Below are 115,343 nucleotides of genomic sequence, written 5' to 3' on the forward strand. Positions count from 1 at the left end.
TCGACCTGGCATTGGCAACGTAATCTTCAATGCTATTGGATCAATTTGTGTGTCATTTTTAGCGATATGTAAGGTAAAACTATTTTCAGTTGCCGTAGACACCACCTCTGTGGCGTAAATATCTGGCAGATTATCAGACTTGCCCTCTTCGGCAGCTAACTGGTCAAACTGCCAGCCAAAGCTGATAATATTGGACGTCTGTTTTTGTGCCACCTCTCGCAAATTATTTGCGTACTCATCATCATAGGGCACTATTGCAATGCCGTCAGTATTCAATGCTTGGTATATTTCTGCTTTGGTTTTGGCGATGTTATCACGACCGCCAAACTCGCCTAAATGGGCCGTCCCAATATTTAAAATACAGGCCACATCAGGTTTAGCGATGTTAGCGGTATATGCAATTTCGCCGACGTGATTAGCGCCCAGCTCAAGCACTGCATATTTATGATAGTCTGCCAACTCTAGCAACATCATCGGTACGCCATAGTCATTATTTAGATTGCCACGTGTGATCAAAGTGGTATGGCCTTTAGGAAGTGTCTGAGAGTTCGCTTGAGAAGACGGCTGAATGGATGTTTGCATTTGCAGGGAAGGAGGAAGCTGTGACGGAGATTGAGAGGCGTTTGGTAGACTTTGAGCCTGCAGAAAAATACTTCTAAGCATTTCTTTAACCGTCGTTTTACCACTTGAACCGGTAATAGCAATGACTTTTAGCGCTTGATGCTGTTGCCGACGATAGGCCGCTATATGACCAAAGGCTAAACGCGTGTCTTCAACTAGCAATTGCGGGATAGTACAGCCATGATTAATACGGCTCACAATAGCCGCCACTGCGCCTTTATCCATTGCCATTGCCAAAAAATCATGCCCATCAAATTTTTCGCCAATAACTGCTAAAAAGATATCACCTGCCTCGATTTTGCGAGTGTCCGTTATAATACGAGTGGCGGCAATATGTGGGTATAAATCAGAGTCTTTATCTGGGGCGTTTGAGTGAGAGAAATTTATCTCAATTGGCTCAATATTGCCCGTTTTAGAGTGCTGATCAGGTCGAGTATTAGAGTGATGTTCTGAATTAGCAACCCACCACTGACCTTTTAGGGTTTTAGTGGCACGTATTAAATGCGGCGCTGTCCATACAAACAAACCTTGCGTCTTATTATTGTATTTAACGCTATTACCTTGTTGTAAAGAGCCATCTGCATTTTTCACGGAATGACTGGTGCTTACATTTGCAGCGCTAGTGTCTCCAAACTCTTCCGCTGTGCCATCATGACCATCTTGCATCGCTTTATCCTGCTTGTTTAAAAGGTTCTGACAACGAACCTTATTTTATTATTCCGTTTTTTAAAACTACCCTAGGGCTCTTTATTATGCCAAATCAATCATTAACCATTAACTCTGAACCTTATAGTCAAAGAAGTCTAAAATGGTTACAAGGCAACCGAGTACAAGTACTACTAGAGTAGGCTTAACGAGGTTAACGCCGTAACCGTTTAGTAGTTCGCTGACTATAGTTAACTGAAATATCGTAGATTAAAAAAATACGTAGTCTATCAAAAAAATAGGCAACCTAAAAATAGGAGATCTGACGATAGGGTATTGACCCTGTCGTTATTAAGGATTGCATATTCACTAGCAGAGGCTTAATTTAATAAAGCTGCTAAATAATTATTGTATTTATTCTACCGCTTCAGAAAAGGCCTCCTGCAATACCCGTCTATCATCAAAATTATAACGTACACCGTTAACTTCTTGATAGGTTTCGTGCCCCTTACCCGCTATGACCACAATATCTTTTGTGCCAGCTTGCTCAACAACCTGCTTTATGGCTTGACGTCGATCAGCAATGACAGCCGTTTTAGCATGTTGTTCTTCACTCATACCCTGTATCATATCTTGCAAAATACAACTTGGGTCTTCACTACGCGGATTATCAGACGTTAATATCACTCTATCAGCAGCAGCTAGTCCTGCCTGTGCCATAAGGGGTCGCTTTCCACGATCCCTATCGCCACCACAACCAAATACCGCCCAAAGTTTTCCTTCACAGTGCGGCTTTAAACTGGTCAATACTTGGGTTAGCGCATCTGGGGTATGAGCATAATCAACAATAAAACACCCTTTTTCCGCGTTAGAACTGAACTTATCAGGCAATACACGTTGCATACGTCCATTAGCCCCCTGCAATTTTCTTACCAAATATGCTATAGCGTCCAGTGGTATACCCAGTGCCACGGCACCTGCAATGGCCGCTATCACGTTAGCCACGTTAAACCGCCCAAGTAACGGGCTATCAATCGTAATTGTTCCAAAGTTGGTGGTCAGACGAATCTCAGCACCTTCAAGGCTAGGGCTAATATGGGTCGCTACAAAGTCTGCACTACTATTCGGATTAAGGCTGTATGTCCACACGTCAACGCCTGAAGACGCGGCGGTTTCTAGCATAATAGGTGCAAACTCATCGTCAAGATTAATAATGGCATGGGTAAGCTGGGGAAAATAAGATTTATCAAAGAGGCGGGCTTTTGCGCCCGCATAATCCTGCATATCAGAATGATAGTCGAGATGATCACGGCTTAAGTTTGTATAAATAGCGACTTGTACTGGAACGCCCTGCAAACGCAGTTGATCCAGCCCATGTGAGCTAGCTTCTAACGCTAACACATCAACCTTTTCATCGCCCATTTGACGCAAAAAAGTCTGCACTGCTAAGGCATCACCTGTGGTGTGACTACTTTGTACTAAATTATCGAGTCGACCATTACCAGCCGTTCCCATTACCGCAGTATGCTTTAAACCTGAAAGATTAGATAGCTGACACAACTGAGCAATGAGCTGGCTAATGGTCGTTTTGCCATTCGTACCCGTCACGGCGACAACATTGGGCAAATGCTTAGCTAAATGCGAGACATTCGATATCTCTGCTAGGTCTTGCTCAGAGAGCAAGCTAAGCTGAATAAGCGTGCCTAAGACCTCTCGAATATGGGGGGCAGCCACCACAGGACAGGCATAGTTTGTAACGTTGTCAGGCAGCCCCAATTGCTCATCGCCTAGCTCTGAGATAATAAAAGCGGCGTGTTGAGACGCCGTTTTTGCATACTCAATGCTCTTTTCAAGCGATTGCGTATGGCTTTTTAGCAAAACAAAGACATTTTTAAACTCAGCATACGCATTAGAAGTTGAATCCGTACTAAAAGCAGAGTCAATTGAAGATGACATCTGGCGACTGTCTAATACAAAATAACCAAACGACTCATCCATTACTCCAGCCGACTCGCCCTCTTCCTTTAATAGTCTTAATTCGTTGGCACGACTTGGCAGTACCTTTAAAGCAACCGCAATAAGTTGTCGCAACGTGGTTATCTGGGTCGAGGGTCTTGAATCGGTCATCCGTTATCGCCTTATTATCACTTTCAACATAGCAGAACATAGCTAGCCCACATCGAACATACTAACAGGAGTTAGGCTCGCTAAAGCCTCTATCCCTCCATCAGTGCATTGTCGTTTATTTTTTTAGTTATGCCACTCTTTAAACAGAGTAGGATACAGGATAGCTATGCTCAACTATAAAATACGCTCCCCAATATATAACTAAAATATATGCCACTAACACAGGCTACATTAACAACATGGCCGTGTTTATGCCAAAACTTGCTAAAAATCACTGCGCTTTTAAAGGTTTATCTAATGGTACATTGTATAAGCGTAGGGCTTCTTGCATCACATTCTTAAATACTGGAGCAGCAACTAACCCAGCATAGTGGTCTTTACGAGGGTCTTCTACCAGAATAACCGTGACTAACCGAGGGTTAGAGGCGGGTGCAATACCTGCAAAAACCGTGCGATACTGATCAGTGTAATAACCCCCATCTGGATTAACTCGACGTGACGTTCCTGTTTTAGCAGCAATGCGGTAACCATCAATGGCACCCTGTGTCCCTGTACCACCAGGCTCAGTAACGGTTTCCATCATCTTAACCACCGCCATAGCATTATCAGCATCAATCACTCTTTCGCCTGGCACTTTTTCGTCTCTTCTTATCAGGCTTAGAGGATGCTTCACACCACCAGAACCAAGAATAGCGTAGGCTTGAGCAATTTGTGCAAGCGTAACTTGCAGGCCGTATCCATAGCTGATCGTTGCCCGACGCGCGGTCTCTTTTTCTTTAGGCGTTGGAACGATACCTGACTGTTCTCCGGGAAATTGTAAAGCGGTTTTATTACCAAAACCAAACCGTTTTTGTATACTGCTAATACCATCAGGCGGCAAGGACAAGGCAATTTTGGTAGAGGCTACGTTACTTGATTTTTGTAATAACTTTGCCATATTTATTGAGCCAAGATTGCCGTGATCTCTAATGGTATAGCCTTTAACCCGTATATAACCGGGGCTCGTGTTGATCAAAGAGCGTTCAGTATATTTACCGGAGTCTAATGCAGCTGCCACTGTAAAAGGTTTCATTACCGAACCTGGCTCAAAGGCATCTAGCACAGCACGGTTACGCTGGTTGTTACCCGTCATTTCATTTAAGTTATTATTATTAAATGATGGCCATGTGGATAACGCCAACACCTCACCTGTGTGCACATCAACCACCATGCCTGTTGACCATCGTGCTTGTTGCAAGCGTCCCACTTTTTCCAGCTCTTTGTAGAGCAAATATTGCAAACGAGAGTCGATTGACAACGTCACATTTTCGCCCGGTATTTCAGGTTTAACTTGTTTCAGCTCTTTTAAGCTGTTTTGACGCGCATCCTTAAGCACCAGTACTTTACCGTCTTCTCCTGCCAGCTTGGATTCATATTGACGCTCAATACCTGCACGACCCTGATAACCACTTTCTGGATCCTCGGAGTTATAGCCCATAAACCCAAGTAGCTGGGCATTGGGCTGAGGCTGCGGATAATATCGGCGGAACTCCTGCTTCTCATGAACTGCAACAAAATCAAGATCAGTAACCGCATCCGCAATCTCTGGCGTCACTTTATTAAGCAGGGGTAAATAGTGCGAACCTGAGCCAGTTGGTAGAGCCGCTTTAACCGCCTCTTCATCTGTGACATCAATATCATCATTAATCGCCACCGATTTTTGTAGACGATCAAGTGAAATACCGGAAGCAGCTGCTAATCTCGCTAAATCCATTGCCTCGAGCCTTGTGCGCAACTTCTCTTGTCGCTTCGGTTTATCAGCACTTTGTTCAATCTCTTTTTTCAGTTCATAATAGGCAAGCGCATAATCATAAGGACTAAACGATACGCTAGACAACGGGGCACTGACTGCCAAGGGCAAATTATTGCGATCGGTTATCATACCTCGATAAGAATGCTGAGTACGTTGGCTGGTTATTAAAGTATCACCCTTATCGATATAAAACTGGGCATTTGCAACTTGCAGCACAAACGCACGACCTATCAACACCACTAAAAAAGCCAGTGCTATACCCCACACCAGCCTAAAACGATTGATATCATTTTCAACACTACCTCGGGTGGATGCGCCGACACTGGCTCTTGCAAATACTGGCTTATTACGAAGTTTGACGCTGCGATATGCATCAGAGCCATCCTCAGTTCTCTTCCAAAATTTGAGCTTGCTAAGCAAAGTGCCTGAGGTCGCTTTCTGATTAGACCTTCTTGAGGTTAGAGGTTCTGTTATTTTGCCATGCATCGGCGAGCTACCAGAAATGCCTTTTTTATTTGTAACCTGTTTGGCCGTTGCTTTTTTAGTAGGGCTTACTTTATCTTTACGACGGCTCAGTTTAGTAGGCTTTTTAGTCATTATTAGCCTCCTGCTGCATCGTAACATTTTCCTGATTAGCAGGCGCTGTGTTTGGCTGTTCTATTGTTTCTATACTCGGCTCTGCATTCGATACTGTATTAGGCGTAAGCTCTACATTCGATACTGGACTTGAATCATTTTCTAAAGGCACATTAGAAGCTGCGGATTCGTGCATAGATTTAGGCTGTAAGATAAGCTTATCTTTTGTCGTGGGCGAATACATGCCAAGTTCCGTAATTGCACGGCTGGCAATTTGCGGCGTAGCACTAAAGGTTTGCTGCTCAATGACTAAGCGTTGATTTTCTATCTGTAGTTTACGGTGCTCAGCCTTCATTTTTTGCAATGACATATAGCTTTGATGATACTGCTGTACTTGCTCAGCTGTTAACACCGCAGTCCAAATAATACCGATGGCAAGTAAAATCATTACCGCACCATACAAACTGATACCACGATAACGTTTGGTCAAAATCTCACTTATTTCTAACGAGTCTGAGTCTACTGCATTTTTATTACGGTGTTGTACACTCATCTTAGGTTTACCGGCATTTTTAGTGGCACTTAAAGTGGCGCTTGAGCTAACCCCTTCATTCATATGGCGAGGCGAACTCAACGCAAGAGCAGCGTTATTAGCTCTGGAAGACTTAGAAAACTTAATCATTAATTTCTCAAGCATTTTTAATATCTGGATGACTTAACTTACCGACTCTACGGAGCTATTTAAATTAGCATTATATTTTGTTTGTAGATTATCTTAATATATTAAACCATTATTATTACTTTTCACTATCATTACGTTTAACTGCGTCTAGTCATCAATGCTCTAGACCGTTATTATAGGGAGTATCCGTTCGAGTTGCCACTCTCAGCCATGCACTGCGTGAACGATTATTTACCGCCACTTCGGCCTTACTTGGTGCAATTCGTTTAGGTTTAGAGAAGTAGCGTGGACGCACCGATGGCATTGGCAGATTCTCATCTTCTGGGTACTGACCACGGCTGTGACGCTGCAAAAACTTCTTGATGCGTCTATCCTCTAGCGAGTGAAAGCTAATAACAGCCAACTGTCCATCAGGCGCCAACAGCGGTAAGCTCTGCGCTAAAAAACTGTCTATATCACCTAGCTCATTATTGATAAAGATACGCATCGCTTGAAAGCTTTGAGTAGCGGGGTGTTTGCCTTTTTGCCATTTTGGATGTGCGTGCTTTATTGTCTCTGCAAGCTCTAGCGTGGAAGTATATCGTTCCATCTGTTTAATAGCACGTGCAATACGACGACTGTGACGCTCTTCACCAAAGTCATAAAGAACATTGGCAAGCGTTTCCTCATCTACAGTTTCTAACCACTCACCAACAGACATCCCGCGGCTAGTATCCATCCGCATATCAATGTCGCCATCACGCATAAAACTGAAACCCCGGCTACCATCATCTAGCTGCGGAGACGAAACGCCTAAATCAGCCATAATACCATCCACATGCTCCACACCATGTGCATGTAAGCATTCAGTTATCTTAGCAAAGCTCTCATGAACCACCGTAACACGTCTGTCGCTTTGAGCCAATGCATTTGCCACATCAATGGCTTCTGGGTCTTTATCAAATACAAAAAGTCTGGCCTCATCTGATAAATACTTCAAAAGTAATTGACTGTGTCCCCCTCTGCCAAAAGTGGCATCAACATACATACCGGAATGTTTTGAGGTTTTGTCAGTTATTGTTCTTTCACCTAAAATAGCCGCCACAGTCTCGTTTAGCAACACAGTCTCGTGACTAAATTCAATATCTGATGGGGTGTCTAGTAACATAGAGTCTGGCTGCGATGTATCGTGCGGGCTAATCTTAGGTGGCAAGAGTTGGGAGTCGGTCACGGCTAATAAGCTCCCTTATAGGAGGTAAAATACAGTAGGAGGTAAAAATAAAAATACAGCAAAAATCAGTTCATTTTTTAAAATTTCAAATGGACACTCAAGCAGTGAGACGTTCGATTAACCACGTTTTAAATCACTACTCCAAGGTATGGCATTCATTAAAGGTAAACCTACGCTATTTAAAATAAAACTCATAATATTAGGGCTTGTCCTCATTCAGATCATTAGTCTAAGTATAGGATACATTGTCATCAGCCACGAATAATTTCGTAGAAAATATAAGTATATTAGCTAGAAGTCAGACACAGTTTGCCAAAATATGGCCATTTTTAGCCGCTACTACTAACAGGTACGTAGTATGAATGAGGAAACGGCTTAGTAAACTGCTTAATGGCCTTAATGGCTTAGTACACCGCTTAATATAGTTAGCCATTATCGCAAGCCACGTCTTCATGTCAAGAACCGCAATAAAAGTTAACTAAAAAATATATGAAATATCGTATCTAAACGTTTCAAATGCCAATCACCACCTTTAGAGGAGGTTATAAGCAATAAATCAAACCTGTTATAATGAAGCTATATATTATACTAATTACGTCTGTCTCCCTTATCGCAACTGTTTATAATAATGCTCATTTTCGATATCAACAACGCTCTATTGACTGACTAAATTTTCTATAAAAACATTCTATTCTAAGATAACTTAAGAGAAAATAATGACCCAAATCACTGCTAATCGTCCTGTTCGTACCCGTATTGCCCCCTCGCCTACTGGCTTTCCACACGTTGGTACCGCCTACATTGCTTTATTTAATTTAGCGTTTGCCAAAGCCAATGGCGGCGAGTTTATCTTACGTATCGAAGATACTGATCAAATCCGCTCCACCCAGCAGTCTGAGCAAATGATTTTGGATGCGCTACGCTGGGTGGGACTGGATTGGGCAGAAGGTCCAGATATTGGCGGGCCCTATGCGCCGTATCGTCAAAGTGAGCGTAGTGAGATTTATAAACAGCATGCTCAGGAGCTATTGGATAAAGGCCATGCATTCCGTTGTTTCTGTAGCCCAGAAGAGCTGGATGAGATGCGAAAAGCGCAAATCGCCCGTGGCGAAAACCCTCATTATGACGGCCGTTACGCTGACTTTCCCAAGGAGGAGTCAGACAAATTAGCGGCTGAGGGTAAGCCTTTTGTGATTCGTATGAAAGTGCCTAAAGAGGGGGTCTGCACCGTACAAGATATGCTACGCGGTGAGGTTGAAATCCCTTGGGAACAGGTCGATATGCAAGTGTTGCTAAAAACCGATGGCCTGCCAACCTACCATTTAGCCAATGTGGTGGATGACCATCTGATGGAAATCACCCATGTGATTCGCGGTGAAGAGTGGCTCAACTCTGCGCCGAAGCACCAACTGTTATACGACTACTTTGGCTGGGACATGCCTGTTCTTTGCCATATGCCACTGCTGCGCAATCCTGACAAATCAAAGCTATCTAAGCGCAAAAACCCCACCTCGATCACTTATTACCGAGATGCTGGCGTGTTGCCTGAAGCCCTGCTCAATTACTTGGGTCGTATGGGCTACTCCATGCCCAATGAGGAAGAACAGTTTACCCTTGAGGACATGATTGCAAGCTTTGACATTACCCGTGTGTCTTTGGGCGGTCCGATATTTGATATTGAAAAGCTACATTGGTTGAACGCGGAGTATCTACGTCAGCTAACCCCTGAGCAGCTAAAAGACAAAATCTTAGCGTGGGCCAGTGATTCAGACAAGCTAACCGCTATTGCAGCAGCCATTCAGCCCCGTATTCATTTGTTATCCGATGCGGTCAATTGGGGTGGATTCTACTTCCAAAACTTACCAGATATTAAGCTTGAGGACTTTGAGCACAAGACACTGACCCAAGAGCAAATTATTGAGATACTGCAATTTGCGACATGGAAGCTTGAGACGCTACCAGAGTGGACGGAAGACAATATCTTTAAAACGTTAAAAGGCTTAAGTGCGGCACTTGATATAAAACTGCGTGACATGATGGCGCCATTCTTTATCGCCATTGCGGGTAGCACTTCCTCAACACCCGTGATGAACTCAATGTACATTATCGGTGCGGATATGACCATGGCTCGCCTGCGTCATGGCATTGAAGTCTTGGGCGGACTGGGCAAGAAGAAACTTAAAAAACTTGAGAAGACGGCAGCTGAATTGCCTGATTTTTTGGTTGATTAATTAGTAGACACTATATTGTAGATAACAATATAGATAAACCGCTATGCTAGCAGCTAGCAGGGATCATCTATGAATATAGGTAATGATTTTTGCTAGTCATACGCACATAATTACGTTTCAACGAGTAACAATATTTATCTTTAAAAAACAAATTTGAAAAAAACACGTATTAAACTAGCAAAACTTAAATTTAGTAAGGTAATATATAAATACTCTATCTTCCTTCTAAATTGGTAAATAAATGATTTTGCTTCTAGTTTTAGTACTGTTTCACCTGTGTTTATTCGGGGTCATAGAAATATCCTTAGTAAACATTATAGTATTAGGCATTATGAGCTTAGCTTCTTTTAGCACAGTTACGTTTTTACTCAATAAAAGCTTAGCTTCTGATCATCCTTTAAGCATTAAATTATCTTGGTTCGAAAGAGTCGATGTATTTTTTAGTGCCGTCCTTATATATGCATATTGTATCTTTACTTTTGTTTAACCTATTAAATCGCGATATCAACTAGTCATTGCGAAATATATATACAGTTAGACTGTATCCAACTCTTAGAAAAATTTGAAGCATATAAAAATCAGGCACTTAAGACCGCATTTAAATCTTTTTAAAAGTCTTAAATATTCAATCATACCTTCTTACTTAGGTTTGTCCCATTTATATCAAAAACTCTCCTTTATCTATTCGAAAAACTCTCCTTTAAAAAGTGTTGGTTACGTGTGTAATACAAGACTTTATTTTTAAATTACTTTTGTTTTATGTAACCTTAGTTTTAAATATTATTGATAATATTAAGAGGAACTTAAAACTCAGTCTTAAACGCTCTTTATTGTCATGACCGTCAATTTCAACTTGAGCCCTCAACATACTATTTCAAGGAAAAAGTATGAATAAGTTACCTTCACAAGCATCTAAGATAAAACTACCCACTGAATACGCCCAAGAGCTTAGTGATTTAATCTTAACGTACGCTGAAGCCACTGAAAACCAAAGGAAAATCGCTCAGCCTATTGTCGAAAAGCTTAAAGCATACAACTTATTTAAAATGGGCTTGCCAAAATCTTTAGAGGGGTGGGCAGACACTCCGGTAGAAACGTTAAAGGTTTTTGAAGCACTGGCAAGTGCGGACGCCTCAGTTGCTTGGGTCGTTTGGAATAGCCATACATCAGCTGCTTTAGGTCGTTATTTGGATGAAAAGAGCCTGCATGAGATATTTAGTGCATCGACTCATGCGGTAGCCAATGCAGGTAATCCACACGGTATTGCTCAACAAGTGACGGGTGGCTTTAGAGTATCTGGCCAATGGAGTATTGTGTCTGGATGTGAGATCGCAGATTGGTTTATCTTACGTTGTTTGATTAGCACACAGGAAGAGCCTATGGCTGATAACATAGGTGCAGGGGCGGACTTAAAGTGGTTTTTTGTGCCCAAAGAAGAGGTAAAAGTAATAGACACCTGGCAGGTGGGTGGATTAAAAGGGACAGGTAGCCATGACATAGTGGTCAATAATGCTTTTGTAAAACCTAATCATGTTATTGATTTTGACCGGCCACTAGCCATTGATAGTGCATATAGCCGCCTACCTTTTGCCTGTATCAATGCTGCAGGATGTTCGGCCATAGCCTTAGGCGTTTTACAAGGTGCTATTGATGCCTTAGTACACATATGTCTCGAAAAGGTAACCACTGGTAACAAGCCAGATTTACGCGACCGTGAAAGGGTGCAAACGGCCATTGCCAAAAGTAAAGCGCTACTGTCATCAAACCGTCTGCAATTGCATAATAGCGTCTCAACATTGTGGGAATGTGCTCAAAATAATATTACTTATACCGATGAACAGCTTGCCGACGTATGGGCATCTGCCGTTGAAGCCGCTAGAGAAGCTCGCTCAATGGTGTCCGAATTATTTGATGTTGCAGGTACCGCTTCCCTCTATAAGATAAATAAGATTGAAAAAGCTCACCGAGATATTCATGCTGTTTTACAACACGGTATGCTTCAACCGCACTGGATGACCCTAGCTGGAATGGCCTATGTTGGTTTAAAGCCACCTAGCCCTATGTTTCGAGCATGACTTTTAACTGGGCCTATTAAAATATTTCAAACATGAGCTTCCACAATGAAACAATTAAAAGCAAGACAGCATCTAAGGGTTTGAAAGTTACTTAAGGGTTTGAAAGTTACCCTGCAATTTTAGGCCAATGAAAAACGTTTTTTAGATAGGATTTGCACTATTTTTCTATTGCTTAGTGTCAATCAATAAAAACATGAGTTTTGCGGTAGCGGAACGTGAGGGTTTATTGCCTATTGTTTTAGTATTTTACAGCCAATCTTAGTATCTAATGCAGATTTAGCTGTAACTCCTTTTGACATTTAAACCGAGTGAAACTCTTACCTTATCAGGCATAGCGTTTAGCTCCTGCCACACACGCAATAGCACCCAATGTGCTGATTATCATGCTTAAACTCACTGTTTCATGAAGCAGTAATGACGCTAACATTAAACCCATAAAAGGCTGTAATAGTTGCAATTGGCCAACTGCCGCAATGCCGCCCTGTGCCAAGCCGCGATACCAAAATATAAATCCAATAAACATACTAAACAGTGAGACATATCCTAAACCAAGCCAGCCGTCAATACTGACATTCTCAAGACTGTGTGGACGGGTAAAAATAGCCAGTGGCAACATAATAGGCAAAGAGACAATAAGGGCCCAGCTGATGACCTGCCAACCACCAAATATTTTGGTTAATCTTCCGCCTTCGGCATAACCCATAGCGCAGGTTACGACTGCCCCTAGCATTAACAAACCCCCAATCATTGAAGTACGTCCTTCACTGAGAGCTGCAAACCCTGCCACAAAGGCACTGCCTAACAGTGCGAATCCCCAAAACAACATTGGGGGACGTTTATCACCTCGCACCACTGCGAAGATAGCCGTCAATAGCGGTAGTATTCCTAAGAAGACGATGGCATGTGCCGAGGTAATGTGTTGCAAAGCCAAAGCGCTAAGGAGTGGAAAGCCGACCACCACGCCTAAAGCTGTCAGAATAATAGAAGCAAGATATTGCTTAGTGGGCACTTTTTGTTTTAATGCTATTAACACAATCGCGCCTATCAAAGCAGGAATAGTCGCTCGTACCGTGGTTAAAAATACAGGGTCGAAATCCATTACTGCCACTCTAGTCGCAGGTAGCGAGCCTGCAAAAATAACCACGCCAATAAAGCCATTTATCCATCCAGCAGTTTGTTCATTCATTGTCAAATGTCTCCTCTACATTCGGAGCACCATTACAACAAATTATTGTGACTTAAACGACAGACAATCCAGTACAATGACACTTAAACTGTTTGGTGTTAACTACCCATACAGTTCTAATCTTACGCTTTCAAAAAAAGTAGTCATTAAAATATGTCATCAGATACCACCACTCCATCGACACTTATCGAACAGATTATGGCGGACGTCAAACAAAAAATAGCCACCGTCAGCTATCTGCCTGGCACTCGCTTACCGTCTATCCGAGCGACTGCCAAAACACACAAGGTTTCGCCTTCTACAGTGGCTGAAGCGTATGAGCGTTTGGTTGCTGACGGAGTGGTTTATTCAAAAGCTGGAGCAGGATTTTATGTGGTGGATAGCGCGCCCCTCTTGTCTTTAGCAAAAATGGCGCCCAATCTTGAGAGAGTAGTAAACCCGCTATGGATATCACGACAATCATTAGAAACTGATGACAGCTCTATGAAGCCTGGCTGTGGCTGGCTACCTGCTGACTGGTTGTATGAAGAGGGTATGCGCCGAGGGTTGCGTCAAGCGGCTAAAGCAGATTCTAATGTGATTGGCGAATACGCCACACCTTTAGGATTGCCAGAATTAAGGCATTATTTGGTACGGCGTATGGCAGGTTTGGGCATTGAAGCTGTACCTGAGCAAGTGATGTTAACCGCATCAGGGACACAAGCGATTGATCTAATTTGTCGTTATCTCTTAACTGCTGGCGATACGGTCATCGTTGACGATCCCTGTTATTTTAATTTTAATGCCATGCTAAGAGCACATCGAGTCAATATTATTAGTGTGCCTTATACGCAATCTGGACCCGATATTAAAGCTTTCGCGACAGCCTTAACAACGCATAAACCGCGCTTGTATATTACCAATGCGACGATTCACAATCCTACCGGTGCGACATTATCCCCTAGTACAGCGTATCAGGTGCTTAAGTTGGCGCAAGATGCTGGACTGTATATTATTGAAGATGATATTTTTGCTGATTTTGAGGTTGTTAACCCTAAACTACCACCCGCACCAAGATTAGCCGCACTTGATGGGCTTAAAAATGTATTTTATATCAGTAGCTTTTCCAAAACCATTTCGGCATCATTACGTTGCGGCTTTATAGCTGCTCATGAAGATGTGATAGATGAGCTGGTCGATTTAAAGATTGCTACTGGCTTTAGTGGCAGTCAGTTAACAGAATCTGTTATTTTTTCTATATTGACACATAGTGGCTATGCCAAACACATTCATTCTCTTCATGGTCGCCTAAATCAGGTTCGCAAGCAGACGGTCAAACGATTGGCTGAATTAGACATAGTACCTTGGTTGCTGCCACAAGCGGGCATCTATTTATGGTGTCGTCTTCCTGAGCATATTAGTGCCTCGGAACTAGCCAAACGAGCATTGCATCACAATCTAGTATTAGCACCCGGTAATGCGTTTAGCCACACCCAAAGCTGTGATAACTTTATGCGCTTTAATATTGCGCAATCGATTAATCCTGAAATTTATAAGGTATTGGCTCAGGTTATTAAAGAGTTTGACCATAGTCAGCGAACGACTAAACGGTGACAGGGTTAACCTTGCTAAGCCTACTCCCGTATCCTATTGCTACTTGCACTTGGTTGCCTTGTAACCATTTTAAACTTCGAGGATTCATAAGCGATGACCAGTTGCCATAATAGCTACTCGTGCGTAAGTCCTATATTATTAGATCTTACGCAAAATTAAAATGGTCTGCGACTGGTTATTATTTATGGAGCGACTGGCTGTACCCTGGTTCTATTCGTTACTCGTTTGCTATTGCAACTCCCGCCACAATAACCAAAGTCTTGTATCCAGCTCGACTTGATGATAGTCAGGTTGCATATGACAGCACAGCTGATAAAACGCTTTATTATGATCACTCACTTTAAAGTGGGCTAACTCATGTACCACAATCATCTGCAAGAACTCTAATGGCGCTTCTTTAAAGACACTCGCCACCGTGATACTGTTATGCGCCTTGAGCTTACTACCCTGCACTCTCGATTGATGGGTATGGATGCCGAGCGCATTTTTGAGTACTGATAACTTGCTGTTATAGCTGACTTTAGTCAATGTTCCGACTTTGCCTAGATAGCTGTTTTTAAGGTCGTTCACATACTCATACAGTGCTTTATCACTTTGTATGGGGTGAGGATAACTAAAGGTATCGGCATATTGCTGTTGTAAATAAGCGCCTAACTTCCCATCTCTAATAAGTCGCTTTGCTTGATGTTGTATGTGCGTAGGATAATGGGCGATGTATTTTAATGCGGTCAAGGGGCGATCCTTTATTTTTGTCTAAATTGCCTTAAGCTGACTTACTTTTAATAGAACTTAAGAATCAAACAGAATTTTGTCAATTTTATAACAGTTTGGGGTTCTTTACGATGTCTCTTTGACGACTGTACTGCCAACGAATAAATGATAATTAGTCATCACCTATTTAAATTTTAAGTCAGCCTTATTTAACTGGCGTAGTGTTATTTTATCAAAATAGCCCAATCTAAAATAATGATTGTAAAAAAGAATGCTATTTATAAATATATCTTAATTTAATAGCTCATATGATTATGCTATCTTTACAATATAAACTAAACACTAACAGAACCAGAACATTCTTAACCCTTGAATTTCATACCATTAGCTATCAAATAATTAGCATAATCAAACATCAGGAGATGGTAATGACTAATACAATTAACAATAGCGTAAATATAACTCATCCTCGCCAAGTTGAGCATTTATATGCAGGTGTGGAAACCCAAGATGGTGCTGGGGTTAAACTAACCCGTGTCTTGACTCAGAATCTACAACAGCGTCTTGATCCGTACCTCATGCTAGATAACTTTAAAAGCGATAATCCAGATGACTATATTGCTGGCTTTCCAAGCCATCCACACCGTGGCTTTGAGACTATTACCTATATGATAACTGGCCGTATGCGCCATAAAGATAGTGCAGGTAATGAAGGGTTACTTGAAAACGGTGGCGTACAATGGATGACGGCTGCTCGGGGAGTCATTCACTCTGAGATACCCGAACAAGAAGATGGAGAAATGGAAGGCTTCCAACTTTGGTTAAATCTACCTTCTAAAGATAAAATGAATGATCCTTGGTATAAAGACTTCCAAGATGGCGACTTGCCAAAATTTGAAACAGAAAACGGCACCAAAGTGACGGTTATTGCTGGTGAGTCGCATGGTGTAGAAGGCGCAGTAAGTCGTGATATTACTGAGCCTACTTATTTGGATATCCATATACCAGCCGGGGCAAGCTTCAGTCACCATATCCCTGCGAATCATAATGCGTTTGCTTTTGTTTATCGTGGCAGTGCCAACATTGAAGGTAAAGAAGTACCCGTTAAAAATATGGCCATATTGAAAAATGATGCCAATGCTGATGGCATTGTCATTGAGGCCGACAGCAATGACGACACAAAAGTAATTCTCATTACTGGTCGTCCGCTGAGGGAACCTATTGCTCAGTACGGACCATTTGTGATGAACAGTCAGCAAGAGATTATGCAAGCCGTTACTGACTTCCAAGAAGGTCGTTTTGGTGAAGGGGCATAATTTTGATACTGATATTTAAACTTACTCTTTGAAAGTTGAAAGCCCATCTTCAATAATGAGAGTGTTCATTAACAGCACATGACTTAAAGTACTTTTAAGTAACAAACAAGTAGTAACAAGCTTTTCAGCAACAAGAACGAGAGATAGAAAGAGGTCGCTACAGTTAACGGCCTCTTTTCATTTTTACCTCTAGTAGTTGGGGAGCAAAAATAATAATCGCTAAAAAAACTGAAATATTTACGCCTTTTTGAAAAAAGGTATTGACAACTTGCCCCTACTTGCATAAAATACGCCAACTCTTAAAGAGGGGCTATAGCTCAGTTGGTAGAGCACTTGCATGGCATGCAAGGGGTCAACGGTTCGACTCCGTTTAGCTCCACCAATAAGTTAAGAATAGTTGGTACTCATAATTTATATTACTCTGACTACCAGCGGCACTAACGTAAGCACCTAGGCAACGCTCATTTATTTTTAATAGATGTCAGCACCTTACGTTATAAAACTATTTCATGTTTACATGATTTTGTGTCCCGTTCGTCTAGAGGCCTAGGACACTGCCCTTTCACGGCGGTAACAGGGGTTCGAATCCCCTACGGGATACCACTTATTCGGTTGCTATCTTTTTTTATTAAAGGCTATCAACACTAAACACCCAATCAGACCGATTGGGTGTTTTTTTATGCGTCTCTAACCTATCTCTTTCAATCCTTCTCAGAAATATCAGTGGCGAGAAAAGATGGCAAAATCATGACATCTAACCCAATATATATTCCCAGACATGTACTCATAGTTAGTTAGGTAGGTTAGATAGCATATTTGCTTAAATAGCATGTCACCTAAGCCATTCCAACAAAGCGAATGTTATTTTCAAGTTGTTCATGAGCCAGATGAGCGAATAAGAGATACCCCTAGTTGTTACGACACTAGAAAGACCCTTTATCTAATACTAACACCCTGTATCCGTAAGCTAAAGTTAGGGGGTTTTTAGGCAATTTAGCCAAAAACATACCATTGTAGATTTTGAATACAGGTTCTAAACTCTAAAACATTAAACCATCACCCTAACTGCGCTAACCATTCGCTTATTCAATGCGTAAACCGATGATCGCTGGAATACCTTGACGTACCACCTCAATGGTTACTACCCCTTTTTCAGGCAGCTGCTCTAAAGCGCCTTTAAAGTCACTGATACTTTGAATAGGCTTTTGATGTAAGTTTGTAATGACATCACCTGCTTGCAAGCCAGCACGTGCAGCCAAGCCAGTAGGGTCAACTGCGGTTATTAACACCCCATTTCCGCCAAGTGCGGCTAAGTCAGCTGCCGCCAATTCACGTAGACGCAGACCCAGTCTCACTTGGCTATTACTGGTTTTGTCCATGACGTCGGAAGTCTCGTCGCTAGGCGCTGAGCTAAGCTTCCCTGAAACCTGTAGGGTTTTACCTTTTCTGAGTACTGTGGCATTAAACACATCACCTGGCTTAGCACGATTAATAGAGTTTACTAAATCGCCAGACTCAATAATCGTTTTGCCATTATACTCTGTGATAATATCACCTGATTTAAGCCCTGCTTTTGTCGCAGGAGAGTCTGGCGTTACTTTAATCAGTAGGGCACCTTGTGGTTTATTCAAGCCATAGGCTTCCGCTAAATTACGGTCGATATCTTGTGGAAACACACCTAAATAAGGGCGTAATACTTCACCGGTATTTTTAAGTTGCTCATAAATGTCTATTGCGGCATTAATCGGGATAGAGAATGATAATCCCATATAGCCGCCTGTACCACTAAAAATACGCGAGTTAATACCAATAACCTGTCCTTGGCGGTTAAATAATGGACCGCCTGAATTACCCGGATTTAGCGCCACATCGGTTTGGATGAACGGGACGCTGGTATCCCGAGAAAAGTTTCGGCTTTTTGCACTGACGATACCTGCAGATGCGGAGTAGTCAAACCCGAATGGCGAGCCAATCGCTAATACTGACTCGCCTACTTTTAACGTATTTGAATTTCCTATAGGTAATGCTGGAAACAGCCTTCCCGATTTTGGTTTAACCTTTAAAACAGCGACATCCGAGCGCTCATCACTGCCTACCAAGGTGGCGTCATACTCTGTCCGATCATTCAAAGTAATGGTTATCTTATCTGCACCTTCAACCACATGGTGATTGGTCAGCATATAGCCATCAGCAGTAACAAAAAAAGCAGTGCCATAGGCCCTTTCAATGGCGGGAGCAGTTTGGCTTTTTGGAATACGAACTCTATCACCAAAAAATTGACGTAGCAGTTCAGCAGTTTGTGCCTTCGCCAGCTCGGCTTCACTGACTTGTTTGGTCACATTCACTCGGGCAACGCCAGGCGTGACTTGCTCAACCAACTCAGAGAAGTCAGTTGCGCTCACAGCGGCAGTCGCTTGAGTTGGCAACAGTGCTACAGGTAAGGCCCCCATAGTACTGAGGACAATAAGCCCAGATGCACTCATTTGTTTAAGTGACTGAAATAACTCTAAGGGTTTAAATTCATTACTTAACCATGGTTTTAACTTAATAGATTTGTCTACACGGTGGCTTATGACATCAGAGTTGTGGGTAATTTTAGTCATGAAAAGTATCCTTGATTTTATATAAATATCGTTATACTGATTTTTTAAAATTAAATAAGTCGGGTCAACCATCAACTAAACTGGCATCTTTCTTGTGATTATTCTTGGCATCATTCTGTCTTTGCATTGTTTCTTGCCTTCATTCTTTTCAACGCTGTAGAAATGTTGTCCTATAAGATTTAAGCTTGGAGAACTATATGCGTGTTTGAGATGTTAATTAAACCCACTCGTCAATTATTCTGCTATCTCTATATATCAAAAGCATGTATATCAGATGAATCACACACATTAATTACAACTGTTAGTTGTTTAGTTAACTACATCAATAATTACGCTTATTTGTGCCTTTATTTATAGAGGCTATGTCATCTACGTATGCCAAACATGCGCATAAATGTACTTGTTTATATCGTGATATAATAACATGCACTAAGCGCTGATTTTAGCTTGTATTTAAGGTATTCTGTCAATTTGCCGTCATCATATATCGCTATCATTTAACTTGGTAGATGTGTATTTTGCGATTTTTATTACTGCTAATATCCCAATCTTAAATTTGGAATAGGTGGCAGAATGCGCTTTAATATTCGTTATGAATAGATTAGAGTTTATCTCTTTTAAGATAAGTATTGCCTATTTAGGCGGTCTTATTTACTTGGTAATGCCTATTGGCAAATACTCAATACGCCCTAGTAATTACTAGGCTTTATTATTTTTAGAGCTTAGACTTTTATTTTGGAGCTTAGCCTTTTAATAGTCTCGTCGAAAACTGCTACGACATGACCCTTAATTTGCAACCGTATTAATTATAGACCTCAATATCTAAAATGAGTTGTCTCATATTAAATGTCGTCTTTTTGAGACGTGAAATCTATACTGAGCTTGAAGAGAAATTTGAAGTATGTCAGTAACTTGTTAGCTATGAATTGTCTACATATCAAAATAGCTACGCGTATGCTGATATAAAACCACATCGTGATGATGTCATAAATACAAGGACCTTTTCATGGATACCGCCTTACTTTTATCTGGCGTAGTTGGACTTGGCATTGCTGCCCAGTGGCTTGCTTGGTATTTGAAACAACCGTCTATTTTATTTTTATTGCTGATTGGTATTTTGGTTGGCCCTATTTTGGGCTATTTTGATCCAGATGCTGTTCTTGGCGACTTGTTGTTTCCATTCATTTCACTCGGTGTTGCCATTATTTTATTTGAAGGCTCACTGACGCTTGAATTCGATGAAATTAAGCAACATGGTAAAGTGGTACAAGGGTTAGTTTCCACTGGCGTTCTAATTACAATCGCTATAGTAGCACTCGCCACCTATATACTCTTTGATGTAGACCCACTTATTGCCTTATTATTTGGCTCACTGGTATGTGTGACCGGCCCCACTGTCATTATGCCATTACTACGCAGTGTCAGACCCAATAAAACCATCTCTAACATTTTAAAATGGGAAGGCATTATTATTGATCCTGTGGGTGCAATTGCGGTGGTATTGGTGTACGAGTACATCATTTCTGGCGGTCAGGGTAATAGTATCTTCTTATTCTTACAAATCGTTGTCATTGCGTGTGCGATAGGTATGTTCGGTGCCTTTGTATTAGCGAACCTTATTAAACGGCACTTACTTCCCGAATTTTTGCACAATGTCTTTACGTTGGCGTTTGTCTTGGTTTTATTTTCACTCTCAAACCATTTAGAACATGAGTCGGGTCTACTTGCCGTAACCGTTATGGGTGTCGCTTTAGCCAACTGGAAAGGTTTTCCACGTGACCAAATATTAGAATTTAATGAATCCCTCACGGTACTCTTAATTTCAGTTTTATTTATTGTACTGGCGGCTCGAGTGCAGCTTGATAACCTACTAAGTGTTGGTTTCCAAGGTCTAATATTACTCGCTGTTGTTATGTTCATAGCTCGGCCACTTGCCGTCTGGGCATCATCGATAGGCTCAAACCTTAAGTTTACCGAAAAGCTTATGATTAGCTGGATTGGCCCGCGCGGTATTGTTGCTGCCGCCATTTCCTCGTTATTTGCCATTCGTTTGCAAGAATATGATATTCAAGGGGTTGAACTGCTTGTACCGCTTGTATTTATAATTATTATCGGTACGGTACTTATTCAGGGCTTAGGCGCCAAAATGATAGGCAATATATTAGGCGTACGTGAACCTGAAAGTAACGGCGTATTGATTGTGGGCTCAAACCCAGTGGCGCTATTGGTTGCTGAATCACTTAGAGAACAAGGCTTTGAGGTATTGGTAGCACATAATAACTATACAAATATTGCAAAAGCACGCATGGCTGGACTGCGCACCTACTTTGGTAACCCCATCTCTGACCATGCTGACCGTCATCTAGACTTTATTGGTATTGGTAATTTATTCGCTATGAGTACCGATAAAGAGATGAATACGTTAAGTGAGCTTCATTTTCGTCATGAATTTGGTGAACGGCACGTTTTCCGATTAAAATTTACTGATGATAAGTCTAAAAGTGAGCGGGAAGAGAAAAAATCGAACTACAAGTCGCGCTGGTTATTTGGTAAAGACGCCACCTATACCAAGATGGCAAGTATGCTATCTAAAAAAGCACGTATAAAAATTACCAATATTACTGACAGCTATAGCTATAGTCAGTATCGAGCTGATAATAAGCAGTTTGTTCCTCTTTATACTGTAGACAAAGAAGGGCGATTATTTGTCATTACAGACAGTTTTGACAATGAGATACCACGTGACCGAAAATTGGTTGCACTGGTCATTGAAGATGACGTTCAACCAAAGCCTGTGGATGTAACCAACAAACAAGAACAGGCCAGAGCGATGGCTGACGCTCAATTTGATGCAGCCTCTAAAGCACCAGAGAGAAGAGCGACTAAAGGACTGGCACAAGAAGTTTATGATCCTATTTATGCCACTGAGAAACAACTGGAAAAGCAGCTAAAAGCTCCCAAACCAGAGGCCAAGGCAGTGAAATCAACGCCATCAAGTGTGAACGGTAACTCAAAAGCGCCAAAGCAATCAGATGGCTCGCTAGACCCTGAACGCCTGCCAGATACATTGGCACGTAAGATGGAAGCTGATAAAAAACCTTAATTAAATAGCTTTTAGGTTTGGCGTGCCTAGGTACTGAAGTCTAGTGACTCAATTCTAGATACTCAAGTCTAGCTTGGAGCGCTTAATCATAGCGTGGGTATGTAAATGGGAATATATAGTCAGCGAACTACTAAACGGTTACAGTGTTAACCTCGTTAAGCCTACTCTAGTAGTACTTGCACTCGGTTGCCTTGTAACCATTTTAGACTTCTTTGACTATAGCAAATGAGAGCCCAACTTAAGTCCATAAAAAAAGAGCAGCCAAGGGGTTGCTCTTTTTTATGCGCCCTATTAAAGCAAAAATTTATCACTAACGTAACAATTCAAACCCGACTTACTCATAGAGTCATTTATTGCCATAAAGGTGACTGCACAACTTCCCATATGCGTTGGCCTACTTGTTGCTCATTACCGCTGGCATCAACGCGATGCACTCGAGTTGGCTCCGCTTCATATTGCGCTTTAAAACCTTGATAAACACGCTCAAAGAAGGCAATGGCTTCTTGTTCAAACCTATCTGCTTCACTGCGCTTACCCGCTCGCTCCATTCCTAGCCTAACGGGTAAATCAAGCCATAAAGTAGTATCTGGCATACGCGGAACAAAATGGCTTATTAAGCTTTGAATTTTTTGCAGCGCACGTGCCTCTCCTTTACCACGTCCATAACCCTGATAAGCCACTGATGAGTCAGTAAAACGATCACAAATTACCCATTTTCCCGTGTCAAGAGCGGGCATAATTACCTTATGTAAGTGGTCACTACGTGCTGCAAACATCAGTAGCAACTCAGTATCAGCCTCAATATCAGTATTTGGGTTTAGTAATAGCGCGCGCAATTGCTCAGCAAATGGGCTACCGCCTGGCTCACGAGTACGAACAAAAGGTATTCCCTCATGCGTTAATCGCTGGCAGAGATAATTAATGGCCGTGCTTTTACCCACGCCTTCGGTGCCTTCAAATGTAACAAATTTGCCAGCTTGCATTAGTTAATGACCTGTGTCGTTTCTGGGTTATCCTGAAGTAATTGTGGCTCAGTCGTTGTGTCAGATTCTGACTCAGTCTTTTTATTTCGCATCACACTAAGGTACGCCTGCACTGCTTTGTTATGCTCAGCGAGTGTATTGGTAAATTTATGCCCACCCGTACCTGTTGCCACAAAATATAAGGCATCGCTTTCGGCGGGGTGCATTGCAGCCTTGATGGACGCATGAGAGGGTAGCGCAATTGGGGTGGGAGGTAACCCCTCTATTTGATAGGTATTATAGGCTGTTTTTTCATTAATATCTTGACGCCTAATATCCCCATTATAGCGCTTGCCCATGCCATAGATAATGGTCGGGTCGGTTTGTAAGCGCATCCCTTTTTTGAGACGGTTCACAAATACAGCTGACACCAGCTCACGCTCACTAGGTATACTGGTCTCTTTTTCAATAATAGACGCCATTATCAACGCCTCATAAGGCGTTTGATAAGGCAGCCCCTCTGCACGATTTTCCCACGCTTCAGCTAAGGCTTCTTGTTGATTTTGGTATAAATCTGTTAATACCTGCTTGTCTGTTACCCCTGGGTTATAATAATAAGTATCTGGCGTAAACCACCCTTCCAAATTATCTGAAAATTCTCCATTAGGGGTAAAAGCATCAATACCCAAAAGCTGCTTAAAATTAGCCTTTGGCGTACCGTCAGCTTCTAACACTTTTAACGTAATGCTGTCGTTGCTTGCCAAGGCTTTATATAGGTCAGCCGCAGTCTTGCCTTCAATGATCTGTACCGTCACTACTTCAACCTTCGGGCCTTCCTTAAACACCTCCATCAATTGCACTAAGTTGGCGTTTTCAGGGACTTCATATGTACCTGCATGCAAAGGCGTATTAACAGACCTAATGTATAGTTTGGCGAGATTCGCTGAAAACAAAGGCACATCACGCTGAAACTGAGGCAAAAACCCGTAATAACTCTGACCTTCCTCCACAATCACATCGCCCGCCGCTCGCTTTGCATGACCAAATAAAGTTTGATAGCCCATAGCCAGCACAAACGCCGCCATAAGGCCTAAGACAAGCATTATTTGGTAGCTTCGCTTTGATGTCGGGCCAGAGGACTTACTAGAGGAAGGTTTCTTATGCGTTGATTGCTCGCCACAGATAATGGATACATCGGTATGTACCGTATCATCCGTTATCGGCTTTTGGCCCTCGGATGTCGGTTTATTACCCTGTAATGCATTATCATCGGGTTTATTATGTTCTGAATTTGGGGTATTAGAGGTAGAATTACTCATGTCCACTCGCAAATAAACTTTTGCTAGAATTTAGCACTGAATAGGTACTTATTCAATGGGCATTCGTTTTACGTATTGCTTTTAACTGTCTTTTATATTCAAACTAGGGCTTGGTTATGCATTTAACGTTCAATAAACAGTTAGCCAAAGGCTATAAATCTGCAAGCCAAATTATTCGTGTCCTTAGCGAAGATTGGGTAAATAAGTGTGGTTATTGTCCAAATTGCGGAAATGACCCCTTAAGTAAATTTACCAATAATCGACCTGTGGCAGACTTTTATTGTAAAGCCTGTAATGAACAGTTTGAACTGAAAAGCAAAAAAGCCAAACTCAGCTTAATAATCAATGATGGTGCTTACGCCACCATGATTGACCGCATCAATAGTAACGAGAATCCCAACTTCTTTTTCCTAACTTATTCTAAAGATTACATTAACAACTTTCTAATTATTCCAAAGCATTTTTTTACTCCAGAAATCATTATCAAACGTCCACCCCTATTACCCACCGCAAAACGGGCAGGTTGGGTTGGCTGTAATATTGATTTACGTCAAGTGCCCGAATATGGCAAAGTTTTTTTGGTAAAGAACCAACAAGTCATTAAGCGCGCTAATGTTATTGAGCTATTTCAAAAATGCACGTTTTTACGCCAACAAACCATATCAAACCGCGGATGGACTATGGATGTGATGCAGTGCGTGGATAAGCTGCCTGAACGCTTTACGCTTAAACAAGCTTACGAATTTAGCGACCATTTAAAATTGCGTCATCCAAACAATAACAATGTTCACGCTAAAATTCGTCAACAACTTCAGGTATTACGAGATAAAGGTATTATCGAATTTCTAGGGAATGGGCACTACCGTAAACTGGACTATTTTTATTAAAGATAGAGGACTTAAGCTGAGCTAACGGTTCAATTGTGAAAATATCGGAGTTTGGTCTGATATCAGAGCTCATTAAATGGAAAGGTATCTAAACATAAGTCCAACAACTGACCCGATAACAAAACCAACTCTCGCACAGGAATAACACCCCGCACCGCATTACAAAAGAACATCGCCTTTAAATTTAGTAAATCTTCATCCCTTAAGATCCGTTCTTGAGCTGGCGCACCTGATGAGTCCATTTCATCCATAATCACTTGACGCATGACCCCGTTCACACCAGATGATACAATCGGTGGGGTGTACCATTCCCCTTCAGCCCCACCGTTGAGCTGATAAAACACATTACTCATTACCCCTTCTACCCATGAGCCGGTCATATCTCGTACTAGCCCTTCAGCAAGATCGGGATAGGCTAGTTTACGCTGCTCAAGCTCGCCAGCTATCAGCACACTATCTAAGCAGTTCAATGACTTGATACCGGCTAAAGACGGTGGCAAACAAGCCAACTGTGCGTCTAAACATGTGGCTACAATAGAGGGTTGCTGCAAAACAACTTTGCCAGAATTCACAGATAGACGATGACCTAAAGAATCAGTAGAACGGGTTAAAAAATCAGCTGTTTGAGTGGCAAGTGGCTGAGTGGACTTAACGCCTATCCAAACATGGCAGTTATTCTCAGATAGTTTTGAAGAATGCGCATAACCCCGCAAGTGTTGCTGTTGACGAGTCACAATGACTTTAATCAGGCCATGCTCAATACTATCAGCAAGCTCAGTGACGGCAAGCCAAAGACCCAGCTGACGCTCAGAGGTAAGATGTAAATAGAGGGCGTTTAGATGGTGGTTCAACCGAGCCTTGTGGTAGTCTTGCCACAATATATGAGCTTGATAAACACCCATCGTGGTAAAAAAACCATCTCCATATGCAAGTCCTCTTAAACTGGGCGACAGCAATGATGGCTGGTTTGGGGCAGGAAGGGTGCATACCACGCCAGTATCCTCTAACTGATACCACTTCATGGTCTGCAACATGTGTACTTCCTTATAAAAGACTAAACTACTGTGACGATAATCAACGTCATTCTAAACACGGACTATATGTGCTCAATTGCCCTATGACTGTTTTAGACTAGCTTTTTAAATGACTTGATTTAAATCAGTTTGTTTAAATTAATTTTTCGACTATATAGTACGGTTTGTCTAGACAACTAAACAGATTTTTTGAGGATCAGCATACAACTATAAAACTCACATTTTGCCAAAGCAACTTGCTGTGAACCCACCTCCTTATCTTTGATAATTTGGCCAGCTAGCATGTTTTCAACTACCTTTGCACCCTCTGGGCCCATCAAACCCTGAGCCGCTAAGTAGGCTTTTTTAGCGTGATTGATGCTTATTTCTTTTTCGGCATCCGAATCATCAGGGTTAGCATAATACCACCCATATTCTAAGTATTCTGTCGAATCAATAATGTCGAGATAGGGATCTTCGCCTTTCATAAAGCGATATTTGGTGGCAATATTGCTAGCGTAATCTAAACTATTCTCATCAGTTACTGCCACTTTACCAAATATACGTTTCATTTTATCAATATCATCAATACTAAAGTGCTCAACTTTACCTTTATTCCAGCTCTGAACATCATAACTAACTGGCTTGCCTTCAGGTTTACTCTCGGCATTGTCGCTACTTTTTACATCGCTGTTCGCTGTAGATGCATCGTTTTGTTTCCGACTGCTTGGCAGTGCTTGTTCAGCCAGTTCTTGTTCTTGCGCGGTAGATTCTGTTTGACTGCACCCTGTGAAAAATAAGCACGCTGCCAACCCGAGTACACTCAGACGAGCGACAGCAAAGTTTTTTAATCTAAACTGTGTTGCTATAGCAGAAATCATTCACTCACCTTTTTACATACATTTAATTGTGTCGTTGAGCTAGTTCTTGGGTCATCAACACTCATTGCTTGAGCAAGTGCTTAGTTTATATAAAACTGGGGTAACTGCATAGTGGAAAAAGTATGCAAAGCCTACTCAATATTACAGAGAGCTCTCTATAGAATGGCAACTTTGTTATAATAAAACCGCTGATATAAATGACGACTATAAACGATAGCACTGGCTCGGTAAAACTGTGCATACACTAGAGACTGTTACCGTTAAAGTAGTCTAAAATGGGCTAAGCCAACTAATTATAGATAATCGCTATTAAATATAACTGCTTTTAATTAAAGCTGATACAGTAACCGAGGTCAATAGAATAGAGTGACCGTTTCAAATTACTTTGACGGTACAACCCAAGGAATGTAAGAGAACCATGACACACTCTACACCACAAGCCGAGCAGTCTATCCCAAATTCTTTATTTAATGAACAGCGTGAAGACAAGCGTTACCTAGACCCGCAAACTGCAATTCATCACTTTATGGTTATTGGTAACCCTATTTCCCATAGCCAATCCCCTACTATCCATAAAGCATTTGCGAAACAAACTGGTGTGCATATTCGCTACGCAAAGCAATATTGCCCTGATAACTCTGAGAGCTTTATCGCAGTGGTTGAAGCTTTTTTTAATGGTGGCGGTGTGGGTGCAAATGTTACTGTACCTTTTAAACAAATGGCTTACCAATTTTGCGCTGAACGTGGCGGTCTTTCTCCTCATGCTCAGGTTGCTAGTGCGGTCAACACCTTGATGCTTAAAGATGGTAATATTTATGGTGATAATACCGATGGACAAGGTCTAGTCAATCATTTGTATCAGTTAGATTGGCTTATAAAGGGCGCTAAGGTGGCTATCATCGGTGCGGGCGGTGCATGCCGTGGCGTTGTTTTACCGTTAGTCGAGGCAGGAATAAGCCAACTTACTATTGCCAATCGTACGATAAGTAAGGCAGATAAGCTGATTAATGAGCTGGGCGATGCTCATCCTCAGATTGCTGCGATTCAACCAACTGCCTGTACCATTCATGAACTCGAAGGTAGATTTGACCTTATTATCAATGCCACATCTATCGGACTATCAGCTGATACGCTTCCCCTATCAAGAGCTCTAGAATGCAGCTATGCTTATGACATGATGTATGGTCGCGACCTACCCTTTTTAAATCACTTCCACGCATTGCAGGCGCAAACCTCTGATGGATATGGCATGTTGATGGGTCAAGCCGCACTTAGTTTCGAGCGATGGACAGGAAGGCGAGTGGATACACTATCTTTATAGAGCCTTAGCCATGACGTTAGGTTAGAGAGGGCGTTAAATTCGGCTCAGGCTTATCATAGGCATAGTCATAGTCTAACCCTAAGTTATTCTGTCTTGAATGTATTTGGTCATATTGCCATGCATTTATGGTTATGCGCGGTAATGATTTAAAGAAAAAATAGCGGCATATCTGCTTAAAATCAGACAAAGTATACCGGCAATCTAGCCATTTTTTACCCATAAAATGCAAATTACGGTAATTAACGCCACGCCCTAGCAAAAGCCTTACTTTTTTGATTGGTGTTTATTCTCACTCCTTCTTATCACTGATAAGCTTAGATTCCAATATCATTAATGGTTTTCTTAACCACGTTGAATGCATGATTAACCCACCAACTAATGCAATAGAGCATCCTAATAAGGTATCAATGAATCTGGCTTGTACGATCCCTTGATAAGACATAACGCCCACATCAGCCAGCACGTTTTGAGTATCTCGGCTATATTCAGCAATAAAAACAGTCAGCGGTGTAACCATCACAACGGCCAGCCCGTAATGACGCACAACCATAGTCTCAATCCATAAAAACATCAGGAATAAGGCTATTGCCACACCGACTGGGGGCAGTGACATCGCCAATAAAAACCACGCAATAAATACACCACAGGCAGTACCTAAAATGCGATGCAACTGCCTAATCCACATAGTACGCAGGTGCATACCTTGTAATATGATGAAGCAACTGACTGGCACCCAATACGGGTATGAAAGATTAAGCAATAACCCGACTTCTAATGAGAGCAATACAAACACGGCAACAATCACACTTTCAGTCAACAGCCCCTTTTCATAACCCCAACTTGGTGCTGCATGCTGCGACTCTGGGCGAACCACAAATACGTTATAAAGCAAGGCCGTAAACCACGCCCATGCGCTGCCTCCAGCGACTATGGCTATTTTTGAAGGAATATCTTCCCATGAGACTGGCATAAATAAAGCGATAACACTCGCCATCATTATAAACAAACACCCCGGCGGCGGTAGACGTAAATATCGTCCTAAAATAACCAAACACAACACCACCATCCCCAATATAGGCAGCCTAAGCTCCGGTAAAACTTGTGCAAACATACCCATTCCAAAGCTTAGACTCATGACCACACCTAATAGAAATAACAGGCTTTGGCGCTGCACCAAGTTCCCATTGCTTGGTTGGTTTAAGATAATCATCGCACCAAGTGACGCAAGGATGCCCGTCGGTAGCTCCCCGGTTAAAGCACCTGCGAAAATGGTCAGACTAATAGTTGCCCCTGCAACCACCACAAGGTGCCACGGCCTATCACTCGATTGAATGGTAAAAAGATGGGCGACTTCTCGACTGGCAAGTTGTTTTAAACGGCTCTTAGGCATAATAAAGGGGGTCACAATTTAGATTAGGAATACTATGAAATTATGAAATTTAGGTTGATACTTAATTCAAAAGCGTTCATACCCTGAAACCTGTTTAAAAACGCACCCTCTTTCTATTTCACTCAATGTGATGAATTTAAGCTACTTATAGAGACCTTAAGCAGATTATAAAAAAGGCATCAGGATAAAAATAAACCTATAAGTCTTTCTGCCAACCATAACACCTTAAGCCACCCCATTAGGATGGCTTAAGCGTTGGATACGGTAGATTTTTTGGGTTAGCACTATCATTATAACCTTCGACGTTATTTCTGTCAGGGCTTAAATTATGATATGAATAGCCACTTAGCGGTTTAAAATTAAACGCTTGTGAGCAATATCGGTATTTAAAACATCATGATAAAATATTATAACTAATTTCTATCAGTACGTATGTAACTCATGAATAATAGTTTTCATAATGGGAATTTTTCATAATTAGACTTATACTAATTTAGATTATATACCTCATGACGTCTTAAAATTATTATTTCAATAGCTCATTACCCTTTGCCGACTCCACCAATTTAAGAGAGATTATTATGTTAAGTTATAAAGCACCTCTGCGTGATATGAAATTTTTGCTAAACGATGTTTTTGATTATCAAACTCATTTCAAAGATTTAAGTAATGGCGAAAATGCCGACCCTGAAACGGTAGATATGATTCTTCAGGGGATGGCAGATTTTGCTGAAAATGTAGTATCCCCCCTTTATCAACCTGCTGATGAAGAAGGTTGCCACTTTAAAGATGGCGAAGTAACCACGCCAAAAGGTTTTAAAGATGCTTATGACCAATTTGTAGAAGGAGGCTGGCAAGGTATTTCGTACCCTGAACAGTACGGCGGTATGAACCTGCCGATGTCTTTAAACCTGATTAAGTCTGAAATGATTGGTACAGCAAACTGGCCTTGGGCAATGTATCCTGGTTTAACCACAGGCTGTATCAATACACTACTGCAATACGGAACGGATGAGCAAAAAGACGTTTATCTGCCAAAGTTAGTTGAAGGTACTTGGTCAGGCACCATGTGCTTAACAGAGCCACAAGCAGGTACTGATTTAGGTCAAGTTAAAAGTAAAGCTGAGCCACTAGACGACGGCACGTATAAAATTAACGGCACTAAAATTTTCATCTCAAGTGGCGAGCACGACTTAACCGATAATATCATCCACATTGTGTTGGCTCGTTTGCCAAATGCTCCTGAAGGCACACGTGGTATTTCACTGTTTATAGTCCCTAAGTTCATTCCAAACCCTGAGGGCGAAGCAGGCGATCGTAACGGCGTTACTTGCGGTTCAATCGAACATAAGATGGGCATCAGTTCATCCGCTACCTGTGTACTAAATTTTGATGATGCCACGGGCTATTTAATTGGCGAACCCAATAAAGGTCTTAAAGCGATGTTTACCTTTATGAACACGGCACGTATTGGTACGGGTATCCAAGGCCTTGCACATTGTGAGTTGGCTTTCCAAAATGCGCTACCATATGCCAAAGAGCGTCGCTCAATGCGTGCGTTATCAGGCCCGAAAGAGCCCGATAAAGTAGCGGATGCTATCATTAATCATGCAGATGTGCGCCGTATGCTATTGACGATGAAAGCCTTTGCTGAAGGCGGTCGTTCGATGATTTATCATGCTGCCCGCTATGCTGATAAAATGAGTGAAGGTATTGCAACCGGTAATGATGAAGAGTTTGAAAAATGGGATGATAAGCTTGGTTTTTATACGCCTATTTTGAAAGGCTTCTTAACTGAGCTGGGCATCGAAGCGGCAAAACATGGTCAGCAAGTATATGGTGGACATGGCTATATCAAAGAATGGGGGATGGAACTGATTGCCCGTGATGCTCGCATTGCCACCTTATATGAAGGCACGACTGGCGTACAAGCATTAGATCTGTTGGGTCGCAAAGTCATCATGCAGTCTAAAGGTAAAATTATTCGTGATTATACCTCTAGTATCATGAAGTGGTGTAGCGAGTATGCCCTTGACAAAAACATGCGCAAATTTGTATGGGCATTGACTAAACTATGTGCAGAGTGGAACACATTAACCGTACGCCTGATGCTAATGGCACGTAAAGACCCTGAGGTTATTTCTGCTGCCTCTGAAGATTACTTAATGTACTCGGGCTATGTGATGATGGCGTATCACTGGGCACGTATGGCGGCAGTTGCCTTTAAGAAATTAGAAGAAGGCGGTACAGAAGCACCGGAATTTTATACTGCAAAAGTGCAAACAGCAGAGTTTTACTTTGATAAAATCTTACCTCGCACTTCAGGTCATGCCGAAAGCATGGTGGCACCAAGTGAGTCTATGATGTCTATGGACATTGATAATTTTGCTTTTCTTGATTAATAGCAATATCAGCCTATCAACCATTATAGAGCAAGAATAACCACAAATCTTTTTCATTAAAATGCCAGTCAGTTAAATGTGACTGGCATTTTTAATGGCGTTTTATACGCTTACTTATTGTCCTAAAACAAACATACTGACCGTACGCAAAGTTAATAGACGATAGCCCAATACCTGCCAACTTGAATGACAGCACCATAATAACGACAAGTTATTAAGGGTTAGTAGCCTGCTTTAAAGCTTGTTTATTGCGCATCTTTATTGCTGCATAGAGTACTGGTGGAATGAAGGGTGCTATCGCCCAAAACCCGATTACCATATATAATACAGCACCTACAAACGCACCAATGGTAAAGCTGGCGACGATGGTAAAGCTGTGTTTTAGACTTTTAAAGTTACAGTTATTACGATCAAATAGATAGTCTGATATATCAATACCTAACTGAGTAGTATTACCGGTCATAAGTAACGTCGGATTCATTTTACCCATAACCGTTTTACCTGCTGTATTACGAATGGCAAAGGCTATTAAACCCAAGAATCCTGTAAAGGCTACCTCAATAGTACCGGCTTGAGTAAACGGTCCGAAATATAGTGCTGCTAATAAGAAGGCTGTTAAAAAGGCGACTTCAGCAAAAAGTAAGTCACTGAGTATAGGTTTGTTGGCTTTACGTTTAACAATAACCCGTTTGGTAGCTATCACTGTCAGTAAAAATACAGGCAAGGCCCCAAGTTTAACCCATAAACCAGCGCCGCCCTCAACTATCCCAGCACCCGCCATTACCAAGTTTCCTGTCACATGATTCGTGAAGAAACCAAATAGACCGATAAAACCAATAGTATCAATCGCACCGCCCACTGTTGTTAGCATGACTGGTATTTCATATCTCTGCCAGAAAGTGACATTCTCAGAGGCGGTATGCCCCTCTGCGCTTTCATTTTTATCCTGAACTTCATTTACACTCATGAGTTTACCTTATAATTTTTCATTCGATATGGCTGCGCTTGCCCAAACTTAATCTTATAACCTTTATTCATACTGCGAAAGGGTATGAGAACAAGTTCCCTTACACTAGGGCGTGTCCTCATTTTGAAAATGGAGATAAAAATAAGATAAATCGCAGTCAGACAAGGAAAATAATAGGTAAATATCGAGATATTTCCCCGTTATTTGACGTGGTATGACAAGATTTAGCTATTTTTCGCCCATTTAAATGCAATTGTACGAATGGAGGACGCGCCCTAGTTTTTAGTATAAATATAACAGTAAAAAACCCCGCTGAAAATTAATTTCACCGGGATTTTAAAAGCAAAGAACCGTGGACATACTACGTTTTCTTTACGCATTTAACTTAGGCTGTTAAACCGCCCAGCAAGAGCAACCAAATGCGCCAAAGAAATCTTTGAAATTAGAGACAGGCACTTTAGACTGCCATGCTTTTGCATGGTTATGACCATGAATGGTACATGCCGTTGAACATCCGCAAGATGCTGCCATAGCCGCTTGATTTTGCAGAGGCGCTAATGAGTTTTTACCGGCCCCTTCAGGCTCGCGCCACGCGGCATAACCACCGTATTGATTCACAGGTGACCAATCTGGCATTGCTGGAGGTATTGGCGAATCAAAGTCAGAAAACTCGCCTGCTCCATACACACTCTTACCACCAACAACGGTTAAATCTGACGTTAAGAACGGTATTTCATTTTCAGGAACTTTAAAGAAATCTTTGTTTGGTACGATAAAGTCAGCAAGATGACCTTCTTCGATACGGCCACGTTTACCCACTTCATTGGTAAACCAAGCCACCTTCTCCGTCCACATACGCAGCGCAGTTTCACGGTCAAGTAGATTGTCTTGATCATAAATTTGCATACCACCTACAGTTTGTCCACTGATTAACCATGATAATGATACCCAAGGGTTGTAAGAGGCAACCCGTGTTGCATCTGTACCAGCGGAGACGTTAACTCCACTGTCAAGCATTTGCTTAATTGGTGGGGTGTTCGAAGCAGCAGCAGTACCATATCGCTCTGCAAAATATTCGCCTTGATAAGCCATACGGTGTTGTACCGCAATACCGCCGCCAAGCTCAGCAATACGATCTATAGACTTTTGAGAAATGGTCTCAGCGTGGTCAAAGAACCAATTTAAACCTTCAAAAGGAATCTCTTTATTGACCTTTTCATAAACGTTTAATGCCCGCTCAATGGTTTCATCATAGGTTGCATGAAGACGCCACGGCCATTTGTTTTGCGCAAGAATACGAATAACTTCTTCCAAGTCCTCTTCCATATTTGCTGGCATTTCAGGACGTGGCTGACGAAAGTCTTCGAAGTCAGCAGCTGAATATACCAGCATTTCACCAGCACCATTATGGCGGAAGTAATCGTCGCCTTGCTTATAAGTCACTGAGGACGTCCATTTCAAGAAGTCTTCTTTTTCTTCATTAGGCTTTTGAGTGAATAAGTTATAAGCCATGCGCACGGTTAGTTGATCTTCATCGTGAAGCTTTTGTACGACTTCATAATCATCTGGATAGTTCTGTGACCCACCACCTGCATCAATAATACCCGTAACCCCTAAGCGGTTAAGCTCACGCATGAAGTGACGAGTAGAGTTAAGCTGATATTCAAAGGGTAATTTAGGACCTTTTGCCAAAGTAGCATAAAGGATGGTTGCATTTGGTTTGGCCAATAGAAGACCCGTTGGATTACCATTCACATCACGTTGAATTTCACCGCCCGGTGGTTCTGGAGTGTCTTTTGTATAGCCAACAGAGCGCAGAGCTGCTGCGTTTAATATAGCACGGTCATATAGGTGCAGGATAAAAACAGGGGTATCAGGAGCCACCGCATTAATTTCATCTATTGTTGGCATACGTTTTTCTACGAACTGGTTCTCAGTAAAGCCGCCAACAACACGTACCCATTGCGGAGCAGGCGTTTTATCAACTTGCGCTTTTAACATCGCCATCGCATCCGCCAAAGAGCGAATCCCATCCCAGCGCAGTTCCATATTGTAGTTTAGACCACCACGAATAACATGAGTGTGGTTATCAAATAGGCCAGGTAATACGCTACGCCCCTTGAGATTTATCGATTTAGTATTACTGCCTACCAAATCAAGCACTTCTGAGTCAGTACCGACTTTGATAAAGCGGCCATCCTTGATAGCCACAGCTGTTGCCGTAGGGTTTTTAGGATTAAGCGTGGTTATATTACCGTTAAAATAAATAATATCTGGATGTGTCATATTGTTATCCTATTGAAATGAGAGTAAGAAAATTTCAGGTAACGAATTTTTTAGGACTTTTAGACTATTTTATAGACTATATCAGTACCAGATGACACCCTATTAAAATCGTATAGGTAACCGTGTGGCAAACCAAAATTAATTTAAATGAAGCTATAGATTTAAACTTGCACAATAACCTATCTTGCACAATAACCTATATAGTAAAAGGCCTCATAACTAAATCATCTATTGATACTGCCCCCTATTTAACTACAGAAATGATCTTACTGAGTGTTATAAAGTTTACACTTAATTTTAGTAATAGTAGTTTCTACTAATAATCTAATAAGTAGGTAAATTACATAGACCGTAATTCTCATAAATAAGCCACTATTACTTACTTTTTATCTCTTAATTTTAATCTCTTACTTTTAATACTGCACCGCTGCAATATTAAAATAACACGGTGGAAAGTAGGTAGATCCAGCAGCATGACAAAAACGCTTCTACATTAAAATTTTATGGATTATTAAGTATCCGAGTTATGCTGAGAAGTTATTGTTTGATCTGCCTGCTGTACATGGGCGGAACTATTAGAAAAATGTTGCTTGATATAAGGTATAGCTTGCTCGCCAATTAACATACCCAATAAACCAACCAGAGCCCAAGTAGGGGGGGCAGGTGAACGCACATTAACTAAACTATAAATAACACCAACCAGAATCCCTACAATCAATGATGCAATATAAATTTTCATAATTTATATACTCTTTAGGGTTCAAAAAAAAAGAAAGGATTAATCAAGTAGAGGAAACCGAAACTTACTTACGACTTCTCATACTCAACTAATCCTTTTATAACCAGTTAATCAGTTTTAATGAATACTTTAGATCAAAAGTATTTAAATTAAAACATTATTTAGCTGGGTTTGGACCAATAGTTTCGCCATGTTGAGCACGTTCTGGAGCGCCATGCACCATAGTATAAGCATAATCAACACCCATACCATAAGCACCTGAATGCTCTCTAACAATATCCATCACTGCATCATAAGTATCTTTGTTAGCCCAATCACGTTGCCATTCAAGTAGAACTTGTTGCCACGTTACAGGAACAACACCTGCCTGAATCATACGATCCATTGCATATTTATGAGCATCCGCTGAAGTACCGCCAGAAGCATCAGCAACCATATAGATTTCATAATCGGTATCGTGCATGCAAGATAAAGCAAATGAAAGGTTGCAAACCTCAGTCCATAACCCTGAGACTACAACCTTTTTACGGCCATTTTTAGCGCCTTCAGCCAGTGCATCACGAACGTTTTGATCATCCCAAGAGTTCATTGAAGAACGTTCTAGTAATTTGTTTTGTGGGAAGACAGACAGAAGCTCTGGATAGGTATGTCCTGAGAAGCTTTTAGTTTCAACCGTTGTAATTGTAGTTGGGATATTGAAAACCTTAGCCGCTTTAGCAAGACCAACAACGTTGTTTTTAAGAGTTTGGCGGTCAATTGACTGAACACCGAAAGCCATTTGCGGTTGTTGATCAATAAAGATCATTTGAGAGTTTTTAGGGGTTAATAGTTCTAATTTATTATTAGACATATGACTATTCCTTTTTTTGATGTGAGTTATTTATCACTAGATTAACCAGTGATTTTTCAGCCTTTTCATATCGTTAATGAAAGTCTGAAAACACTTATTTTATTGTTAAGATAGGCTTAACTATATATTAAGTTATATTAGTTAGGCTTAACACTATTATATTTATAGTTGTGAAGAATCACAAGGTATAAACTTATTGATTACAGTTTCTGTACATTAATACACTATTGTAACTAATATAAATTGTAACACTTGCAAATCTTTAAATATTTGTCGATGAAATAATTGAAATCACATACTAGTAAACAATGAGTAATAAGAGAAAGCTTGCTACATCCCTACAAATATTAGCTTTAGGGGCTGACAGAGTCGTTATCTTTTATGACTTATACCTTGTTTACCGCTGCGGGAAACCTAAGCTATTAGCGGCTGTAAACCAGCAACTCAAACTCTATGCCTTCAAGGCTTGACTAACCATTGGCATGCTTTTTATAACCCATGCATCAACCATTAACAATTAATCCAATCAGATAGTCAAGGTATTCATAGTTTAATTTTGCATAAGTTGAACAATAAAATTCGGCATAGGGTGCACTTTAGATAAACGTTTAATCTGTGCTCTATAGACTGGTATATTTGGCCTATTTTAGCCACGACTTTCATAGGCCAAAGGTTCCTACCCTGTTCATATATGTATTAAGTAGAACATTTAGCCAGCAATTTAGGCAGTATAGACAGTGATTTTGGCATTAATGACTATCGATAATATCGTAAAATTTAGCAGACAGAACGGTGGCCAGCTGCTCTACCGGTAACTCAATTTCAAGCCCTCGACGTCCACCACTGATATATATACTTGCTAGCTCTTGAGCCGATTCATGAATAACCGTTGATAGGCGCTTCTTCTGACCTAACGGGCTAACGCCACCGAGTATATAGCCTGTGCTTCGCTCCACAACTTTAGGGTCAGCCATTTGTACCTTTTTACAGCCCAGCGCTTTCGCCATTTTCTTAAAGCTTAAGGTCTCACTAACTGACAAAATAGCCACTGCAAGCTTATTGGCATCGGTCTCTACCACCAAAGTTTTAAAGACCTGCTCAGCAGGGACACCCAATTTATCAGCGGCTTCTAGTCCATAAGACTCAGATTTTGGATCATGATGGTATTCGTGAATTTGATAGTCCAATTTTAGCTTTTTAGCTAGGTTTACGGCAGGTGTCATGAGAGCTTACCTTTCCTTTATAATCGATATAATTTAGCACTTTATAAAATATTATGATGGTTATTTAACAGTTTTTTGACAATTAACAAATTATTTATAATAAAAGCGTAGCATACTTTGCTAGTTATGCAGGTTCGTAATATTACAGCGCTATAGTTTTTAATATCACTATAGTCAAAGAAGTCTAAAATGGTTACAAGGCAACCGAGTGCAAGTACTACTGGAGTAGGCTTAACGAGGTTAACGCCGTAACCGTTTAGTAGTTCGCTGACTATATTTATAACAATCCATATAAGACAAGTGCCAACCCATATAAAATCAGGAAAAATCATGAACTACATCTTAAACCAACTTAGCGACACCCATATAGAGCTTTGCATAAAGGGTAAAATTACTCAAGAAGATATGAAAAGCTTATTAGATGAATGGATGCAGGCAACTTCGGCCATTCGTGAGGCTGACTCAGACAATGCACCAAAGAATGCAACAATGCTATATCGAATTGAAAATCTGGCTATGCCATCGTTTTCAGCAGTAATAGAAGAGATGCGCCGTATGCCTAAGCTTTGGGAAACCATGAAATATTTTGGCAAAATGGCGGTTATTAGCGATCAACAATGGATACAAAAGATTGCTGAAATTGAAGGGTGGATGTTACCCAATCTGGATGTTAAAGGATTTGACCCTTCAGATGAGTCAGCCGCTAAGGCATGGCTGAAAATATAAAGTAAAACTTAAGCTAAAAATTGATGGTTAACATTGGATAATTTAGCGATGAATTATCCAATGAATGCGGTTTAACCTCGATTTGAGAGCCATTTAAAAATTGCATGGCGATTTTAGAGGCGCAAGAGAAGTTCTCTTAAATGAGAGTTTATAAAAGGGTAATAGTAGGGACAAGCCGGATTAGCGACTGATTATTCAATCAAACCAATCGCCCAATTTAAGGCTTAACGGCTACTAATACACGAATACTATCAGGAACAAGTGATAAATTAGCCAGTGCTTGCTCGCCTTGTGCTTTAAGAGACTCTAAACGCTGAATCTCCTCATCACGAACATTAGGGTTCACTTGCTGTAGCTTTTTTAAACGACTAATTTCGCGTTCCCAAATTTGGCTAAAGCGGGCCAACGCTTGCGCACTGATATCGTCAAGCTTGCTTTGTGCAATTGTCTCAGCGTCCTGAAAGCGTGACTCAATCACGCCACTACGCACTTTGACTACTTGACGAGCCCGACTTTTATCCAAGCGCTCAATATGAGGCAGTATCATATCAGCGGTAATGCGTTCTGATAAATCGCCCCCTTGCTCACCTAAAAATACCCGTAATACTTGAGTGGGTAGGTTCGCAGTTAGGTTCAATACCTTTGGAGCAATGGTTGTGATTCTAAAGTTAACTTCAAGCAATAGCATGCCTTCAGGTACGGTATTACTCTTAAGCATTGCCACTGTGGTGTTACCAAAGGTGCCTGAGTTTGCCATGTCATATATCGCTAACATAAGCGGATGCTCATGGGTAATAAAGTCCATGTCTTCACGCACTAAGGCTTGGCTGCGTTTAAAGGTTAGAGTCATGCCATCTTCAGAAATTGGTAAGTTTTCAATGTCGGGATGTTGACTGTTTTCAGCCTCAGGGGGATGCACAATCCATGATCCATCGCGCTGCACGCTGTGATCTAAGTTAGCAGACGCTAAAAAACGATCTAGAAAGGCGGGCAGCATATTATTGGCATCAAAATCACTCATTGCATCGGCAATACGCGCTGCCACACGAGGTCGGCAAGAGTTATATTCTAGCAAACGGTCACGCCCTGCTTGTAACTCCGCTTCTAGCTGTTGGCGTAACTGACAGGCCTCTTCGATAAGCTGGTCTAGGGCTTGACGATTTTCTGGGCTATTTTCTCCCTCAAGCAAAGGCTTTAAGTCGACAATAAAACGCTCTTGCACCGTCTGAGCGGTGGGCGAGATATGATTAAAAATATTTAACGCACCGTCATACCATTTATACATTCGCTCTTGTGCGGTGCCTTCTACATAAGGAACATGCAGGGTAATTTTCTTATTCTGACCAATACGGTCAAGACGACCAATACGCTGCTCTAAGGTATCTGGGTTAGCGGGAAGATCCCACAGTACAAGATGACTGGCAAATTGGAAATTACGCCCCTCAGAACCAATCTCAGAACATAATAGAATTTGAGCTCCGGCCTCATCAGCAAAGAACGCGGCAGCTTGGTCACGCTCAAGCAAGCTCATTTGCTCTGTGAATATGGCTGTTTTAATACCCGCATGTAAGCGAAGTACCGCCTCTAAGCTCTCGGCCGTAGCCCCACTACGGGCAATCAGTAACACTTTTTGTTGCTTTAGATCTTCTTTAAGTAAGCTAATCAGCCAAGGCACACGCGGATCATCTTCAAGCCAGCCGCCATCAGGTTGGTTTTCCTCCCCCCAAAGCTGCTCACGCAATTTACCACAGGTTTGATAATTACCCACCCATGCGTCAGGGCACGGCAGTGGATGAGGGACGCTGGTACGCCCATGAAACCCTTGCACGCTATCGCGTGTATTACGGAATAGCACCCGACCCGTACCATGACGATCTAATAACTGGTTTAACGCATAGGTACGCAATCGGTCATCGTCATTAATGGTAACAAGCTCATTGTCATCTTCTATCCCAAGCAGATGGGTTAGCGCATTAATCTGACCCTCTGACAACGGTTTTTCATCCATTAATACTTCTGCCACAGCAGCGGTATCAACAAAGGCTTCTTGACCAGCAATGAAATCATCTAAGTTATCAAAGCGGTCAGCATCGAGCAGGCGCAAACGAGCAAAGTGACTTTCTACGCCCAGCTGCTCAGGGGTTGCTGTTAGTAGTAATATTCCTGGTGTTTCATGGGCAAAATCCGCAACCAATTCATATTTGTCATTACCACCTTGCTCACTATCCCAATGCAGATGATGCGCCTCATCGACAACCAATAAATCAAAGCCAGCCTCCATGGCTTGCTCGTACAAATCATGATGATCAAGCAATAAGTCTAGGCTTGCAATAATGCACTGCTCTGTCGCAAATACATTTTGTTCAGGATTGTGCTCTTTAATCGCAGCAGTACGCACGAGGTCAAACAGGGCAAAGTTTAGATTAAAGCGACGGCGCATCTCTATCATCCACTGATATTGCAAGCTATCTGGCACTAATATCAGAACACGCTGAGCTTTACCCGTAAGCAGCTGCTGATGAATAATTAGACCTGCCTCAATGGTTTTACCCAGACCCACTTCATCAGCGAGTAATACACGCGGTGCGATACGCTTTCCCACTTCATGAGCAATATAAAGCTGATGCGGAATAATATCGACGCGAGCGCCCATAAGTCCTTTAAGAGGATGCCCTGCTAACGCTGACTGCATTCGCAATATGTCTTGACGTAGCTCGTACCAATCGCCACGCTCTACTCGCCCCGCCAGCAGCCGTTCAAGCGGTTTTGCCAAGGTAATATTTGCGGCCAGACGTGTTTCCATAATACCGCGCGGATGCCCCTCAACATGGTATTTAACAACACCCATGACCTCATCAACGCCCGTAACAATATGCGAGTTGCCATCTTGATCAGTAATTTCGTCGCCCACCTTAAAGGTTACTCGGGATAACGGTGCAGAGTTTTTAGCGTAGACCCGTGTCTCTTCGCTTTGAGCAAATAAAATATGCACACAGCGGTCATCAACATCAATAACAACACCTAGGCCAAGTTCGGCCTCAGTGTCAGAAAGATAACGTTGACCTACGGCGAATTCGGGGATTAAAGCTGCTATTGTCATAAATCAGTCAGTTCTTTTAATAAATTTCAGGATGTTTTTCAGTATAATCAACAACGATACTCTGCACGTTGCGATGAATGTGTTATTCACATGTAAGCTGATAGTCAGATCCTATTATAAAGGATAATCGTGACTATCTACCTAGCTTAATGAGGACAAAGTTAGTAATTTCCATACTTTGATTTAGTAAATACGGTTAATTTGCCAGTATTGGTTGTTTTTTAGACCTATATGTTGGCATAAGCATTTGTTTCAATTGATTATTAAATTGTAAACCCTTCTCAACTAATATCAAGAAATACAAAAATGAAAACCGGTATTTTAATTTTTCAGGTTTTCAAGATTAAAGCTGCTATCTCAAGAATGCTATCAGCATAAAGCCATTGCCATCCATATTTCCATCCATAATGGTCTCAAATTAAACTTTATCCTAACCCCAGAACATGGTTGCGACTTAACGCACAATTCATACAAAAGTTATAAGCGCCTGATGCATTTACTCGCAAACCCATACGTTAAAATGAGTTATAAAATAAAATGAAGGCTCATGAGCATGAGGCGCTTAGTCTTACTTTAGTATGGCATTATAACCTCTAGTACTAACCTTTCATTATAGCCCTTATTTGTCTCAAAATAAGCCAGTGTACGACTAATAATGAATTTACTGATGAATAGCCAGCGCTAAAGGCTAATAAATAGACGTGAATCATAAGTAAACATAAATTGCAGTGATTACAAGCCATAATAAAGGAGAAAATTATGGAACCAGAATTATTAAAACCAGAATTATTAAAAGAAGAGTTATTAAAAAAAGACACTTTTAAAACTGTCCTGTTGGATGAAAAAAGATTTTCAAAAGACCTAGAACTCACGCCACCAGAGAAGGTAGGCGAGTACATCACCTATTACGAGACGCCGCAAGATAATAGCGTCATTATCGAGCGCTGTCAGGATGCAGAGATTGTCATTGTTGGAACATTAAGAATAGAGCGTGAAGTGATTGAAGCGCTGGCTAACTTAAAGCTGTTGCAAGTCACCTCTGTCGGTACCAATCAAATCGACATGGAAGCGTGCAAAGACAATGACGTCGAAGTGTACAATGCGCCAGGCTTTGCGACTCAAAGTGTGGCAGAACATGGATTTATGCTTATGCTAAACGCCATGCGCGCAGGTATCCATTATCACAATGCAGTGCTCGATGGTACGTGGCAAAAGTCGCGTCAAGTGTCTTATCTCGATGAAGAGCTGATTGATATCCATAACTTAACCATCGGCATCATCGGCGTCGGCTCAATTGGTAAACGGATGGGCGAGCTTGCCAATTCGTTTGGCATGACGGTGCTTTGGGCAGAGCACAAAGGTAAAAAGCCTCGCGATGACTCTTATACCGACTTTGACTCTGTGCTTGCCGCCTCTGACGTGCTGAGCCTACACGCCCCGCTGACAGAAGAAACCAAACACCTTATTAACGCTGAAGCCATTGCAAAAATGGATAAAAAACCCTTAATCGTCAACGTCGCCCGTGGTCAAATTGTCGACAGCACCGCGTTAGCAGAGGCCATAAAAAACAATAAAATCTTAGGCTATGCCACCGATGTGTTCGAAAAAGAGCCTGCGAAATCAGACGACCCCATCGTACAACTGGCAAAAGACAATTACCCCCGCGTTATTCTGAGTCCACACCACGGTGCCGGTAGTAAAGCGGCGCAAAGAAAGCTGTGGAATATCGTGTGTGAGCAAATAAACGAGTTTATTAAAGAACACGGGCATTGAACGTTAAGAGCTTGTATTCAGCATTAAAACCCAAGGTCAGTTGAACCTTCAACGTTATAAGTTATAAGCTATAAAAGGTTATATTATGAAAGCCGTTTTTTTGGATAGAGGTACTTTTTTGGACAGCGTAGAATTACCTGCGCCAGAAGGCGTTACCGACTATGTCACTTTTGATGACACTGAGCAAAACGACGACGTTATTATTGAGCGTTGTCAGGATGCCGATATTATCCTCACCAATAAGGTTAAGATTGGCCGTAAAGTTATCGCTGCCCTCCCCAATCTTAAGCTCATTCAACTGACCGCCACTGGCATGAATAATGTCGATAGTGACGCTTGTAAGGAGCATAATGTCGAGCTGTATAATGTTGCAGGCTATGCGGTCAAAAGTGTGCCCGAACATACTTTTATGCTGATGCTGGGGGCACTGCGGGCGATGGTTCATTATCACCAAAAGGTCGTCGATGGTACATGGGAGGCGTCAGGTAGCTTTAGCCTATTGGATATTCCGCTAATTGATTTAGAGAACAAAACGTTAGGCATTATCGGTGCCGGTACTATCGGTGAGCGGGTTACTCAGATTGCCAAATCCTTTGGTATGAAAGTTCTTTGGGCGGAGCGTCAAGGCAAAGCGCCGCGTAATGATGACTATACTGATTTTGACACGGTACTCAAAACCTCCGATATCATTAGTCTGCATTGCCCATTAACTGAGAAAACCAAACATCTGATCAATAGCGACACCTTAGCGAAAATGGATAAGCACCCGTTAATCGTGAACGTCGCTCGTGGCGGTGTGGTCGACTCGCAAGCCATGTATGATGCAGTACAAAACGAGCAGGTTATAGGCTATGCCACGGATGTATTCGAGCAAGAGCCTACCACTGAAGACGATCCGCTTCTTAAGCTTGCTAAGGAGAAACATCCTCGAGTGATATTCAGTCCGCACAATGCTTGGGGCAGCACTGCCGCTCAAGAGAAGCTGTGGGAGATATTAAGCGAGCAAGTCAGTGAGTTTATTGAGAAGCAATAAAAGTTCAAAGTTACAGACAACAATAATAGACAAAAGCAATTTAGCTTCAGCATCACAGCATTTTACAAAGGGAGAATTATGTGGGGTAACCGCAGTCACTTTTTAAAGGGTTAGCTCGGTGCTCGTCCCTCGCACAACAGCAAAGGCTTAAATCCACATGAGCAGCTAAATCTCAATGCTTTATTTATAAGTGCTTGTCGTTTCTAGTAAAATTAGCGACAAACATAATGTTATAATTATGAGATTTCTTCATATCTTATAATACTGACTTTAATTGTACTATTTCATTAAGCCGACATTTTATGAACTTTGAACAAACTTTTAAAAATATAGATGATTTGCTCTACAAAGACTCTGGCGCAGATAGCGAACTCGACTACATCGGTCAGACCTCATGGGTGATGTTTTTACGTTATTTGGACGAGCTTGAGCAAGACAAGGCAGACGAAGCCGAGCTACGTGGTGAAGATTACTCGTATATTTTGGACGACAAATACCGCTGGCAAAACTGGGCAATGCCAAAAGATGCCGACGGCAAGCTTGACCATCATACAGCGATGACAGGACCCGACTTGGTGCAGTTTGTTGACTACGAGTTATTCCCCTACCTAGCAGAGTTCAAAAAATCAGCAGACAATCCCAAAACTATCGAATACAAAATCGGTGAGATATTCTCGGAACTCAAAAACAAAATACAAAGTGGTTATATCCTGCGTGAAGTATTGGAATATGCAGACGAGTTACCGTTTCGTGCGTCAAAAGACAAGCACGAGCTGAGCCACTTGTATGAAACCAAGATTAAAAACATGGGTAACGCTGGGCGTAACGGTGGACAATACTACACGCCAAGATCTCTTATTCGTGCCATGATACAAGTGATAGACCCTAAGATTGGCGAGACAATTTATGACGGTGCAGCAGGGTCATGCGGGTTCTTATGTGAGTCATACGAGTATATCTATGAGCGTATGGAGAAAACCACAAGCAATCTAAAAACACTGCAAGAAGATACGCTATACGGCAAAGAAAAAAAGAATCTCGCCTATGTAATCGGTATCATGAATATGATATTACACGGAATAGAAGCGCCGAACCTGATTCATACCAATACGCTCAGTGAAAATATCCGAGATATTCAAGAAAAAGACCGTCATCATGTGATATTAGCCAATCCACCTTTTGGCGGCAAAGAGCGTAAAGAAGTACAGCAGAACTTTGACATCAAAACGGGTGAAACTGCCTTTTTATTCTTGCAACACTTTATCAAAAGCTTAAAGTCGGGCGGACGCTCGGCTATTGTGATTAAAAACACCTTTTTAAGCAATACCGATAACGCCTCTGTCGCCCTGCGTCAACATTTATTAAACACCTGTAATCTGCATACGATTTTGGACATGCCAGCAGGCACGTTTACGGGCGCTGGGGTAAAAACGGTGGTGCTGTTCTTTACCAAAGGCGAGCCAACCAAAAATATTTGGTACTACCAACTGGATGCGGGTAGAAACTTAGGCAAGACTAATCCACTTAATGACAACGACTTAGCGGAATTTATTGAGCTAAAGCCCAAAAAGCCCGAAACCGAACAATCTTGGACATTTAATGTTAATGATTTAGATGAAGATACGCTAGATTTATCACCCAAAAACCCGAATTTGCCCGAAGAAGCCCCGTTACGTAGTCCAGAGGATATATTGGCAGAAATGCGGGCACTGGACGATGAAACCAGCGAGATATTGGCTCAAATACAGGAGTTAATATAGATGTTTGAGGTTAAGAAATTCGGAGAGGTTTGTGAATTTGTTAGAGGTCCGTTTGGTGGAAGTCTTAAGAAAAATTGCTTTGTAGAAAAAGGTTATGCTGTTTACGAACAGCAACACGCAATTTATAACCAATTCACAAATATTAGATATTTTATTACTGAAGAAAAATTCGATGAAATGAGAAGGTTTGAGCTTAAACCTAATGATTTGATTATGAGCTGTTCTGGGACGATGGGTAAGGTTGCTATTGTTCCAGATGATATTCAAGAAGGTATAATTAATCAAGCTTTATTAAAGTTAACGCCGAAGGATATCATTGATATAGAGTATTTGAAATACTGGATGAATAGTCCAGATTTTGATAATCGTATTGAAGAAAATACAGTAGGCGCAGCAATTAAAAATGTAGCTTCGGTTAAAATCCTGAAACAAATTGATATTCCAATCCCACCACTCGAAGAACAAAAACAAATCGTTGAAATTCTTGATGAAGCGTTTGAGGCGATAGACCAAGCTCAAGCCAATATCAACAAAAATATCGAAAACGCTCAAGAACTGTTTCAATCCAAACTTAATGATATTTTTAGTCAAAAAGGTGAAGGTTGGGAAGAGAAAAGTTTGGGTGATTTGAGTTTTTTGAAAAGTGGTGGCACACCTTCAACAAACAATCCGACTTATTGGGCAGATGAAGGAATAGCATGGTATTCATCTGGAGAATTGAACGATACTTATACAAAAGAACCTGAACGTTATATTACAAATTTAGGTTTAGAAAACTCGAATGCGAAAGTATTTCCAAAGGGTTCGCTACTTATTGGGATGTATGATACTGCTGCTTTGAAAATGTCAATTATTGATAGAGACGCAACATTTAATCAGGCTATAGTAGGCGTAGAGCCTAATCATAATTTAGATTTAAACTTTATAATGCTTTCAATTCAGTCTAAAAAATCAGATATTCTCAAATTGAGAAGAGGTGTTCGTCAAAAAAATTTGAATCAAACTAAAATTAAAGCTATCAAGATTCATTTACCTAAATTATCAATTCAAAGAGACCTTGTATCTAAAATTAATGAAGTTAGTTTACAATTGAATATATTAAAAGACTATTATAATCAAAAAATAGACACCCTCAAAGACCTAAAGAAATCAATCCTACAAAAAGCATTTGCTGGAGAGTTGACGAATAACTAGCAAACTATTACTCACTAAATCAGTGTTTCATTTATGAATACAGAACAATTAAAAGCCTTATTGGTTGACTTACATCCCGTTCTGGGCTTAAATCTTATTTGATGGTTATTTGATAATTGTCGTCATTTATGAGGATAAGGCCTTTAATAGCAATAGATTGCTTTTTGATGGTTATTTGATTGAAACACTATGAACGAAGCGCAAACCAAACATGACTTAATCGAACCTGCACTACGTGCCTCAGGCTGGGGCGTAGTAGAAGGTAGTCGTTTGCGCTTGGAGTTCCCAATTACCAAAGGTCGACTGATTGGTCAAGGCAGGCGAGCCAAGCCGCTCTCTGCGGACTATGTCTTAGAGTACAAAAACAGACGCATTGGCGTGGTCGAAGCCAAAAAACGAGACGAGTATTACACCCAAGGACTAGGGCAAGCCAAAGACTATGCTGAGCGCTTAAATATTCGCTTTACCTATTGCACCAATGGCTTAAAAATCTATGGCGTGGACATGCAAACAGGGGTAGAAGGTGATGTATTAACCTTCCCCACCCCCGATGAGCTATGGGAGATGACCTATCCTGCCCCAGTAGATAATGACAAGGTCGAGATAGCCAACTGGAAACAGCGCCTATTTGACATACCCTTTGAAGACCGTGGCGGTACATGGCAACCTCGCTATTATCAACAAAACGCCATTGCCAAAGTGCTAGAGTCGATAGCAGAGAACCAAGATAGGATACTACTCACCCTAGCCACAGGCACGGGCAAAACCGCCATCGCCTTTCAAATCGCCTGGAAGCTGTTTCATGCCAAATGGAACTTAAGACGAGACGCCAGTAGACGCCCACGCATTCTGTTTTTAGCCGACCGCAATATATTAGCTGACCAAGCGTTTAACTCATTTAACGCCTTTGATGAAGATGCCTTAGTACGTATCAAACCTGCCGAGATTAAAAAAACAGGACGTATTCCCAAAAATGGCAGTGTATTTTTTACCATTTTTCAAACCTTTATGAGCGGACCCAACGACTCACCCTATTTTGGCGAGTATGAACCTGATTTTTTTGATTTTATTATCATTGATGAGTGTCATAGAGGCGGTGCAAATGATGAAAGCTCATGGCGAGCCATTATGGAATACTTCTCGCCTGCGGTTCAGTTAGGCTTAACCGCCACCCCAAAACGTGATGTCAATGCCGATACTTATGAGTATTTTGGCGAGCCTGTCTATAGTTATAAGCTAAAACAAGGCATTAATGATGGGTTCTTGACCCCATTTAAGGTTAAAGAAATTGCCACAACTATTGATACTTACACTTATACGTCTGATGACACGGTAGAAGGCGATATTGAAGAAGGTCGAGAGTATACCGAAGCGGACTTTAATAAGATTATTGAAATCAAAGCTAGAGAGGAGTACCGAGTTAAAAAGTTTATGGATTTGATTAATCAAAACCAAAAAACCTTGGTATTTTGTGCTACCCAAGTTCATGCCGCAGCGGTTAGAGACTTAATTAATCAATACGCTACCAGTAGCAACCCAAACTATTGTCACCGAGTTACCGCTGATGACGGCAAAATTGGCGAAAGACACTTACGTGACTTTCAAGATAACGAAAAGATCATTCCCACTATTCTGACCACCTCGCAAAAGCTAAGTACAGGCGTGGATGCACCAGAGATTAGAAACATCGTACTCATGCGCCCTGTTAACTCTATGGTGGAATTTAAACAAATCGTGGGTCGTGGCACACGTTTATTTGATGGTAAAGATTACTTTACGATTTTTGATTTTGTTCATGCGCACGAGCATTTTAAAGACCCTGAATGGGATGGTGAACCGTTAGAGCCAGAGTCTCCTACTGGTGGCGGTGAAAAACAGCCCTGTAATATTTGTGGTGAGCGCCCTTGCGTGTGTGAAAAGCCAGAGCCTGAAATCTGCAATGAATGTGGCAATGCCCCTTGTGTCTGCGAAAACCCGCCTAAAAAGATGATTAAAGTGACTTTGGCAGATAACAAAGTGCGTGAGATTGACTCTATGGTAAAAACATCGTTTTGGAGTCCATCTGGTAAGCCAATATCCGCTGTGGAATTTATCGAACAGTTATTTGGTGCCCTGCCTTCGTTTTTCCAAAATGAAGACGAACTACGCAAAATTTGGAGCTTGCCAAGCACTAGACGCAAGCTACTAACTGACTTAAGCGAAAAAGGCTACACCAACTCACAATTAGAAGACTTACGCCATTTAATTCATGGTGAAGACAGCGACCTATTTGATGTATTAAGTTATGTGGCTTATCACAAGGACTTAGTGCCAAGGGTAGAGCGAGCAGGTAAAGCCAAAATTTATTTAAATGACTACAGCAAAAAACAACAAGACTTTTTAAACTTTGTCTTAGAGCAGTATGTCCAACAAGGCGTTAGTGAACTTGACGATGCCAAGCTTCCTGATTTATTGGAGCTCAAATATCAAGCAATTGCAGACGCTAAAAGAGAGCTTGGTGATATAAAGACCATTAGAAAAACGTTCATTACCTTTCAAGAGCATTTATATGAAGAACCAAGGGTTAGTTAAATGCGCATTTTATAGAAACTTAGCTTCATTAATAGTTTAAGCACCACCAATTATAAACATTTAATGCCCTATGCCCTAACAAGGCTTCTTAGCCCCGATAGCAGCGGATATACTGCTGGGGTTAGCAAGTTGCGGGTGCTTGGCATTGGGTGGCTCGCGAAGCAAGAGACACACAATGGCTTAGCGCACCGCCTTGCTAAGACGAGCAGATAGTAGCGGATAGCGGGATTGGCTACTTATTATCCACTGGGTTTATGGTGTTAAGATTTAACTGGCTACAAACCTCTCCCTACCCCCAAAACAACACCAATACACAGACCACGGCCAACACGATACCTAGCATGTTGAGCTTACTCAACGTCTCTTTAAACGCAACCACACCGACTAAGGTTGCCACCGCAATCACCCCAACATTCATACCGGTAAATACCACGCTTGGCGAGTCAGCTAACGTCTGATGGGCTTTAATGTAGGCATAAATATTGCCCATATTTAGTGCGCCTAATATCAAACCTGAGGCTAATGCCTTGCCATTCCATTGGGTTTTGTTAACCAGCAAATAGATAAATAGCAACACGCCTGCCATGCCAAATGCCAGAAATAAGGTCAAGGGGAAAGCAGCGCCTTGTTTGGCCACTTGTTTGAATAAAATATCAATGACACCATATCCTAACCATACGCCCAGCAGCCACAGGCCAACAGGCAGTTTGTCTAGTTTAGGTGTCGCTGGTTTTGATGGTAAGACGCTGGAGGTCAGATTGTCTAGCTCATTTGGCTGTAGGCTTGACGCTGTACTAACCTCAGATTGACGGGTAACTAAAGCGATTAACGCTAAGAAACCAAGCACAATGCCTAAGGTGCGCTGCGGGGTAAGCACCTCTTGAAACAGGACGAAGGCAGCGCCAATGGGGATAATCAACGACAGACGCTGCGCCGCATCGGTGGCAATAATGCCGACTGATTCAATAGCACGGCCTAAAATCACAAAGATTAACGGCAGGAACACCCCCAATAACAGTATAATGCCCCATGCGCTGCCAAGCTCAACTACGCCACTAATATCAGGGCGCAAAAGCAGCCAAGTGAGTAAGAAGGCAACTGGATATCCTGCGACGATGGTTTGACGGATATCGATGCCTTTTTGGCGCAAGACTTTAAGTAGCACCGACACCGAAACACTGCAAAGCACGGCGATAATAAGATAAGTCATAAGAATATCTCTAAAGCGATGAATGTAACAATATATTTCACACTTAACAACTCGTTTGTGGTTTAAGTTGTCTAGCGCAATCCTTTATACCTTTTATGCGCTGCCCAGATACTTATACGCTCTAACAACCTAGCCCTTAATAAGTTAATAAACTAAATAGGCTAATTGGTGAATCAGAAACTGAGTAGGGTAAGACATTATTTTGCTCTGCATTCTGAATGGTAATTATATAATGAACAAGCTATTCCAATTTTTTGAAAACCGCCTCTCTGCTTTTCCAGATACTAAAATCCCTCTGCCAAAGGAAGGGTTGTTTAAATTCTTGTGGGCATGTACTCACGGTCTACGCGGGTGGCTTGTGCTGTTTATGATACTGACCGCAGGTATCGGTGTCTATGAAGCCTTGCTATATGCATGGATTGGCGACCTTGTCGACTGGATGGGTATTTATACACCCACCAGCCTTTGGCATGACAAAAGTGATACCTTAAAGCTCATGTTTGCGGTTCTCATTTTGAGCCCATTTTGGGTGGGTTTGTCGGCTCTAGTGCATTTTCAAGTCATCCAAGGCGTGTTCCCGATGCAAATGCGCTGGCGATTTCATAAGCGCATGCTTGGTCAGTCGATGCAATTCTATCAAAACGAATTTTCGGGACGTGTCTCTGCTAAGGTCATGCAAACGGCATTGGCAGTGCGTGATACGGTCATTACCGTTGTCGATATGATGACCTATGTCCTGGTATTTTTTGTGACCAGTGGCATCATTTTATTTAAACTAGATAGCTTGTTACTGATACCCTTTGTACTTTGGTTGCTCATGTTTAGTGCCACGCTGTGGTACTTCTTGCCGAAGCTTAGGCAAACTGCCAGTGTTCAAGCCAATGCCCGAGCGCTTATGACAGGGCGTATTACCGATGCTTATGCCAACATCATGACCGTCAAGCTGTTTAGCCACTCTCGGCGAGAGCTGGGCTATGCAAAGTCAGCAATGAGCCAGTTTTTGCAAACGGTACATGGTCAGATGCGCTGGGTAACGTCACTAGAGTTTGTCAATCATTTGGTCAGCGTGACGCTCATCGGTAGCAGTGCTGGAATTGGCTTGTATTTATGGCAAAGAGGCGATGTGGGTGTGGGCGCTCTGGCGGTCGCTACCGCAATGGCACTACGTTTAAATGCATTAACGCATTGGATTATGTGGCAAATGGCCAGTCTTTTCGAGAGCATTGGCACCGTGCAAGATGGTATCCGTACATTATCCGCACCACAAAATGTCAGGGATGCCCCGAACGCCAAAGAGATGGTGGTCCATAATGGTCATATTAAGTTTGAGCATGTCGATTTTGGTTATGAAGGTACCGACTTGAGTATTGCCACGGAAGCGTCTTTGACCACTCCTAAAGGCAAGCTACCCAATAAAAACTTTATCAAACTGCTCGATGATTTTAACCTAGATATCAAGCCTGGGGAAAAAATTGGTCTGGTGGGCCGCTCAGGGGCAGGCAAATCCACCTTGGTCAACTTGCTGCTAAGGTTTTATGACGTCGACTCTGGCAAAATAACCATTGATGGTCAAGCCATCGATGCGGTCACTCAAGAAAGCCTACGTCAACAAATTGGGATGGTTACCCAAGACACCTCTTTGCTGCATCGTACGGTACGTGAGAACATTGCGTATGGTCGCCCCACCGCCACCGATGCCGAAATTATTGCGGCCTGTAAACAAGCGCAAGCATGGGACTTTATTCAAGATTTAAATGACGCCAAGGGCAATAAAGGACTCGATACGCAAGTAGGCGAACGGGGCGTTAAACTGTCTGGCGGTCAACGTCAACGTATTGCCATTGCTCGAGTCATGCTCAAAAACGCCCCTATTTTACTACTAGATGAGGCAACCAGTGCCCTTGATAGTGAAGTTGAGCACGCCATTACTGAAAGTCTAAACACCATGATGGAAGGCAAAACAGTGATTGCCATTGCACATCGGCTTTCAACCATTGCTGCTCTGGATCGTTTAGTAGTTATGGATCAAGGACACATCATTGAGCAGGGCAGTCATGATGAGCTACTGGCTAAAAATGGAGTATATGCAGGATTGTGGCACCGTCAAAGTGGAGGCTTCCTTGGAGACGATGAAGGCGTGAGGGCTATATAAACACGTAATGGAACATCTATTAATGACTTCGTCTATCGTGTCTAGAAACAGAGTCTATACGACAGCGTCTACGTTTTAATATGAAATATGCACTCTTTTGGCATAAACTATCTAACAAATAAATTACTTATCAGCTTAATAGTTATTAAGTCAAGTCTGAAATATTCTTGTTCCTTTTAACCTTACGCCATTTTTAGTGTCTATTGAACATTCAAATATATTACTGTTTATCTCATTTAAATGATAAGTGGTAAACATCTACTATAGTCAATTCGCAGTAATATGACGACATAGGGTACATGGAGATATTTTCGCAGTCTCTGGAACCGCGTACAGCCAACAAGAAAACATCCCCTTGAGCCATTATCTGCTGTGGTACTTGTAGAGTAATTTGACCATATCTACTAACTAAAAGAACAACCCAACCCACATGCCCAAGATAGATATGGCGCTTTATCTGTCCTAATTTTGCCTTAATTTTGTATAGGAACCATTATGAAGAAGTTATGGATATTGATTCCACTACTCGCTGCAGTCGCTATTGGCTTTTATCTTTGGCAACACTATCAATCAGGAGATGAGCTACCTGAGGGCATTATGGGCTCTAACGGGCGTTTAGAGTTAGAACGTTTTGATATTGCCAGCCTAAACCCAGGGCGGGTTGAGCAGATTATGGTAGAAGAAGGCGATGAGGTCGAGCAAGACCAAATTCTGGCTAAACTGTCTTCTTCACAAAGTGAAAGTCAGTTAATGGCTGCTCAAGCTGCCGAAGAACGGGCTCAGCAGATGGTCTCACAAGCACAAGCTGGCCGCAAGCAAGGCGAACAAGCGGTCGCCCGTGCTCAAGCAGAGGTTAGTGCACGACTTGAACAACAAAAGGTTGCCAAGATGGAGCTAGATAATGCACATCAAATGCATCGAGAAAACCTTATCTCAACCTCCGAGCTCAATAAACGTCAAGCTGAATACAATGCAGCAGTGTCTGCTGTTCAAGCCTCAAGAGCTGCTCAATCAGAAGCCATTGCTGCAGTTAGTCGCCTCGATGCACAAATTTCAGAAGCACGAGCTGGCGTTTCACAAGCCAAGGCACAAGAAAATGCAGCGGCTTCTGCAAACGATGATATGTATATTCGTAGCCCAAAATCAGGCAGGGTGGAATATAAAATTGCTAAGGAAGGCAGTGTGATTGCTGCAGGTAGTAAAGTGGTCAGTCTGTTAGACACTGAAGATGTATTTATGAATATCTTTTTACCTAATGAACAGATGAGTCCTTTAAAAGTGGGTGATCAAGCCCGCATCGTACTTGATGGTATCGATAAAGTGTGGCCAGCGCAAATCTCTTTTATAGCTTCAGAAGCCCAATTTACACCTAAGTCTGTTGAAACACAAAACGAGCGTGAAAAGCTGATGTTTAAAGTACGACTCAAGCTCCCTGCCGATGTCGCTAAACAGCATAAAGGGTTGCTTAAAGGGGGGATGACGGGTATCGGCTATGTTCGCCGCAATGCTGATGTGTCATGGCCTGAGTTCTTATCAGTGCAGATAGAGCAACCTAAACAATCGTCTACACCGTCTTCTAAAGCATTGTCTAACAAACAACCTAAACAGCAATAGCTCGCTTTGGCAATCAGTCACAACTTTAAAACTGTATTTTTTAGCTCTATCAACGGGTGAACAAATGAGACAAGATGAGCAAGATGACAATAACAGCCAAACAACTGCTGTAGAGTTACAGTCGGTGTCCCATCATTATGGAGAAACCACCGCTTTAGATGACATCTCCTTGTCTATCCCAAAAGGTGCCACCGTGGGGCTTATCGGTCCAGATGGTGTGGGTAAATCAACATTATTGTCGCTGATTGCTGGGGTAAAAATCATTCAAACGGGATCAGTAACCGTGTTTGATAAAGATATGGACAATAAAGCGCAGCGAGAAGAACTGTCGCAGCGTATTGCTTTTATGCCGCAAGGCCTAGGACATAACCTCTACCCCACTTTGTCGGTTTATGAAAACATTGAGTTTCATGCGCGCTTATTTGGGTTAAATTCCAAAGAACGCAAACAGCGTATCAACCGTTTGTTAGAAGCCACAGGATTGTCCCCTTTTCCTGACCGACCTGCTGGCAAATTATCAGGCGGTATGAAACAAAAGTTAAGCCTATGCTGTGCGTTAGTAAACAACCCAGATTTACTGATTCTTGACGAACCGACAACAGGAGTTGACCCCTTAGCAAGACGCCAATTTTGGACATTAATTGAGAATTTACGTAGCGAACGTGAGGGTATGACTGTATTGGTTGCTACAGCATATATCGATGAAGCTGAAAACTTCGAGCACTTACTGGCGATGGACGATGGCAAGTTATTAATCGACCAACCGACCAAAACGGTGCTAGAAGAGTATGACGTTGACTCTCTTGAAGCCGCTTATATTAAGCTGTTGCCCGAAGATGAGCAGAACAAGGCTGGCAAGCTAGAAATTACCCCATTTGAACCAGACCCAAACTTGCCCCCTGCTATTGAAGCCGAAGGGTTAACCAAACGATTTGGTAACTTCACTGCGGTGGATCATGTTGGCTTTCGTATTGAAAAAGGTGAAATTTTTGGCTTTCTTGGATCTAATGGTTGTGGTAAATCAACCACCATGAAAATGCTGACCGGATTAATTGAGAGTAGCGAGGGGTCGGCAAAACTGCTGGGGCAATCCATTGATGCCAATGACAAATCGACAAGAATGCGTGTTGGCTATATGTCACAATCCTTTTCTCTTTATACCGAGCTCACTGTGCGGCAAAACCTTGAGCTCCATGCCCGTCTCTACCACATAGAAGGGCAAGAAGGTAAGCAAGCGGTAGAGGAGATGCTGGCACAGTTTGAGTTAAGAGAAGTCGCTGATACCCCACCGGAATCACTATCGCTAGGTATGCGTCAACGATTGCAATTAGCCGCCGCCTGCTTGCATCATCCAGAGGTATTAATCTTAGACGAGCCCACCTCAGGGGTAGACCCCGCAGCTCGTGATATGTTTTGGCAACACCTACTTAAGCTGTCTCGTGACGATAAAATCACTATATTCGTCTCAACCCACTTCATGAATGAAGCCGCTCGTTGTGATCGGATATCCTTTATGCATCGTGGGCGGGTACTTGGGGTCGGAACACCGCAACAACTAACCGAGAATAAACGGGCTGATTCTCTAGAAGGGGCGTTTGTTCAGTATTTATTAGACGATGAAAAAGAGAATAACCCAGAGGAGGCCTCTGTCAATCAGCAAAAGTTAGAAGCTGATCTAGAAGCAAAGCCTTCGCAAGAACCTATAGAAATTGAATCTACTAAAGATCGTACAAAAACACTGCGTTATTGGTTTGCCACACTTTGGACATTTGCAGGACGTGAAAGTAAAGAGTTGCTACGCGATAGAATTCGTCTCTTTTTTGCGGTCGCCGGACCCGTGCTATTAATGTTGATGACAGGCTGGAGTATCTCCTTTGATGTTAATAACTTGCCATTTGCAACTCTCGATCAAGATCAGACTTCTCAAAGTCGCCAGCTGGAAGAATACTTCTATGGCTCAGAATACTTTATATCTCAGCCACCTGTACACTCCATAGAGCAAGCCGAACAAGTCATCAAAAGTGGCGAAACTTCCTTAGTTATCGACATACCTCCTGACTATGGAAAAGACTTGGTTGCTTTCAGACAGCCTGAAGTTAGTTTCTACGTCGATGGCTCATTACCCTTTAATGCCTCTAACATTGAAGGGTATATTGGAGGCATCATGACTCAATATATCAAAGACCGCGTTAAAGAAACGGGTCTGCCCGTGGACATAGAGCCAAAAGCATCAATGGTGCCACGCTTTATGTACAATCAAGATTTTAGAAGTATCAACGCTGTTGTTCCCAGCGTCATGATGATGGTTTTGATGCTTATTCCGGCTATGATGACGGCGCTTGGCGTGGTGCGTGAGCGTGAAATCGGCTCAATCTCCAACCTTTATAGCTCCCCTGCCAGTGTCGCTCAATACCTCATGGGTAAGCAATTGCCTTATGTCGCAATCGGTATTATAAATTACTTATTATTGGTGTTACTGGCCATATTTGTCTTCAAGGTGCCCCTTAAAGGCTCATTTACTGCCATGTCATTGGGCGCCTTACTACTGGTATATGTTTCTACGGGTTTGGGATTATTGGTTTCAAGCTTTGTTCGATCTCAAGTAGCGGCACTGTTTATTACTGCCATTGTCACACTCATTCCAACTATTAACTATTCTGGATTGCTATACCCTCTATCTAGCATGAATGGTCTTGCACACACGATAGGGGTTAGCTTCCCAGCTTCTTGGTATCAGCGTATCAGTATCGGGGGCTTTACGAAGGGTTTGGGTTGGTCGAGCTTTATAAGTGAATACGTTATTTTAGCGCTATTTGCTATGGTCTATATTACCCTCTCCTGTATTTTCCTCAAAAAGCAGGAGGTATAAAGTGCGCTTTTTAAAAAACTTATGGAGCTTGACCATTAAAGAGCTGCGTAGTCTCTCCAAAGATGTGATGCTGGTGGCTATGATTGGCGTTGTATTTACCGTAACCATTTATACAGTCTCCGAAGGCATTAATACCGATGTGCGTAATGCGCCCGTAGGTATTGTCGATTATGACCGTACCACACTTACCCATCAAATACGTGACGCCCTGCAACCCCCTTATTTTAGAAAGCCTATCGATGTCAAACGTGAGCAGGTTGACGAATTAATGGATAAAGGCGAACTTATTTTTGTGATTGAGTTTCCACCAGGGTTTGAACGTGATGTATTGGCAGAACACAAGCCACAAGCCCAGCTTTTAATTGATGCCACAACCATGACCCAAGCGGGTATTGGGCAAGCCTATATTAGCCAGATATTTAACCGTGAAGTCAGTGACTTTTTACAACAAGCAGACCCTCCCATGGCGGCTAAGCCCGTGTTAAACGTTCTGTTTAACCCTAATGGCGAAAGCCGTTGGTATATGCCCGTTATGGAAGTGGGTAATATGATTACTTTGCTGGGCATCGTGCTCTCTGGTGCAGCCGTTATTCGTGAGCGGGAGCGTGGTACCATCGAGCATTTGTTGGTTATGCCAGTGAATGGTTCAGAAATTGTTTTATCAAAAATACTGGCCAATGGTATGGTCATTTTATGCGCCTCCATGCTGTCGATGGGTGTTTTTATTCAGCATGTGCTTGATATTCCGTTAAACGGTTCATTGTTACTATATGGAATTGGCGTGGTGGTCTATTTATTTTCCATCTGTTCATTGGGCATTATGCTGTCTACCATTGCACCCAGCATGCCACAGTTTGGACTGCTAATGTTACCCATTTTTGTTGTGGCGTTACTTTTTTCAGGCTCCGCAGCACCGCGCAGTAATATGCCAGAGTTGGCACAGATGATAAGTGAGTATTGGCCAACCACACAGTTTGCAACTTTTGCTCAAAATGTCTTATTCCGTAATGCTGGCATTGATATTGTATGGCCTGAACTCATGGTCATGCTGGTAATCGGTATCGCATTTTTACTGTTCGCTTTAGTCCGTTTTAAAAGTATGCTTGAGCGCTTAGAGTAATCAGCTTTAGCATTAAAAATGAATCGTATCCTCTGCTTTACTAGGAGCTGTATGGCATTCAAATAGACCTTAATACGACCTCTTTAATAAGGATCAAGCTATGTCCTCCTTTGCTAAATTTACAACGTTAAGCACCTTAACCTTATTTATTTGTGCTTGTCAAACCCCTCAAAGCACACAAATCGTCCGTACCAGTGACATTCCTCTTCCGTCTAGTTTTAGTGAGGCTGAAGCCGCACAAGGCAGTCAAGATATTACCAATTGGTGGCAACATTGGAATGACCCCGTCCTAACCTCACTCATTCAACAAGGGTTGCATAATAGCCATGATATCCGTATTGCGCAGAGCCGCTTACAGGAAGCTTGGTCCATTCAACGTTTGGCCAATGCCAACTTAGGTCCTCAAGCGGGGATCGGTGCTTCTACGGGGGTTGGTAAGGGCTCTCTTGAATTGTCTGAAGATCAACAAATCAATCAATTGCTTGGGCCTGCTGCATCTGTCATAAACAGCCGTCATGACGTTGTTAGTAATTATGGAAGTATTGGATTTTCAGCTTCTTGGGAGCCTGATATTTTTGGCCAAAAACAAAGTGATGCCGATGCTGCACTTTATGCTGCCATGGGTATGCAAGAAAGAGTTTATGGTGCTCAGCTGTTGGTTGCCAATCAAATAGCAGAACATTATTTAACAGTGCAGGCGACTGAACAACGCTTAAAAATAGCGGATCAAAGCATTGCCACCTTGACTCGTTTTGAGCACTATGTACAAGCGCGATTTAACGCCGGTCATATTACGATACAAGAAGTTAACAACATCAAAAGCAAGCTCAATGCCGTGCGCGCTAAAAAAAGCACCTTACAAGCGGAGCGTGATGCACACGTTCGTAGTATTGCAGTTCTTATAGGTCAAACCCCTCAAAACTTTGCTTTGCCCAAATCAAACCAAAATATACTTACCCATCAACCAAAAGCACCAAGCGGGCAAACACCTACTGGGTTATTAGAACGCCGTCCTGATATTAGAGGGTATGCTGCCCAAATTAAAGCCTATTCAGCACAGCTTGCCAGTGCCGAAGCCGATTTACTCCCACGATTCTCTATTAACTTTTTGGGTCAAGGTGGCCGTATTGAGGTGGACAGTGATATTCCCGCTTTAAAAGGTTGGGGTAGCCTGTTGAGTGTGGGCATTAATGTGCCAATATTTACCAATGGCCGTATTCAAGCCAATATCGATAGCGCTGATGCGCGCTTGCAAACCGCCTTATTACAATATGATCAAAGTCTACTGCGTGCGCTTGGCGAGGTCGATAGCGCCTATCAAACACACCGCGCATTAGAGAAACAAAACGAATGGTTACAGACGGCTTATCAACATGCCCAAAAACGAGCAACAGATTCACAAAAGCTGTTCCGTTACGGGCACCAAACATTGGACAAGGCCTTAGAGGCAGAGCTTGAAGCGGAAGAAATGCAAGAACGGTTAGTACAATCTCGACTCGCCCGTGCCACAATGCTGTTAAATTTATACAAAGCACTGGGGGGTGGCTGGCATAGTTGACACCCATCAGCATTATGTTAGTGTCAAAAAGTCAAATAAGAAGGTTTAACAAATTAGGTAAGGTTAAAAATGTACAAATTTGAACGCCGTATAACGTTAGCAAACAAACAATCCCGCTATTACGACTTTATTGATCTGATAAATAGTGATGGCAATTCGTCATCAAAACCAACCCTGCACTTTTATGGCGGCAACGGATTTCCTGTAGGCGTATATCAGCCATTAATTACCGAGCTGAGCCAATACTTCCACATAATAAGCCTAGCAATGCGCGGTTACTGGTATGATTTACCTCAAGATAAAATATTATCGCGCGAACAGGATGCCGAACTCTTAATTGAGTTTCTAGAAAAAACACAGGATAAGCCAGTTATTGGTATTGGCCATTCACAAGGCGCTACCGCCACTGCAATGGCATCTGCCAAACGTCCCGATTTATTCTCTGCACTTTATTTAATTGATCCTGTTACCTTTACCAAAGCACAAAAAATACTATTCGACTTAATCCCTCGCTCCATTTTAATGACCCAAGAACCCTTTAAAAGCACCAAGGTTAAACAAACTGACTGGGACAGTGTCGAGGATTATTATCAGTATCTACGCCAACACCGAGCTTTCAAACGCATCAGCGATGAACATTTAGCGACTTTTGCTCAAAACAGTCTGGTGGCTCAAGAAGGTAGCAAGGGTAAGAAATATACTTTCCTGTTTCAACCTGAACAGGAGTTAGCCAGTTATTTTGGTACGCCTTTTATTGACCCAGCGCTCAAACAATTGAATAAGCAAAACACACCTTATCACCTCATACTGGCGAAACCCTCGGTATTTAACAGTGACAAAGTACGTCAAAGTTGGAAAAATATCGTACCTGATGATCAGATAACCATTTTGCCAGATTACGGCCATTTACTACCGATGGAAGCACCTGAAACCTGCGCAAAGATTATTTTTGACCTGCAAACGACCCGCTAAACATCACATTAACCCGCTGAACATCACATTAAATAGGTAAATATGCCTGATTTATTCGCTCCCACTCCGACCGATAACTTATTGCCATACGATGGTATCGTCAATGATCTCGGGTTTGTGATTGAAAACCCTGCTGAGTTATATCAGCAGCTGCTTGATGAATTGCCGTGGCAGTCTGATAAGGTAACCTTATTTGGCAAAACGCATATTACCTCCCGTAAAATCGTATGGATGGGTGATACCCGTTCAGATAGTAGTCAAGATAGCTCACTGGCTTACCATTATTCGGGGCATACTCGTCCTATTATGCCTTGGCATGACGCAGTGTTTCACGTGAAACAACTAGTAGAGCAGAAACTAGCAGAAATAAAAGTAACAGTAAACTTTAATAGTTGTCTTTTAAATTATTATCCTAGCGGTCAAGACGGCATGGGCTATCATGCCGATGACGAACCTGAATTGGGGCATCAACCAACCATTGCTTCACTGTCACTAGGGGCAACACGCAAATTTGTACTCAAGCATAAAGTGACTAAAGAAAATGTGGAGCTTATGCTTGAGTCTGGTCAGCTAATAGTGATGCGAGGTGATACGCAACGCCACTGGAAGCACACGGTTACCAAAACCAAGGCCGTGCATGACGGGCGCATTAGCCTTACCTTTCGACAAATGCTTAAGCCCGTCTAGCTTCATATGTAGCCTCACGTCTTGATGAGAGCGTTTTGAACGGTAATAAGTACACTTTAATAATTGCACTTTAATTAAGGGGCATCGGTAAATTAGCAGGAGTAAATTAACCCTGCTGATAGGGAAACTTTGCTGTACCCGCACCACCAAAGCTTACACTTCAAGTACAATCTTACCAAAGGCTCTACCCTTCTCCATTTCGCGATGTGCCTCTTTGGCTTGCGCCAATGGATAGGTTGTTTGGATATGTAATTTCAGCTTACCAGCGGCTATGTCTGCCAAGACTTTACTGATGTCTTTCCCATTAGGGGTAGCAATCAACCCATCCACTTGAATACCCTTATCGGCACCCGCTTCTTGTAGCTTATCTACCCAGATTGAAGGCAATACCACAACACGTCCGCCTTGTTTTAGCACAGATAGCGCCCGAACTCCCGCATTGTTGCCCACCAAATCAAAAAGCAAATCTGCTTCTAACTCAGGAAAGACTTCATCTTTGGTGTAATCAATCCAACCAGCGAGCTTACTGGTATCTATTAAGCCTGCTAACTTTTCATACTTATCAGGCGAGCAAATTAGGGTCAGTTTGATGCCTTGTTGCTCTATTTTATCCATCAGCATTTGTAGGGCGACATGACCTACTCCGCCTGCTGGTGCATTCATAACCACATGCTCGCCTGATTGTATTTTGGCAAAATCAATCATCTGCAAGGCAGTCGTGCCAACACATGGCAAGGCACCTGCGGTTTTTAAATCGACAGCATCGGGAACTTTTGCGATTAAATCGCTATCCACTGCGGTGTATTGAGCATAGCAGGCACTAGCAAAACTAAGGGCGCATACCTTATCGCCTACCTTGAATTTGTCCGCTTTACTTGCCACCACTTCTCCCGACATCTCAAAGCCTAAGATAGCCGGTTTACCTTGGGAAAACTGATTATTTTTAATATTCTCAGCGCCCCAACCTAAGCCTTGACGCGTTTTATAATCGATTGGATTGACGCTGGTATAGGCAATTTTAACCATAACCTGATTGTCGCCCATTTCTGGTAGGTCAACGTCGGTTTGATAGTGTAATACTTCAGGCGAGCCAAACTCATTAAGGGTAATGGCAGATTGTTTTTGTGGTAGTGCCTTGTCTATTGGCATCGTTGTCTCCTTATCGGTTTTGGGGACTGGGTTCGCTCGACCCCAATCATGCTTAGTTTGTTGACTGATATTATTCGTATATTAAGGGCATTTCCTGACAATCTAAATCAGGGTACGCCTTAGGTTGGCTAAATCTCTACTGTATTGATTTATTGATTTGCTTATGGCGCGTCCGCCGTTGCATGCAGTATCAGGATTCTATGCTCGTATGCTTGGTTGCATGGTCATCATTTAAACTACTTTGATAATAATATAAGATGTCAGGCACTTCCTGTAAAGATATAGCCCAAAGCAGGATCGGCTTCTGCTATCAAGACTATTTGATTTTATGACGCCTATACGAACGGTGCATCAGGATGGTATGCAAGACTGATTTCGTGTTTGGTAGGCTGTCGCAATAAAGTAATCGCTGTGCATTGGTCAGGGCGCCATGTGATAAGACCCATTTGAACAAATTCTGCTAACCAACTTGACATAGGCCAATGATGCCATTTCTCAAAAAATCGATTGGCATTAATAACGATACTGTTTAGATGGTTGAGAGGGGGTCGATACACGGCATGTTGCTGATGGTAAACGACGTCGTTAGTGAGATAGAAGTTTATATTCTGCTGACGTGCAGTAAAAGCAAAGTCTGTGTCTTCGGCGCCGTAGCCCACGTAGTTAGTATCGAAACCACCTATTCGCTCGAACTGTGATTTCTGAATGGCAAAACATAAACTCCAAAATGCGCCATAATCTTGTGTTTTTTCGATTGATTTGTAATATGTACTTTGTTCGTCTATAGAGGCGCTATCTGATAAGAGATTATGTCGATAAGGGTTTAGTATGGACAAGGATTGTAACCAGTTTCTAGACTGTAACGTGTCGTCCTTACTCATGTCATGACTGGTCTTAAAGTCATTACTAAAGCGCTCTAAGCACTGCGATTCTTGCTCGGTTAACGGACGAGTAAGATAGCGAGGTTGACCCATGATTAATGCGTGCGGATATTGTGCCATTTTGCCAACTAACCCTGCAATAAAGTCAGTAGCGACGATACAATCCACATCTAAAAATATAAGCGTGTCATAGCTTGCTTGCTTGGCGCCTAGATTGCGGTTAAGACCTATGTCAAAAGCTCTGCTGTTTTTAGTATGAGGTTTATTTTTAAGATCGTTTTTAAGATCTTTTTTAAGGTCATTTGGAAGACAATTTTGAGGGTTATTTTGCGCCCCCTTTCCCTCTTCTTTATCTATGTGACTAACAGAGCTATCTACAATGTGGTCTTCACTTGCGGTGGTAGGGATTTGAAGGATATTTAAATCATATGTCTCAAGCCTGCTAACATCTGCGTCATCATTAACAATAATGACCTCAGCTGGCTTCTTACTCCCTGATTGTAAGCTAGCCAGCAGGTTGTATAGATGCTGGTTACGACCATAACAGGTGGTAATCACACTAATAGGTAGGCTGTTAGAGCTGCTTTTAGTCATAGCGTTATTCATATTATGGGTCATATTATCGGTTTATGGTCTTTGAATGGATATGAGAGTTATAGTCGGCGAACTTATAAAGAGTCACGGTGTTAACCTCGTTAAGCCTACTTCAGTAGTACTTGCACTCGGTTGCCTTGTGACTACTTTAAAGTTCTTTGACTATAGAGTGCATAGAAGCTTATATCCCTATGCTTATTACTATGTCTTACTTTTGACTTATCGCTTAATTGTCATGCAGATACCTTGATTAAACCATGAGTTGTCTTTAACGTATCACTGTCAGTTTTGCAGTTCAGGTTTGACGATCAGGTTGGAGGCTAAGCTGGGGCAATAACCACTTATAAAACCATTGTTTGACACTGTCAGCTCGAGCGATACTTTCAACAAATTCGCTACTATTAGACCATGAGACTGACTTTACCAAAGATACAGAGGGCTGGAGCGTGTGCAAAAACCTCGTATTTTTGGAGGTTCTCAACTGGCTTTTTGGAGCCTGTTTGTTATCTATATGGTTTTTCTGAGTGTTGCTAGTGTTGCTTTTGAAGTCATAGGCTTGTTCTGAGTTTGAGTATTGCTCATTGCTAGGGTTTGGCTCTTGGCTGGGATAACAAAGGTACAATTCTTTTAAATCTATCGCTCGACCACACGCAATTAAAGACTCTGCCATTTTTTCTTGCTCTGCGTGCGGTCTTTCATCAGGTATAACAATTAAAGGTGTCTCATACTGACACACCTCCCCTATCGCATTGAGACCACAGGCCATTACCAGTAAGTCGCTGTGCTGTAAAAATGGAATGACACTATCGACCTGTGTAGCTAAGTCTACATATGGTATTGCATCGGTATCAATGGGACCAAGCGAAATAATATAGGCATTAGGTAGAATCTGCCTCAGCTCTGGCAAGATATTGTCTATGTTTTTATGTCCTCCAAAGCCTTTTACCACGGTCACTATCATCGGTAATGACTCTAATTGCTCCACCACACCTGACATCATTAAGTCTGACTTCGTTAAAACTGGATTCGTTGCCTTAGGGTCACTGTGTTTAGGGACAAGATCACTATAGGGTTTTTCATGAGACTTTCTATCAGTTTTTCTATCAGTTTTGCTATCGTGCTTGCAATCTAAGTTGTGCTCTGAATTGTCGGGGGCAATAGCGTTGTTGGCTAATCTAGTCAGGAGTGCCATGAATGATGGTTTTGATATAGGCAATGACCGCTGAGGCTGAGATAAAAATCCGAGATAAAATGTTTTTTGACGTACCCATTCAGGCGTATTCGTTGACTCTAAGATTTTTGGGTAAGGCGCTAGTAAGGCCATTGCACCTTGAAAAGCATTCTTATGCGGAGGGTCATTACGGTCACCTGGTAAACGTACGTATAGATAAGGAATACTGGCGGTACGACATAACAAGGCAATCTCAACGCTTAAATCAACTATCATCAACTCTATATGCCGTGCTTGCAGCTCTGATAGCAGTATGTTGCTGCGACGCTGAATATTGTGATTTCCAATGGGAGAATAATGCAAACATTCAGGCTGCCAGTAGATACCTGCCCGACCTGGCAAGACATCTGTCGCCGTTTCATGCTCATCGGGTAGACGTATTATATTCTTGGCGATGATATGACTGAACTTATAATCCTCGGCGGGCAAACTGGTAAATACCGTCAAGGTTTCTGCTGCAGATGGGTGTACATTTTGCCAATGTGCAGCGAGTTTATCGGCTTGCCGGCAATGCCCCGTCCCATGATGATGCGCGTAGTACCCAATGTTCATAAATAAGGATGCTCATTATGTGTCATGAATTAACGAATTTTGAAGTATCAGACCCTATTTTGATAACCGATATGATATCAATAGCGCCGTAGTATTGATGCCTTGACTGACCACTTATGACCTCGTTGGTAATTCTTGGTTAGCCGATTGCCCACTTGCCAGCCCTTTAGTCTGTTGATTATGAGCAAGATCCTTAGCAACGGGATTTTTTATAAGCTCACTATTTGAGTCGCTATTAAAAATACGGGGTTCATTGTGACGCTTATTAACTAAGTTATTCACAGTATTTAAATAACACGTTAAATACCCGTCAACCATAGGCACTACCGAGCAAAACGACTCTGCTCGAGTACGACATGCTTTGCGAGAAATATCCATAATACTATCGAAAGCGGCGATAAATTTATCTTCATCGAGTTTTGGTACAATAATGCCACTGTCATTTGTGATGATCTCTTGACTGGCACCCACCTCAAAACCAATAACAGGACACCCACTGGCAAGGCTTTCAGCCAATGTTAAGCCATAAGGCTCATCCCAAATACTGGTAAACAACATAGCTGTCGATTGCATTAAATACGCATTTATGTCGTCTTTGGTCAAATGCCCAACATAGGTAAATAAACCCTGCCCTCCATTTGCAATATTGTCTTGTTCTAGCAATGGGGTCACTTTGTCATTAAAGTAGTCAAGATTACTTTTAGGCCCCGCAATGACAAGTTTTTTATTGGCTTTTTGACAATACTGCATAGCCAAGTGTGTGCCCTTTTCAGGACAAATTCGGCCAAACCAAAAATAGGATTCGTCTGCAACCTTGTTGGTATTACAAGAAAACGAGTGAACGTCAATGCCGTTATATACGACTGTAGAAGGCACAAACTCATTAAACAACTGCTGCTGAAACTGGCTGACACTGGTAAACTGGGTGTCTGTGCCTTTTTTTAAAGTAAGCAAGGCCAAGCGCAGATGTGCAAAAATTGGCGTATGGAATGTGGTCATTAATCGAGAGCCAAGCGCTTGACCTACCAACATAGGCACATGATGCAAACTATGATTATGGACAATATCAAATTGACCTTTATGGGTCGCTTCAATAATTTCTCGCATGGCATCTTGGTATAAATGATATTGATATAGCTCATCTCGAGTCATACCGACCGCATCATGCTCATTTGGATAAATGTGCTCATCAAACTGAGCTCGGGACATAAAAGGCCTGAGCTTAGCAAGTGTATCGCTATCCTCATGAGCGTAAAGCGTAACCTCATGACCGCGTTTAACCAGTTCGTTACATAGTAACTGAGTGATTAATTCCAGCCCACCCGCATAAGGCTCAGCTATGGGATATAAAGAGTGAGCAATGACTGCAATCCGCAGAGGGTTATTAGCACCAGCCTTAAACATATAAAATCCTATATTGTATTAATTTAATTATTTATCGTTTAATCATCTAAGTTTAATAATTTTGACTGACTATTTAATTGACTTATCTGATTAACCTCTATGCTTATACATGTATAAAGCTTAAAGGAGGTATTAAGCTTATAAATAGCTAAAACACCTTGAAATCTCGGCCGTTTTCACAAGTTAGGCTGAACTTCTAAAACCATTAAATTCAGAAACCTGCCCCTTTAAACCATCATTCATTTGTTGGGTTAAACGTGAACTTACTTCTAAAAAATTTGTCATTAATACCCAGCCAGCCGCTAATTTAATAAACAGTAACGCCACAGAGTAAGCAAATAACTTGGCAGAATAAGACCATACTACTATGGCAGTGAGTGCATTTAAAATAATCAAAAACTTAGGTATAACAGCGACAGTTGCCCATAGACTCCTCAAGCTATGTTGTGCGTTATCAATTTTCGGAGTACATACAAAGGGTCTTTTCTGTCCCCACAACACAGGAAACCAAGACAATGCGCCCAGTTCCCAAAAGTTTAAATGTACCAACCAAGCACGTAATCTACTAACTAGTGGGGTTTTAGCATCAGGCGGTGTTTTTGATTGTGAGGTAACAACGGCCAATCGCTTACAACTAGACCTCTTGATTGTTGCTACAAAATTCTGAGTAATTCTATGCTTGGCTTGCACACTAAGTTTTTTGGCAAATTTCTGAATAATTTTGCTGTTAGTTGTATTAAAAATCTTACCGAGACTTCGTTTACAGGCTTTTACTTTATGGGCTTTTACTTTATGAAAGTGATGTGGACGATTATTACGCTCAGACTCAGTACTTAATGTTGAAAAAAGCGGCTGCTCATCATCATTCTGGTTATATAACCCCTCTAGTGAAGCGTTGGCAGTAGAACAATAGCCCTCATTATTCTTTTTGTTTTTATTCTGGTTTTTACTAACACACTCTTTATCTTGCTGTTCATTATTAATAAAACATGGTCTAACCCATGAGGGTGTTTTTGAAGAACGTGCTACTGCCTCAGATATTTTCCTAGATGCTATGCTCTCAGACGCAATGTTGTTGGGTGTTTGCAGCGGCTTTGAGTCACTCATATAAGCCCATAATCTACGAGCCATAAAAACGGTATAACTTCCATAACACCATTTGAGTACCGTTAACGAAGGGGGTATTAGTGAAGGTACACGGAGACTAGTGGCCGCTAGCAAACCACCAAGACTGGCAACGTGCAATATCATAAATATGCCAGTAAAATTTACCCATGCAGTTAACTGTGATAGATGTGCACGCAGATAACGAGGCTCCACATAACCAACAAATAGATATTTGCCCTTCAAGCGCTGATTACCCGCCCCATTTTTTTCACTCTTATCCTCAAAGCATGACGGCGTAAAGTAACGATTGCTAAAATTAACCTCTTTTGCACTATTAGTTGTAGTTGCACTTAATGAGGCTGATAAACGAGTCTCACAGTAGGTCAAGGTACCTTGATCAAATCCTTTATCAAACCCTTTATCAAATAAGGATGTGACTAAAATTTTGCAATAATTACGCAACACCTGCATATTTCCGTAGATCCAGCGTCGGCGCTGAGCAATCAGATCTGTCACGGTCAGTGGTAACATACCCGTGGCTATTATTTCATTGATGTATTGACTACGCTCTCCGTTAAGATGTAATAGAACCCCCATTTGTGCGTCCTCTGTAATTGAGTCGCTACACCACCCTCCCAATCTTAAGAGCGCCTGTTTTTTTATGACGGCACAAGTCCCTGTAGATAAAGCCCGGCTTTGATTGTTGTTTCGATTTAAATGATGGCTGAAATAATGATTCAATTCAGCATGTATGTCAGCTTTATCATAGTCACGGTAATATTGTGGGAACTGTAATAAGGCATGATTAGGGTAACGTTTAATGGCGTTTTCAATACGGTTTCTAGCCCAAGGAAGAACGTGGTAATCGCTATCGATAACCACTATATAATCACAAGCATCATCCATAAGCTTTAAGGCTAGGTTTAATGCGCCAGCTTTGTATCCCGGTATATGATCAATGTGATGAAAGCGAACGTTAAGTGAATCAGGCAAACTATTGCAGTAGCGTGCTAAAGGCTTATAAAGCGCTTCATTGGTATGATTGTTATCTATAATCAGGATCTCATCAGCGTGGGACTTAACCGCCAATAATGCTTGAATAGTTTGCTTTACCACTGAGGCGGGTTCAGCACGAGTCATTATTTGAAAGCTAATGTTAATAGGAACACCTCAATTAAATATAAATAAATAACAATTAAACGATATTTATGTAGATCAAAAATACTCCTGTAATCACACAAAAGATTGGGATTGCAACGTTTAAAATTAATAGGTATGACAGTTAAGGAGATAACTATTCCGTTATGTCCCTGCTAATCTGGTAACAGGTAAACAATAGGTAAGTTAAGAATATGTAAGTAAATAACTAAATTAATAACGAAATAATTAAATAAAAACAGGGGCGAACAACATTAGATAGTAAGCCAGTTATTAAGGTACTTGTATGTCTTTTTTGTCTTGTGATTTAACGACATGTAAATTGACCATACTTCCTGTAACTTAATGGCAATTATGTAACTTTATACAATGTATATACGCTATATGTGTGACAAATACACGAGTAGAAGATACAGGCTGCAGAGCTGTAAACACATAAACATTAACGTCATTGTTAAATTTTAGAATTTGTCTCAGCAAGTGTTAGGGATGAGCCAGCTGGTTTAAAGAACTAGATGGTTTAAAGGACTAGATAGTGGTTTACTGAGGCTAAAGGCTCATTGACAATCGTAAATCTATTTATAGATATAGAAGAGTACGTTGTTTGGGTATAGTGGTAATAGGGTATGTTTAGAGACTTTAAACAGATAAAGATATTTAGTTTTAACCACGATAATTAGTATTAATCGGCTGATGTGACCGCTAGCCCAGATTGGAGCAAATATACTGCTTGGCTAAGCGAGTTGCCAAGGCTTGGCGTTAAGTGGCTCGCGAAGCAGGAGACAGTTAAGGCTTTAGCCTTGCATCTTGCTTAGTCAAGTAGATAGTAGCGCAAAGATACCATCTTATATGTCAACTCAAATTACTATTAAATAGCAACTTGAGGTTTGTATTTGCTTTGGTGCTTTATCACACCATAGCAAATCTGTAATAACTTTCTCATACCTGCTATCAAAGCCACTTTTTTGCATTTTCCTCTCTTCAGCAGTCGCTCATATAGTTGCTTAACATCAGGATTGCAACTAATTGCAAATAAAGCACACATAAACAACTTCGATCGTAGGTTGCCATCCCCTTTTTTACTAATACGGCTTCTTCCTTTAAAGATTCCTGACTGTATATGTATAGGGGTTAATCCAACAAATGAGGCACATTGTGAAGCATCCTTAAAGTCTTTAGATAGGAGTAACGACAATACATTCGGTGCGACTGTCTTACCTATGCTTGGAATGCTAACTAGGTTGTCATAGCCTGACTTTAAGTCAGGATGATTATCTATGTGTTTATCTATTTTGGCTTGGATGATCTCTATTTGTTCGTTATAAGTGTCTATCACTTGTTGTATAGATTGGGCGATATCGTTGTCATAGCTTTTTCTAGATTCAACTTTTTCTAAACGGTTGCTTTCTCGCTTTTTATCCGCCTTGAGCGTGTCTAAACGGTCTAGCAGATACTTGAGCTTCCTGACGTGCTCAGGTTCTGGCTCCCATGCTTTAGGGTGCCTTGTATAGGCGTATTGCACGAGTACGTACGCGTCTTGTTTGTCGGTTTTATGATGACTGCCGATGGCACCTGCAAATTGTTTGGCATATGCCGGATTAATAACGGCTACTGTGTAGCCTTTACTATGTAAATCATAGGCTAGGTTCTCATAGTATATGCCTGTGGCTTCCATGACGATAAGACACTCATCCGGTTTCTTGTTTGTGCTTTGCTTTGCTAGCCATTTGGTAAAGATTGCAAAGCCTTTTTCGTCATTAGTAAAGGTTTTGCTGTGGGCTTTGTTTTTAACTTTTTTACCGTCTCTGTTTAGCCATGTTGCGTCAAATTTAGCTTTGGATATGTCAATTCCAACGTATACTTGATAGGTCATTTCTTTGCATTTCCCTTGTGAATACAGTGTCTCTTAGTTTCAATTTCTAAGGCACTTTGATACCATTCAATTTAAAGAAATACAGGTAGAGGGCTTTATCTTTGCGTCGAGCTCTTTGGCTATAGCGGGATCACTAGCTCACTCTACCTGCTACCATAGCTATGGTTAACTCTTATCTATGGTTTTTTTAACATACAAGCGGGATGTGCTCAAGCTAATGTTTTGAAGTTTTATATCTTACCTACCTGTTTAAAAAATGCTCGATAGGCGTCGACTTTTTTGTCTATCGACAATGGATAGGCTCTAGAGGTGGATGGCAAGCGATACAGCGTCAAGTCTCGCCCTGCATAAGCGTAGTCGATATGTTGATTGGTTTTGGGCATTTTGGATTTGGGAATAGGTTTGCCTTGTTCTTTAGCCAGAAGTCCCATGAGAATCTCGGTTGCTTTGCCCCCCGTGGTAAATAACGTGTGCACTTTTGGTACTTTTGCTAAGACGTCTTTTAGGTCAACAGTTTCAACAATAGTGAGGTGTTTATCTGCGGCATTGCCTTGCTCGCGGATGGCTTTTTTTACCGTCGGGCATGAGGCAATGGCGTGCTGTTTCATAAATGCTTTGATACGCTCGGGGTCAAAACCCTTGTTATCGCCATCACGAAAGTAATCAGCATCATCAAAAAACACCCGGCCATAGATACGCCACATGTCGTTATAAAAGTTAGGATAGTGAAATGGCATACCCCATTTGTCTGATGTAGGTGGAAAAGTGCCCATCATCATGATAGTGGCGTTGCTGGGAAGGACTGGCGCAAAAGGATGGGTTTCGACTGGCAGATTAATGCTGGGATCCTCCTCTTTCTGGCTAGTTAAGCTGTGGTTAATCAAGTTGACTAACTCCTTGGTGTTGAATAGCTATTTGTTTATTCCCAAATGATCGGCTGATTTTTTGAATCCCTTTTTATTTTGAATCCCTTTTTATATAGAATATCTAGATTGGGATTTTTTTCTGTTGTTTTTGTTTTATTGGTATAATCGTTTTTATTGATCGATGACTAAAATATGTCATAAAGAAAGTGCGTATTAAAGTAGACAGTGACTCTCAAAGACTCAATAGGCACTATTTGGTTAACAGTACGCTCAACCACTTAGAGTAGAATACGATATCAACCATTAATACAAGCCATTTACAAGTATAACAGACAGGGGTCACAGAGGTTTTATGCAAAATAATAACATAGAAATAATTACTCATCCTTTAGTACGCCATAAACTGAGCCTGATACGTGCAAAGGATTGTAGTACTTATAAGTTTCGCACATTAACCAAAGAGCTTGCTCGCTTGATGGCTTATGAGGCGTGCCGTGATTTCGAAATCGAAGAGTTTGCCATGCAAGGCTGGGATGACACTGAGATAACCGGTGAACAGATTATGGGTAAGACGGTCACTGTTGTGCCTATTTTGCGTGCGGGTTTAGGGATGCTTGATGGGGTGCTGGACTTGATTCCAACGGCTAAGATTTCTATGGTTGGCCTACAACGTGATGAAGAGACGCTTGAACCTGTGCCATTTTTTGAGAAGCTGGTAGATGATGTGGACAAGCGCCCTGCTCTTATTATCGACCCTATGTTGGCAACAGGAGGCTCCATGGTAGCCACCATTGAAATGCTCAAGCAAAAAGGCTGCTGTGATATTAAAGCCTTGGTCTTGGTTGCTGCACCAGAGGGTGTGGCTGCGGTCAATGCCGCTCACCCAGATGTGAAAATCTATACGGCTTCTTTAGACAGTCATCTTAATGAAAACGGCTATATCATCCCCGGTCTAGGTGATGCAGGCGACAAAATATTTGGCACGAAATACTAACTTTCGCATCCGCTGAATACTACATTGGTCAGTTAAACAGGTTTCAATGATTCTTTGAAAGATGCCTATATCTACCTGACATCTAACTGACGACTATAAATGAACAGATAACTCAACTTAACAGACAATGATTAATAGGGATTTAGCATGATTATATTGATAACAGGTGCAAGTGCAGGGTTTGGCGCAGCTTTAGCTAAAAAACTGGTTAAAAAAGGTCATAAAGTTGTCGGCTGTGCTCGTCGCATTGGGAAACTTGAATCAATGCAACAAGCATTGGGAGATAACTTTTTTCCTTTGCAAATGGATGTTTCGGATACCGCATCTATTAAAAAAGCACTGCAATCGCTACCTGCAAGCCATCAGAAAATTGAGGTTCTGGTTAACAATGCTGGGCTTGCACTTGGTACTGAGCCAGCCTATAAGGCAGATGTAGATGATTGGATGAGAATGGTTGACACGAATGTAAAAGGGTTGATAGCGCTCACTCACGCCGTACTTCCTGCAATGGTTGAGCGTAATGAAGGCTATATTATCAATTTAGGCTCTATTGCGGGTAGCTGGCCATATTTTGGCGGAAATGTTTATGGTGCTACCAAAGCGTTTGTGAAGCAGTTCAGTCTAAACTTGCGGGCAGACTTGCTTGGTACTAAAGTACGAGTGACCAATCTTGAACCGGGTAACGTTGGGGGCACTGAGTTCTCTTCTGTGCGCTATCATGGTGATAATGAAAAAGCAGCTAAAGTTTACGAGGGCTTTGAAACCATGAGTGCTGAGGATATTGCAGATATTTTACTATGGCTTATTGAGTCGCCATCTCATGTGAATGTCAACTTCTTGGAAGTCATGCCCGTTGCGCAAACTTATAACGGACTCACTATTGCCAAAGAAGATAAAGGGTAACCTTAGGCATAATCAGATGTCATGCTTCTCTCAAGACTAGCTAATGTCATATAAGCGCAGTAGAACTGGTGGAAATTTTCTCAGGTTATTTGTTGTGATAACCCCTTGCTCATTAACTTTTTTCTCAGTGATCAAGCGCAAAGATTTAAAGTCTAAAATCATTACCTCATGACGATACCGCTCTGAGGTGCGCTTATTATGCTTTATTGCAAATGCTTTAACATTATCACTCTTCACAGTAAATTGATTCACAATGATGGATCCACAACCTTCCTGTTGCTTGTGACCCACTAACTTGACTGTACGGTGAGCTTGCTCTATAGCAACGTAGGGGCTAAGTGTCGATATAATGAGTTTTTCTTGACGAACCGAAGCGGGAATATTGCTGCCACAGAACAATACCTGACCTTTTGGCAAGCGCTGAGTATGGCGCATCAGCTCGTGGCGCAGCAAGTCTGGCATATCTGCATTGAAAACATCTTCAGTTTGACGATAAAATGCGCTGAAACTGCGTTGAATATATCTGCCAAAAACAGTGAAATTTACCCAATGCTGATAGACATCATTATCTTGTAATAGGTCGCTAAATTCTTTGAAACCTAAACCGTCATGACTGTTATTATCTTCAATACCCTCGACAGCTGCAAGCAGTAGCTCACTAGGCGTGGCAAAAACTTGCGCCTGCACACTTATAGGATACAAACTCTCATCCAGTTTGGGCAGTTGCGGAGGCTGACTGCTCGTTTGACGATTGAATATGGATAACATCAGTATTGCGGGGTATGACTAGCCGACTTTTCATGCGCTAAAATCTTATCACGCTCTTCGGCTGTCCAAGCAACTTTTGTAGTAGCGTCTTTATTGAACTGAACCATAACAGCTTCTAATGTAGCAACAATGGTTTGCTGAGCCTGACTAAAATAGCTGTATTCTACAACCAAACTGGTAGTGCCAAGCTTTTTGGTACGCACCCCAATGAGCAGCGTATCAGGATAAACAACTGGGGCTAAATAATCACAGCTTGAGTGGGCGAGAATAATGGTTATGTCGTTATCAAACATACCGAGTTGGGCTAAATAGTTTATACGAGCAGTCTCTGCGTAACGATAATAAACGACATTATTAACATGATTAAAGGCATCCATGTCATTCCATATAACCTCTTGTTCAAACACGCTCGCAAATCCCTGTAAGGCGTCAGGTTTATTAGTATCTTTCATCGTTCATCCTACTGTGATTCTTAATATAGTGAGTGGTTCTAATTATTGATGTGATTTTAGCGCAACCACACCACGCCAAACCTCTTCATCAAATAAACTATCAATACGGACATATTCTAAATCTAAAGCCATCAAAGTATCACTAAGACGCTGACCAAAAGTTAAATAGCGAAAATCTGTTAGACTGTATTGCGGTACATCACTCTGTAATTCATCGATTAACCAACGCCAATTAGTAAAGGCTTCACCACTACTAATCAATACGATACTTTTGCCTTGGTTAGTATGTCTATTTTTATCACTAGAGAAGTGAACAATTTTCGGCACTATAGCCTTAAACTTAGACTTTAAATTTTGGGGACATTGACGCTGATACCATGCAATGGCATCCACTCGCACACCATTATCCTGTAAGTGACTTACTAACAAACGTCGACCCCCGCGGCCACGCCAAATCAACACATGATGACCCTGACTAAGTTTTGCCAACTCAGGCATACGCATCATACCTTCATTGCTTGACTCCTCTGGACAGTGCACATCCCACCCTGCTTTTTGTAACACGGTAGCCGTCGCTTGTCCCACTGCAATAACCGCACAATTTGGAACAAACCCTTTTGGACACGAGGCCAAACCTAATCGAGCCGCACTTGGACTGACTACGACCATTGCTTGATAGTGATGAGTCGAGGTAAAAATCTGCTGGTAATGTTGCTCGCCTTCACTGATAGCAAGCGCTTTTAGTTCAAGCAATGGCAACTCTAGTACCTTCAAGCCACGAGCTTGCATCGCTTTTGTCAGACTCTCTGCTCGATTTGCTGGACGCGTATTGATAAATATCATTACAACATCCTTAGTTATATAAGTTATATACTCTTAGTTCTATATGCTTGGTTCTATAGACTGAGTAATAGGTACAAACTATGTGATGGATACAATATAAGTTATAGGTACAATATAAGTTAAACGCTTTTATTAGCTGCATAGATAGCCTGTAATATTTTATCTGCCCCTAACTCGAGCAACTGTTTCGCCACATCTATGCCGAGTTGTTGGGCTTGCACCTCTCTATCCGCTTGATTGCCGATTAATGCAATACGTTTATCTGCCTTAATAAGCGTTTGTCCATCTTCTGAACCCACTCTACCACGCAACCATAACGACTTACTATGTTGCGAGGCTCCAGCCGCTTCATCAGTATCAATAACCGCGAATGCAGCGATAGGCACCTGACAGCCGCCTTCAAGATGACGATTGAGGGCACGTTCTGCCATTAAACGTATGCGGGCTTGACCATCATTCAGCGGTTTTAATAGTTTTAATACAGCCTCATCATCACTGCGACATTCAATAGCCAAAGCGCCCTGCCCAACGGCTGGTAGGCAAATTTCAATATCCAACTCTTCTCGGATGCGGTCACTTAGCTCAACGCGCTGTAACCCACTGGTTGCCAAAATAATAGCATCATATTCACCGGCATCCAGCTTACTGAGACGAGTTTGTACGTTGCCTCGTAACGATTTAATAACTAGGTCGGGTCGATACGCTTTTAGCTGACATTGTCGACGTAGGCTAGCAGTACCGACTACAGCACCTTGTGGAAGATCATCTAATTTTTCATAACTGTTTGAAACAAACGCATCTGTTGGGGCAGCACGTTTACAATAGACACCCAACATCAGACCTTCTGGTAATACCATTGGAACATCTTTTAATGAATGAACAGCAATATCAGCCCGTTTATCATAAAGTGCTTGTTCAAGCTCTTTAACAAATAACCCCTTACCGCCAATTTTAGCGAGTGGGGTATCTAAAATTTTATCGCCTTTCGTTACCATAGTAACTAGATTAACACTTAAATCGGGGTATAAAGACTCGAGCCTCGATTTAATATGTTCTGCTTGCCACATGGCTAATGGGCTTTTTCGAGTCGCTATATTAAGTGTATTTGGCGTCGTATGTTTAGGAGGTGTGGTCATATAGTTTTTATACTTAGATATTGATATTAAGGTAATTGGAAAAACACCCTTATTTAATATTTAATCATAAATAAGGACGTTTTACAGTGAGCATATGTATATTGCTGAACCTGCTAAATGTATTGTTATAGTCGATCAGATGACCAGTGCTTACATATTTTGAATCTTTTCACGTAATACAGGCACATGGCGCCTGCTGACAGCTAGTTTTTCATCGATTCCTTTGAAGCAGACTTGATACTGTCCTGAATCCACGGTTTCTAATAGCTCTAGATAATCAAGATTAATCAATGCATTGCGATGGATACGAAATAAGTTATCTGCAAATTCTTGCTCTAACTCTTTTAGCGTCTCATCAATTAAAACAATACCATCTTTGTGGCGAACTTTAACGTACTTTTGATCGGCAGAAAAATAGTAAATATCATTCAGGGCAATTAGCTCCACACCTCGATGCGTACGTGCTGAGATGTGCTGGCGAGCTGGGCGGGCTGTTGGATCGCTTAATTTGCGTAACTCATTTAATTGGGCAATATTTAGGTGGCTGGCTTTCGTCAATGACTTTAATAGTTCATCTTTATTGGCAGGCTTTAGTAAATAACCGATGGCATGCGCTTTGAAAGCAGCAATAGCATAATGATCATATGCCGTAACAAAAATAATAGCTGGCGGGTGCTCAAATTTATTCAACTCTTCTGCACAGCTCACACCATCCATTTCTGGCATTCGAATGTCGAGTAACAGAACATCTGGCTGATGCGTTTTTACAGCTTTTAATGCTTCTAGCCCCGTACCAGCTTGTGCAACAACTTCGTGCCCTGCATCGGTCAAAATCCTTATTAACCTCGCTCTTGCTAAGGCTTCATCATCACAGACCACTAACCTCATTGCTCACTCCTTAAATTTTATTTTTATAACTGATCTTTTTATATAATTTTATTCATCACTATGCTGTGAATTAAATAAAAGCCACAGTCTTAGCTGACCAGTGCATCGTGCAATTTATAACAAATAGTACTGATAACTTCATGAGTTTTGCATTTCATCGTAATGTTAGCTGATTCACCAAAGTGCGCTTGTAAATAATTTTCTTGAACCCGAAAATTAATTCGATTGGCAACGTCATAATGATCAATCAAAACATTTTTTGATGTTGTCGCTGATACCTGAATATTAACAATATGATTTTCCCACTTAATCTCAATACAGATGTATACGGGTTCTGTAGTTGCCTCTACCACATGCAGAACTGTCTGCTCTAACACGGTTTGCAAAGTTAATGATGTTATACTCATATCATAGAGGATGTCTTCATCAGGCAGATCCCACTTTACCGTTAGCTTATCTTGTAAACGATAGCTCTCTATGGCTAAATAATGCCGACAAATCTCTAGCTCTTCCTCTAAACTGCTTTCAGTTGGCTCATCAAAAGTAGTCCGCATTAAATGCGAGACATGCTGCAACATATCGTTGGCTTCATCTCTATCGGTTTCAATCAATGACGACAAGGTATTTAATGTATTAAATAAAAAATGCGGTGCCAGTCGAGCTTGAATGTGTTGATTAAGTCTATCTAGCTTTTGCTCAAAAGATAAATGTAAAGCTTGAAGAGCTTTGTAGTTACGCCAATAGTAGACTAAGATAACACTTGTACTCATTATTACAAAAATTTCAAACAACAAAATGTCGAGAAGCAATCCTTTAATGGTTAGCGAATAAAAGCCTAAGAGCTTAGCTAAAAACAAAACGGTTATAATAGCGCATGCTCCAGTAAACATCATTGTCGCTATTAGTTTGCTACATGCCACGAAAAGTTTTTGCGTTTTTAAAGTCTCTCGCTGTGAATCGATTAAATAAAGTGCGGGTACGGTTGTCAGTATAATTGAAAACAAATGCAATACGTAAAAGCCCCACAAAGTCTGCCAATTAATGGTCTCATACCAACTGACCATTCCTAGCCCATGAATTTGGCAAGTTACTTTTAATCCAACAATGAAAAGTGTTAAACCAGCGATATATAAGATAACTTCAAGAAGCGTAAAACAATTACTAAACCTTGGGACAAAAAACTCCAATCGCTCAGCTAGCATGGCAACCTCGTCCTTTGCTATACTGGCATTGTTATATTTTTGACGGGATTTAGTTTTATATGATTGCCACCACTTACTCACAAAACAATTACCTTCAATAATAGATTCAAAACCTTACTCCCTTAATATAGGCTCTTCCATATGAATAATAACAATACCTCTGCTGATTCTACCACATCTGATGCTACTCAGCAGGGCAAAACACAGCAAATGTGGGGTGGTCGCTTTAGTGAAGCCACGGATAGCTTTGTTGCAGCCTTTACTGCATCCGTAGGATTTGACCGACGTTTTGCCAAGCATGATATTGCAGGATCCATTGCACATGCGACCATGCTTGGGCGCTGTAATATATTAACGAATGACGAAGTCAGTACTATTATTGAGGGACTACTAAAAGTCCAAAAAGAGATTGATGACGGGCAGTTCGAGTGGTCAGTTTCACTTGAAGATGTTCATATGAATATCGAGTCTCGCTTAACTGATTTGATTGGTACTGTTGGGAAAAAATTACATACAGGACGCAGCCGTAACGACCAAGTGGCTACTGATATTCGTTTATGGTTACGAGAAGAAACCGATAACATCATCGAACTGTTGGTACGCCTGCAGTCAGGCTTATTAGATTTAGCTGAGCAGAACACCAACACCATTATGCCAGGATTCACTCATCTGCAAACTGCACAGCCTGTTAGCTTTGGGCATCATGTCATGGCTTGGTTTGAGATGCTAAATCGTGATACTGAGCGTCTAATAGATGCGCGACGCCGTATAAATCAGATGCCACTTGGCAGTGCTGCACTTGCTGGTACAACCTTTCCTATTGATCGCACTATAACTGCCGAGCTATTAGATTTTGAAGGTATCTGCCAAAACTCACTAGATGCTGTGTCTGATAGAGACTTTGCCATTGAATTTACCTCAGCGGCTGCTATCCTTATGATGCATTTATCACGCATGAGTGAAGAGATTATCTTATGGATGTCAGCACAATTTGACTTTGTACAAATACCAGATAGATTCTGTACTGGATCTTCTATTATGCCCCAGAAGAAGAATCCAGATGTACCTGAGCTTGTTCGTGGTAAAGCAGCTCGTGTGTTTGGTCAGCTTACAACCCTGCTTACCTTGATGAAAAACCAGCCATTGGCATATAACAAAGACAATCAAGAGGACAAAGAGCCATTATTTGATTGTGTTGACACCTTAACAGGGTCGTTACTTGCCTTTGGGGATATGTTACCTAATATAATTCCTAATAAGGGTAATATGCGCGCTGCCACCATGAAAGGCTATGCCACGGCAACCGATTTAGCTGATTACTTAGTGCGCCAAGGCGTAGCGTTTCGTGATGCCCATGAAGTTGTGGGAAATGCGGTGGCTCTGGGTATAAAAGAGGGCGTTGATCTGAGCGAATTATCACTCGAACAACTACAACAATTTAGTAGTGCTATTGGTGATGATGTTTTTGATTACCTTACCTTAGAAGGCTCGCTTGCCGCACGTAACCATCTTGGCGGCACAGCACCAAACCAAGTATTAAATGCTGTAGGTCGTGGACGTCAACGCTTAGATAAATTTAGAAACTATAAATAATAAAATAGTTATCTTAAAAGAAATTAACGATTTGCTATATAAAAAAGGATAATAAAATGACCGCTACTTTTGATCCAAAATCTAATATGGTATTTTGCCGAAAATATCAGCAAAACTTGCCAAAAATGCAAAAGCCTCCCTTTCCAAATAAATTAGGTGAGGAACTTCAAAACACGGTATCCAAAAAGGCATGGGATGAATGGCTTGAGCATCAAACTATGTTAATTAATGAGAACCATCTCAGTATGATAGATCCTGAAGCTAAGATATTTCTTAAAGAGCAAAGAGAGAAGTTTTTAGACAATACTGATTATGAGCGCCCCCAAGGCTGGACTCCTGTAAATAAATAATACGGCTTAGTTTTATTCACTACCAACAATATGAGTCAGTATGAATTAGAAAAGGCTTGTTAGTATAATTACTAACAAGCCTTTTCTAATTCATACCAATTGCAATATTCTTATCGCAAGCATTAATCGTCATCTTTGCGAGCGGCAATATTCTCAGAAGCTTGTTGAACTGCTTGCTCAACTGTTAAAAAATCGGTATGCCGGATATCTTTACCACTTGTACAATAAATGACTAACTCTCCAATATTGCGCGCATGATCGCCTACTCGCTCCAAAGCACGCAAAACCCACAAAATGTTAATGACTTTAGATACATGTCGACTGTCTTCCATAACATAGGTCATTAAAGATCGACTAGCAGACTGATACTCCAGATTAACCCCTTCATCACTTTGTAAAACGGATAATGCCTGCTCAGGATCCATTCTTCCAAACGCGTCTAAAGCATCCAGTAACATCAAACGCACTTGATTAGACAAGTGTTGAACTTCTGAATAACCTCTGGGTGCGGGTGCGGCACCATCTTTTATTAATTGACGCGCCATACGGGCAATTTTGGAAGCTTCATCACCGACACGCTCTAGATCAACCACTCCTTTTGCTAAGGCCATAACTAAGCGTAAGTCAATCGCAGTTGGCTGTCTCTTTGCCACCAATAAAATAATCAGTTCATCAATTTTTATTTCCATCTGATTAATCAGGGTATCGTCTTGAATTACCTTATTGGCTACCTCATCGTTGCTGTCTATTAAGGCATGAGTAGCCTTGGTAACTTGCTCACTAACCAAGCGACCCATTTCCATAAATAAATCGATTGAATGCTGTAAATCTTTATTATAACTTTTAGATGAGTGCTTTTCGCCAAGTATCATAGTCACTTTCCTTGATAATATTTTTATTATCTTGATAATGCACTTATTATTTATGTCTAATCCAAACTCATATATTTTTAATGTTTTATTATTGGCTACTGTAAAATAACAATGCCAGATTTGCACTTGTTTATGCAACTATCTGGCATTATTTACCACACACTAGTATAAGTTTGTATCAATAACCAGCAAACAACTAGCCATAACGACCAGTAATATAGTCCTCTGTCGCTTTTTGCGATGGATTAGTGAATACTTGATCAGTTTCGCCCATTTCAACCATATCACCCAAATACATATAAGCGGTATAATCAGATACACGGGCTGCTTGCTGCATGTTATGCGTTACGATTGCAATGGTGTAATCATGCTTTAAGTCTTCAATCAGATCTTCAATAGCACCTGTCGAGATTGGATCAAGCGCTGAGGTTGGCTCATCAAGTAATAATACCTCAGGCTTAGTGGCTACAGCACGTGCGATACATAAACGCTGCTGCTGCCCCCCTGATAATGATAACCCAGATGCTCTAAGCTTGTCTTTTACCTCAGGCCATAAAGCAGATTTTTTAAGCGCCCACTCTACCCGTTCCTCTAGATCTGATTTGCTTAACTTTTCATATAAGCGCACACCAAACGCAACATTATCGTAAATTGACATTGGAAATGGCGTTGGCTTTTGAAATACCATACCTATACGGGCACGCAGTAGGTTAACATCGACATCTTTTGCTAAAATATTTTTACCGTCAAGATTAATTTTACCCTCAGCACGCATACCAGGGTACAAGTCGTACATGCGATTAAAAGTGCGTAACAAAGTTGACTTACCACAACCAGATGGACCAATAAAAGCCGTGACATTTCTTTCAGGAATATCAATATTAATGTCTTTAAGCGCTTTAAAATTACCATAATAGAAATCTAAATCACGTATTTGCATTTTTGCTGGCGGCATATTAGCTGGCAAATCAGCAATTGTTTGCTTAGTAAACGTTGCAGTATCAGGTTGCTCTTGCTGATTACCCGTTTGCATCGGCTTTTCTAAAATGCTGGTATCGTTACCGGTATTTGCTTTAGTTTTTTCAGTCACTGGTTTTTTCTCTAACGTGTCAGTCATGACGGTACCCTTTAATATCTTTTTAAAAGTGATTATCTATAGTAAGAGTGCTAGTTTATTTATCGAGTTTTGTTTTTTTCTCTGCCGATAATACGAGCAATAATGTTCAGACCTAATACTGAAAAGGTAATTAACAAAGCGCCTGCCCATGCAATCATATTTTGAGTATCATCTGGTGCTGCAGCAAATTGATAAATGGTCATCGGTAAGTTGGCCATTGCACTACTCATATCCCAACTAAAGAATCGATTGTTCAATGCAGTAAATAGTAAAGGTGCAGTCTCACCTGTAATACGTGCGAAACCTAAAAGAATACCTGTGATTAGACCTGTCTTAGCAGCACTCATCGTAACAGAGGTTACTACCTTCCACTTAGGCGCACCTAGGGCATAGGAAGCTTCACGAAGCTGGTTGGGCACGAGATTAAGCATCGTTTCAGTACTACGCACCACAACGGGGATGATAATAAGTGATAATGCAACAGCACCTGCCCACCCCGAGAAGCTGCGATTATTTACCATTAATGTAAAAATAAACAAACCAATAACAATAGAAGGTGCTGATAGCAGGATATCGTTTATAAAGCGTGTCGCTTTGCCAAGCCATGAGCCTTGAGAAAACTCTGCTAAATAAATACCCGCTAATAAACCGACTGGTGCGCCTATAACTAGACCAGTACCAGCAATCATAAACGAGCCGACAATCGCATTTCGTAGACCACCAATTGAATTTGGGGGTGGTGTATCAGCGGTAAAGATAGGCATCGTAATCATAGCCTCCATACCGTTACGTAGTAGGTCAAACAAGATCCAACCTAGCCAGATTAAGCCAAACGCCATAGCACACATCGCAAAAACAAGACCGATGACATTGTACATTTTGCGTTTTGAATACAACGACTTATTCATACGTTGCTCAAAGCTGATTGAGCTTGCTGAATTCTTTGACACTGATGTTGAACCTAGATTTGTTGTCATAATATGTTTCCTGCCAAGTAACTATTATTATCTGCTATTCTCTGCCAATTATCCGAAAACCACTTACTAATACCCTATAAGTTAGTTACCCGCCTTTTTATCAATTCGTGACAACATTATTTTAGATATTGATAAAACAACAAAGGTTATAACAAATAGAATCAAGCCTAAATGCAGTAATGTGGCAACATGCATTTCACTTGAGGCTTCGGCAAATTCATTAGCAATGGATGATGTAATCGTTACCCCTGAGCCAAATAAATTAGAGTTAATATTATAGGTGTTACCAACCAAGAAAGTGACCGCCATTGTTTCACCGAGGGCACGGCCCAAGCCAAGGATAATACCGCCAACAACACCTGCCTTAGTGTATGGCAGAATAATTTTGTACATCACTTCCCAAGTGGTTGCGCCTGCACCGTATGCCGACTCTTTTAATAATTCTGGCACAACTGAAAAAACATCACGCATGGTTGCCGCAATAAACGGGATAATCATGATTGCTAAAATTAAAGAAGCAGTAAAGACACCAATCCCTAATGGCGGTCCACCAAACAGGCTGCCTATCATAGGTATAGGACCAAAATATTCAATTATGAATGGCTGAACGTATTTGGCAAATAGAGGGGCCAATACAAAAAAGCCCCACATCCCATAAATAATTGAAGGAATACCTGCTAAAAGCTCAATAGCAATACCCAGTGGCCTGCGTAGGAATGCAGGGCAAAGCTCTGTCAAGAAAATAGCAATACCAAAACTTACGGGCACAGCGATTAAAATCGCTATAACCGATGTGACTATCGTACCGTAAATAGGCGCTAAGGCACCATATTCATCATTTACTGTACTCCAATCTGAGCTGGTATAAAACCCAAAACCAAATTCTTTGATACTTGGCCAAGCACCAATAGCCAGCGATATCATGATACCGCCCAAAGATATCAATACTAGCCATGCAAAGAACTTTGTCAAGTTAACAAAAAAGAAGTCATTTCTTTTTTGTTTTGCTAGTTGAGCGTGTAAGTCAGACATTGTAACCCCAACGTATTTTTATTTTTAGGATAATACTTTCTTGCCATTTATAAGATTAAAAAGGCAAGCAAATGAACTTTCATTTACTTGCCCATTGTTTAAATAATCATTAACGGTAACAAGCTAAAGATTATTTTGGTGTGTAAACTGGTTTGCCATCAGTACCAACTACTTGCTTCCACTCTTCTTTAAACAACGCAACCGCTTCATCTGGGAATGGTACATAGTCTAGGTCTAAAGCAGCTTGATCACCTTCGTTATATGCCCAGTTAAAGAAGTTAAGGACACCAGCAACTTTCTCTGGGTTTTGTGGGTTTTTATGAACTAGAATGAACGTTGCAGCAGCAATCGGCCATGCATTTTCAGTTTCAGAATTAGCGATAACTTTATAGAAACCTTCAGCTTTCGACCAGTCAACATTACCAGATTCAGCAAATGATTCAGCAGAAGGTAGAACGGTATTACCTGCAGCGTTAACCATAGCAGCATAAGACATATCGTTCTGCTTAGCATAAGCATACTCAACATAACCAATTGAGTTAGGGGCCTGTTCAACCATACCCGCTACGCCTTCGTTACCTTTTCCGCCAACTCCAGTACCTAATTTATCAGTTGGCCATTCAACACTCTTATCAACGCCCACAGCAGACCAATCTCCTGAAACTTCGTTTAAATAATAAGTGAAGTTAAAAGTAGTGCCTGAACCGTCAGAACGATGAACCGTGGTAATTTTAGAATCAGGGAGTTTGAGACCTTCATTTAATGCAACAATTGCAGGATCATTCCATTTAGTGATTTTACCTAAGTAGATATCAGCAAGTACTTTACCACTTAATACAAGTTTACCTGGCTCTACACCTTCAACGTTAACAACTGGTACAACACCACCAATTACTGTTGGGAACTGAATCAAACCCGCTTCTTTTAATTCTTCTGGCTTAAGTGGTTTATCTGAAGCACCAAAGTCTACAGTTTTAGCTTTAATTTGTTTAACACCACCAGACGAACCAATAGAGTTATAATTTACTTGGCCTCCAGTTGCACTTTGGAAGTCAGCAGACCACTTTTGATAAATAGGCGCTGGGAATGAAGCACCAGCACCACTGATGTTCATTTCTACGCCTTCTATATCTTTATAGCTTTCCGTGCTACCAGTGGCTGACGAACCAGTAGTATTCTCAGCCGGTACTGTAGTCTCAGTAGTGTTTGCTTGTGTTTCACCAGTTGTTGCGGTGTCATCAGTTTTTTTATCGCAAGCAGCTAAGGTTAATACACTTGCTACTGCTACTGCCAATAATGAATAACGCATGGTCTCTCCTAAAGAGTTAATTAGTTATGAATATGATGATTGTTATGAGTAATGGGACTAAAAACACATCTACGAATGACTGGTATTAGGATCATATATTGTCATTAAACAATAATTAATGAACGCACTGTTAATAACAGTATTCTTCTATGCCCTATTGATATTGAGCACATTTTGACGTTTTAATATGACAGTTTGATGAAATGAAGCGTTTTTTGTTAAAACCTTGTAACCAAAGTTAATGACACTAAAAAATGCCAAGAAAGATTGAGAAAACATTAATAGCTTAAAACATTTTATATATTAATTTTTAGTTGGCTCAAAAGCACCGCTAAACCTTATTCCTCTAAGGGCTCTGTGGGCTCAACTCTAGCTTTTGATATAGTAAATGTGGGTTAATAATTGGGTATAAAGCTTGTTTTTCAGTGTAACATTATAGAAATATTTTGATGGTAAAGAGGCGGGTTCATCTGTCTTCTATTTCACGCGCAGATTTAAACATGCGCGTATTCATCAGCGTCTATCTTCACAGTAACAAATGATACACGATACAAACTCCTAAGACATAAAGGGTCATTACTTTTAATATAGGCTACACTGTCAGAAAATTAGTTCAAAACAAATTAGTTCAAAATAAGTTATAATCGTACTTCGCTGTTTTACTGTTTGTTATTCTAAACTCAAAATATTCTTAGGAATGTTTCGTCTAAATATTAACAGATAAAAGGCTATACCCATGAAGAAACTTCTCAAGCCATTCGCTGTTGCGTCAGCCATTTTGCTCAGTATTCCTGCAAATGCGGGACTGGCCTCTTGGTACGGACCTGGCTTCCATGGCAAAAGAACGGCGTCAGGGGCAATATACAACATGTATTCGATGACTGCTGCACATAAATCTCTGCCTTTTGGTTCTAAAGTAAAAGTGACTAACTTGAAAAACAAAAAGTCAGTTGTTGTTAAGATTAATGACCGTGGTCCATTTACACCAGGTCGAGTTATAGACTTATCGAAAAAAGCGAATCTCGCTCTCAAATGTAATTTATGTAAAGTAAGCGTTGAGGTACTTAGTCATGGAGATGGCAAATATCGTAAAGAGTAAAAAGTAAAAAATAGATAATTAACTAAATTAAGCCAATGAATCTCCGCCTTAAGCCTTTTAATCCACCTTTATTCTTCATTACTGCCTACCATTAGGTATTTCGATAAAACTTTGCTAGTATAGTATTGATATAATATCGACTCGGGGTGCGATTAAATCAATTATTAGCGTTTCACTAATAATTGATTTAATCGCTGAGACATCACCCGTTGAACCTGATACGGTTAATACCGTCGTAGGAAAGTCACCTTAAACTTCCTTAATTTCTGTTAGATAGTTATAATTTTATCCCCACTAGCCTCTACACCAATGAGAGTCAGGTTAAGCTATAATAGGGGTTAGTTATTATTAACTAGCAATATTAAGGGTGTGTGCACTGTCAGCCGAGTCGTTTTTATTTGACTGTTTCAACAGTAATTTGGCACTTGCCAATAATAATAGAAATAGGACTACGCCATGACCATGCAATCTACCATAGCCGCTAATGATAACCCTATAAAAGATAAGACAATTAAAACGCCTGCCCATCGCTCTTCAAAAGATGCCCGCTTTGATGAAGAGGCACGCGATCTAACTCGCAATCTGCCTGCCTCAAAAAAAGTTTATATCGAAGGATCGCGTCCCGATATCCAAGTACCTATGCGTGAGATTACGCTTACGGATACGCCTACTGGTGGTTTCGGCCTTGAGAATGGTGAGAAAAATCCACCTTTTTATGTGTATGACACCTCAGGGGCCTATACCGATCCGAATGTAGATATTGACTTAACGAAGGGATTGCCTAAACTTCGAGAAGGCTGGATTGAAGAGCGCGGTGATACTGAGATTTTAGAAGGCCTATCCAGTCGTTATGGCCGTGAGCGGGCCAGCGATATTAAGACAGCTAACCTCCGATTTTCCCATATTGATAAACCACGCCGTGCTAAAGCTGGGCGCAATGTTACTCAAATGCACTATGCACGTCAGGGTATTATTACGCCTGAGATGGAATATATCGCCATTCGTGAAACCCAAAAGCAGCATGAACTCACTGACATGCGTCAACATGAAGGTGAAACTTTTGGGGCTAATACGCCTAAAATCATCACACCAGAATTTGTGCGTGATGAGGTAGCAGCAGGCCGCGCCATTATTCCTAATAATATTAACCACCCTGAATCTGAGCCAATGATTATCGGACGTAACTTCTTGGTTAAAATCAATGCGAACATTGGTAACTCGGCGCTTAGCTCAAACATTGATGAAGAAGTCGCAAAAATGACTTGGGCAACACGTTGGGGTGGCGATACCATCATGGATTTGTCAACGGGCAAACATATTCATGAAACCCGTGAATGGATTATCCGAAACTCCCCCGTTCCTATTGGCACCGTACCTATTTATCAAGCATTAGAAAAAGTAGACGGTGTTGCTGAGGATCTAACGTGGGAGATATTCCGCGATACACTTATTGAGCAAGCCGAGCAAGGTGTGGATTACTTTACGATTCATGCGGGCGTACTACTTCGCTATGTACCCTTAACGGCCAAACGCTTAACTGGGATTGTGTCTCGTGGTGGCTCTATTATGGCGCAGTGGTGTCTAGCGCATCATAAAGAAAGTTTCTTGTATACGCATTTTGAAGATATTTGCGAAATCATGAAACAGTATGATGTGGCATTTAGTTTAGGCGATGGTCTGCGTCCTGGCTGTATTCAAGACGCAAATGATGATGCGCAATTTGGTGAACTGCGTACGCTTGGCGAGCTGACTCAAGTGGCGTGGAAACATGATGTACAGGTTATGATTGAGGGCCCAGGCCATGTTGCCATGAACCGTATTAAAGAGAATATGGATCTGCAACTTGAAATTTGTCATGAAGCGCCTTTCTACACGCTTGGACCATTAACCACCGATATTGCCCCGGGTTACGACCACATTACTAGTGCAATCGGAGCCGCCATGATTGGTTGGTTTGGTACGGCAATGCTTTGCTATGTTACCCCAAAAGAGCATTTAGGCTTACCAAATAAGAAGGACGTTAAAGATGGCATCATTACTTACAAAATTGCCGCCCATGCAGCTGACTTAGCTAAAGGTCATCCAGGCGCTCAGGCTCGAGACAATGCGTTGTCTAAAGCCCGATTTGAGTTCCGCTGGGATGATCAGTTCAATTTAGCTTTGGACCCAGATACAGCTCGTGAATACCATGATGAGACGTTACCTAAAGACGCGCATAAATCGGCACATTTTTGCTCAATGTGTGGGCCTAAGTTCTGTTCAATGAAAATCACTCAAAATGTACGTGAATATGCTGCTGGTCTAAAAAAACCTGTAACGCCAAGCTCTGGTGACCTGAAAGATGAAGCCCATCTGATAAAAGAGGTAGATACGGAGCTAGTAGGTCAAGTTGGTGAAGCTAGTTTTGAAGAAGTTCAAAAAGGGATGGAGGAGATGACGAAAAAGTATCATACTGAGGGCCGTCAGCTTTATAAAGAAGTTTAACGGTTGATCCCACTTAAGCATATGACCTTAGTCAAACTAAGGTATAAACCAAAAAAGCTTGAATCTTAAGATTCAAGCTTTTTTGCAATAGGTTATGGTTAAACACAAATATAGTTGAAAGAATATACAGTTAAAAAAACTTAAATTACTGTGCTTAATTTTAAAAAAAACCACTTGAGTTAAAATTAAACTTTAGATGCGGTATATATTTTTTCAATTGAAGCATTTATCGTGTCTGAGAACTCTTGATCTGTCTGACCTTTAGATAATCCTTCGGTAAAAGCACGGGAGAAGCTGGCAATCATACCTGGGTTTTGTTTTAAACGATCACACGCTTCATCTCGGCTATATCCGCCCGAAAGTGCCACAACTTTAAGTACTTTTGGATGATCAACCAACTCTTTATAAAAACCCGCTTCTTCAGGTAAAGTCAGCTTTAACATGATTTGTTGGTCATCCTCTAAACGTTCAAGATTACGTAAAATCTCTTTTTTCAATAACACTTCGCTTTGCAGTTTTTTATCGCTTTCAATATTTACTTCTGGCTCAACTATTGGCATAAAGCCTTCAGATAAAATCTGTTTAGCCACATCAAACTGTTGTTGAACCACTTTTTCAATACCACTTTGTGAGTCGGTATGTATTACTGAACGCATTTTAGTACCAAAAATAGGATAGTTTTTAGCTTTCTCTAACAGCGCACTTAGGTTAGGAATAGGTTTCATAAGCTGAACCCCATCCATCTCTTCAGCCAACCCTTTATCTACCTTTAAAAACGGTACGATATTTTTTTCTTCCCAAAGAAAGTTAGCAGTTGGCTTACCGTTGACTTCACGATCCATCGTATCTTCAAACAAAATAGCACCGAGTACACGCTGACTATCGAAACACTCACAAGTCATGATGCGTGTACGCATTTCATGAACTTTAGCAAACATCTGGTCATCATTTTCGTATTCATTTTCTTCCACACCATACATACGTAACGCTTTCGGTGTACTACCCCCACTTTGATCCAACGCAGCAATGAAACCAGTGTCATTTTTTATTCTTTCTAGTTGTTTTTGATAACTCATAATGTTTTCCTATAATTAAAAGGAGAGTAATTAAAATACAAAAAATTTAATACTATTTTTGATTGGCTAGCTAATGCGAATTTTTCTTTTGCTAAAGTTAACACATGTTGATGACAAATTCTCTACTCTACTTGTTAGAATGTGCCTTCATTTAAATTATGAAGGTCACAATGGGATACATTATCGTCAAGCACGCATGCTTTCGAAGAAAGTAGTGTCATGTTAGCTACAGAGCAGACACTATTTAGACGTTGTTAACCCGTAAAATGTACATTACTTCAAATGAGCACAAGCCATAATACACAATAATTTAAACAAAATGACTGTTTTAAACTTGGTAAATATGGCTTACTAATGTCAGCGAGTAATAAAGATTCATACTGAAGTTAAGCTAAACCCTTGATTTTATTACCTCGAATTTTGAGTGAAAAATAATAAAGTATCATACTGAATGCTATTTACCACAGCAGTTTGTTACAATTTGGAGTAATAAAGTTTCATACTGAGAGAGTCAGATATGAACTGCTCTCACTGCTTAGATTAGTACTTAGAAAGGTAAAGTCACGTAGAAGATCAGGTATTATCAAATACCTGACCTTCTAATAGTTTGACAAGCAAATTTATCGTTAGCTGATCTGCAGCTTCAAGGTCAAAGACTTATTAATCTCTTTATCACTACCTAAAGTCAAATAACTACTTTCTTTTGATAATTGCTTAACCCTTAAGCTTTCAAATAACTCATCGAGTCTATATTTGAAGCTACCATCATGCACTTTAAACACATCATCAAAAAATACTTTTGCGATAGCTGATTCAGTTAAATTAGTATCACGACTGAACGCCTTACGTTTCCATACACCATTTGAAACCTTATCTATATTGCCTAGAAGGATAGTATAAATAGAGTTTGAAGCATGCCTATTCGTGATGTTTGGCTTATTTGAGTATGAAGAAGCACTTTCAACCGCCATCCAGATAAGACGACTAAGCTCAGCAACCGAATAATTTGTTAAGCATGCTTGTAGTAGACTCATCATCTTCTCGCCTAATGGAGGTGTTAGCCCATTAACTCTAGCCCTTTCGATAAGGTAGCTAACACATTCCGCTAACTGAATATTTTCACACCAATCTTTAAACACAACGTTATCGACCAGATCGTTAACGGTCTTTTGCTCTTTAACTTTGACCCTTAGGCTGGTTATGTCTTTTGCATCATATGCAAAGTCAAAGATAGCTTGAGAGTAATCTAAATTTATATCAATCTTACCAGACTCAGTAATATTTGCATAGTCTAAGCTATCCATTGGATTCAGTAGTAAGATATTAGCTTTAAATAGATGCTCGAGTATCGTTTCATCCATTGTATATAAAGGAGATAAGGGCCTTTCAAGATTATCTGTTAATGATAAGGTAGTTTTTAAATTATCAGAACCTAGGCTCTCAACAATGGCCATCAGCAGAAGCTTATCAATCAAGCTCAGCTCCTCCAATGGAGGTATAGCACATTCCTGCTCTGCTCTATAGTTATTAAGACCATCAATAATAGCCTGTTTTCTCTCTTGTTCTAATCTCTCCTGCTCTAAAAGATATTCTCGCCACTCTTTGTCTTGCTGCTCCTTGTAAGCCTTTAGACATGCGTCACAACGCCAATCGTCTGTATCCAAGTTAGTTAATTCAAACCGTGTCTTACACTCACTAGTAATACCACAATCTAAACACTGACAATTCAACACCTTAAGAGATGCGTTGTCTCTAACTATGTTAGTTATTTCACTATGCTTAAACCCGTATTCCTTACTAAGACTTTGACAGGTAAACACATAACTGGTTTTGTTATCTTTCTCCCGCAACCAGTATTTCTTACAAATTTCTTTTTTTTCATCCGTAATATTGGGTTGATACTCTATTACTGTTTTCATAACTTCCTCACTAATACCGACTATATCCTGTGGATATTGTAACTGACCAATGTGAATAATGCTATTTTTCATTATTGGTTAATTAGCATGACAACGGATGAGCGCATCGTAGCTTTTGGCCGACGAGTACGTGAGGTTAGAAAAGCAAAAGGTATATCACAGGAGAAGCTTGCAGAATTAGCAGGTATTGACCGTAGCTATATGGGGAATATTGAGCGTGGCGAGAAGAACGTCACGCTCAAAAAGGTTTATGAGATTTGTGATGCATTGGAAATAGATATTAATAAATTGATTTCATAGAGAATAATGTTAACAAGGTCTATACTAAGACAAGTTAACTATAGGCTGTAAAAAACACATCAAACCATCAGGTAAAATCTAGAATTATATGTTTTAATAAACCTATATTAGTGTGATTATCAGATTCATAATAACTGCTATGTAATGAATATCTTTTAGATAATAAGTTTTCCTTGCCTCTACCATCTGATGTAAGCAACTTATTAATTCCGTCTATTGTTTTCTGCTCATTGCCTTCAATAAGATAACCGATCATATTTCCCAATGGGTATTTTTGAGAAATAAATCTTTCCATACCTTCATTGATATAAGCTCGCTTCAACTTAGAATCTTTCTCTTTAAGACGTTTCGCTTCCATATAGTGTCTATAGTCAAGCTTTCCCCATTCATGAAAAGCAAAATCAATTCTTGGTAGTTTGTCGGCAAAACCTTTAGATTTATTTTTTACTGAGCTAAATAATTTATGTTCAGTTTCTACGGTAATACTTGATGTCATATACGTTTTATCACGTCGAATATTTTCACATATTTGTTCATTAAAATCATTCTCATCCCAGTCTAATTGATATTCTTTTTCAGATAGCGTTAGTTGATAAGCGTTTATAATTAGTTTGAAACAGCCTTCTTCAAATTTAATTCTAAGAGTTGTTTTAAATACATTCTGAATATTTGTTGATAGTGCCATTTAAACTCCATTGACTATTTCGAGTATTAAATTGGAACCATCTTCCATTGCCATAGATTTTGACCAAAATCGACGTTGGTTTGGACGAATAATAAAAATTTCATCATCTGATTTATAGTTTAATATTTTTCTAACATAAATATTACTCGCCTTTTCTTCCCAAAGCTTTTCATCTAATCGTTTTAACTGAGCTGATACATTCTCATTGGAAAATTGTATTTTCTCTTTTTCTGTAGAAAATGATAACTTTACCATCATTAGTGGGCTATAGTTGCTAATATCAAAAACAGTCGCATTCACATATAAATTTTGACCTTCAATAAAAGCATTCAAACTATCTACAATGACCTTTGAATACTCTTCTATTTGGCTTCTTTTTACTGGAGATAAGGCAATAGATTCTGACTGTTTTTCAAATAAATCTAAATTGAAGGCTAGATTATCATTAATTATAAATTCTATTTCCTCTGAATCAAAAAATATATTAGATATTAAAATAGAGTCTATTGATTTTTCTATTTCAGAAAGTTGATTATTAGCTAAATGAAAATCGGTTTTAAGAGCTTTAATTTCATTGAATTTTTTTTCAATCGAGGTCTTTGTTTCAGGACTCAACAATGGCATCAGTGCTGGGCTTTCTAAAACTTCATCCATGAAGATTTGCTCTCTCTCGATACCCCAAGATGAGCTTGTTAAAAATAATAAGTATGTCATTATCTTAGAGTTAAGAATACAAACCAGTATTTTCTTGTCCCGTTCATCTACGCTACCGTTAAACACATAACAGGCAGTTGTACAATAAGAGAAATAATCAATATAAGAAGCGGCAAGTCTCCTTTTATGTTGTCCCTTTTTCATAATAACAAAGGGTGGTGTAAATATTCCTTTATCTATAGATCTGAATTTTTTTAGATTAGCCTCAGACGCAGATTTAGGGGTGTAATACCTATCTATCAAACGTGCATTCAATATATTTTCAGGAATAAAATCAGGGTGTTTCTTATCTCCGTGGAGCCCTACTTTTGGTACTTGCCATTTATTCTTTGAATTTCCTAAAAATTCTTTCATAGAAGATGTTCTAGTGGACAAACTTTCTATCAACTTCCAATCTTTCACACCACCCCACATAGCAATTTTCCATATTTTGCTATCGGGTTTTTGGCATTCTTCTCTAGGTAGATACTTCACATCAGTCTTATCAATTTGTAAACCGTCAATTACATTCGATTTCACATAAGTTTTGGGCGCGATATATTCAATTCTTGACGATGGGTTTTCAGGGATTTGTTTTTGATAGTAAACAATACTAATAGGTCCAACAGCATTACCAAATAAATGTCCGCCAAAACTTTTCGGTACCTTACGCAGAATTGAAAAATTGAAAACTTTTTCGACATAACAATCGTTAAATAACCATTGTCTAAAATTTTTGGATGTACCACTGGTATTAGTTAGTACCTTAGTATTAAAAATAAGTGCAATTTCTCCATGAGGTGCGAGATTTACTGCTTTATGTAAAAAGGGTAAGACCATCTCTTTAGAAAAATTGTACTTTTCACAGTATTGGCGTATTGAAGGTAATAACTTTTTTGTGCCAAAAGGTGGATTACCAACAATCAGATCAAATTCTTGACTCTCAATCTCTTTGTTAACTCGGATTGTATCTCTACAAAACAAGTTATTTCCTTGAGCTTTTAGAGTGGAATCATTTGGATCGTTAATTAAATTAGGTAACAAATGACTTTCTGTTTGCCAAATAGTTTTTGGATCTAGGAAGTCGACCAAAGCTAGATATAAACTAAAAGCTGCTACTCGGATTGACTGTGGTTCTATCTCTATACCAAAAATATTTTCTGTTAATAGTTTTTTAAGCTGTTCAAAATCAGAAAGTCTTTCACCATGCTGATTTTCATAACGTTTTACAAGGCGTTTAAAGCTTTCAACCAAAAAAATTCCTGAACCGCAGCTGGGATCAAGAACTTTGACATTATAGTCAGTGTAAGATTTAGTAATTGGAAGTTTTTCATTGAGAATAAACTCAACTAAAGCTGGAGGCGTATAAAATGTTCCTGTCTGCTTTTTTTGCTCTGGATTCGATTCTAATAGAAAACGCTCATATATTTCACTCAAAAGTTCTATTTGAATAATACTGAAGTCAAATAAACGCCATTCAGAGAATAAATCAACTTGCGCAGTATCTTCATTGCCACTAATAAAGCACTTACGAATAACATCAAGCTGTTCTTTAGTAACCAGCTTCATCTCATCTGCTTTGATAGTAAATACATTACCGTTGAAATGTTTTTCTAGCTTTCGGTATAGATAATAAGTGTCTTCTACATTTTGTAGAATATCAAAATAGCATGTTGCATCCTGATTAATTTGCTGATAGAAACTATCATCAGTAGCACCACGGTCTTCAAGATACAACAAGAAAAGTGAACGTAAAATAAGCGTATGGATTAAATCTTTTGACAATCCATACGCTTCAAGTTGCTTCGTAGCCTCTACAAGACTATCAACTAAATACCTATCAACTCGACGTTGCAAGTCGATTTTTTTACGAATCTTTTCAGCTTCTTCCAATGTCCAGACAATACCAGTATCTATTGCAACTCTAGAGAAGATTTTACTCAATTCTTCTAGATGTTGTTGATTGGTTAAGCTGTATTTTCCAATCTCTAAATCTTCTAGTTCAATTTCATAATCAGTTTGTTGTGCTTTTATAATTGGCTTTCCTGCACAATTATAAATACGAATCTCAGTGTCAGAAAATACATACAAGAATAAAACTTTCTTGTAATTCCAAATATCTTTTTGTATTTCAGCAATTTCGCTTAACTTGCCGGAATCGAATGTAGATACTTCTTTTAGGAAAATAGCTGGATAGCTAGAGCCGTTCTCATCAGTATTGAAATATACTAAATCTACATTTAAATCTTTGACCTGATTTAAAACGATAGCTTCACTTTCCGTACACTCATTTGAATGAACAGGCGTCGCTCTATCAAAGCCCAAAGAAGCTATTAAGTTTTTTCCAGCATCGATTAGCATAGTAGTGTCAGAAAATTCTATATAAAAGGAATCAAACCTCTATCATAGCATTGATATACTTTAGTATCTATTGCTATTCAATATTGTTATGAAAATGCACACATCTCATAACTTGTTTTGCGTATGAGTGAACATCCTTAACAAAATATACCTAAATAAACCAAACTTATAGTTAGGTTTTAGCATCTATCCAACGCATCCCGAATAATATCCTTAACTAAGTCATCCTGAAACTGAGTGCTAAAGCTCACACTCAGCCCATCGGCTTGCATCTGGTTAAATAGCCGTTCAGCGTGCTTAATTTTGCGATTTTCTTCTGCTCTTAAGTTATCAGACGACTTAGTGTCCTTGGTCTCTATAATTAGATTTAATGTTTTACCCTCTTCAGTCTCAACAACGTACGCAAAGTCAGGTGAGTACGTGCCACCCCCTGATATTGGTATCCTAATCGAGTTTTTAGGAATTTTACTAAATACGGTAACGTGTTTAATCTGCTCCTTGATATTTTGCATCTCTAAAGAAGAGTCATAAAACACATCTTCAAACAGAAAATCATCACTCGGCTTGCCGTCATCGTAATGAACACCTAGCTGACCAGAGTTGACCTCCGCTAAAGGCTCACCCTTAGCATCTGTATAGCTTGTGGGGTGTACTTGGTTAGAGATAATATTGTAGCCAATCTCAAACTTTTGCATCGCATTTTGGAAGATATACAATCTAATACCATCTACCAGTTTACGGATGGTTTGAATATTCAGATAGTTACTAATATCTAAACCTTTCTCACCCCTGTCCTGCATATGCTTTAGGTTAACAAAGGCTTTATGCAGAGTCGGTAACTTAATATAAGTTTTCTCAGATAGTTGACGTAAAAAACTTCCATAGCTCATAGTGATGATTTTTACGAAGTTCTCTTCATCACCATATACGTCTTGATGGCCAGCTTGGTTATTATGAACATACAATTGAGATACCTTAGTTACCAAGCCGGTTTTATCAAATTTATCAGCCATTACTTCTTGCTGGAGATAATCCATCAGCAAGTTTTCATAAAATGTATCTTCACTATCAAACTGATATTCTAAAATAGCTCTTTGGTTAATAAGCTCCCATAACTCCTTAAGCTCTTCATACTTACCAATTCTGACTTTAGTTTTAGCTTTCGTACCTCCTTTGCTCTTATTAACAACCTTACCTTTTTTCAGCTTCTGAGCAAAAGCATTGGGATATAGGTCTTTGAGTGCTTGATAGCCACCTTCTAAGAACTTCTCATCATCATCGATTAGATTCTGATCATATAGCTGGTTACTAAGCTGTCTTTTAGAAACATCATAGAAGCCTTTAATTTGTTCAACTAAGTCGTTAGTTAATAATTCTGGTTCAACTTCTGATACGGAAGTGTCGTTAATCTCTTGAGTCAACTCTTGAACAAAGTCTTTTTCGGTAAAATCAACATAATAATTTAGGCGAAAGTCGTCTGTTTTCTCTCTGGCCATATGCTCATTCACAGGTAAGCGTAGTCCACGGCCTACCTCTTGTAGCTTAGAGGTCTTGCTACCACTGGAACGTAATTTACAAATCTGGAAAACGTTTGGATTATCCCAACCCTCTCGTAATGTCCACTTCGAGAAGATAAAACGTCTAGGGTTATCTAGTGACAATAAGCTCTCTTTATCATGCAAAATATCGTTAATTTCAGCTTCAATCTTCTCATCATTACCCGTATTGTCTTTTGAGAAGTAGCCACCGTGAGTCAGACTGACATCTGCAATCGTTCGTTCAAGATACTGCTTGTAAAACGGATCTGTTTCTTTCTCTAAATAAGATTTAGCCTCAGCCAATACCCAAGCCTCAAAGCGTGTTTTCAAGCTACCAGCTAACTCATTACCATCCCTGTAGCCTTCGATATCATCAATAAAGAACAAAGTTAATGGTTTAATCTTAGGGTTACGAGTCAGTAGGTCTCGCTCAAGTTTAAAGTGCTCTTTAATGGCCTTTTGCATCATACTGTCTTGCAAAGACTCATGATAAGAGTAAGGGTTGATGCTCTCGTCTTTTTTAAGCTCGATACCATTACTGAGTACAAGCGTTGTTTTATTCAGCTTTTCAATATTTAAACTGTGTATCGCTGAATGAACAGTAGACAGTGAGTCATTCTCTCTTAATGTATGACGGATCTTAACGCCATTTTCACTGAGCTCAAATACAGCCTCTGTACCATCTAAAGACTTCAGCGTTAACTTGGCATTATCATTGCCTGACATAGTCTCAATATAAGCTGTCACACCCTTCACAAGATCTTGGTTAAAGGCATCAACGGCTGTCAGATGATAAATCAGGTTCTTGTACTCATCGTTAAAAGTAGCGCCATAGCGAATTGTAAACTGTGCTTGCAGATTAGATATACTTTGCCACGTTTTACCACTTTGAGGGAATTTATGAGGCTCATCAATAATAACAACAGGATTGATACCTGCCAGTGCGTCTATCGCTTTATCGTACTTTTCACCCAGCAAAGTTCTATCAAACCGTTCTTCTTGAATCGTCGGTGAATTAATCATACCTTGGTTAATAACAAGCACATGGATCTTACTTTTATCACCATTACTGGCATTAACAAACTGAGTCACAGACTCAGGCATATAAGACTTACTGCCTTTTTTCTTTTTTTTACTTTCTACGACATAAGTTACTATTTGCTTGTCATGGAACTCACCCTGAAAGTCATGACGAAAGTGCTCACGAAGTGCATCACTTTTTAAAAAGTTTACCGTACCTGCCTTGATAGATAAGGTCGGAACGACAACGATAAACTTAAACAGTCCATAAATTTCATTCAGCTTATAAATGGTCTTGGTATAGGTGTAGGTCTTACCTGTACCTGTCTCCATTGAGATATCAAACACTAAGTCGTCACTGCGCTTGTCTTTACCAAAGATGCCATTGTCTTGTTGCACTTGCTCAATGTCATTCGCTAGAACAGTCGGGTTATAGTTAATCTTGGGGTTTATATATTGTTTGACGGTATAGTCGGTTGAAGGGTCAAACTGCACATTCGAAAAAGACTTAAGCAGTGCAATAATTGCTTTTTCTTGATGTGGTAAGTTTGGTTCAAAGTTAAAGCCTGCCATGATATCTCTCGTATGCTCAATTAAAGGGTCAAGGTTGCTATCAAATACTGCTATTTCATAACTTAGTATCTAACAATGATATTGATACTGATCGACTTTTTATTTTGATAGCTTTTAATTGCTTCATTTAACTCCATTTGCATGGCGGTATCGAAATTGTACCCATTAACAATGATTCTATTTGGCGCAAAGCTTTTATCTGTGTCTAACTTATCAAGCAGCTGCTTTAAGTTTTCTGTTCTGAAGTCAGAGTTAATTAGATATAAGCCCTTATCAACTAAGTGAGCTTTATAACCCTGTAAGTCTATATCTTCAATTTGCTGGGTTAGATGGTTATTGTCATATAACATCCATGTGGTCAGTAGTGCTTGGTATTGCTCATCACTGAGCACCATGTCGTCAAATAGGCTTTCATTAGCAACTTCAAAATCATCGTCTATCTTTGGACGGAAATCATTAATGGTTTCAAAAATTTTGAAGCCTAAATCCATAACATCGTTAGACATTTCTTCTTTAAATATCTTAGCCGTCCTATTTAAACGTTCCTTAGTAACATCAAAGACACTTAAATACCCAGCTTTGTATGCTTCTGATTTTTGCTTTAATTCCTCATTTATTTGTACAAGAACAAACTTTAAGTTAGATGATTCTTTCTCATTCAAGTGCCAGATTGAGTGGGCAGTTGTCCCTGAACCAGCAAAGAAATCTAAAACTATATCTTCATTCGCAACTTTAAAAGCTTTCATTAATTCAGCTAGAAGCAGCTCATCTTTAGGGTTAGTAAATACTTTCCCGCCCATCAATTTACTTAGCCTCTTCGAAGAAGCACGGCTATCTGTAAATCGCAAGCTAGTTAAACTTTGATTTTCAGTTTCTTTCAGATAAGTCTTATTGTTCGGTATTTTCGTGTGATCTTCCCCAAAATGGACTCTGTCTTGCTCTATAAGCTCTAGCATGTTTGATTCAGGACAGAACCAACCTCTTGATGGCTGCTTACAAGGTTGTTGGGTGAAAGGATGTATTACATCATATACGTATTGACCATCATTAGGTCCAGATAAATCAGAGGCAAAGTAAACTCCTCGTTTGTCCATCCAGTTATAGTGCTTACTCGAAAAAACTGGGCTGGACTGCGGAAATTCCTTATACCAAGCTAACGCTTCTTTATGGATTTGGCTCCAATCATCGCCATATTGTTTATGAAATTTATCAAAGGCCTTATAAATTTCATCTAAACCACCTTTTTTTTCAGTCCAGTCTCCTTTATTTACGCCTTTACTTTTTGTAAAAACGAGAATGTACTCGTGCTGGAAAGAAATATACTTTTGATCATTCTTTGATGTGTTCTTCCAAACGATTTCTCCGCAATAATTGCTCTCACCAAAAATTTCATTCATCACTGTTCTAAGAGTGAAAAACTCGTTTTCATCTATTGATATAGCAATCACACCATCTTCTTTAAGTAGCTCACGAGCGATATACAGTCTTGGATACATAAAGGTCAGCCAAGCGCTATGACTATTCGAACCTTTAGCAGTAAAGCTCAAGATACGCTCTGCCTCAGACTTATCAATACCTGCAAGACGGCTTAAATTATCCACTGAAAATTTAAAGTTATCTTGGTATACAAACCCATCTGACCCCGTATTGTAAGGCGGATCAATGTATATCATCTTGATTTGTTCACGATAACCATTAACCAAATGCTTTAACACTTCAAGGTTGTCACCTTTTATCAGTAAATTCTCACTCTCACTATTCTGAGGCACTGAATTATGCTCTGTATCAGGCTTTAACAGCCCTTGTGGAGGCAGATTGGTTAGTAGCCTTGCGTAAGACTTACCTAGCCAGTTCAGGCTATAAGACTCTTTGACTATCTCCACTTCATTCGCTTTTACCACTTCCATCATCTTTTCAGGCTGAAAATTGCCATGCTTATCAAAGCACTGAGGGAAATACTTCTTTAAAACAGCGATTTGTTTGCTGTTCACAGTTTCGGTTTCGTCAAACAGTGTTTCGGTATGGATGTCTGTCATGGTAAGTCCTGAGAAGTTTAAATTCAAATCGTTCCAAAGATATTATTGCAAAGCAACTAGATAGTAGCAATTTATAAATTGGTTAAAGTAAAAGTCTATGACGTACAACTTTAAAATACAAAAAGGCTGCTAAACAGCAGCCTTTACTCTCATATAAATCTAAACTTATAGTGTTTCAATACCGTTTACCACGTCATTTTCATCTACCAGGATCCAGAACTCATTTATATTATCGTTAGGATCATAAGCGTAGTTGTATTCGTACAAGTCACCACTTTTATCAAAATACTTTAAATGAACAACCTTAGTTCTATCTTTAAACTTGTACATCAATTGAGTATCTCCATAGACAGACTTACCTAACCCTTGTGGCTGTCCTAAAATTGAGCGTACTTCACTCTTGGTGGTAGTTCCTTCTTTAATTATTGCTTCTATAAATACTGGTTTTACAGATTCGAGCGTTGGACGTGGGTTTGATGGTATTGTATTGCTACAACCTGATAAAGTAGTTACAGAAACCATTAAAGCAATTATAAATTTTCTATCTTTAAAAATCATAATTTTAACTCGATAAAGGTAGGTTGATAAAATAGCATGATTATAAACTTTGTAGATAAGTTTCTAAAGGTTAGCTATGAGACTAAAAAAGGAATGATAGGTACAAGCAAGTTACTATGGACTGGTAATAAAAGCTATGACTTAGGGTTAAAGTTTTATTAATTCAAAAGCTTGGAGATGACTTAGATTTTGCCTCGAACTTTGCTTACCTTTTCTTTCATAGCCGTGGGGGCAAAACAATATCTTGTATACATAATTTAGTTAGAAGCCTGATTATACCTTTTGTGCGTGATTATAAGGATTATGTTGCTTCAAGAGGTAATTCAGAGCCTCAGCTCAAAATACCAAACAGTCGGAAGGTTGAGCAAGTGAATAAAAAAATATTTGTAGTTCATGGGCATGATGACTTTGCAAAAGTAAAAGTTGCACGTTTTTGGAGAAAAACGGGCTCGATGCAATTATCCTACATGAACAAGCGAGCGGGAATAAAACAATCATTGAAAAAATAGAACATTATTCGGATGTAGGTTTTGCCGTTATATTGCTGACTCCCAATGATTTGGGTAAATCAAAAAAAGAAGATAATCTTCAGTATCGTGTGCGTCAAAATGTCATTTTAGAGCTCGGTTACTTTATGGGCAAACTTGGTAGAAATAGAGTGTGTGCTTTTAAGTCAGGAAGTTTGGAAATTCCAACAGATTTCAGTGGTGTTGTTTGGAACCCTCTAGACGAAAGGGGGGCTTGGAAGCAGATTCTATCTAAGGAACTTAGAGAAGCAGGATATGATTTAGATAGCGATAGACTTTTAAAGTCTTTAGGATAAACCTGTCAAAAAAGTCAATTGAATTGATTTATTTGCTGGAATAGGTGGATTGCTATTCAATAATTGTTAATAACAAGGGTAATTGAAATTAGTTTCTTTTAGAGCATTAATAAGGTCTTTTAATGCATATCATAGAGTGTCATAGAGTGTCATAGAGTGTCATAGAGTGTCATAGAGTGTCATAGAGTGTCATAGAGTGTCATAGAGTGTCAAAAACAGGCTACAGCGCATTTTATTCTTTTATAGTGGTATAACACCAAAAAACCATTTAAGCGCCTGTAATAGGTAAATTCTTTGCAAATTGAGCTATTTTTAGTTGGACTTATTGAAAAAAGACGATATACTATAATTAGTGGTCAAAAAAAGAGGGCTACCATTTCTGATAGCCCTCTTTCTTTTTTAATCACTAAGCACAAAAAACGAGCATGTAGATGCTCATGTCCGTACGTAATGATTTATAACCTGAGAAATTATACTTTACTACATGTTGACATGTTTACTCAAGTAAACACCAAAAAAAAGTGATTATTTTTGTATATGCGTTTATATGCTCCTTACTTTAATTTTAAGGAGTTCATTATGAACCACACGAAAGTACCAAGCGTTTCAACCCACAAAGGGCATATTCTATATAGGTTGTTACGAGGTGCAAGATTGCGTAACAAACAGCTTTTTCATGAAATTGATACCTGCGCTTCAGGCGCACGGTTTTGTGAGCTTCGTTCTGACGGTTGGGATATTCAAGATAAATTTTTATATACTACGACCAAAGAGAACAAGCAAGTTCATGTTAAAGAGTATTTCATGAAAGGTGATACGATAAAGGCCTATAAACAGCTTGAGTCTGTTAAGGATTTTTTAAATCGCTATGACAGCAGATACCCAAGTGATGTTACCGCTTAACACGTAATTTATTATTTTAATGTAGAAAAGCCATCAAGATTAGTCTTGATGGCTTTTTTATGTTTATGGCTCTGTGATAATAGTGCTAAATAACACCCAAAGCTTGGCACAATCTACGTTGCCAACTTATAAAGTCATCACCATCTTCTGTTAGCTCTAACATTCCTTGAGGATGGTTCAAGGTACGCACAGTGCCAAATTTCTCTAAATAACTGACCTTTGGCCAGCGTAGTGACTGTTTAACGATTATCTTTAATACCTCTTCAAGATGAGTATTCCAAAAATCAACATCTTCAATCTCTATCAATAAAGTTGACACTGACTTAGAGTTGTCAGTCGTATCTATTTCTAAGATAACAAACTGAGATAATTCAGTTTTAACGCTAACCTCAAGTACAGATCGCTTATTACCATCTATTGTTCTATGCAGCCGAGAACGTCCAACAGCAGGTAAAAAATGCAATTTCTCAATGCAATATATATTAGGTTGTTCTGATAACTTCTTGATAAGTAGCTTAAAGGCTTCAAATCTTTGCATATATAGCTCTAAAACATCGCTGTCATCATCAAGACCAGAGAAGTCAGCTTGGCATGCTGTACCGTCAATTGTGGCTTCATCTGTGCTAAGACCTAGCTCTACTAACTCATCATACTCTTCAGCCTCTGTTCCTTGTGCTCCTGGCACTCGTTTTTTGACAACCTTTCGAGTTTCTACTGGTCTGGCAAAACTAAAAGATGTTTTTGGAATGTCTATCGTTTTCGATTTAGTATCTACATCAGCGTCTTGCTGATCGTCAATAGTATCCCCATCTGATGCATCAATTGGCTGAGAACCGCTACTTTTTCCTCCACCTCCTGTACCAACTTTAAACCTCTCGCTAAAAAACTGTACTTTTTTAGTCAAAGACGAGGGAATATTACTAATACCTATAATTTCATAGACATGGTAGTTGCCCGTCTTTTTATCCATCCAACCTGTGGTCTCTAAAGATATATTCTCTAATTGTGGAGGATCAAACTGAAATACCCATACCTTCTTGTCTTCATCATCTTTAACGTCATTTATAAAATGCTTAGCAATGCTTTCATACGAATGTCGAGCATTATCATCTAACAATATCCAAGCTAATAAACGTCTTTGACCTTCATTTTCGAATACCTTTAGAGGTAAAGAACTTGCAGGCGATACATTTACTAACACTGAGTCATCTTGTGTGTCTTGAGTCCTAAACTCTCTAGTCAATATCCCATGATCCCTGCAGTTTTGGGCAAGATAAGCATTATGAAAAAACAAAACTCGTGCAAATTCAATTTGAGGCATATGAACGGTGACTCTTGGCTCACCTGATCTGACATAGTCAAACACAAAGGTATTACCACCACTTTCTAAGTCGATACCTACTTGCCAATCAAAAGTAGAGATATCCTTCAAAATTAGTGGATAACCACCTTTACGAGACTGCCCATCTGAAGGGTTTATGATTCTTCTTTTTGCTATAGCTGGTAAGTTTGATAGCCGAGTATGTAATATCTGATCTTGATCTTCACTTTTTATGCAAAGTTCAAGGTTCCATGATTTCAAATGTTTAAATTTAAAAATATTGGCAATATACCGTATTTGAGCGTCTTCTGGATAGCCTTTTACTTTCATATACTCACCTTGCTAATTCGTCTATTCACAATATTATGAGCCTTTGCTAAAAATCGACTAGATTCGTAAGTAATTCGTTCATCACTTAATCCAGCCAGTCGCAATACCTCCCAACGCTGTAAGGCTTCTTTATTTAATAGGCTATCAATTAGCACACGGATTAATCGTCTAATCTGATAGTCACTAACATCTTCACTGTATTGATCTAAAAACTTTGATACTACAGGCAGTTTGTCCAAGTTTTTTTCCATAAGCGAAACCGCACCAATTTGTTGCATCCACCATTTTTTTGATTTACGAGGCAGTGTTAAATCGATGCAGGTTTGCCTATATAGGTTAATTAAAGCTTTTGTTAACTCAATATCTCGCCTTTGCCAGTCAACAACAAAGCCTTTAGGTATATGAGGCTTATGATAGATCTTGTTAGTATTCATAAGCCATTGCTTATCGTTTCGATATAACCATGCATACAGTGCTTGATTTACTTTTCTGGCTTCTTTAACAGAGGACTTCTTGCTCTGTATCAGTCTTAACCAATCAGCTCTGTTTGCTTCAATAACTCCCATATCAACTTTAACTATACTTTTAGCTTTTTCTTTACCTGGAAGTTGTTTAAGTGGCTGATTTTTTACTTGAGTAATTACCTCTGCAAAAGTCCATGGTTTATCTTCGAACATAGAAGTAATAGCGACAATATGCTCGATATAACTAAATGACTTACGATGTTTACGAAAAATACCTCGAAGCCAACCTGTTTCACTCTCAAGATTACTTAAGTTATTTGACTCTAGGAACTCTAACGACCATCTTTTCTTTACCTTTTCTAAAATACGCTGATGATCTATATGTTGAGATCCTTTAATGCAGTCATGAGAACGAGCCAAACTTCGATAAAAAGCAGTCCACTGCTCTAAGCTTGGAGAAACTTGTACGCCAAGAGATAATAGCTCAGCTACCTTCACTGCAATAAACAAATCATCTTCACTAATATGCTCTTGGGTATGCACTAAACAGTTTCTAGTATTGGGGGCAATAAAGTCATGTCGAGAAGTTGGTCTATACTCAATTAACGAATCCTTTAATCTAATGCCATGCTTGATACAGCAATTTAATCCCGAGACCTGCCAAATACGTGACCAATACCACTCACCATGAGCTTTAAATTGCTCCTTAAAACATTGAGGACAGTAACGAATGTACTTCAAGGAAGGAAGCCTAGATGCGTTGCTACCAATAGACAAATGAATAGCACCTTGTGAATGCCCAGCCATCCATCTTAAACACTCCTGCCTTCTATTTTCGGGAATGAACGGAGCGTACAAAGGAAAAAGAGTATGTTGATAGGCAATATGATCTAGGTTAAATGTATGTTGAGGGTAATGACCGATAATCTTAGACAAGTGACAAGGCAGGTCAACGGTTGCAACCACACATCTATCTTCAAAAACGTCATCTAACAGCTGTTTTGGGCTCATTAATCCAGCCCTAACCTTATACCTAGCAACTGTGCTATAGATTAGCTCTTCAGGATATGGCATGGGAAGATTAATCATATTAGCTTGCTTTAGGTAACCAATCGTCAACATCAAAAATTAATGATGTGTTAGTTTTTAAATGCTCATAGAACGTTTCACTTTCATCTCTTTGACTGAACTGAAAGCGCAGGTCGTCAGAATCTAAATTATGCCAATCCTTTTGCTTAATAGACTTTCGCTTTTTAGTAAATACTTTCGTCTTAGAAGCACTCTTAGGTTCGTTATTATCTAAATCTAGCTTAGCTTCTTTCAGCCAGTCTAAAATAATAGGTATTAAATCAGCTATAGTGGCATCTGGTAGCTCAGCAACAGCTTTTTTAACTGTGGGGACCAAAAGAGGAGAGTCCTGCCCTAGGTCTACCAGCATACGATGTAATCTAATACTTAACTCATGACCTTGATATTCTGATACTTCATCAAACTCATCTCTTTTTTGATCCAGCTTACTTTGAAGCTGTAATAACTTTTTATCAATATCTGGTACTACTAGATCTGAAAACTGAGCAATTCTGTCAGCTCTACCTGACTGTAAGGCCTCAATCATAGGATGAATAGGCTTTAAATCTTCTTCATAGGTTGTTTGCAGTAGTTTGGCGGTAATACGCTCTAATCCTGAATCTATAGCTCTTAGCTGAGCAAGAACGAAAAGTTTAACGACAATATCTAAAACCCCTTGAGATAATTCATACCAACGCTCTCTTATATCTTCAGATAACGTAATATCGGCTTGTTTTAACCACTGATACTTCCATAAATGATCTGTAAGTCTATTCCATTCAGATTTACGTAAAGTCCCATCATCTTGCGTAAAGTTACTCTCTTTAGCTAACTGTTCCCAAAAAACTGAACCAAATCCAGCACCACGACGAGCGGATCTAAAATCTCCTTCAAAAATAAATCTTGCTTTTGGTGTGCCAACCATAACTACGGGTAGACCTACTGTATTAACTAGTGTCACAAAAAAATTCAGCATTTTTTCAGCACCACCAGATTTATTAACACTCAGGTGCTGTATCTCGTCTATCACCAATAGACCTATAGCATGATGATTAGATATTTGACGCATTAAATTAAGCAAAGTTTCGACACTATGGCGCTTCAACGCATACTTTTGTTCATAATTAGAATCTAACGCTTGGTCAATTGCTCTAAAGAAGTGAAGGCAAAGGCTTTTAAGAGATCCGTCGTGAGGACAATCTACCCTTAAATAAACAATTTGAGTAAAATTAAATTTAGGGTGATAAATAACTTGAGGATAAGTAGATAAAATCTTATTGAGAGTGGTCGTCTTACCACTACCCGAGCAACCTATAAACGCTAAACTAAGCGCTGTCGAATTTACTTGAGGGAACTCAATGACATCATCTTTACCAGACATCAAACGCTCATAACCATTTTGAAGTCGAGCATTTAATGAACCATCCTTGAGGTTACGCCCAACATACCCTTGTCGAATCATGATGGATAATTTTTTCTCAAGGTCAATGTGCCTAGTGATAGGGTAAAAAAACTGCCCCATCATTTGAGAAATTAAATGTGCTCGAACAGAAGATGAAGCTTGACGGTCAGATTGATTAAAATTAATTTTACTTTTGATACTTTTAACGACCTGTCTTGGCTCTAATATCTCAGGCAACGCTTCGATAAAAGGATTGCCTTTATAGCTGCCAAAACTTTCCTTATAAACTGCATTAACTATCATTGCTCCACTCTTCTCAATCAGTCATCTTCAGATAAAATATCATAATAAACAGGAAACTTGAGCGCTAAATCTTCCTCGCTTAAATTTGTCATATTTTTATCACTGCTTACTTCTTTAGTTAACTTAATAAGCTTTCCTTTTCCACTTTTATTTTTTTGCCTGTCTTTACGCTCATCATCCTTTGCTCTTTTTCTGTTATTACTTATATTAGCTAACTGGTCTGCTTTAGTTTTAAATGCGTTTGGCTTAGCTTTGATAGCTTCTTGAATAATTTTTTCATTTTCTCGCTCAAGCTCTTCTAATGCCAAACTACTCTTAAGCTCCTGATTAGCAGCTGTTCTCTTCTGCTCAGCCTGTATTTGCCACACTTCCCAAAAGCTACAACCTTTAAACTCTCTTGAGCGCTCAGATAAATGAGCCTTCCAATAATTAAGACTATTCTGCTCATAAAATATATAGATTATATCGGCATCTAAAGGATCGTACCCAACCTCAAGTGATTTGGGTCTATGAATTGTGTTTTTTCGGTGTAACCAACCCTGTTCTCTGATTTCAGAGCAAATATAATAATTACCAAAAAGCTTAATACCTAAGTCTGATAAAGTAGCTTTATTTCGTGGTAATAGTGCTATATACAAAGCCTTCTCTGAAACAGAGCGAAGCCTACCTGTACGATGTTGTAACCCCCAGTTCCATAACTCAATAGGAATTAGAGGTAAATCAGTAGGCATATCGCTATCTCTATCATAATGTTGCAGCTGATGATACTTATTGTGCATCAATACTGAATTGATAATGATTTTCTTGAAATCTGAAATGGTTAAAGTTGCATCTAAACGATAGTCCTTCCCGCCTTTTTTTCTCTCTTTAGCCCCTGTCACTACGCCTGGAGCAAATGGTTTAAATTTTGCTTGTATCGTTTTAAAGCCACGCTCAACGATAGGCTTTAAGTCTCCACGATAAGCCGATGTGTTTTCAATGCGTACTGAAAAGTTTTTTTCTAAAGCTTCAACTTGAGACCCAAGTAACTCTCCACGGTCAGCAAGAATGGCATCAGGCAAGCCTATACATGGCCACTCCTCATCTTCAATATTAATTTCATATTTCTGGCAGTACTCTTTTTTACTACATACAGACATTATGAGTGCCTGCATACTTGTAGCATAGGAAGGGTTTTCAAATCCAATATAAAAACCTGCTACCATACGGCTAAATACATCTGTGACAAAATAAATTACAGGACGACCGACAATACTCTGCCTATCTGAATCAGACAAAAGATAGATGTCAGCAATTGTAGCGTCTATCTCATAACGTGAGCCAGGACCTAGAACCTGCGTATTAACCGTTGAACTCAACTGCCTTACATCTTTTTTATAGCTAATTTTATTATGTCTAGCTTTAAGCTTTTGAACAGACGTAAACTTCTTATTATAAAAATATTTGAACTGCCAAATACTGGGAAAATCTTCTTCTTTAACATCTGGATTCAAAGAGCGATACATTGTCTTAAACTTTCGGTATGCGTATACAACGGTATGCCTGCTATCATTTAGAAGGTACTTACTTATAATTACGAAGAAAAGCCTTTCAATATCTTCGTTAATAATAGCAGTAGTACCTTTCTTATAAACTCTAGGTCTACCCAACTGTTTATCCTTAGCAATACGTTTTTTACCTTTCGCTCCAGAGTTTTTATAGTTTGGAAGTAATGCATTAGGCACTTGGCCTCTTTGCCAATACCTACGCAGTAGCCGATACAGTGTTTGCTTAGTGCTTCTTTTAGCGTCAATAATTTCGTTTATAAATTTTGCTCGTTCTTCTGGAATGTAGTACAAAGGATGGCTTACAATAGGCTTAATAAGCTCATAGCTTTCATCTCTTTTTAACTTAGCTGTACTACCCTCCTCAGGCGCTTGCAAAAGCAAACCTTGATAAGGATCATCGGTGATATAACATACGCCCTCTTCAATTAGATTTACTAAGTCTTTAATAAATATAAGCTCAGGCAGTGCAGATGTACGATCTATATCAATCCAAACGACTTGCTCTGGTAAAAGGCTTAATATTCTATACTTTGAGTCTTGGTTACTATAGACATCATTGATTCGCAACATATCTAAGCTCCTCTGTCATCAAGCCCCAATATTGAGAGTCACTCATATAAATATCACTACATTTTAATTTCCTGAAATCTATACGAAGATCGAATATCAAGAACCTCAATCCTAATAGTCTTCTTAACTCATTTAAGGAGCTACCTACTTCATCGAAATAAGCTCTATCAATATCTTTGCACAGGTCAATAATGCTTTTGTCAGGATTTTTAGTAAGCTCATGAGCATAAAAACTTAAACTGTCATAAGCATCTAAAGAGCTATCTTCTCTAGCCTCTGGATAAAGCCATTTAATGTTGTTTTGAATATCTATAGGTATATCTTTTTCAGTAACTAACTGCCATGGAACACCTTTCGAGTTCCAGTATCGTCGTTCTATTTCTAATTTCTCTATGACTCTAGGCTTCATTAGCTCTTCTGAGTACTTAGCTTGCAAAACAAATTGGCTAAACTCTTTATTAGAGCTCACAACATAAAAGTCTGAGGTCATGACATGGATATTGCCTCTCATAGCAGGATGCTTTACTTGCATACTCTCTGCAATCTCAAGAGTCTCATCAAATTTAAGAGGAAACTGCTCTCGAATATCTGTAATTTCAGGACTCCACTCAAGAAATAGAAATGTTGCTAACTCTAAATCTGACATCAAATGATGAGTACGTCTTGTCTTATGACCAAAGACTCTGTGTGATCGACCCGAGGAGGATATATCAGAAATTTTTATCCAAGGTTTATAGTCAGCTAACTCCCCTTGACCTCTACCTTCTTTAATCCATTTTTCTTGTTTTTTTGAGAGCATAAAAAAACCCCTGCTGAAGTTACATCAACTTTAGCAGGGGGTAATATCGGAGTCAACAGTATGATACTTTATTACTCAGTATGAATCTTTATTACTCAGTATGATACTTTATTACTTGCTGACAACTAAATATTGTAGCACTTATCACTTACTCAACAGTAACAGACTTAGCCAAGTTACGAGGTTGATCGACATCGGTGCCCCTCATAACAGCCACATGATACGATAAAAACTGTACAGGTATGCTATAAACTATGGGTGCCAGTGGTTCGTATACATCGGGTACGTTAATTACGTGTAAGCGATCGTCACTTTCTATCTTGCTAGATTCGCCTGCAAAAACAAATAGCTCACCATGTCGAGCATGCACTTCTTGCATATTGGCCTTCAACTTATCAAGCATACTGTCCTTTGGAGCAAGTACAACAATAGGCATATCTTTATCAACTAGAGCTAATGGGCCATGTTTCAACTCACCTGCCGCATATCCCTCAGCATGTATATATGAGATCTCTTTCAGTTTCAAGGCGCCCTCTAAAGCAATTGGGAACTGCACACCACGCCCTAAGAATATGGTACTCTTTTTATTCTCAAATTTCTCACTCAACAGCTCAATGGATTGGTCTAATGCCAAGCTACTGTGTAATTGACCTTGCAGATTATGTAACTCTGTAATCATTTTTGAGATTTCAGCCTGCTCAATACGATTCTGTACTTTACCTAATTTAAGAACCAATAGCATTAAAGCTGCCAATTGGGTTGTAAAGGCTTTAGTCGAGGCAACACCAATTTCTACGCCAGCGAGCGTCGGTAAAAATATATCGGTTTCACGTACTAACGATGAGGTAGCCACATTACAAAGCGCAAGGCTTACCAAACCTTTGACTTTACCTTCTTTTGCACGGCGTTGAATGTCACGTAACGCCGAAAGTGTATCTGCAGTTTCGCCAGATTGTGAAATACACACCATCAAAGTATCATCTACAACAACAGGATTGCGATAGCGGAATTCGCTGGCTACCTCAACAGAACAAGGGATACGAGTAAGGTTCTCAAACCAGTACTTAGCCACCATACCTGCATGATAGCTAGTTCCACAGGCCAGTACTTGGATATAACGCACATTCTTCAATTGCTCTTCATGACGAGCTAAAAACTCAACCTTAAGAT

At 40.4% G+C, this 115,343-nt stretch carries 81 protein-coding genes, 2 tRNA genes and 1 riboswitch (2 of these 84 cut by a window edge); of the genes, 32 read left to right on the forward strand and 51 right to left on the reverse strand.

What is annotated here, in order from left to right; genetic code table 11:
- The 5 genes from AC2SLN_RS10360 to rsmH all read right to left on the reverse strand — a co-directional run.
- On the reverse strand, window positions 1-1,287 hold the 5' portion of the coding sequence (locus AC2SLN_RS10360; protein WP_486549196.1) for a UDP-N-acetylmuramoyl-tripeptide--D-alanyl-D-alanine ligase. Its footprint begins 558 nt before the window's first position; only the first 1,287 of its 1,845 coding nucleotides appear in the window; it begins with the start codon at window positions 1,285-1,287; its stop codon lies off the left edge, out of view.
- A 393-nt stretch (window positions 1,288-1,680) separates the two neighbouring features.
- Window positions 1,681-3,393, reverse strand: coding sequence for a UDP-N-acetylmuramoyl-L-alanyl-D-glutamate--2,6-diaminopimelate ligase (locus AC2SLN_RS10365; protein WP_486549197.1), 1,713 nt, complete (start codon window positions 3,391-3,393; stop codon window positions 1,681-1,683).
- A gap of 271 nt (window positions 3,394-3,664) precedes the next feature.
- Complete coding sequence (locus AC2SLN_RS10370) at window positions 3,665-5,671, reverse strand: peptidoglycan D,D-transpeptidase FtsI family protein (RefSeq protein ID WP_505358004.1); 2,007 nt, start codon at window positions 5,669-5,671, stop codon at window positions 3,665-3,667.
- 103 nt (window positions 5,672-5,774) lie between these two features.
- Window positions 5,775-6,443, reverse strand: a complete 669-nt coding sequence (gene ftsL / locus AC2SLN_RS10375) for a cell division protein FtsL (protein ID WP_486549199.1) — start codon at window positions 6,441-6,443, stop codon at window positions 5,775-5,777.
- Between the two features lie 154 nt (window positions 6,444-6,597).
- Window positions 6,598-7,590 carry a 16S rRNA (cytosine(1402)-N(4))-methyltransferase RsmH gene (gene rsmH / locus AC2SLN_RS10380; RefSeq protein WP_486549239.1) on the reverse strand — a complete coding sequence of 331 codons (993 nt, stop codon included), beginning with the start codon at window positions 7,588-7,590 and terminating at the stop codon, window positions 6,598-6,600.
- A gap of 779 nt (window positions 7,591-8,369) precedes the next feature.
- Between rsmH and gltX the strand changes: the two genes are divergently transcribed.
- The gene (gene gltX, locus AC2SLN_RS10385) at window positions 8,370-9,884 is read left to right on the forward strand and encodes a glutamate--tRNA ligase (RefSeq protein WP_486549200.1); all 1,515 of its coding nucleotides are present in this window, start codon (window positions 8,370-8,372) and stop codon (window positions 9,882-9,884) included.
- Window positions 9,885-10,771: 887 nt separating this feature from the next.
- Window positions 10,772-11,959: an acyl-CoA dehydrogenase family protein gene (locus AC2SLN_RS10390; RefSeq protein ID WP_486549201.1), complete on the forward strand. Its 1,188-nt coding sequence runs from the start codon at window positions 10,772-10,774 to the stop codon at window positions 11,957-11,959.
- A gap of 325 nt (window positions 11,960-12,284) precedes the next feature.
- Here AC2SLN_RS10390 and AC2SLN_RS10395 read toward each other — a convergent pair whose 3' ends face one another.
- Complete coding sequence (locus tag AC2SLN_RS10395; RefSeq protein ID WP_486549202.1) at window positions 12,285-13,145, reverse strand: DMT family transporter; 861 nt, start codon at window positions 13,143-13,145, stop codon at window positions 12,285-12,287.
- Between the two features lie 153 nt (window positions 13,146-13,298).
- Between AC2SLN_RS10395 and AC2SLN_RS10400 the strand changes: the two genes are divergently transcribed.
- Entirely contained in the window at window positions 13,299-14,738 is a 1,440-nt protein-coding gene (locus AC2SLN_RS10400; protein WP_486549203.1) for an aminotransferase-like domain-containing protein, read from the forward strand.
- A 228-nt stretch (window positions 14,739-14,966) separates the two neighbouring features.
- Here AC2SLN_RS10400 and AC2SLN_RS10405 read toward each other — a convergent pair whose 3' ends face one another.
- Window positions 14,967-15,470, reverse strand: a complete 504-nt coding sequence (locus tag AC2SLN_RS10405) for a YgjP-like metallopeptidase domain-containing protein (protein WP_486549204.1) — start codon at window positions 15,468-15,470, stop codon at window positions 14,967-14,969.
- 407 nt (window positions 15,471-15,877) lie between these two features.
- On the opposite strand from AC2SLN_RS10405, the gene AC2SLN_RS10410 reads away from it, so the two are divergent.
- The 3 genes from AC2SLN_RS10410 (at window position 15,878) to AC2SLN_RS10420 (ending at window position 17,368) form a co-directional block, all read left to right on the forward strand.
- Window positions 15,878-16,765 (forward strand): pirin family protein, encoded by an 888-nt coding sequence (locus tag AC2SLN_RS10410; RefSeq protein ID WP_486549205.1) that lies wholly within the window; start codon window positions 15,878-15,880, stop codon window positions 16,763-16,765.
- Window positions 16,766-17,071: 306 nt separating this feature from the next.
- Window positions 17,072-17,147 (forward strand) — tRNA-Ala (locus AC2SLN_RS10415).
- Window positions 17,148-17,292: 145 nt separating this feature from the next.
- Window positions 17,293-17,368 (forward strand) — tRNA-Glu (locus AC2SLN_RS10420).
- Window positions 17,369-17,847: 479 nt separating this feature from the next.
- Here AC2SLN_RS10420 and AC2SLN_RS10425 read toward each other — a convergent pair.
- Window positions 17,848-19,248, reverse strand: coding sequence for a Do family serine endopeptidase (locus AC2SLN_RS10425; protein ID WP_486549240.1), 1,401 nt, complete (start codon window positions 19,246-19,248; stop codon window positions 17,848-17,850).
- Window positions 19,249-20,374: 1,126 nt separating this feature from the next.
- On the opposite strand from AC2SLN_RS10425, the gene AC2SLN_RS10430 reads away from it, so the two are divergent.
- Window positions 20,375-22,471 carry a cation:proton antiporter gene (locus AC2SLN_RS10430; protein WP_486549206.1) on the forward strand — a complete coding sequence of 699 codons (2,097 nt, stop codon included), beginning with the start codon at window positions 20,375-20,377 and terminating at the stop codon, window positions 22,469-22,471.
- Between the two features lie 350 nt (window positions 22,472-22,821).
- Here the strand turns inward: AC2SLN_RS10430 and tmk are convergent, their stop codons facing one another.
- Together tmk and mltG are read right to left on the reverse strand one after the other, a co-directional pair.
- Window positions 22,822-23,454 (reverse strand): dTMP kinase, encoded by a 633-nt coding sequence (tmk, locus tag AC2SLN_RS10435; protein WP_486549207.1) that lies wholly within the window; start codon window positions 23,452-23,454, stop codon window positions 22,822-22,824.
- On the reverse strand, window positions 23,454-24,752 hold the full coding sequence (mltG, locus tag AC2SLN_RS10440) for an endolytic transglycosylase MltG (protein WP_486549208.1): 1,299 nt from the start codon (window positions 24,750-24,752) through the stop codon (window positions 23,454-23,456). Before mltG ends, tmk begins: the two co-directional genes overlap by 1 nt.
- 116 nt (window positions 24,753-24,868) lie before the next feature.
- Between mltG and AC2SLN_RS10445 the strand changes: the two genes are divergently transcribed.
- Complete coding sequence (locus tag AC2SLN_RS10445; protein ID WP_486549209.1) at window positions 24,869-25,639, forward strand: DpnI domain-containing protein; 771 nt, start codon at window positions 24,869-24,871, stop codon at window positions 25,637-25,639.
- A gap of 62 nt (window positions 25,640-25,701) precedes the next feature.
- On the opposite strand, the gene AC2SLN_RS10450 is transcribed toward AC2SLN_RS10445, so the two are convergent.
- Both AC2SLN_RS10450 and AC2SLN_RS10455 read right to left on the reverse strand, forming a co-directional pair.
- Window positions 25,702-26,673 carry an aminotransferase class IV gene (locus AC2SLN_RS10450; protein ID WP_486549210.1) on the reverse strand — a complete coding sequence of 324 codons (972 nt, stop codon included), beginning with the start codon at window positions 26,671-26,673 and terminating at the stop codon, window positions 25,702-25,704.
- Between the two features lie 176 nt (window positions 26,674-26,849).
- Window positions 26,850-27,533, reverse strand: a complete 684-nt coding sequence (locus AC2SLN_RS10455) for a hypothetical protein (RefSeq protein ID WP_486549211.1) — start codon at window positions 27,531-27,533, stop codon at window positions 26,850-26,852.
- Window positions 27,534-28,059: 526 nt separating this feature from the next.
- Here AC2SLN_RS10455 and aroE point away from each other — a divergent pair.
- On the forward strand, window positions 28,060-28,854 hold the full coding sequence (gene aroE, locus AC2SLN_RS10460; RefSeq protein ID WP_486549241.1) for a shikimate dehydrogenase: 795 nt from the start codon (window positions 28,060-28,062) through the stop codon (window positions 28,852-28,854).
- 289 nt (window positions 28,855-29,143) lie between these two features.
- Here aroE and AC2SLN_RS10465 read toward each other — a convergent pair whose 3' ends face one another.
- Complete coding sequence (locus AC2SLN_RS10465; RefSeq protein WP_486549212.1) at window positions 29,144-30,244, reverse strand: FUSC family protein; 1,101 nt, start codon at window positions 30,242-30,244, stop codon at window positions 29,144-29,146.
- Window positions 30,245-30,825: 581 nt separating this feature from the next.
- Between AC2SLN_RS10465 and AC2SLN_RS10470 the strand changes: the two genes are divergently transcribed.
- Window positions 30,826-32,646, forward strand: a complete 1,821-nt coding sequence (locus AC2SLN_RS10470; protein WP_486549213.1) for an acyl-CoA dehydrogenase C-terminal domain-containing protein — start codon at window positions 30,826-30,828, stop codon at window positions 32,644-32,646.
- 214 nt (window positions 32,647-32,860) lie between these two features.
- Here the strand turns inward: AC2SLN_RS10470 and AC2SLN_RS10475 are convergent, their stop codons facing one another.
- The 5 genes from AC2SLN_RS10475 to ybaK all read right to left on the reverse strand — a co-directional run bounded on the left by AC2SLN_RS10475 (window position 32,861) and on the right by ybaK (window position 38,711).
- Window positions 32,861-33,517: a YoaK family protein gene (locus AC2SLN_RS10475; RefSeq protein WP_486549242.1), complete on the reverse strand. Its 657-nt coding sequence runs from the start codon at window positions 33,515-33,517 to the stop codon at window positions 32,861-32,863.
- A gap of 489 nt (window positions 33,518-34,006) precedes the next feature.
- Entirely contained in the window at window positions 34,007-35,899 is a 1,893-nt protein-coding gene (locus AC2SLN_RS10480; protein WP_486549214.1) for an amidohydrolase, read from the reverse strand.
- 511 nt (window positions 35,900-36,410) lie between these two features.
- Window positions 36,411-36,638, reverse strand: a complete 228-nt coding sequence (locus AC2SLN_RS10485; protein ID WP_486530267.1) for a DUF1427 family protein — start codon at window positions 36,636-36,638, stop codon at window positions 36,411-36,413.
- Window positions 36,639-36,795: 157 nt separating this feature from the next.
- A complete protein-coding gene (locus tag AC2SLN_RS10490; protein ID WP_486549215.1) occupies window positions 36,796-37,488 on the reverse strand; it encodes a hydrolase in 693 nt (230 codons plus the stop codon).
- 749 nt (window positions 37,489-38,237) lie between these two features.
- Window positions 38,238-38,711 (reverse strand): Cys-tRNA(Pro) deacylase, encoded by a 474-nt coding sequence (gene ybaK, locus AC2SLN_RS10495; protein WP_486549216.1) that lies wholly within the window; start codon window positions 38,709-38,711, stop codon window positions 38,238-38,240.
- Window positions 38,712-39,041: 330 nt separating this feature from the next.
- Here ybaK and AC2SLN_RS10500 point away from each other — a divergent pair, with 330 nt between their 5' ends.
- Window positions 39,042-39,437 carry a SpoIIAA family protein gene (locus AC2SLN_RS10500; protein WP_486549217.1) on the forward strand — a complete coding sequence of 132 codons (396 nt, stop codon included), beginning with the start codon at window positions 39,042-39,044 and terminating at the stop codon, window positions 39,435-39,437.
- A gap of 217 nt (window positions 39,438-39,654) precedes the next feature.
- Here the strand turns inward: AC2SLN_RS10500 and rapA are convergent, their stop codons facing one another.
- Window positions 39,655-42,537, reverse strand: coding sequence for an RNA polymerase-associated protein RapA (rapA, locus tag AC2SLN_RS10505; protein WP_486549218.1), 2,883 nt, complete (start codon window positions 42,535-42,537; stop codon window positions 39,655-39,657).
- 759 nt (window positions 42,538-43,296) lie between these two features.
- On the opposite strand from rapA, the gene AC2SLN_RS10510 reads away from it, so the two are divergent.
- The 5 genes from AC2SLN_RS10510 (at window position 43,297) to hsdR (ending at window position 50,868) form a co-directional block, all read left to right on the forward strand.
- On the forward strand, window positions 43,297-44,310 hold the full coding sequence (locus tag AC2SLN_RS10510) for an NAD(P)-dependent oxidoreductase (RefSeq protein ID WP_486549219.1): 1,014 nt from the start codon (window positions 43,297-43,299) through the stop codon (window positions 44,308-44,310).
- An 85-nt stretch (window positions 44,311-44,395) separates the two neighbouring features.
- A complete protein-coding gene (locus AC2SLN_RS10515; RefSeq protein WP_486549220.1) occupies window positions 44,396-45,343 on the forward strand; it encodes a D-2-hydroxyacid dehydrogenase in 948 nt (315 codons plus the stop codon).
- A 302-nt stretch (window positions 45,344-45,645) separates the two neighbouring features.
- Complete coding sequence (locus AC2SLN_RS10520) at window positions 45,646-47,103, forward strand: class I SAM-dependent DNA methyltransferase (protein WP_486549221.1); 1,458 nt, start codon at window positions 45,646-45,648, stop codon at window positions 47,101-47,103.
- A complete protein-coding gene (locus AC2SLN_RS10525) occupies window positions 47,104-48,297 on the forward strand; it encodes a restriction endonuclease subunit S (RefSeq protein ID WP_486549222.1) in 1,194 nt (397 codons plus the stop codon). It abuts the gene before it with no gap.
- 189 nt (window positions 48,298-48,486) lie between these two features.
- Complete coding sequence (gene hsdR / locus AC2SLN_RS10530) at window positions 48,487-50,868, forward strand: EcoAI/FtnUII family type I restriction enzme subunit R (protein WP_486549223.1); 2,382 nt, start codon at window positions 48,487-48,489, stop codon at window positions 50,866-50,868.
- A 289-nt stretch (window positions 50,869-51,157) separates the two neighbouring features.
- Here hsdR and AC2SLN_RS10535 read toward each other — a convergent pair whose 3' ends face one another.
- Entirely contained in the window at window positions 51,158-52,078 is a 921-nt protein-coding gene (locus AC2SLN_RS10535; protein WP_486549224.1) for an EamA/RhaT family transporter, read from the reverse strand.
- A gap of 232 nt (window positions 52,079-52,310) precedes the next feature.
- On the opposite strand from AC2SLN_RS10535, the gene AC2SLN_RS10540 reads away from it, so the two are divergent.
- From AC2SLN_RS10540 to AC2SLN_RS10570, 7 genes are all read left to right on the forward strand, one after another.
- A complete protein-coding gene (locus AC2SLN_RS10540; RefSeq protein WP_486549225.1) occupies window positions 52,311-54,230 on the forward strand; it encodes an ABC transporter ATP-binding protein in 1,920 nt (639 codons plus the stop codon).
- Window positions 54,231-54,725: 495 nt separating this feature from the next.
- On the forward strand, window positions 54,726-55,844 hold the full coding sequence (locus AC2SLN_RS10545; RefSeq protein WP_486549226.1) for an HlyD family secretion protein: 1,119 nt from the start codon (window positions 54,726-54,728) through the stop codon (window positions 55,842-55,844).
- A 64-nt stretch (window positions 55,845-55,908) separates the two neighbouring features.
- Window positions 55,909-58,713, forward strand: a complete 2,805-nt coding sequence (gene rbbA, locus AC2SLN_RS10550; protein ID WP_486549227.1) for a ribosome-associated ATPase/putative transporter RbbA — start codon at window positions 55,909-55,911, stop codon at window positions 58,711-58,713.
- 1 nt (window position 58,714) lies between these two features.
- Window positions 58,715-59,833 (forward strand): ABC transporter permease, encoded by a 1,119-nt coding sequence (locus AC2SLN_RS10555; protein ID WP_486549228.1) that lies wholly within the window; start codon window positions 58,715-58,717, stop codon window positions 59,831-59,833.
- Window positions 59,834-59,933: 100 nt separating this feature from the next.
- Window positions 59,934-61,391, forward strand: a complete 1,458-nt coding sequence (locus AC2SLN_RS10560) for an efflux transporter outer membrane subunit (protein WP_486549229.1) — start codon at window positions 59,934-59,936, stop codon at window positions 61,389-61,391.
- Between the two features lie 69 nt (window positions 61,392-61,460).
- Window positions 61,461-62,363, forward strand: coding sequence for an alpha/beta fold hydrolase (locus AC2SLN_RS10565; RefSeq protein WP_486549230.1), 903 nt, complete (start codon window positions 61,461-61,463; stop codon window positions 62,361-62,363).
- 42 nt (window positions 62,364-62,405) lie between these two features.
- Entirely contained in the window at window positions 62,406-63,050 is a 645-nt protein-coding gene (locus AC2SLN_RS10570; protein WP_486549231.1) for an alpha-ketoglutarate-dependent dioxygenase AlkB family protein, read from the forward strand.
- A gap of 153 nt (window positions 63,051-63,203) precedes the next feature.
- Here the strand turns inward: AC2SLN_RS10570 and AC2SLN_RS10575 are convergent, their stop codons facing one another.
- From AC2SLN_RS10575 to AC2SLN_RS10605, 7 genes are all read right to left on the reverse strand, one after another.
- Window positions 63,204-64,199 (reverse strand): NADP-dependent oxidoreductase, encoded by a 996-nt coding sequence (locus AC2SLN_RS10575; RefSeq protein ID WP_486549232.1) that lies wholly within the window; start codon window positions 64,197-64,199, stop codon window positions 63,204-63,206.
- Between the two features lie 335 nt (window positions 64,200-64,534).
- Complete coding sequence (locus AC2SLN_RS10580; RefSeq protein WP_486549233.1) at window positions 64,535-65,686, reverse strand: glycosyltransferase; 1,152 nt, start codon at window positions 65,684-65,686, stop codon at window positions 64,535-64,537.
- Between the two features lie 283 nt (window positions 65,687-65,969).
- Window positions 65,970-67,457 (reverse strand): hypothetical protein, encoded by a 1,488-nt coding sequence (locus AC2SLN_RS10585; RefSeq protein ID WP_486549234.1) that lies wholly within the window; start codon window positions 67,455-67,457, stop codon window positions 65,970-65,972.
- A 114-nt stretch (window positions 67,458-67,571) separates the two neighbouring features.
- The gene (locus AC2SLN_RS10590; RefSeq protein WP_486549235.1) at window positions 67,572-68,861 is read right to left on the reverse strand and encodes a glycosyltransferase; all 1,290 of its coding nucleotides are present in this window, start codon (window positions 68,859-68,861) and stop codon (window positions 67,572-67,574) included.
- A 183-nt stretch (window positions 68,862-69,044) separates the two neighbouring features.
- Window positions 69,045-71,108, reverse strand: a complete 2,064-nt coding sequence (locus AC2SLN_RS10595; protein ID WP_486549236.1) for a glycosyltransferase family 2 protein — start codon at window positions 71,106-71,108, stop codon at window positions 69,045-69,047.
- A gap of 886 nt (window positions 71,109-71,994) precedes the next feature.
- Window positions 71,995-72,999, reverse strand: coding sequence for an IS110 family RNA-guided transposase (locus tag AC2SLN_RS10600; protein WP_495057333.1), 1,005 nt, complete (start codon window positions 72,997-72,999; stop codon window positions 71,995-71,997).
- 230 nt (window positions 73,000-73,229) lie between these two features.
- Window positions 73,230-73,883: a DNA glycosylase gene (locus tag AC2SLN_RS10605; protein ID WP_486549496.1), complete on the reverse strand. Its 654-nt coding sequence runs from the start codon at window positions 73,881-73,883 to the stop codon at window positions 73,230-73,232.
- Between the two features lie 334 nt (window positions 73,884-74,217).
- Here AC2SLN_RS10605 and upp point away from each other — a divergent pair, with 334 nt between their 5' ends.
- Complete coding sequence (gene upp / locus AC2SLN_RS10610; protein ID WP_486530246.1) at window positions 74,218-74,859, forward strand: uracil phosphoribosyltransferase; 642 nt, start codon at window positions 74,218-74,220, stop codon at window positions 74,857-74,859.
- A gap of 147 nt (window positions 74,860-75,006) precedes the next feature.
- Window positions 75,007-75,762 (forward strand): SDR family NAD(P)-dependent oxidoreductase, encoded by a 756-nt coding sequence (locus AC2SLN_RS10615; protein WP_486549495.1) that lies wholly within the window; start codon window positions 75,007-75,009, stop codon window positions 75,760-75,762.
- 36 nt (window positions 75,763-75,798) lie between these two features.
- Here the strand turns inward: AC2SLN_RS10615 and AC2SLN_RS10620 are convergent, their stop codons facing one another.
- The 6 genes from AC2SLN_RS10620 to AC2SLN_RS10645 form a co-directional block, all read right to left on the reverse strand.
- On the reverse strand, window positions 75,799-76,530 hold the full coding sequence (locus AC2SLN_RS10620) for a hypothetical protein (protein WP_486549494.1): 732 nt from the start codon (window positions 76,528-76,530) through the stop codon (window positions 75,799-75,801).
- Window positions 76,530-76,982 (reverse strand): acyl-CoA thioesterase, encoded by a 453-nt coding sequence (locus tag AC2SLN_RS10625; protein ID WP_486530243.1) that lies wholly within the window; start codon window positions 76,980-76,982, stop codon window positions 76,530-76,532. The genes AC2SLN_RS10620 and AC2SLN_RS10625 overlap by 1 nt, the downstream gene beginning before the upstream one ends.
- A gap of 42 nt (window positions 76,983-77,024) precedes the next feature.
- Entirely contained in the window at window positions 77,025-77,825 is an 801-nt protein-coding gene (locus AC2SLN_RS10630) for a uroporphyrinogen-III synthase (protein WP_486549493.1), read from the reverse strand.
- A 119-nt stretch (window positions 77,826-77,944) separates the two neighbouring features.
- Window positions 77,945-78,961 (reverse strand): hydroxymethylbilane synthase, encoded by a 1,017-nt coding sequence (hemC, locus tag AC2SLN_RS10635; RefSeq protein ID WP_486549492.1) that lies wholly within the window; start codon window positions 78,959-78,961, stop codon window positions 77,945-77,947.
- A 150-nt stretch (window positions 78,962-79,111) separates the two neighbouring features.
- Window positions 79,112-79,849, reverse strand: a complete 738-nt coding sequence (locus tag AC2SLN_RS10640; protein WP_486530240.1) for a LytR/AlgR family response regulator transcription factor — start codon at window positions 79,847-79,849, stop codon at window positions 79,112-79,114.
- Between the two features lie 89 nt (window positions 79,850-79,938).
- Entirely contained in the window at window positions 79,939-81,132 is a 1,194-nt protein-coding gene (locus AC2SLN_RS10645; RefSeq protein ID WP_486549491.1) for a histidine kinase, read from the reverse strand.
- 129 nt (window positions 81,133-81,261) lie between these two features.
- Here AC2SLN_RS10645 and argH point away from each other — a divergent pair, with 129 nt between their 5' ends.
- Together argH and AC2SLN_RS10655 are read left to right on the forward strand one after the other, a co-directional pair.
- Window positions 81,262-82,644: an argininosuccinate lyase gene (gene argH, locus AC2SLN_RS10650; protein ID WP_486549502.1), complete on the forward strand. Its 1,383-nt coding sequence runs from the start codon at window positions 81,262-81,264 to the stop codon at window positions 82,642-82,644.
- A gap of 56 nt (window positions 82,645-82,700) precedes the next feature.
- Window positions 82,701-82,994: an oxidative damage protection protein gene (locus AC2SLN_RS10655; protein ID WP_486549490.1), complete on the forward strand. Its 294-nt coding sequence runs from the start codon at window positions 82,701-82,703 to the stop codon at window positions 82,992-82,994.
- Window positions 82,995-83,116: 122 nt separating this feature from the next.
- On the opposite strand, the gene phoU is transcribed toward AC2SLN_RS10655, so the two are convergent.
- The 5 genes from phoU to pstS all read right to left on the reverse strand — a co-directional run bounded on the left by phoU (window position 83,117) and on the right by pstS (window position 88,301).
- A complete protein-coding gene (gene phoU / locus AC2SLN_RS10660; protein WP_486530237.1) occupies window positions 83,117-83,866 on the reverse strand; it encodes a phosphate signaling complex protein PhoU in 750 nt (249 codons plus the stop codon).
- A gap of 196 nt (window positions 83,867-84,062) precedes the next feature.
- Entirely contained in the window at window positions 84,063-84,983 is a 921-nt protein-coding gene (gene pstB, locus AC2SLN_RS10665) for a phosphate ABC transporter ATP-binding protein PstB (protein WP_486549489.1), read from the reverse strand.
- A gap of 59 nt (window positions 84,984-85,042) precedes the next feature.
- On the reverse strand, window positions 85,043-85,960 hold the full coding sequence (gene pstA / locus AC2SLN_RS10670; protein WP_486530235.1) for a phosphate ABC transporter permease PstA: 918 nt from the start codon (window positions 85,958-85,960) through the stop codon (window positions 85,043-85,045).
- An 81-nt stretch (window positions 85,961-86,041) separates the two neighbouring features.
- Window positions 86,042-86,992 (reverse strand): phosphate ABC transporter permease subunit PstC, encoded by a 951-nt coding sequence (gene pstC / locus AC2SLN_RS10675; RefSeq protein WP_486549488.1) that lies wholly within the window; start codon window positions 86,990-86,992, stop codon window positions 86,042-86,044.
- Between the two features lie 130 nt (window positions 86,993-87,122).
- Window positions 87,123-88,301 carry a phosphate ABC transporter substrate-binding protein PstS gene (pstS, locus tag AC2SLN_RS10680; protein ID WP_486549487.1) on the reverse strand — a complete coding sequence of 393 codons (1,179 nt, stop codon included), beginning with the start codon at window positions 88,299-88,301 and terminating at the stop codon, window positions 87,123-87,125.
- Window positions 88,302-89,037: 736 nt separating this feature from the next.
- On the opposite strand from pstS, the gene AC2SLN_RS10685 reads away from it, so the two are divergent.
- Window positions 89,038-89,400 (forward strand): septal ring lytic transglycosylase RlpA family protein, encoded by a 363-nt coding sequence (locus tag AC2SLN_RS10685; protein WP_486530232.1) that lies wholly within the window; start codon window positions 89,038-89,040, stop codon window positions 89,398-89,400.
- A 132-nt stretch (window positions 89,401-89,532) separates the two neighbouring features.
- Window positions 89,533-89,659: riboswitch (TPP riboswitch) on the forward strand.
- 197 nt (window positions 89,660-89,856) lie between these two features.
- Window positions 89,857-91,884 carry a phosphomethylpyrimidine synthase ThiC gene (thiC, locus tag AC2SLN_RS10690; protein WP_486530231.1) on the forward strand — a complete coding sequence of 676 codons (2,028 nt, stop codon included), beginning with the start codon at window positions 89,857-89,859 and terminating at the stop codon, window positions 91,882-91,884.
- 185 nt (window positions 91,885-92,069) lie between these two features.
- Here the strand turns inward: thiC and AC2SLN_RS10695 are convergent, their stop codons facing one another.
- On the reverse strand, window positions 92,070-92,960 hold the full coding sequence (locus tag AC2SLN_RS10695; RefSeq protein WP_486549486.1) for a fructose bisphosphate aldolase: 891 nt from the start codon (window positions 92,958-92,960) through the stop codon (window positions 92,070-92,072).
- A gap of 626 nt (window positions 92,961-93,586) precedes the next feature.
- Window positions 93,587-94,879: a hypothetical protein gene (locus AC2SLN_RS10700; RefSeq protein ID WP_486549485.1), complete on the reverse strand. Its 1,293-nt coding sequence runs from the start codon at window positions 94,877-94,879 to the stop codon at window positions 93,587-93,589.
- 87 nt (window positions 94,880-94,966) lie between these two features.
- Here AC2SLN_RS10700 and AC2SLN_RS10705 point away from each other — a divergent pair, with 87 nt between their 5' ends.
- Window positions 94,967-95,179 (forward strand): helix-turn-helix domain-containing protein, encoded by a 213-nt coding sequence (locus AC2SLN_RS10705; RefSeq protein WP_486549484.1) that lies wholly within the window; start codon window positions 94,967-94,969, stop codon window positions 95,177-95,179.
- Between the two features lie 67 nt (window positions 95,180-95,246).
- Here AC2SLN_RS10705 and AC2SLN_RS10710 read toward each other — a convergent pair whose 3' ends face one another.
- The 5 genes from AC2SLN_RS10710 to AC2SLN_RS10730 all read right to left on the reverse strand — a co-directional run bounded on the left by AC2SLN_RS10710 (window position 95,247) and on the right by AC2SLN_RS10730 (window position 104,643).
- Window positions 95,247-95,864 carry a hypothetical protein gene (locus AC2SLN_RS10710; protein ID WP_486549483.1) on the reverse strand — a complete coding sequence of 206 codons (618 nt, stop codon included), beginning with the start codon at window positions 95,862-95,864 and terminating at the stop codon, window positions 95,247-95,249.
- Window positions 95,865-98,918: an HsdM family class I SAM-dependent methyltransferase gene (locus AC2SLN_RS10715; protein ID WP_486549482.1), complete on the reverse strand. Its 3,054-nt coding sequence runs from the start codon at window positions 98,916-98,918 to the stop codon at window positions 95,865-95,867.
- Window positions 98,919-99,097: 179 nt separating this feature from the next.
- Entirely contained in the window at window positions 99,098-102,049 is a 2,952-nt protein-coding gene (locus tag AC2SLN_RS10720; RefSeq protein WP_486549481.1) for a type III restriction-modification system endonuclease, read from the reverse strand.
- A 62-nt stretch (window positions 102,050-102,111) separates the two neighbouring features.
- Entirely contained in the window at window positions 102,112-104,085 is a 1,974-nt protein-coding gene (locus tag AC2SLN_RS10725; protein WP_486549480.1) for a site-specific DNA-methyltransferase, read from the reverse strand.
- Window positions 104,086-104,250: 165 nt separating this feature from the next.
- The gene (locus AC2SLN_RS10730) at window positions 104,251-104,643 is read right to left on the reverse strand and encodes a hypothetical protein (protein WP_486549479.1); all 393 of its coding nucleotides are present in this window, start codon (window positions 104,641-104,643) and stop codon (window positions 104,251-104,253) included.
- 433 nt (window positions 104,644-105,076) lie between these two features.
- Between AC2SLN_RS10730 and AC2SLN_RS10735 the strand changes: the two genes are divergently transcribed.
- On the forward strand, window positions 105,077-105,466 hold the full coding sequence (locus tag AC2SLN_RS10735) for a TIR domain-containing protein (RefSeq protein ID WP_486549478.1): 390 nt from the start codon (window positions 105,077-105,079) through the stop codon (window positions 105,464-105,466).
- A 579-nt stretch (window positions 105,467-106,045) separates the two neighbouring features.
- A complete protein-coding gene (locus AC2SLN_RS10740; RefSeq protein WP_486549477.1) occupies window positions 106,046-106,369 on the forward strand; it encodes a hypothetical protein in 324 nt (107 codons plus the stop codon).
- Between the two features lie 85 nt (window positions 106,370-106,454).
- Here the strand turns inward: AC2SLN_RS10740 and AC2SLN_RS10745 are convergent, their stop codons facing one another.
- The 6 genes from AC2SLN_RS10745 to glmS all read right to left on the reverse strand — a co-directional run.
- Window positions 106,455-108,020 (reverse strand): Tn7-like element transposition protein TnsE, encoded by a 1,566-nt coding sequence (locus AC2SLN_RS10745; protein ID WP_486549476.1) that lies wholly within the window; start codon window positions 108,018-108,020, stop codon window positions 106,455-106,457.
- Window positions 108,017-109,573: a TnsD family Tn7-like transposition protein gene (locus AC2SLN_RS10750; RefSeq protein WP_486549475.1), complete on the reverse strand. Its 1,557-nt coding sequence runs from the start codon at window positions 109,571-109,573 to the stop codon at window positions 108,017-108,019. The genes AC2SLN_RS10745 and AC2SLN_RS10750 overlap by 4 nt, the downstream gene beginning before the upstream one ends.
- A 1-nt stretch (window position 109,574) precedes the next feature.
- Window positions 109,575-111,257, reverse strand: a complete 1,683-nt coding sequence (locus AC2SLN_RS10755; RefSeq protein WP_486549474.1) for an AAA family ATPase — start codon at window positions 111,255-111,257, stop codon at window positions 109,575-109,577.
- Between the two features lie 17 nt (window positions 111,258-111,274).
- The gene (locus tag AC2SLN_RS10760; protein ID WP_486549473.1) at window positions 111,275-113,374 is read right to left on the reverse strand and encodes a TnsB C-terminal domain-containing protein; all 2,100 of its coding nucleotides are present in this window, start codon (window positions 113,372-113,374) and stop codon (window positions 111,275-111,277) included.
- Window positions 113,358-114,173 carry a TnsA endonuclease N-terminal domain-containing protein gene (locus AC2SLN_RS10765; RefSeq protein WP_486549472.1) on the reverse strand — a complete coding sequence of 272 codons (816 nt, stop codon included), beginning with the start codon at window positions 114,171-114,173 and terminating at the stop codon, window positions 113,358-113,360. The genes AC2SLN_RS10760 and AC2SLN_RS10765 overlap by 17 nt, the downstream gene beginning before the upstream one ends.
- Before the next feature lie 148 nt (window positions 114,174-114,321).
- A protein-coding gene (gene glmS, locus AC2SLN_RS10770) for a glutamine--fructose-6-phosphate transaminase (isomerizing) (protein WP_486549471.1) crosses the window boundary here: on the reverse strand, window positions 114,322-115,343 show its 3' portion. It continues 826 nt past the right edge of the window; 1,022 of the gene's 1,848 nt are visible here — the last part of the coding sequence; the start codon falls outside the window, past its right edge; it ends in the stop codon at window positions 114,322-114,324.

The sequence above is a fragment of the Psychrobacter sp. CX90 genome (genome assembly GCF_057396305.2).

Excerpts from the sequence above, each read along its gene's own strand:
- AC2SLN_RS10730 (WP_486549479.1), bottom strand. The coding sequence starts at position 104,643 with ATGATTTTTAAAGATAGAAAATTTATAATTGCTTTAATGGTTTCTGTA.
- AC2SLN_RS10395 (WP_486549202.1), bottom strand. The coding sequence starts at position 13,145 with ATGAATGAACAAACTGCTGGATGGATAAATGGCTTTATTGGCGTGGTT.
- AC2SLN_RS10710 (WP_486549483.1), bottom strand. The coding sequence starts at position 95,864 with ATGGCACTATCAACAAATATTCAGAATGTATTTAAAACAACTCTTAGA.
- AC2SLN_RS10620 (WP_486549494.1), bottom strand. The coding sequence starts at position 76,530 with ATGTTATCCATATTCAATCGTCAAACGAGCAGTCAGCCTCCGCAACTG.
- AC2SLN_RS10445 (WP_486549209.1), top strand. The coding sequence starts at position 24,869 with ATGCATTTAACGTTCAATAAACAGTTAGCCAAAGGCTATAAATCTGCA.
- mltG (WP_486549208.1), bottom strand. The coding sequence starts at position 24,752 with ATGAGTAATTCTACCTCTAATACCCCAAATTCAGAACATAATAAACCC.
- AC2SLN_RS10745 (WP_486549476.1), bottom strand. The coding sequence starts at position 108,020 with ATGAAAGTAAAAGGCTATCCAGAAGACGCTCAAATACGGTATATTGCC.
- AC2SLN_RS10425 (WP_486549240.1), bottom strand. The coding sequence starts at position 19,248 with ATGAGTGCATCTGGGCTTATTGTCCTCAGTACTATGGGGGCCTTACCT.
- AC2SLN_RS10480 (WP_486549214.1), bottom strand. The coding sequence starts at position 35,899 with ATGACACATCCAGATATTATTTATTTTAACGGTAATATAACCACGCTT.
- AC2SLN_RS10715 (WP_486549482.1), bottom strand. The coding sequence starts at position 98,918 with ATGCTAATCGATGCTGGAAAAAACTTAATAGCTTCTTTGGGCTTTGAT.
- ftsL (WP_486549199.1), bottom strand. The coding sequence starts at position 6,443 with ATGATTAAGTTTTCTAAGTCTTCCAGAGCTAATAACGCTGCTCTTGCG.
- AC2SLN_RS10615 (WP_486549495.1), top strand. The coding sequence starts at position 75,007 with ATGATTATATTGATAACAGGTGCAAGTGCAGGGTTTGGCGCAGCTTTA.
- AC2SLN_RS10570 (WP_486549231.1), top strand. The coding sequence starts at position 62,406 with ATGCCTGATTTATTCGCTCCCACTCCGACCGATAACTTATTGCCATAC.
- AC2SLN_RS10450 (WP_486549210.1), bottom strand. The coding sequence starts at position 26,673 with ATGTTGCAGACCATGAAGTGGTATCAGTTAGAGGATACTGGCGTGGTA.
- pstB (WP_486549489.1), bottom strand. The coding sequence starts at position 84,983 with ATGACTGACACGTTAGAGAAAAAACCAGTGACTGAAAAAACTAAAGCA.
- AC2SLN_RS10560 (WP_486549229.1), top strand. The coding sequence starts at position 59,934 with ATGTCCTCCTTTGCTAAATTTACAACGTTAAGCACCTTAACCTTATTT.
- AC2SLN_RS10525 (WP_486549222.1), top strand. The coding sequence starts at position 47,104 with ATGTTTGAGGTTAAGAAATTCGGAGAGGTTTGTGAATTTGTTAGAGGT.
- AC2SLN_RS10475 (WP_486549242.1), bottom strand. The coding sequence starts at position 33,517 with ATGCTAACAACAGTGGGCGGTGCGATTGATACTATTGGTTTTATCGGT.
- AC2SLN_RS10400 (WP_486549203.1), top strand. The coding sequence starts at position 13,299 with ATGTCATCAGATACCACCACTCCATCGACACTTATCGAACAGATTATG.
- AC2SLN_RS10565 (WP_486549230.1), top strand. The coding sequence starts at position 61,461 with ATGTACAAATTTGAACGCCGTATAACGTTAGCAAACAAACAATCCCGC.
- AC2SLN_RS10365 (WP_486549197.1), bottom strand. The coding sequence starts at position 3,393 with ATGACCGATTCAAGACCCTCGACCCAGATAACCACGTTGCGACAACTT.
- upp (WP_486530246.1), top strand. The coding sequence starts at position 74,218 with ATGCAAAATAATAACATAGAAATAATTACTCATCCTTTAGTACGCCAT.
- AC2SLN_RS10755 (WP_486549474.1), bottom strand. The coding sequence starts at position 111,257 with ATGATAGTTAATGCAGTTTATAAGGAAAGTTTTGGCAGCTATAAAGGC.
- AC2SLN_RS10725 (WP_486549480.1), bottom strand. The coding sequence starts at position 104,085 with ATGACAGACATCCATACCGAAACACTGTTTGACGAAACCGAAACTGTG.
- AC2SLN_RS10630 (WP_486549493.1), bottom strand. The coding sequence starts at position 77,825 with ATGATATTTATCAATACGCGTCCAGCAAATCGAGCAGAGAGTCTGACA.
- AC2SLN_RS10470 (WP_486549213.1), top strand. The coding sequence starts at position 30,826 with ATGTTAAGTTATAAAGCACCTCTGCGTGATATGAAATTTTTGCTAAAC.
- AC2SLN_RS10370 (WP_505358004.1), bottom strand. The coding sequence starts at position 5,671 with ATGCATGGCAAAATAACAGAACCTCTAACCTCAAGAAGGTCTAATCAG.
- AC2SLN_RS10485 (WP_486530267.1), bottom strand. The coding sequence starts at position 36,638 with ATGAAAATTTATATTGCATCATTGATTGTAGGGATTCTGGTTGGTGTT.
- AC2SLN_RS10465 (WP_486549212.1), bottom strand. The coding sequence starts at position 30,244 with ATGCCTAAGAGCCGTTTAAAACAACTTGCCAGTCGAGAAGTCGCCCAT.
- rbbA (WP_486549227.1), top strand. The coding sequence starts at position 55,909 with ATGAGACAAGATGAGCAAGATGACAATAACAGCCAAACAACTGCTGTA.
- AC2SLN_RS10595 (WP_486549236.1), bottom strand. The coding sequence starts at position 71,108 with ATGACTCGTGCTGAACCCGCCTCAGTGGTAAAGCAAACTATTCAAGCA.
- AC2SLN_RS10490 (WP_486549215.1), bottom strand. The coding sequence starts at position 37,488 with ATGTCTAATAATAAATTAGAACTATTAACCCCTAAAAACTCTCAAATG.
- hemC (WP_486549492.1), bottom strand. The coding sequence starts at position 78,961 with ATGACCACACCTCCTAAACATACGACGCCAAATACACTTAATATAGCG.
- AC2SLN_RS10500 (WP_486549217.1), top strand. The coding sequence starts at position 39,042 with ATGAACTACATCTTAAACCAACTTAGCGACACCCATATAGAGCTTTGC.
- AC2SLN_RS10545 (WP_486549226.1), top strand. The coding sequence starts at position 54,726 with ATGAAGAAGTTATGGATATTGATTCCACTACTCGCTGCAGTCGCTATT.
- ybaK (WP_486549216.1), bottom strand. The coding sequence starts at position 38,711 with ATGACACCTGCCGTAAACCTAGCTAAAAAGCTAAAATTGGACTATCAA.
- AC2SLN_RS10575 (WP_486549232.1), bottom strand. The coding sequence starts at position 64,199 with ATGCCAATAGACAAGGCACTACCACAAAAACAATCTGCCATTACCCTT.
- rapA (WP_486549218.1), bottom strand. The coding sequence starts at position 42,537 with ATGACAATAGCAGCTTTAATCCCCGAATTCGCCGTAGGTCAACGTTAT.
- aroE (WP_486549241.1), top strand. The coding sequence starts at position 28,060 with ATGGTTATTGGTAACCCTATTTCCCATAGCCAATCCCCTACTATCCAT.
- AC2SLN_RS10740 (WP_486549477.1), top strand. The coding sequence starts at position 106,046 with ATGAACCACACGAAAGTACCAAGCGTTTCAACCCACAAAGGGCATATT.
- AC2SLN_RS10760 (WP_486549473.1), bottom strand. The coding sequence starts at position 113,374 with ATGTTGCGAATCAATGATGTCTATAGTAACCAAGACTCAAAGTATAGA.
- pstA (WP_486530235.1), bottom strand. The coding sequence starts at position 85,960 with ATGACAACAAATCTAGGTTCAACATCAGTGTCAAAGAATTCAGCAAGC.
- gltX (WP_486549200.1), top strand. The coding sequence starts at position 8,370 with ATGACCCAAATCACTGCTAATCGTCCTGTTCGTACCCGTATTGCCCCC.
- hsdR (WP_486549223.1), top strand. The coding sequence starts at position 48,487 with ATGAACGAAGCGCAAACCAAACATGACTTAATCGAACCTGCACTACGT.
- AC2SLN_RS10430 (WP_486549206.1), top strand. The coding sequence starts at position 20,375 with ATGGATACCGCCTTACTTTTATCTGGCGTAGTTGGACTTGGCATTGCT.
- AC2SLN_RS10765 (WP_486549472.1), bottom strand. The coding sequence starts at position 114,173 with ATGCTCTCAAAAAAACAAGAAAAATGGATTAAAGAAGGTAGAGGTCAA.
- AC2SLN_RS10705 (WP_486549484.1), top strand. The coding sequence starts at position 94,967 with ATGACAACGGATGAGCGCATCGTAGCTTTTGGCCGACGAGTACGTGAG.
- AC2SLN_RS10510 (WP_486549219.1), top strand. The coding sequence starts at position 43,297 with ATGGAACCAGAATTATTAAAACCAGAATTATTAAAAGAAGAGTTATTA.
- rsmH (WP_486549239.1), bottom strand. The coding sequence starts at position 7,590 with ATGTTACTAGACACCCCATCAGATATTGAATTTAGTCACGAGACTGTG.
- AC2SLN_RS10640 (WP_486530240.1), bottom strand. The coding sequence starts at position 79,849 with ATGAGGTTAGTGGTCTGTGATGATGAAGCCTTAGCAAGAGCGAGGTTA.
- AC2SLN_RS10390 (WP_486549201.1), top strand. The coding sequence starts at position 10,772 with ATGAATAAGTTACCTTCACAAGCATCTAAGATAAAACTACCCACTGAA.
- AC2SLN_RS10600 (WP_495057333.1), bottom strand. The coding sequence starts at position 72,999 with ATGACCTATCAAGTATACGTTGGAATTGACATATCCAAAGCTAAATTT.
- AC2SLN_RS10695 (WP_486549486.1), bottom strand. The coding sequence starts at position 92,960 with ATGAGTTATCAAAAACAACTAGAAAGAATAAAAAATGACACTGGTTTC.
- AC2SLN_RS10585 (WP_486549234.1), bottom strand. The coding sequence starts at position 67,457 with ATGAACATTGGGTACTACGCGCATCATCATGGGACGGGGCATTGCCGG.
- thiC (WP_486530231.1), top strand. The coding sequence starts at position 89,857 with ATGACCATGCAATCTACCATAGCCGCTAATGATAACCCTATAAAAGAT.
- AC2SLN_RS10515 (WP_486549220.1), top strand. The coding sequence starts at position 44,396 with ATGAAAGCCGTTTTTTTGGATAGAGGTACTTTTTTGGACAGCGTAGAA.
- AC2SLN_RS10535 (WP_486549224.1), bottom strand. The coding sequence starts at position 52,078 with ATGACTTATCTTATTATCGCCGTGCTTTGCAGTGTTTCGGTGTCGGTG.
- pstC (WP_486549488.1), bottom strand. The coding sequence starts at position 86,992 with ATGTCTGACTTACACGCTCAACTAGCAAAACAAAAAAGAAATGACTTC.
- AC2SLN_RS10590 (WP_486549235.1), bottom strand. The coding sequence starts at position 68,861 with ATGTTTAAGGCTGGTGCTAATAACCCTCTGCGGATTGCAGTCATTGCT.
- AC2SLN_RS10580 (WP_486549233.1), bottom strand. The coding sequence starts at position 65,686 with ATGAATAACGCTATGACTAAAAGCAGCTCTAACAGCCTACCTATTAGT.
- AC2SLN_RS10655 (WP_486549490.1), top strand. The coding sequence starts at position 82,701 with ATGACCGCTACTTTTGATCCAAAATCTAATATGGTATTTTGCCGAAAA.
- AC2SLN_RS10410 (WP_486549205.1), top strand. The coding sequence starts at position 15,878 with ATGACTAATACAATTAACAATAGCGTAAATATAACTCATCCTCGCCAA.
- argH (WP_486549502.1), top strand. The coding sequence starts at position 81,262 with ATGTGGGGTGGTCGCTTTAGTGAAGCCACGGATAGCTTTGTTGCAGCC.
- AC2SLN_RS10720 (WP_486549481.1), bottom strand. The coding sequence starts at position 102,049 with ATGGCAGGCTTTAACTTTGAACCAAACTTACCACATCAAGAAAAAGCA.
- pstS (WP_486549487.1), bottom strand. The coding sequence starts at position 88,301 with ATGCGTTATTCATTATTGGCAGTAGCAGTAGCAAGTGTATTAACCTTA.
- AC2SLN_RS10520 (WP_486549221.1), top strand. The coding sequence starts at position 45,646 with ATGAACTTTGAACAAACTTTTAAAAATATAGATGATTTGCTCTACAAA.
- AC2SLN_RS10685 (WP_486530232.1), top strand. The coding sequence starts at position 89,038 with ATGAAGAAACTTCTCAAGCCATTCGCTGTTGCGTCAGCCATTTTGCTC.
- AC2SLN_RS10700 (WP_486549485.1), bottom strand. The coding sequence starts at position 94,879 with ATGAAAACAGTAATAGAGTATCAACCCAATATTACGGATGAAAAAAAA.
- AC2SLN_RS10540 (WP_486549225.1), top strand. The coding sequence starts at position 52,311 with ATGAACAAGCTATTCCAATTTTTTGAAAACCGCCTCTCTGCTTTTCCA.
- phoU (WP_486530237.1), bottom strand. The coding sequence starts at position 83,866 with ATGATACTTGGCGAAAAGCACTCATCTAAAAGTTATAATAAAGATTTA.
- AC2SLN_RS10625 (WP_486530243.1), bottom strand. The coding sequence starts at position 76,982 with ATGAAAGATACTAATAAACCTGACGCCTTACAGGGATTTGCGAGCGTG.
- AC2SLN_RS10750 (WP_486549475.1), bottom strand. The coding sequence starts at position 109,573 with ATGATTAATCTTCCCATGCCATATCCTGAAGAGCTAATCTATAGCACA.
- AC2SLN_RS10455 (WP_486549211.1), bottom strand. The coding sequence starts at position 27,533 with ATGATTTCTGCTATAGCAACACAGTTTAGATTAAAAAACTTTGCTGTC.
- tmk (WP_486549207.1), bottom strand. The coding sequence starts at position 23,454 with ATGCAAGCTGGCAAATTTGTTACATTTGAAGGCACCGAAGGCGTGGGT.